At 71.0% G+C, this 98,367-nt stretch carries 80 protein-coding genes and 3 pseudogenes; 50 read left to right on the top strand and 33 right to left on the bottom strand.

Features of this window, described 5'->3' with window-relative positions; all coding sequences use genetic code 11:
* Window positions 1-242 precede the first annotated feature (242 nt).
* Window positions 243-2,582, bottom strand: a complete 2,340-nt coding sequence (locus ABGB17_RS13410; RefSeq protein ID WP_347629046.1) for a Tex family protein — start codon at window positions 2,580-2,582, stop codon at window positions 243-245.
* A gap of 181 nt (window positions 2,583-2,763) precedes the next feature.
* On the opposite strand from ABGB17_RS13410, the gene ABGB17_RS13405 reads away from it, so the two are divergent.
* Window positions 2,764-2,967 (top strand): SHOCT domain-containing protein, encoded by a 204-nt coding sequence (locus ABGB17_RS13405; protein WP_347629044.1) that lies wholly within the window; start codon window positions 2,764-2,766, stop codon window positions 2,965-2,967.
* Window positions 2,968-3,034: 67 nt separating this feature from the next.
* Here ABGB17_RS13405 and ABGB17_RS13400 read toward each other — a convergent pair whose 3' ends face one another.
* The gene (locus tag ABGB17_RS13400; RefSeq protein WP_347629042.1) at window positions 3,035-5,308 is read right to left on the bottom strand and encodes a glycosyl hydrolase family 18 protein; all 2,274 of its coding nucleotides are present in this window, start codon (window positions 5,306-5,308) and stop codon (window positions 3,035-3,037) included.
* Window positions 5,309-5,511: 203 nt separating this feature from the next.
* Between ABGB17_RS13400 and ABGB17_RS13395 the strand changes: the two genes are divergently transcribed.
* Window positions 5,512-6,276, top strand: a complete 765-nt coding sequence (locus ABGB17_RS13395; RefSeq protein ID WP_347629040.1) for a maleylpyruvate isomerase family mycothiol-dependent enzyme — start codon at window positions 5,512-5,514, stop codon at window positions 6,274-6,276.
* Window positions 6,277-6,286: 10 nt separating this feature from the next.
* On the opposite strand, the gene ABGB17_RS13390 is transcribed toward ABGB17_RS13395, so the two are convergent.
* Together ABGB17_RS13390 and ABGB17_RS13385 are read right to left on the bottom strand one after the other, a co-directional pair.
* Window positions 6,287-7,969, bottom strand: a complete 1,683-nt coding sequence (locus ABGB17_RS13390; protein ID WP_347629039.1) for a SpoIIE family protein phosphatase — start codon at window positions 7,967-7,969, stop codon at window positions 6,287-6,289.
* A gap of 222 nt (window positions 7,970-8,191) precedes the next feature.
* Window positions 8,192-8,812 carry a TetR/AcrR family transcriptional regulator gene (locus tag ABGB17_RS13385; RefSeq protein ID WP_347629037.1) on the bottom strand — a complete coding sequence of 207 codons (621 nt, stop codon included), beginning with the start codon at window positions 8,810-8,812 and terminating at the stop codon, window positions 8,192-8,194.
* Between the two features lie 150 nt (window positions 8,813-8,962).
* Between ABGB17_RS13385 and paaZ the strand changes: the two genes are divergently transcribed.
* The 7 genes from paaZ to ABGB17_RS13350 all read left to right on the top strand — a co-directional run bounded on the left by paaZ (window position 8,963) and on the right by ABGB17_RS13350 (window position 16,635).
* Complete coding sequence (paaZ, locus tag ABGB17_RS13380; protein ID WP_347629035.1) at window positions 8,963-11,029, top strand: phenylacetic acid degradation bifunctional protein PaaZ; 2,067 nt, start codon at window positions 8,963-8,965, stop codon at window positions 11,027-11,029.
* 33 nt (window positions 11,030-11,062) lie between these two features.
* Entirely contained in the window at window positions 11,063-11,995 is a 933-nt protein-coding gene (gene paaA, locus ABGB17_RS13375) for a 1,2-phenylacetyl-CoA epoxidase subunit PaaA (RefSeq protein ID WP_347629033.1), read from the top strand.
* A complete protein-coding gene (gene paaB, locus ABGB17_RS13370) occupies window positions 11,992-12,273 on the top strand; it encodes a 1,2-phenylacetyl-CoA epoxidase subunit PaaB (RefSeq protein ID WP_347629031.1) in 282 nt (93 codons plus the stop codon). The genes paaA and paaB overlap by 4 nt, the downstream gene beginning before the upstream one ends.
* Before the next feature lie 7 nt (window positions 12,274-12,280).
* Window positions 12,281-13,120, top strand: a complete 840-nt coding sequence (gene paaC / locus ABGB17_RS13365) for a 1,2-phenylacetyl-CoA epoxidase subunit PaaC (RefSeq protein ID WP_347629029.1) — start codon at window positions 12,281-12,283, stop codon at window positions 13,118-13,120.
* Complete coding sequence (gene paaD, locus ABGB17_RS13360; protein ID WP_347629027.1) at window positions 13,117-13,605, top strand: 1,2-phenylacetyl-CoA epoxidase subunit PaaD; 489 nt, start codon at window positions 13,117-13,119, stop codon at window positions 13,603-13,605. Before paaC ends, paaD begins: the two co-directional genes overlap by 4 nt.
* Before the next feature lie 27 nt (window positions 13,606-13,632).
* Window positions 13,633-14,709: a 1,2-phenylacetyl-CoA epoxidase subunit PaaE gene (paaE, locus tag ABGB17_RS13355; protein WP_347629025.1), complete on the top strand. Its 1,077-nt coding sequence runs from the start codon at window positions 13,633-13,635 to the stop codon at window positions 14,707-14,709.
* An 87-nt stretch (window positions 14,710-14,796) separates the two neighbouring features.
* Complete coding sequence (locus tag ABGB17_RS13350) at window positions 14,797-16,635, top strand: glycoside hydrolase family 15 protein (protein ID WP_347629023.1); 1,839 nt, start codon at window positions 14,797-14,799, stop codon at window positions 16,633-16,635.
* Between the two features lie 48 nt (window positions 16,636-16,683).
* On the opposite strand, the gene ABGB17_RS13345 is transcribed toward ABGB17_RS13350, so the two are convergent.
* The 4 genes from ABGB17_RS13345 to ABGB17_RS13330 form a co-directional block, all read right to left on the bottom strand.
* Window positions 16,684-17,745, bottom strand: a complete 1,062-nt coding sequence (locus ABGB17_RS13345) for a cation diffusion facilitator family transporter (RefSeq protein WP_347629021.1) — start codon at window positions 17,743-17,745, stop codon at window positions 16,684-16,686.
* Window positions 17,738-18,142, bottom strand: a complete 405-nt coding sequence (locus ABGB17_RS13340; protein WP_347629019.1) for a metalloregulator ArsR/SmtB family transcription factor — start codon at window positions 18,140-18,142, stop codon at window positions 17,738-17,740. Before ABGB17_RS13340 ends, ABGB17_RS13345 begins: the two co-directional genes overlap by 8 nt.
* Window positions 18,143-18,265: 123 nt before the next feature.
* Entirely contained in the window at window positions 18,266-18,850 is a 585-nt protein-coding gene (locus tag ABGB17_RS13335) for a carbonic anhydrase (protein WP_347629017.1), read from the bottom strand.
* 62 nt (window positions 18,851-18,912) lie between these two features.
* A complete protein-coding gene (locus ABGB17_RS13330) occupies window positions 18,913-19,323 on the bottom strand; it encodes a hypothetical protein (RefSeq protein WP_347629015.1) in 411 nt (136 codons plus the stop codon).
* Window positions 19,324-19,549: 226 nt separating this feature from the next.
* Between ABGB17_RS13330 and ABGB17_RS13325 the strand changes: the two genes are divergently transcribed.
* On the top strand, window positions 19,550-20,794 hold the full coding sequence (locus ABGB17_RS13325) for an esterase-like activity of phytase family protein (RefSeq protein ID WP_347629013.1): 1,245 nt from the start codon (window positions 19,550-19,552) through the stop codon (window positions 20,792-20,794).
* On the opposite strand, the gene ABGB17_RS13320 is transcribed toward ABGB17_RS13325, so the two are convergent.
* From ABGB17_RS13320 to ABGB17_RS13310, 3 genes are all read right to left on the bottom strand, one after another.
* Window positions 20,756-23,113 (bottom strand): sialidase family protein, encoded by a 2,358-nt coding sequence (locus ABGB17_RS13320; RefSeq protein ID WP_347629011.1) that lies wholly within the window; start codon window positions 23,111-23,113, stop codon window positions 20,756-20,758. The two genes, ABGB17_RS13325 and ABGB17_RS13320, sit on opposite strands and share 39 nt — an antisense overlap.
* A 189-nt stretch (window positions 23,114-23,302) precedes the next feature.
* A complete protein-coding gene (locus ABGB17_RS13315; RefSeq protein ID WP_347629009.1) occupies window positions 23,303-24,382 on the bottom strand; it encodes a lytic polysaccharide monooxygenase in 1,080 nt (359 codons plus the stop codon).
* Window positions 24,383-24,772: 390 nt separating this feature from the next.
* Window positions 24,773-25,402 carry a uridine kinase gene (locus tag ABGB17_RS13310; RefSeq protein ID WP_347629007.1) on the bottom strand — a complete coding sequence of 210 codons (630 nt, stop codon included), beginning with the start codon at window positions 25,400-25,402 and terminating at the stop codon, window positions 24,773-24,775.
* A 139-nt stretch (window positions 25,403-25,541) separates the two neighbouring features.
* Here ABGB17_RS13310 and asnB point away from each other — a divergent pair, with 139 nt between their 5' ends.
* The 3 genes from asnB (at window position 25,542) to ABGB17_RS13295 (ending at window position 29,210) form a co-directional block, all read left to right on the top strand.
* Window positions 25,542-27,404: an asparagine synthase (glutamine-hydrolyzing) gene (gene asnB / locus ABGB17_RS13305; RefSeq protein ID WP_347629005.1), complete on the top strand. Its 1,863-nt coding sequence runs from the start codon at window positions 25,542-25,544 to the stop codon at window positions 27,402-27,404.
* A 128-nt stretch (window positions 27,405-27,532) separates the two neighbouring features.
* Window positions 27,533-27,970 (top strand): Fur family transcriptional regulator, encoded by a 438-nt coding sequence (locus ABGB17_RS13300; RefSeq protein WP_347629003.1) that lies wholly within the window; start codon window positions 27,533-27,535, stop codon window positions 27,968-27,970.
* 7 nt (window positions 27,971-27,977) lie between these two features.
* Complete coding sequence (locus ABGB17_RS13295) at window positions 27,978-29,210, top strand: serine/threonine protein phosphatase (RefSeq protein ID WP_347629001.1); 1,233 nt, start codon at window positions 27,978-27,980, stop codon at window positions 29,208-29,210.
* Here the strand turns inward: ABGB17_RS13295 and ABGB17_RS13290 are convergent, their stop codons facing one another.
* On the bottom strand, window positions 29,211-33,581 hold the full coding sequence (locus ABGB17_RS13290; RefSeq protein ID WP_347628999.1) for a hypothetical protein: 4,371 nt from the start codon (window positions 33,579-33,581) through the stop codon (window positions 29,211-29,213). It lies immediately after the preceding gene.
* Window positions 33,582-33,799: 218 nt separating this feature from the next.
* On the opposite strand from ABGB17_RS13290, the gene lysS reads away from it, so the two are divergent.
* The 9 genes and pseudogenes from lysS to ABGB17_RS13245 all read left to right on the top strand — a co-directional run.
* Window positions 33,800-35,530 (top strand): lysine--tRNA ligase, encoded by a 1,731-nt coding sequence (lysS, locus tag ABGB17_RS13285; protein ID WP_347629062.1) that lies wholly within the window; start codon window positions 33,800-33,802, stop codon window positions 35,528-35,530.
* A gap of 404 nt (window positions 35,531-35,934) precedes the next feature.
* Entirely contained in the window at window positions 35,935-37,722 is a 1,788-nt protein-coding gene (locus ABGB17_RS13280) for an ABC transporter substrate-binding protein (RefSeq protein WP_347628997.1), read from the top strand.
* Between the two features lie 3 nt (window positions 37,723-37,725).
* Complete coding sequence (locus tag ABGB17_RS13275) at window positions 37,726-38,763, top strand: ABC transporter permease (protein ID WP_347628995.1); 1,038 nt, start codon at window positions 37,726-37,728, stop codon at window positions 38,761-38,763.
* Window positions 38,764-38,785: 22 nt separating this feature from the next.
* Window positions 38,786-39,688 (top strand): ABC transporter permease, encoded by a 903-nt coding sequence (locus tag ABGB17_RS13270; protein WP_347628993.1) that lies wholly within the window; start codon window positions 38,786-38,788, stop codon window positions 39,686-39,688.
* Between the two features lie 45 nt (window positions 39,689-39,733).
* On the top strand, window positions 39,734-40,801 hold the full coding sequence (locus ABGB17_RS13265; RefSeq protein WP_347628991.1) for an ABC transporter ATP-binding protein: 1,068 nt from the start codon (window positions 39,734-39,736) through the stop codon (window positions 40,799-40,801).
* Complete coding sequence (locus ABGB17_RS13260) at window positions 40,798-41,994, top strand: ABC transporter ATP-binding protein (RefSeq protein WP_347628989.1); 1,197 nt, start codon at window positions 40,798-40,800, stop codon at window positions 41,992-41,994. The genes ABGB17_RS13265 and ABGB17_RS13260 overlap by 4 nt, the downstream gene beginning before the upstream one ends.
* Window positions 41,991-42,893: a GNAT family N-acetyltransferase gene (locus ABGB17_RS13255; protein ID WP_347628987.1), complete on the top strand. Its 903-nt coding sequence runs from the start codon at window positions 41,991-41,993 to the stop codon at window positions 42,891-42,893. Before ABGB17_RS13260 ends, ABGB17_RS13255 begins: the two co-directional genes overlap by 4 nt.
* A complete protein-coding gene (gene murQ / locus ABGB17_RS13250; RefSeq protein WP_347628985.1) occupies window positions 42,890-43,807 on the top strand; it encodes an N-acetylmuramic acid 6-phosphate etherase in 918 nt (305 codons plus the stop codon). The genes ABGB17_RS13255 and murQ overlap by 4 nt, the downstream gene beginning before the upstream one ends.
* Before the next feature lie 65 nt (window positions 43,808-43,872).
* Window positions 43,873-44,631: pseudogene (locus ABGB17_RS13245) on the top strand (helix-turn-helix transcriptional regulator); the annotation flags it as partial.
* A gap of 78 nt (window positions 44,632-44,709) precedes the next feature.
* On the opposite strand, the gene ABGB17_RS13240 reads toward ABGB17_RS13245, so the two are convergent.
* Window positions 44,710-46,065 carry an MFS transporter gene (locus ABGB17_RS13240; protein ID WP_347628983.1) on the bottom strand — a complete coding sequence of 452 codons (1,356 nt, stop codon included), beginning with the start codon at window positions 46,063-46,065 and terminating at the stop codon, window positions 44,710-44,712.
* A gap of 786 nt (window positions 46,066-46,851) precedes the next feature.
* Between ABGB17_RS13240 and ABGB17_RS13235 the strand changes: the two genes are divergently transcribed.
* From ABGB17_RS13235 to ABGB17_RS13220, 4 genes are all read left to right on the top strand, one after another.
* Entirely contained in the window at window positions 46,852-47,163 is a 312-nt protein-coding gene (locus tag ABGB17_RS13235) for an alpha/beta fold hydrolase (protein ID WP_347628981.1), read from the top strand.
* A gap of 82 nt (window positions 47,164-47,245) precedes the next feature.
* Complete coding sequence (locus ABGB17_RS13230) at window positions 47,246-47,440, top strand: alpha/beta hydrolase (protein WP_347628979.1); 195 nt, start codon at window positions 47,246-47,248, stop codon at window positions 47,438-47,440.
* Between the two features lie 647 nt (window positions 47,441-48,087).
* Window positions 48,088-48,372: a hypothetical protein gene (locus ABGB17_RS13225; RefSeq protein WP_347628977.1), complete on the top strand. Its 285-nt coding sequence runs from the start codon at window positions 48,088-48,090 to the stop codon at window positions 48,370-48,372.
* A 45-nt stretch (window positions 48,373-48,417) separates the two neighbouring features.
* Window positions 48,418-48,966: a YciI family protein gene (locus tag ABGB17_RS13220; protein WP_347628975.1), complete on the top strand. Its 549-nt coding sequence runs from the start codon at window positions 48,418-48,420 to the stop codon at window positions 48,964-48,966.
* A 75-nt stretch (window positions 48,967-49,041) separates the two neighbouring features.
* Here ABGB17_RS13220 and ABGB17_RS13215 read toward each other — a convergent pair whose 3' ends face one another.
* The gene (locus ABGB17_RS13215; protein WP_347628973.1) at window positions 49,042-49,629 is read right to left on the bottom strand and encodes a DUF6461 domain-containing protein; all 588 of its coding nucleotides are present in this window, start codon (window positions 49,627-49,629) and stop codon (window positions 49,042-49,044) included.
* A gap of 402 nt (window positions 49,630-50,031) precedes the next feature.
* Here ABGB17_RS13215 and ABGB17_RS13210 point away from each other — a divergent pair, with 402 nt between their 5' ends.
* Window positions 50,032-51,144, top strand: a complete 1,113-nt coding sequence (locus ABGB17_RS13210) for a hypothetical protein (RefSeq protein ID WP_347628971.1) — start codon at window positions 50,032-50,034, stop codon at window positions 51,142-51,144.
* A gap of 290 nt (window positions 51,145-51,434) precedes the next feature.
* On the opposite strand, the gene ABGB17_RS13205 is transcribed toward ABGB17_RS13210, so the two are convergent.
* The gene (locus tag ABGB17_RS13205; protein WP_347628969.1) at window positions 51,435-51,629 is read right to left on the bottom strand and encodes a DUF397 domain-containing protein; all 195 of its coding nucleotides are present in this window, start codon (window positions 51,627-51,629) and stop codon (window positions 51,435-51,437) included.
* 527 nt (window positions 51,630-52,156) lie between these two features.
* Here ABGB17_RS13205 and ABGB17_RS13200 point away from each other — a divergent pair.
* Together ABGB17_RS13200 and ABGB17_RS13195 are read left to right on the top strand one after the other, a co-directional pair.
* Window positions 52,157-52,543: an ATP-binding protein gene (locus ABGB17_RS13200; protein ID WP_347628967.1), complete on the top strand. Its 387-nt coding sequence runs from the start codon at window positions 52,157-52,159 to the stop codon at window positions 52,541-52,543.
* A 76-nt stretch (window positions 52,544-52,619) separates the two neighbouring features.
* Entirely contained in the window at window positions 52,620-52,826 is a 207-nt protein-coding gene (locus tag ABGB17_RS13195) for a hypothetical protein (RefSeq protein WP_347628965.1), read from the top strand.
* 75 nt (window positions 52,827-52,901) lie between these two features.
* Here the strand turns inward: ABGB17_RS13195 and ABGB17_RS13190 are convergent, their stop codons facing one another.
* The 6 genes and pseudogenes from ABGB17_RS13190 to ABGB17_RS13165 form a co-directional block, all read right to left on the bottom strand.
* Window positions 52,902-53,339, bottom strand: a complete 438-nt coding sequence (locus tag ABGB17_RS13190; protein WP_347628963.1) for a TIGR03618 family F420-dependent PPOX class oxidoreductase — start codon at window positions 53,337-53,339, stop codon at window positions 52,902-52,904.
* Window positions 53,340-53,589: 250 nt separating this feature from the next.
* On the bottom strand, window positions 53,590-53,757 hold the full coding sequence (locus ABGB17_RS13185; RefSeq protein WP_347628961.1) for a hypothetical protein: 168 nt from the start codon (window positions 53,755-53,757) through the stop codon (window positions 53,590-53,592).
* Window positions 53,754-54,212, bottom strand: coding sequence for a carboxymuconolactone decarboxylase family protein (locus ABGB17_RS13180; protein WP_347628959.1), 459 nt, complete (start codon window positions 54,210-54,212; stop codon window positions 53,754-53,756). The genes ABGB17_RS13185 and ABGB17_RS13180 overlap by 4 nt, the downstream gene beginning before the upstream one ends.
* Entirely contained in the window at window positions 54,209-54,721 is a 513-nt protein-coding gene (locus ABGB17_RS13175; protein ID WP_347629060.1) for a MarR family transcriptional regulator, read from the bottom strand. Before ABGB17_RS13175 ends, ABGB17_RS13180 begins: the two co-directional genes overlap by 4 nt.
* Window positions 54,722-54,723: 2 nt before the next feature.
* Window positions 54,724-55,641 carry an MBL fold metallo-hydrolase gene (locus ABGB17_RS13170; RefSeq protein ID WP_347629058.1) on the bottom strand — a complete coding sequence of 306 codons (918 nt, stop codon included), beginning with the start codon at window positions 55,639-55,641 and terminating at the stop codon, window positions 54,724-54,726.
* Between the two features lie 84 nt (window positions 55,642-55,725).
* Window positions 55,726-55,986 (bottom strand): annotated as a pseudogene (locus tag ABGB17_RS13165) (transposase family protein); the annotation flags it as partial.
* A gap of 70 nt (window positions 55,987-56,056) precedes the next feature.
* Between ABGB17_RS13165 and ABGB17_RS13160 the strand changes: the two are divergent.
* A pseudogene (locus ABGB17_RS13160) lies at window positions 56,057-56,242 on the top strand (transposase family protein); the annotation flags it as partial.
* Window positions 56,243-56,398: 156 nt separating this feature from the next.
* Here the strand turns inward: ABGB17_RS13160 and ABGB17_RS13155 are convergent.
* Window positions 56,399-57,751, bottom strand: a complete 1,353-nt coding sequence (locus ABGB17_RS13155; RefSeq protein WP_347628957.1) for a class I tRNA ligase family protein — start codon at window positions 57,749-57,751, stop codon at window positions 56,399-56,401.
* Window positions 57,752-58,456: 705 nt separating this feature from the next.
* Between ABGB17_RS13155 and ABGB17_RS13150 the strand changes: the two genes are divergently transcribed.
* The 12 genes from ABGB17_RS13150 (at window position 58,457) to ABGB17_RS13095 (ending at window position 75,244) form a co-directional block, all read left to right on the top strand.
* The gene (locus tag ABGB17_RS13150; RefSeq protein ID WP_347628955.1) at window positions 58,457-59,404 is read left to right on the top strand and encodes a DUF1702 family protein; all 948 of its coding nucleotides are present in this window, start codon (window positions 58,457-58,459) and stop codon (window positions 59,402-59,404) included.
* Entirely contained in the window at window positions 59,401-61,320 is a 1,920-nt protein-coding gene (locus ABGB17_RS13145) for a VCBS repeat-containing protein (protein WP_347628953.1), read from the top strand. The genes ABGB17_RS13150 and ABGB17_RS13145 overlap by 4 nt, the downstream gene beginning before the upstream one ends.
* Window positions 61,317-62,258, top strand: coding sequence for an enediyne biosynthesis protein UnbU (locus ABGB17_RS13140; RefSeq protein WP_347628951.1), 942 nt, complete (start codon window positions 61,317-61,319; stop codon window positions 62,256-62,258). The genes ABGB17_RS13145 and ABGB17_RS13140 overlap by 4 nt, the downstream gene beginning before the upstream one ends.
* Complete coding sequence (locus ABGB17_RS13135; RefSeq protein ID WP_347628949.1) at window positions 62,255-67,897, top strand: SDR family NAD(P)-dependent oxidoreductase; 5,643 nt, start codon at window positions 62,255-62,257, stop codon at window positions 67,895-67,897. Before ABGB17_RS13140 ends, ABGB17_RS13135 begins: the two co-directional genes overlap by 4 nt.
* A 49-nt stretch (window positions 67,898-67,946) precedes the next feature.
* The gene (locus tag ABGB17_RS13130) at window positions 67,947-68,408 is read left to right on the top strand and encodes an acyl-CoA thioesterase (RefSeq protein ID WP_347628948.1); all 462 of its coding nucleotides are present in this window, start codon (window positions 67,947-67,949) and stop codon (window positions 68,406-68,408) included.
* A complete protein-coding gene (locus tag ABGB17_RS13125) occupies window positions 68,405-69,088 on the top strand; it encodes an NAD(P)-binding domain-containing protein (RefSeq protein WP_347628946.1) in 684 nt (227 codons plus the stop codon). The genes ABGB17_RS13130 and ABGB17_RS13125 overlap by 4 nt, the downstream gene beginning before the upstream one ends.
* A gap of 37 nt (window positions 69,089-69,125) precedes the next feature.
* Window positions 69,126-70,073, top strand: coding sequence for a hypothetical protein (locus ABGB17_RS13120; RefSeq protein WP_347628944.1), 948 nt, complete (start codon window positions 69,126-69,128; stop codon window positions 70,071-70,073).
* A 107-nt stretch (window positions 70,074-70,180) separates the two neighbouring features.
* Window positions 70,181-71,284 (top strand): methyltransferase, encoded by a 1,104-nt coding sequence (locus tag ABGB17_RS13115; RefSeq protein ID WP_347628943.1) that lies wholly within the window; start codon window positions 70,181-70,183, stop codon window positions 71,282-71,284.
* A gap of 54 nt (window positions 71,285-71,338) precedes the next feature.
* Window positions 71,339-71,767: an ester cyclase gene (locus tag ABGB17_RS13110; RefSeq protein ID WP_347628941.1), complete on the top strand. Its 429-nt coding sequence runs from the start codon at window positions 71,339-71,341 to the stop codon at window positions 71,765-71,767.
* A gap of 68 nt (window positions 71,768-71,835) precedes the next feature.
* On the top strand, window positions 71,836-73,122 hold the full coding sequence (locus ABGB17_RS13105; protein ID WP_347628940.1) for an AarF/UbiB family protein: 1,287 nt from the start codon (window positions 71,836-71,838) through the stop codon (window positions 73,120-73,122).
* 234 nt (window positions 73,123-73,356) lie between these two features.
* Window positions 73,357-74,631 carry a hypothetical protein gene (locus ABGB17_RS13100; protein ID WP_347628938.1) on the top strand — a complete coding sequence of 425 codons (1,275 nt, stop codon included), beginning with the start codon at window positions 73,357-73,359 and terminating at the stop codon, window positions 74,629-74,631.
* A gap of 4 nt (window positions 74,632-74,635) precedes the next feature.
* Window positions 74,636-75,244 carry a maleylpyruvate isomerase family mycothiol-dependent enzyme gene (locus ABGB17_RS13095; RefSeq protein WP_347628936.1) on the top strand — a complete coding sequence of 203 codons (609 nt, stop codon included), beginning with the start codon at window positions 74,636-74,638 and terminating at the stop codon, window positions 75,242-75,244.
* A gap of 43 nt (window positions 75,245-75,287) precedes the next feature.
* Here ABGB17_RS13095 and ABGB17_RS13090 read toward each other — a convergent pair whose 3' ends face one another.
* The 11 genes from ABGB17_RS13090 to ABGB17_RS13040 all read right to left on the bottom strand — a co-directional run bounded on the left by ABGB17_RS13090 (window position 75,288) and on the right by ABGB17_RS13040 (window position 85,001).
* A complete protein-coding gene (locus ABGB17_RS13090) occupies window positions 75,288-75,893 on the bottom strand; it encodes a Uma2 family endonuclease (RefSeq protein ID WP_347628934.1) in 606 nt (201 codons plus the stop codon).
* Between the two features lie 63 nt (window positions 75,894-75,956).
* Window positions 75,957-77,189, bottom strand: coding sequence for an MFS transporter (locus ABGB17_RS13085; protein WP_347628932.1), 1,233 nt, complete (start codon window positions 77,187-77,189; stop codon window positions 75,957-75,959).
* Window positions 77,186-78,250, bottom strand: a complete 1,065-nt coding sequence (locus ABGB17_RS13080; RefSeq protein WP_347628930.1) for a GNAT family N-acetyltransferase — start codon at window positions 78,248-78,250, stop codon at window positions 77,186-77,188. The genes ABGB17_RS13085 and ABGB17_RS13080 overlap by 4 nt, the downstream gene beginning before the upstream one ends.
* On the bottom strand, window positions 78,247-79,530 hold the full coding sequence (locus tag ABGB17_RS13075; RefSeq protein WP_347628928.1) for an ATP-grasp domain-containing protein: 1,284 nt from the start codon (window positions 79,528-79,530) through the stop codon (window positions 78,247-78,249). The genes ABGB17_RS13080 and ABGB17_RS13075 overlap by 4 nt, the downstream gene beginning before the upstream one ends.
* A 134-nt stretch (window positions 79,531-79,664) precedes the next feature.
* The gene (locus tag ABGB17_RS13070) at window positions 79,665-79,970 is read right to left on the bottom strand and encodes an antibiotic biosynthesis monooxygenase family protein (protein ID WP_347628926.1); all 306 of its coding nucleotides are present in this window, start codon (window positions 79,968-79,970) and stop codon (window positions 79,665-79,667) included.
* A 37-nt stretch (window positions 79,971-80,007) separates the two neighbouring features.
* Window positions 80,008-80,322, bottom strand: a complete 315-nt coding sequence (locus ABGB17_RS13065; protein WP_347628924.1) for an antibiotic biosynthesis monooxygenase — start codon at window positions 80,320-80,322, stop codon at window positions 80,008-80,010.
* A gap of 126 nt (window positions 80,323-80,448) precedes the next feature.
* Window positions 80,449-81,234, bottom strand: coding sequence for an ABC transporter permease (locus ABGB17_RS13060; RefSeq protein WP_347628922.1), 786 nt, complete (start codon window positions 81,232-81,234; stop codon window positions 80,449-80,451).
* Complete coding sequence (locus ABGB17_RS13055; RefSeq protein WP_347628920.1) at window positions 81,231-82,037, bottom strand: ABC transporter permease; 807 nt, start codon at window positions 82,035-82,037, stop codon at window positions 81,231-81,233. The genes ABGB17_RS13060 and ABGB17_RS13055 overlap by 4 nt, the downstream gene beginning before the upstream one ends.
* On the bottom strand, window positions 82,034-83,005 hold the full coding sequence (locus ABGB17_RS13050; protein WP_347628919.1) for an ATP-binding cassette domain-containing protein: 972 nt from the start codon (window positions 83,003-83,005) through the stop codon (window positions 82,034-82,036). The genes ABGB17_RS13055 and ABGB17_RS13050 overlap by 4 nt, the downstream gene beginning before the upstream one ends.
* Window positions 83,002-84,354, bottom strand: coding sequence for a cytochrome P450 (locus ABGB17_RS13045; RefSeq protein WP_347628917.1), 1,353 nt, complete (start codon window positions 84,352-84,354; stop codon window positions 83,002-83,004). The genes ABGB17_RS13050 and ABGB17_RS13045 overlap by 4 nt, the downstream gene beginning before the upstream one ends.
* Window positions 84,355-84,530: 176 nt before the next feature.
* Entirely contained in the window at window positions 84,531-85,001 is a 471-nt protein-coding gene (locus tag ABGB17_RS13040; RefSeq protein WP_347628915.1) for an ester cyclase, read from the bottom strand.
* Between the two features lie 187 nt (window positions 85,002-85,188).
* On the opposite strand from ABGB17_RS13040, the gene ABGB17_RS13035 reads away from it, so the two are divergent.
* The 8 genes from ABGB17_RS13035 (at window position 85,189) to ABGB17_RS13000 (ending at window position 98,366) form a co-directional block, all read left to right on the top strand.
* Window positions 85,189-86,220 (top strand): methyltransferase, encoded by a 1,032-nt coding sequence (locus ABGB17_RS13035; RefSeq protein WP_347628913.1) that lies wholly within the window; start codon window positions 85,189-85,191, stop codon window positions 86,218-86,220.
* A complete protein-coding gene (locus ABGB17_RS13030) occupies window positions 86,220-87,488 on the top strand; it encodes a cytochrome P450 (RefSeq protein ID WP_347628911.1) in 1,269 nt (422 codons plus the stop codon). Before ABGB17_RS13035 ends, ABGB17_RS13030 begins: the two co-directional genes overlap by 1 nt.
* A gap of 28 nt (window positions 87,489-87,516) precedes the next feature.
* Window positions 87,517-88,359, top strand: coding sequence for an SDR family oxidoreductase (locus tag ABGB17_RS13025; protein ID WP_347628909.1), 843 nt, complete (start codon window positions 87,517-87,519; stop codon window positions 88,357-88,359).
* Window positions 88,360-88,461: 102 nt separating this feature from the next.
* Window positions 88,462-88,839, top strand: coding sequence for a VOC family protein (locus tag ABGB17_RS13020; RefSeq protein ID WP_347628907.1), 378 nt, complete (start codon window positions 88,462-88,464; stop codon window positions 88,837-88,839).
* A 1,015-nt stretch (window positions 88,840-89,854) separates the two neighbouring features.
* Entirely contained in the window at window positions 89,855-94,033 is a 4,179-nt protein-coding gene (locus tag ABGB17_RS13015; RefSeq protein ID WP_347628905.1) for a LamG-like jellyroll fold domain-containing protein, read from the top strand.
* A 154-nt stretch (window positions 94,034-94,187) separates the two neighbouring features.
* Window positions 94,188-95,141 carry a hypothetical protein gene (locus tag ABGB17_RS13010; RefSeq protein WP_347629056.1) on the top strand — a complete coding sequence of 318 codons (954 nt, stop codon included), beginning with the start codon at window positions 94,188-94,190 and terminating at the stop codon, window positions 95,139-95,141.
* Window positions 95,135-97,882, top strand: a complete 2,748-nt coding sequence (locus ABGB17_RS13005) for a polymorphic toxin-type HINT domain-containing protein (RefSeq protein ID WP_347628903.1) — start codon at window positions 95,135-95,137, stop codon at window positions 97,880-97,882. The genes ABGB17_RS13010 and ABGB17_RS13005 overlap by 7 nt, the downstream gene beginning before the upstream one ends.
* Window positions 97,883-97,889: 7 nt before the next feature.
* Complete coding sequence (locus ABGB17_RS13000) at window positions 97,890-98,366, top strand: Imm21 family immunity protein (RefSeq protein WP_347628901.1); 477 nt, start codon at window positions 97,890-97,892, stop codon at window positions 98,364-98,366.
* Window position 98,367 lies beyond the last annotated feature (1 nt).

The following is a 98,367-nucleotide window of genomic DNA, read 5'->3' as shown; positions in this document are numbered from 1 at the left end:
GCCGGGGTGAGCTCAGGCCCTTGTCCAGGCGGTTGGGGTGTGGCGCGGCCGGGGTGAGCTCAGGCCCTTGTCCAGGCGGTTGGGGTGTGGCGCGGCCGGGGTGAGCTCAGGCCCTTGTCCAGGCGGTTGGGGTGTGGCGCGGCCGGGGTGAGCTCAGGCCCTTGTCCAGGCGGTCGGGGTGTGGCGCGGCCGGGGTGAGCTCAGGCCCTTGTCCAGGCGGTCGGGGTGTGGCGTGGTGGGGGTCAGTTCAGGCCTTTGTCCAGGCCGGCCTTGCGGAGGGCCTCGGCGAGGGCGCCGCTCGGGGGCGGGTCCTGCTTCGGACGGCCGCCGCCGCGGCGCTGGGGGGTGCCGGAGCGGCGGTCGCGGGGGCGCTGGTCGTCCTGGGGACGCTCGGCGCGGGGGGCGGGCTTGGTGTCGTCGTCGAGGCGGAGGGTGAGGGAGATGCGCTTGCGGGGGATGTCGACGTCCAGGACCTTCACGCGGACGATGTCACCGGGCTTGACGACCTCGCGAGGGTCCTTGACGAAGCGGTTGGACATGGCCGAGACGTGGACCAGGCCGTCCTGGTGGACGCCGACGTCGACGAAGGCGCCGAAGGCGGCGACGTTGGTGACGACGCCTTCGAGGAGCATGCCGGGCTCCAGGTCGGAGATCTTGTCCACGCCTTCCTTGAAGGTCGCCGCGCGGAACGCGGGGCGGGGGTCGCGGCCGGGCTTCTCCAGCTCCTTCAGGATGTCGGTGACGGTCGGCAGGCCGAAGGTGTCGTCGGCGAAGTCGGACGGCTTCAGGGAGCGCAGCACCGAACCGTTGCCGATCAGCTCACGCAGGTGGCCGCCGGTGCGGTCCAGGATGCGGTGGACCACCGGGTAGGACTCCGGGTGCACGCTGGAGGCGTCCAGGGGGTCGTCGCCGCCGGGGATGCGCAGGAAGCCCGCACACTGCTCGAACGCCTTCGGGCCGAGCCGGGGGACGTCCTTCAGGGACCGCCTCGACCGGAAGGGACCGTTGGAGTTGCGGTGGAGCACGATGTTCTCGGCGAGGCCGGAGCCGATGCCCGACACCCGGGTCAGCAGGGGCGCCGAGGCGGTGTTGACGTCCACGCCGACGGCGTTCACACAGTCCTCGACGACGGCGTCCAGCGAGCGGGACAGCTTGGTCTCCGAGATGTCGTGCTGGTACTGGCCGACGCCGATGGACTTGGGGTCGATCTTGACCAGCTCGGCCAGCGGGTCCTGCAGGCGCCGGGCGATGGACACCGCGCCGCGCAGCGACACGTCCAGCTCGGGCAGCTCCTGCGCGGCGTACGGCGACGCCGAGTACACCGACGCGCCGGCCTCGGACACCACGATCTTGGTGAGCGGCAGGTCGGGGTGGCGCTTGATGAGGTCCCCGGCCAGCTTGTCGGTCTCTCGTGACGCGGTGCCGTTGCCGATGGCGATCAGCTCCACCTTGTGCTGACGCGCCAGCCGCGCCAGCACCTCGATCGACTCGTCCCACCGCCGCCGCGGCTCGTGCGGGTAAACGGTCTCGGTGGCGACGACCTGGCCGGTGGAGTCGACCACGGCGACCTTCACGCCGGTGCGCAGCCCGGGGTCCAGCCCCATGGTGGCGCGGGTGCCCGCCGGGGCGGCGAGCAGCAGGTCGCGCAGGTTGGCGGCGAACACCCGCACCGCTTCGTCCTCGGCGGCCTGCCACAGCCGCATGCGCAGGTCGATGCCGAGATGCACCAGCACCCGGGTGCGCCACGCCCACCGCACGGTGTCCAGCAGCCACCGGTCCGCGGGCCTGCCCCGGTCGGCGACGCCGAACCGCTGGGCGATGCGCGCCTCGTACCCGGTCGGCCCCTCGACGGGCTCCTGGTCGGGCTCCAGCGTGAGGGTGAGGATCTCTTCCTTCTCGCCGCGGAACAGCGCGAGCACGCGGTGGGACGGCAGCTTGGTGAACGGCTCGGCGAAGTCGAAGTAGTCGGAGAACTTGGCGCCCGCCTCCTCCTTGCCGTCGCGCACCCGCGACACCACGCGCCCGCGCGTCCACATGCGCTCGCGCAGCTCCCCGATCAGGTCGGCGTCCTCGGCGAACCGCTCGATCAGGATGGCCCGCGCGCCCTCCAGCGCCGCCGCGGCGTCCGCCACCCCCTTGTCGGCGTCCACGAACACCGCGGCGGCGGCCATCGGGTCGCGCGTGGGGTCGGACAGCAGGCCGTCGGCCAGCGGCTCAAGGCCCGCCTCCCGGGCGATCATGGCCTTGGTGCGGCGTTTCGGCTTGTACGGCAGGTAGATGTCCTCCAGCCGGGCCTTGGAGTCGGCCGCCATGATCTGCGCTTCCAGGGCGTCGTCCAGCTTGCCCTGGGAGCGGACGGACTCCAGGATCGCGGTGCGCCGTTCCTCCAGCTCCCGCAGGTAACGCAACCGCTCCTCGAGGGCGCGCAACTGCGCGTCGTCGAGCATCTCGGTCGCCTCCTTGCGGTAGCGGGCGATGAACGGCACGGTGGCGCCGCCGTCGAGCAGCTCGACGGCCGCCCGAACCTGCCGTTCCCGCACGCCGAGCTCGCCGGCGATCTGCTGATGGATGGAGGTCGTCACGATTCCTGGCCCGCCTTCATATCGAGGACATCGAAGGTCCGGGGAAGATTCTGCATGCTCCCGGCCCCGGTTGTCGCGCCGGGCGCCGTGCCTGTGGACAACTCCGTTGTGGCTCCCGCCACCCGCGACGACCGGCGGGCGGCCGAGATAGGCTGCCGTTCGCGGGGAAGTGGAGGATGGCGTGAGAATTCTGCTGACACTCGTCGGGGTCGTGGTGATCCTGAGTTGCGTCCTCATCCTGGTCCGCACCTGGGTCTCGGCCCGGCGCAGAGAACTGCCCGCCACGGACGACCCCAAGGAGATCCTCAGGCGGCGCTACGCGGCGGGCGAGATCGACGAGGACGAGTACCTGCGCCGGATGTCCGGCCTCTCGCAGGACTGGTAGGAGAGCTTCACAGGCGAACGGGGAGCCGGGCGGGCGCCCGGCTCCCCGCGCCGGGGAGGCAGGGGCGTCAGCCCAGGCCGTTCCTCATGGCGGTGATCAGCTCGCCGTTGGTGGTGTCGCCGGACAGCTCCCAGAAGAAGGCGCCGCCGAGACCCTGGTTACGGCTGTAGCCCATCTTGCCGCCGATGGTGCTCGGGGTGTCGTAGCTCCACCACTGGTTGCCGCAGTGGGCGTAGGCGGTGCCGGCGACGGTGCCGGTGGACGGGCAGCGGGTCTTGAGCACCTTGTAGTCCTCGATGCCCGCCTCGTACGTCCCCGGCGCCGCCCCGGTGGCCGTGCCGCCCGGCGCGCTCTGCGTGACGCCGGTCCAGCCGCGGCCGTAGAACCCGATGCCGAGCAGCAGCTTGCTCGCCGGCACGCCCTTGCTCTTCAGCTTCTGGATGGCGGCGTCGGAGTTGAACCCGGCCTGCGGGATGCCGGTGTAGGAGGTCAGCGGTGAGTGCGGGGCCGTCGGACCCTGCGGGGCGAAGGCGCCGAAGTAGTCGTAGGTCATGACGTTGTACCAGTCGATGTACTGCGCGGCGCCGCCGTAGTCGGCCGCGTCGATCTTGCCGCCGTTGGAGCCGTCGGCGGTGATGGCCGCGGTGACCAGGTAGTTCTGCCCGAAGCGGGTGCGCAGCGCCGACATCAGGGTGCGGAACGCCGCAGAGCCGCTGGTGTCACAGCTCAGGCCGCAGGCGTTCGGGTACTCCCAGTCGATGTCGATGCCGTCGAACACGTCGGCCCAGCGCGGGTCCTCCACGAGGTTGTAGCAGGAGTTGGCGAACGCCGTGGGGTTGGCCGCCGCCTGGCCGAAGCCGCCTGACCAGGTCCAGCCGCCGAACGACCACAGGATCTTCAGCCCGGGGTACTTGGCCTTGAGCTTGCGCAACTGGTTGAAGCTGCCGCGCAGCGCCCCGGTGTCCCAGGTGTCGGCCACGCCGTCCACGCTCTCGGCCGCGCTGTAGAAGCGGTCGTAGTCGGCGTAGGAGTCGCCGATGGCGCACTGGCCGTTGGTGACGTTGCCGAAGGCGTAGTTGATGTAGCCCAGCTTGGCGGCCGAGCCGCTGGTGTCGATGTTCTTGACGTGGTAGGCCCGCTGGTACACACCCCACTGCACGAAGTAGCCGAGCAGCTTGTTGCCGCCACCGCCGCCGCCCGGCTGGGTGGTGGCGCTGATCTGGTTGCTCACGGCCGACAGGTTCCCTGCGGCGTCGCGGGCGCGCACGGTGTAGGTGTAGGCGGTGGAGGCGCTCAGGCCGGTGTCGGTGTAGGTGGTCCCGGTGACGGTGGTGACGAGGGTGCCGCCGCGGTAGACGTTGTAGCCGGTGACGCCGACGTTGTCGGTGGAGGCGTTCCAGGCGAGCGAGACGCTGGAGGAGGTCGTGCCGGTGGAGCGCAGGCTGCCCGGGGTGCTCGGCGGCGTGGTGTCGCCCCCGCCGGTGCCCTGGGTCGTGACGCTGATCTGGTTGCTGACCGCCGACAGGTTCCCTGCGGCGTCGCGGGCGCGCACGGTGTAGGTGTAGGCGGTGGCGGCGCTCAGGCCGGTGTCGGTGTAGGTGGTCCCGGTGACGGTGGTGACCAGGGTGCCGCCGCGGTAGACGTTGTAGCCGGTGACGCCGACGTTGTCGGTGGAGGCGTTCCAGGCGAGCGAGACGCTGGAGGAGGTCGTGCCGGTGGAGCGCAGGCTGCCCGGGGTGCTCGGCGGCGTGGTGTCGCCCCCGCCGCCCCCGCCGGTCACCGCGATGGCCGACACGGTGGCGTAGTTGGCGCCGCCGTTCATGTTGAACTGCACGTTGAGCTGCCCGTCGCTCACCGTCGCGGAGAACGTGCGGTCGCAGGCGGTCAGCGCCCCGCAGGAGGCGAAGATGTCGAAGGCGGTGAGCACGGTCGTGCCCTCGGCGCGCACGTCGAACCGGCGCTGCCCGGCCGCGTTCGCCCAGTCCTCCACCATCTTCAGCGTCACCTGGTAGGTGCCGTTGGCCACGTCGAACTTGTAGCCGGTCCACCCGTTGAAGGTGTTGTAGTTCTGGTAGAGCGAGTCGTCGGTCGTGCCGGCGATGCCGCTCCCGGTGGAGCCGGTCCCGTACGAGGTGTCGTAACCCCAGTTCCCGCTGCTGTAGGCCTTGTCGGCCACCCACGAGTTCCCCGAGCCGTCGGTGACCGCGGGGCCGCCGGCGTTGGCCCGGACCGGCACGCTCACCGCCCCGAGCGCTCCGGGCGCCATCGCCACCACCGCTCCGAGCGGCATCAGCAGTGTCGCCGCCGCCGCGAGGAACCTCGTGAGGAATCTTCTGTTCATGTGCTGCTCCACGTCCATCGGGCTGACTGAGATGGGGGGTCGATCAGGACGTCAGTACGGGGGCGAGCCCCGCGTCAGAGAAGTAACTTTTAAGAAGCTTTCCTTTTAATTAACTGCGAACGTACCTGCCGTCGAATCGCCAGTCAATGTCGTGGCGCCCGCCCGTTCCCGTCCCGCCCCGGCTGGGTCTACGCTCTGGACCCATGAGCCGGACGCGAGCCCACGAGCACCACTGCACGGCCCTGGAGGCGGAGATCCGCCGCTTCGCCGAGGCCGGGGCGCAGGCCGGCCCGGCGCCCGCCGTGCCCACGTGCCCCGGGTGGACGGTGGGCAAGCTGCTCAAGCACGTCGGCATCACGCACCGGTGGGTCGAGCACATCGTGCGGAACCGGCTGACCGAGCCGGTGCGGCCGAGGGACGTCCCGGCGGGGGTGCCGGAGGACGAGAAGGACTACCCCCGGTGGATCGCCGAGGGCGGCGCGGTCCTGGTGGACACGTTGCGGGCGACGCCGCTGGACGTGCCGGTCTGGTCGTGGAGCGACGGGCGGGACGCGGGGACCTGGTCGCGGCGCATGCTCTTCGAGACGGCGGTGCACCGGGCCGACGCCGAGTTCGCGCTCGGGCTCGAGCCGCGGGTGGAGGCGGCCCTCGCGGTGGACGGGGTGGACGAGTTCCTCGGCAACCTCGCCGCGGCGGGGCGGTTCGTCGCGGCGCTCCGGGAGCTCGACGACCACGGCACGCTGCACTTCCACGCGACCGACGTCGAGGGCGGCGAGTGGATGGTCACGCTGGCCCCCGAGCGTTTCATCTGGGCGCACGGGCACGGCAAGGGCGACGTCGCGGTGCGCGGCGCGGCGAGTGACCTGCTGCTCCTGATATACGGCCGGGTGCCGCCCTCCGACCCCCGCTACCAGGTGTTCGGCGACACCGGGCTGCTCGGCCGCTGGCTGGAGAAGACCGCCTTCTGAGAGGCGGGGCTCAGGTGACGCGGGCCAGCAGCAGGGCCACGTCGTCGTACTGGGTGGGCAGGGCGTCGGTGATGGCCGCGCAGGTGGCGTCCAGGGTGGGGCCGGGGGAGCGGAGCCTTTCGAGCAGGGCGGCGATGCCGGTGTCGATGTCCTGCTCGCGGCTCTCCACCAGGCCGTCGGTGTACAGCGCCAGCGTGCCGCCGGCCGGGATGGTGATCTGGGTGGTGACGAACGCCTGCGAGTGGTCGGGGTCGCCGACGCCGAGCGCGAGGCCGGACGGCAGGTCGAGCACCGAGGCCGTGCCGTCGGGGTTGACGAGGATGGGCGGCGGGTGCCCGGCCCGCGACAGCGCGCACACGCGGGTGGACAGGTCGATGGTGGCGTACAGGCAGGTCGCGCACTGGATGGCGTCCAGGTCCTCGGCCATGAGGTCGAGGCGGCGCAGCACCTCGTCCGGCGGCGGGTCGAAGCCCGCCAGGGTGCGGACGGACGCGCGGAGCTGGCTCATCGCCCCGGCCGCGACGGCGCCGTGGCCCATCGCGTCGCCCATCACCAGCGCCATGCGGGTGTCGGACAGCGGGATGAGGTCGTACCAGTCGCCGCCGACGGTCATCGTGCTGACCGGCAGGTAACGGTGGGCGACCTCCAGGCCGGGCGGCGCGGTGAGCGTGCGCGGCGCGAGGTTCTGCTGGAGCGACTGCGCGATGCGGCGCTCGCGGCTGTACAGGCGGGCGTTGTCGAGGCAGACCGCGACCCGCCCGGCGAGGTCCTCGGCGAGTTTGACGTCGTTGCGGGTGTACCGCGGGCGGCCCGGCCCCCGGATGAACGAGATGAAGCCCAGCAGTATGCCGCGCGCCGTCAGCGGCACGGCGAGGAAGGTGGTCTCGTCGAGCAGCGCGGGCCCCGCGCCGCCGAGCACGTCGTGGATCTTGTCGATCTCGACGGGCTCCAGCTCGTCCGCGGTGTAGATGACCGGCCGGCCGGTGGCCATGCAGCGGTGCGCGGGGTGGCGGGCGAAGTAGCGGACGATCTCGCCGGGCGGGAACGCGCCCGGCCAGTCGCGGGTCCCGGGATGGCGCGGGGCGAGGCGCAGGGCGAGCCGCCGCAGCGCCAGGGAGCCGTCCGCGCCGCGGTCGGGGTAGGCCTCGTCCCGCAGCAGGCCCTCGGCGACGTACAGGCCCGCCGAGTCGGCGAACCGGGGCACCGCCACATCCACGGCGTCCTCGGCGACGCGCCGCGGGTCGAGCGTGGCGCCGGCCCGGGTGGTCAGCTCGTGGAGCAGTGCGAGTCGCTCGCCGCCGGGGTCGCCGGCCGGCGCGGCGTCGGCGGCGGTGACGAGCACCGCGCCCCACGGCCCCGGCCGGGTCAGCGGCTCCCAGGTGAACGCGATCTCGCGGGTCCGCCCGTCCCCTGAGTCGAGGTGCAGCACGTCGCCGCCCGGCACGCCGCGCACGGCGTCGGCGACGGCGCGCAGCACGGTCTCGGCGTGGGCGCCGGGCAGCAGGTCGATGAGATGGTGCCCCACCGCGCGCTCGGCGGGGCGGCCGAACAGGCGCGCCGCGGCGCCGCCCCACTGCGTGACCCGGCCCTCCTCGTCGAGGAGGAGGGCGGCGACGCCGCTGGGACGCGGTGTCCATGGGCGCGGCCGGCGGATGCTCTCCGTCCGCGGCCCCGATCCCGACGCGTGCGCCACCGGACCCCCTGCGTGTTCAGGTGAATGACATGTCCCCGGCCCCGCGGGCCGGTACCTCGGAGCGAACTGTGAAAGCCCTGTGACCCCAGTGGTCGCCACTCCCCGTTGTGGCTACCGTGAGTAAATTATCACCTACCCATCGCCGCCATTCCCGAAAATTGCTCAATGGATGGCCGTGCATCGCGTGTTTCTTCGCACCTCGCGCCTGTCCCGTCGTGCGGTTCACCGCGGCGCGGGCGGGTCCCGGCGCAGTCCCTGGAAGGCCAGCACGCACAGGGTGTCGGCCAGTTCGTCCGCGTCGACCCCGCCGCGCGGCCGGTACCACTCGGTCAGCGAGTTCACGAGGCCGAACAGCATGCGCGCCGCGATCGCGGGGTCGACGTCCGGCCGCACGTCGCCCTCCTCCTCGGCCTGCCGCACCAGCGCGCCCACCATCTGGTCGAACCTGCGCCGGTGGGCCAGCGCCCGCCGCTCGATCTCGGTGTTGCCCCGCACCCTCAGCAGCAGCGTGACGAACGGCAGCCGGTCCACCAGCACGTGCACGCTGCGCCGCACCAGGTGTTCCAGCCGGTCGATGGCGGGGCCCGGCATGGCGGCGGCCTCGGTGGCGGCCTCGAACAGCCCGTCGAGTGCACGGTCCACGGCCAGCCGCAGCAACTCGTCCTTGCCGGTCACGTGGTGGTAGATCGCGGACTTGGTGATGCCGAGGCGCCGGGACAGATCCTCCATGGTGGTGGCCTCGTAGCCCCGTTCGTTGAACACCGTGACCGCGACGGCGAGCAGTGATTCGAGGTCGTACCCGGGGCGGCCGCGGCGTGGGGTGGTGACGCGCCCGATGGTCATCGCAGCACCGTCCGTTCATCGAGGTCAGGTCCATCGTGGCCGGTGGCCGGGCGGCCGGGCAAGCGACTTGGCGGCGGTAGGCGGCCGGACACGCCGGGTTAGTATTCATCACGAGGGAATGTCAGCGGATCCTCGACGAGGAGGTCCCGGATGGCCCCGCTCGCAAGTCTTCTCCGTGGTTCCTGGCACGTACCCCGGGACGAGGGGGTCCCGCTCCGTGACGCGGCCACCGGCGAGGAGGTCGCCCGGTTCTCCGCCGAGGGCACCGATTTCGCCGCCGCGCTGGAGTACGGCCGCCGCGCCGGCGGCCCCGCGCTGCGGGCCATGACCTTCCACCAGCGGGCCGCGCTGCTGAAGTCCCTGGCCACCTACCTGCGCGAGCACCGCGAGCAGCTGTACGAGCCGTCGCTGCGCACCGGCGCCACACCCGCCGACGCCCGGTTCGACGTGGACGGCGGCATCGGCGTGCTGTTCTCCTACGCGAGCCGGGGGCGCCGCGAGCTGCCGGACGACACGGTGCTCACCGAGGGCCCGGCGGAGCCGCTCGGCAAGGGAGGTCACTTCGCCGCCCAGCACGTCATGACGCCGATGCGCGGGGTGGCGGTGCAGATCAACGCGTTCAACTTCCCGGTGTGGGGCCCGCTGGAGAAGCTCGCCCCTGCCCTGCTCGCGGGCATGCCGTCCCTGATCAAGCCGGCCGCGCCGTCGGCGTACGTCACCGTGCGGCTCGTGGAGCTGATCGCCGGGTCGGGCCTGCTGCCGGACGGCGCGGTGCAGCTCTTCTGCGGGGACGCCCGTGGGCTGCTCGACCACCTCACCGAGCAGGACCTCGTGGCGTTCACCGGCTCGGCCGCCACGGCCCGCGCGCTGCGGGCCCACCCGGTGGTCGCGGCCCGCGCGGCGCGCTTCACCGCCGAGGCCGACTCCCTGAACTGCTCGATCCTCGGCCCGGACGCCGGGCCCGGCGGCGCGGAGTTCGGCCTGTTCGTCGATCAGCTCGTCACCGAGATGACCGTCAAGGCGGGCCAGAAGTGCACCGCGATCCGCCGGGCGCTGGTCCCGGCGCCGCTGCTCGGCGCGGTGGCGGAGGCGGTGGCCGCGCGTCTCGCCGCCGTCACGGTCGGCCACCCGGCGCACCCGGACACCCGCATGGGCCCGCTGGTGAGCCTCGCGCAACGCGACGAGGTGCGGCGCGCGCTCAAGGAGCTGACCGCGGCGGGCACCGTCGTGTACGGCGACCCCGACCGGGTGGAGGTCGCCGGCGCCGACCCCGGCACGGGCGCGTTCCTGTCGCCGGTGCTGCTGCGGGCCGCCGACCCGGGCAGGCCAGAGCCGCACGAGGTGGAGGCGTTCGGCCCGGTGAGCACGCTCATGCCGTACGGCACGGCGGACGACGCGATCGAGCTGGCCGCCCGGGGGCGGGGCAGCCTCACCGGGTCGGTGGTGACCGGCGACCCGGCCTTCGCCCGCGCGGTGGTGCTCGGCCTCGCGCCCTGGCACGGCCGGCTGCTGGTGCTCGACGCGGCGTCGGCCGCCGAGTCCACCGGCCACGGCTCGCCGCTGCCCTCGCTGGTGCACGGCGGCCCTGGGCGGGCCGGGGGCGGCGAGGAGCTGGGCGGCCTCAGAGGCGTGCTGCGCCACATGCACCGCACGGCGGTGCAGGGCTCGCCCGCCACCCTGGCGGCGGTCACCGGCCGGTGGGTGACGGGGGCGCCGCGCGCCACGGGCGGGCCGCACCCGTTCCGCAAGCACCTGGAGGACCTGCGGCCGGGGGACACCGTGGCGGCGGGGCCGCGCCGGGTCACGCTGGAGGACATCGAGCGGTTCGCCGCGCTCACCGGCGACACGTTCTACGCGCACATGGACGAGGAGGCGGCGCGGGCCAACCCCTTCTTCGACGGCCGGGTGGCGCACGGCTACCTGGTCCTCTCGCTGGCCGCCGGGCTGTTCGTGGACCCCGAGCCCGGCCCGGTGCTGGCCAACTACGGCCTGGAGAACCTCCGGTTCCGCACCCCGGTCTACCCCGGCGACGAGCTCACGGTCACGCTCACCGCCGAACACGTGGACCCCCGCGCCGGCGCGCCGTACGGCGAGGTGCGCTGGGACGCCGAGGTGACCAACCAGCACGGCGCGGTGGTGGCGGCGTACGACGTGCTCACCATGGTGGCCCGGCGGCCCGGGGTTGCGCCCGAGGGAGGGGCGGGCGAGACTGGATAACTGACCGACCATTCGGTATAGGGGTGGCGCCGCATGGCTGACCTGGAAGAACACTTCGAGCGGACGATCGCGTCGGACCGCCGGGTGGAGCCCCGCGACTGGATGCCCGACGGCTACCGCGCCACCATGGTGCGGCAGATCGCCCAGCACGCCCACTCCGAGATCATCGGCATGCAGCCCGAGGGCGAGTGGATCACCCGTGCCCCGTCCCTGCGCCGCAAGGCCATCCTGCTCGCCAAGGTGCAGGACGAGGCGGGCCACGGGCTGTACCTGTACTCCGCCGCGGAGACCCTCGGCGCCGACCGGGCCGAGCTCACCGAGATGCTCATCGAGGGACGGCAGAAGTACTCGTCGATCTTCAACTACCCCACGCTGACGTACGCCGACGTGGGGGTGATCGGCTGGCTGGTGGACGGCGCGGCGATCTGCAACCAGGTGCCGCTGTGCCGCAGCTCCTACGGGCCGTACGCCCGCGCGATGATCCGCATCTGCAAGGAGGAGTCGTTCCACCAGCGGCAGGGGTACGAGCTGCTGACGGCCATGATGGCGGGCACGGCGGCGCAGCGCGCGATGGTGCAGGACGCCGTGGACCGCTGGTGGTGGCCGTCCCTGATGATGTTCGGCCCGCCGGACGCCTCCTCGCCCAACACCGCCAGGTCGATGGCCTGGAAGATCAAGCGGCACACCAACGACGAGCTGCGCCAGCGGTTCGTGGACATCACCGTGCCGCAGGCGCGGGCACTCGGCGTCACCCTGCCCGACCCCGAGCTGCGGTGGAACGCCGGGCGCGGCCACCACGACTTCGGGCAGATCGACTGGTCGGAGCTCAAGCGCGTGATCGAGGGCGGCGGGCCGTGCAACGCGCGGCGCATCGCGGTGCGCCGCGCCGCGCACGAGGACGGCGCCTGGGTGCGGGAGGCCGCCGCCGCGCACGCGGCCAAGCACGCCAGGGAGGTGGCGGCATGAGCGAATGGCCGCTGTACGAGGTGTTCGTGCGGGGCAGGCGCGGCCTGAGTCACGTGCACGTCGGCTCCCTGCACGCCGCCGACGACGAGACCGCGCTGCGGCACGCCCGCGACCTGTACACCCGCCGGGGGGAGGGCGCCAGCATCTGGGTGGTGCGCTCGGACCGCATCGCGGCCACCAGCCCCGACGAGAAGGACCCGTTCTTCGCGCCCAGCGCCGACAAGGTCTACCGGCACCCGACCTTCTACACCATCCCCGACGACGTCCCGCACATGTGAGCCCGCCATGCCTGCCTACGACGATCCCCACGGCACCGGCCTCGCCGATCCGTACGCGGAGGCCGGCGGCGAGGTGCCCGGCGGGGTCCGCGGGGTGGACCTCGGGGCGTACTGCCTGATGCTCGGGGACGACGCCCTCGTGATGTCGCACCGGCTGCAGGAGTGGGTGACGCGGGCGCCCGAGCTGGAGGAGGAGGTGGCGCTGGCCAACATCGCGCTGGACCTGCTCGGGCAGGCCCGGCCGCTGCTGTCGCGGGCCGGGGCGGTGGACGGGTCAGGGCGGGACGAGGACACGCTGGCGTTCGGGCGCGGGCCGGGGGAGTTCCGCAACGTCCGGCTGGCCGAGGCCCCGAACGGCGACTTCGCGCACGCCATGGCGCGGCTGCTGCTCTTCGTCACCTGGCGGCTGGCCCTGCTCGGGCGGCTGACCGGGTCCCGCGATCCGGCGCTGGCGGCCGTGGCCGCCAAGGGGGTGAAGGAGATGGCCTACCACCGCGAGTACGCCGCCGGGTGGGTGGTGCGGCTCGGTGACGGCACCGCGTACTCCCGGGAGCGCGTGATCGAGGGCCTCGCCGCGGTCTGGCCGTCCACCGCCGAGCTGTTCGCCCCGTCCCCCGTCGAGCTCCGCCTCGCCGCCGCGGGTGTCGCCGCCGACCCCGCGTCCCTGCGCCCCGACGTCGAGACCGTCCTCACCGGGGTCCTGACCGCCGCCACCGTCCCCGTCCCCGCCCCGCCGCCTCCCTGCCTCGCCCCGGCCGGCCGCGAGGGCGTCCACACCCCCGCCCTGACGGACCTGCTGATCGAGATGCAGTCCGTGGCCCGCGCGCACCCGGGGGCGACGTGGTGAGCGCGGCCGAGCTGTGGCGGGTGGCCGGCCGGGTGGCCGACCCGGAGATGCCGATGCTCACGCTCGGCGATCTCGGCATCCTGCGCGACGTGGAGGAGAGGGACGGCCGGGTCGTGGTGACCGTGACCCCGACCTACAGCGGCTGCCCGGCGATGGACGCCATCCGGGCCGATCTTCGCGCCGCCCTGCGGGAGGCCGGGTACGGCGACGTGGAGATCCGGGTGTCGTTGTCCCCGCCCTGGACCACCGACTGGATCGGCCCTGACGGCCGCAGGAAGCTCGCCGAGTCCGGCATCGCCCCGCCCGGCCCGGCGCCCCGCCCCGCCGGCCCGGTCCCGGTGACCCTCGGGCGTCCCCGCCCGCCCTGCCTCCGCTGCGGCGCACAGGACACCGAGGAGATCTCCCGCTTCGGCCCCACCGCCTGCACGGCCCTGTGGCGCTGCCGCGTCTGCCACGAGCCGTTCGAACACGTCAAGGAGATCTGAGATGCGCGGGCGGGGGGAGGTGCCGCGGTGACGCTGACCGGGGTGCGGGCCGGGCGTGGGGTGGAGTTCGCGGCGCTGACGGTGGCGCGGGTGGATCGGCTCTGCGCGGACGCGGTGGCGATCACGTTCGAGGTGCCGGAGGAGCTCGCCGGGCGGTACGCGTTCCGGGCGGGGCAGGCGCTCACGGTGCGGGCCGTCGTCGAGGGACGGGAGGAGCGGCGGTCGTACTCGATCTGCTCGCCGGAGGGCGGGGCGCTGCGGATCGGGGTGCGGGAGATCCCCGGAGGGGTGTTCTCCACCTGGCTGGTGCGGCGGGTGCGGGCGGGGGACCGGGTGGAGGCGGCGCCGCCGGCCGGGGGGTTCGTGGCCGATCTCGAACGGCCGGCGCATCACGTGTTCGTGGCGGCGGGGTCGGGGATCACGCCGGTGTTGTCGATCGCCGCGACCGCGCTCCACTGCCCGGGCAGCCGGGTGACGTTGTTCTACGGGAACCGGAGCGCGGCCACGGTGATGTTCGCCGAGGAGCTGGCCGACCTGAAGGACTCCGCGCCCGCGCGGGTGCACCTGGTGCACGTGTTCTCCCGGGAGGCGCGCGGGGCCGAGCTGCTCACCGGCCGCCTCGACCCGCCGCGCCTGCGGGCGCTGCTGCCCGCGCTCACCCCGGTCGCCGAGGTGGGCCACTGGTGGTTGTGCGGGCCGTACGCCATGGTGACCGGCGCGCGGCAGGTGCTCGCCGGGCTCGGGGTGCCCGCCGCCCGGATCCACCAGGAACTGTTCTACGTGGAGGACCCGCCCGCCCGCGCCCCGGCGGGGGAGCCGCGGGCCGGCGCGAGCGAGGTGACGGCCGTCCTGGACGGGCGGGCCACGACGGTCACGGCCGGCGGGGGCGTCACGGTGCTGGAGGCCGTGCGGCGGGTGCGCCCGGAGGTGCCGTTCGCCTGCACCGGCGGCGTCTGCGGCACCTGCCGTGCCAAGGTCCTGGAGGGCCGGGCCGGCATGCGCCGCGACTACGCCCTCGACCCCGCCGAGATCCGCGCCGGGTACGTCCTCACCTGCCAGGCCGTCCCGGCGACCCCCCGGGTGATCGTCGACTACGACGCCTGACGTTTTACGCCATGCCTCTTACCGCTGTTTCGGTAATGGGGGTATATGTGCAGATAAGGCGGGTGGGAACGGGGGGCCGGCCGGGGCATGACGAACAAGGCGATCGCCGACTACGCGATGGTGTCGGACCGGCATTCGGCCGCGCTGGTCGCGCGGGACGGGTCGGTCGACTGGTTGTGCCTGCCCCGCTTCGACAGCCCCTCGGTGTTCGCCGCCCTGCTGGACGAGCAGGCCGGCCACTGGTCCATCCGCCCCGCCGGCGGCCCCGGCGACTACCGCGTGTCCCGGCGGTACGTCGGTGTCACCATGGTGCTGGAGACGACCTTCGAGACGGCGTCGGGCACCCTCGTGGTCACCGACGCCATGCTGACCGGGGACAGCCTGGACGTGCACCGGCTCGGCGCCGACGCCCCCCATGTGCTGGCCCGGGTGGTGAGCTGCCCCCGGGGCACGGTGGACGCGGCGATCCGCTACCGCCCGCGCCCGTCGTACGGCATGATCGCGCCGCTGCTGTCCGCCGTGCGCGGCGGCGTGCGGGCCCGGGGCGGCCCGCAGCAGCTCGTGCTCTCCTCGCCGGTCGATCTCCACATCTCCGGGCAGGAGGCGCGTGCCGTCATCCCGATGAGTGAGGGCATGACGTTGCGGTTCGCCCTGCACGGCGCCCGTGTGGGCGATCCGGTGCCGCTGGTCTGGAGCGACGGGGAGATCGCCGGGCGGTTCGCCGCCACCGCGGTCGCCTGGCAGAACTGGTCGGACGCCCACCAGCGCTACCACGGCCCGTACCGCGACCTGGTGAGCCACTCCGGCCGGGTGCTCCAGGCCCTCACCTACCAGCCCACCGGCGCCGTCGTGGCCGCGCCCACCACCTCGCTCCCCGAGGAGCCGGGCGGCTCCCGCAACTGGGACTACCGGTACTCCTGGGTCAGGGACGCCAGCTTCACCCTGAACGCCCTGTGGGTGGCGGCGTGCCCGGACGAGGCCGACGACTTCCTGGCGTTCATGACCACGGCGGCGGCGACGTACGTCCCCGAGCGGGCGCTGCAGATCGTGGTCGGCATCCGCGCCGGGTGGGATCTCACCGAGCACGAAATGCCGCACCTGCGCGGCTGGCGGGGCAGCAGCCCCGTGAGGGTGGGCAACGACGCGTGGCGGCAGGCGCAGGTGGACGTGTACGGCGAGCTGCTCGACGCCGTGCACCGGCTGTCCGGGCAGATCCGCGAGTTCGAGCCGGAGGCCCGCGCGTTCCTCACCGCGCTCGCCGACGCGGCCGTGTGCCAGTGGCGCGAGCCCGACCACGGCATCTGGGAGGTCCGCGGCGAACCCCGGCACTTCCTGCACTCCAAGCTGATGTGCTGGGTGGCCGTGGACCGGGCCATCGCGATGGCCGCCCGGCTGCGGGCCGCGCACCACGTCCAGGAATGGACGGCAGCGCGCGAGGAGATCCGCGAGGCGATCCTCACCGAGGGCTGGAGCGACGTCGCGGGCGCCTTCACCCAGGCGTTCGGGTCCTCGGCGCTGGACGCCTCCGCGCTGATGATGCCGATCGTCGGTTTCCTGCCCGCCGGCGACCCGCGGATGCTGGCCACCATCGAGGCGATCGCGTCCCGGCTGACGGACCGGAACGGGCTGGTGTACCGGTACCGGGCGGACGACGGGCTGGAGGGCGAGGAGGGGGCGTTCCTGCTGTGCACGTTCTGGCTGGCGCACGCGCTCGCCATGGCAGGGCGGGTGGAGGAGGCCCACGACGTGTTCCGCCGTGCCGTGACGTACGTCAACGACGTGGGCCTGATGTCGGAGGAGGTCTGCCCCCACACCGGAGAGTTGCTCGGCAACTTCCCGCAGGCGTTCAGCCACATCGGCCTCGTCAACGCCGCCTGGGCCATCGCCGAGGCCGAGAGCTCCGGCGTCCTGTCACCGCCCTGCTGAGGGCCTCGGCGGGGCTTCGCGGCTTTCCGGGTCCGCCCGCCGCGGGGCTCAGCGGGCGTCGTCCTCGGGGCACCGCCGCGGGTCGGGGCGGTGCACCGGGCCGTGGGGGTCGGCGCAGTGGCCCTCGACGGGACCGATGGTGAGCAGCTCCGGCAGGGCGTGGTCCACTTGGAGCGTGGTGTGCCCGATGCCGTACTCGTCGTGGAACATGCGCTCGGCCCGGAGCCGGACGGCGTGGCAGTCGGCGCCCGGCGCCACGAGGACGTGCGCGGACAGGGCGGCGTACCCGGAGGTGACCTCCCAGATGTGCAGGTCGTGCACCTCGACCACCTGGTCCAGCGCGGCCGTCCGCCTGCCGATCTCGGCGGGGTTCATGCCGGCGGGCGCGGCCTCCATGAACACCCGGCCCGAGTCGCGTACCAGGCCCCACCCGGCCTTGAGCATCAGGCCGGCGACCACCAGGGCGGCCAGGGCGTCGGCGCGGCCCCAGCCGGTCAGCCAGATGACCACGCCGGCGGCGGTGGTGGCGACGAAGGCGTACAGGTCGTTGAGCACGTGCTGGAAGGCGCCCTCGACGTTCAGGCTGGAGCGGTCGGCCCGGCCGAGCAGCCACGTCGCCGCGATGTTGACCACGATGCCCGCGACGCCGGTGACCACCACGAAGACGGCCTCCACCTGTGGCGGCGTGACCAGGCGGCTGACGCCCTCCACGATGAAGTACACGCTGAGCAGCAGCAGGGTGATGCCGTTGATCTGCGCGGAGATGATCTCGGCGCGCTTGAGGCCGTAGGTGAAGCCGCCCTGCGGGGGCCGCTGGGCGATGCGCATGGCGACAAGCGCGAACGCGATGGCGATCGCGTCGGTCAGCATGTGCCCGGCGTCCGAGATCAGCGCCAGCGACCGGGCGATGACGCCGACGACCACCTCGGCCGCCATGAAGCCGACGATCAGCGCCAGCGCCCCGAGCAGGTAGCGCCGGTCCGCCCCGGCGGAGACGCCGTGCCCGTGCCCCGCCGCCTGCCCGTGCCCGTGGCCGTGGCCGCGCCCGAGGACGCGCCAGAACCGGGGGCCGCGGTCCGCGCCGTCCGCGGGCACCCGGGTGTCACCCATCGGACCGCTCCGCCTCGGTGTGCCGGGCATGGGTGATGGCGAGGTCGAACAGCATGCGGACGTGGCCGTCGGCGAGGCTGTAGTACGCCATGCGGCCGGACCTGCGGACCTTCACCACGCGGCGCATGCGCAGCAGCCGCAGCGCGTGCGAGGCGCCCGACATGCTCTGCCCGGTGGCGGCGGCGAGATCGCACACGCACATCTCGCCGCCCTCAAGCAGCGCCGCCATCATGCGCAGCCGGCCGGGGTCGGCGAGAAGGCCGAACACCTGGGCGAGGTCCTGCACCGTGTCCTCGGCGGGCAGGCTCTGGCGCACCGAGGAGACCCGCTCGGCGTCCACGACCGGCGCCGGGCAGCTGTCGGGGTCCAGAGCAACGACAGTTGAACGACTCTTCATATGTCGAAGTGTAAGAAGTCGTCCCCGTCCTGTCGACCCTCGGACCGGACGGAAGCGTACGACGGCCTCCGCCCCGCGCCGGGCCACTCACCGGGCCCCGGCGCGGCGCGGAGGGCCGGGTGCTCACAGAGGGGTGAAGACGCGGGCGTCGGGCCGGTAGTTGGACACCACGCCGGTGTCGACCTCGTAGAACCAGCCGTGCAGGCGCAGCCGCCCGGCGGCCAGGCGCCGGGCCACCCGCGGGTAGCGGCGCAGCTTGTCGAGCTGCGCGATCAGGTGGGCCCGCCCGGGGTCCTCGTCGCCGCAGCCGGGCCATTCCCGCCAGCGGTGCGTCTGCAGCAGCCACCATCGCGTGGTCGGCGCCGAGCGCAACGTCCAGGAGCGGACCCGGCCCTGGACCGCGCCGCAGCGGGTGTGGCCGCAGACGATGAGGTCCTCGACACCGAGGATGTTGACGGCGTACTCGATGGTGGCCGCCTCGGCGGTGAGCCGGCCGATGCGGTACGGCGGGATGACGTTGCCCGCGGTGCGCAGCTCCACCAGCTCACCGGGCCTGGCCCCGGTGATCAGCGAGGGGATGACGTGGGCGTCGGAGCAGGTGATGAACATCGCCTGCGGCGAGACGCCCTCCTCGGGGACGGCCGTCCGCTCCCGGTCGCCGCTGAGCCTCTGGTGGAACGTGCGGGCATGGTCGATCAACGACTGCATGACGGAGGACTCCTTCGTGCTGAGGACGGAAAGAGGGCAGGACCTGATGGCGTGCCTGTCCGTCAGCAGCGGAAGACCGGGAGCAGGGGCCTCGTGCCGCGGCCCGCGCGGACCTTGGAGCGGCGGCCCCGGCGGGCCCGCGCGGCACGGGCGGCCAGGGCGGCCTCACCGAGGGCGTCGCGCCTGCGGGCCCGCCGCCCGCAGTCGCGGCACGGCGGCGGTGGCGGCTTCACCCAGCCGGACTCGCCGGTCTGCTCGCCCTGCTTGGGGCAGCCGTCCTGGTCGGAGGCCGGGACCGGGCCGTCCACCGGCACCATCGGCAGCACCGCCGGCGCGGCCTGCCCGTGCGGGAGCCAGGCCGGGCCGAGCGGGGCGGGGGAGTGGGCGCCGACACCGTGCAGGAGCAGCAGGACGGCGGCGGCCGACACCAGGGCGCGCGCGATCGCCCGCCCGTCGCACCAGCGCTCCGCCAACGCACCGCCCCACTACGTGTAGCATGCAGTTGGCTACCGATAGTAGTCGAAGAGTCGGGCCGCGTACATCGGTGGTTCGGTAAAGGTGCTGGTCACCCTATGCGGCAGGGAGATCCGTCATGACCCGGCCCCTCGTGCGGGCCGGTCATCGGGTGCCATTGGCAGGGCACCGGCGGGTCACCCGGTGTTGTATGTCGCGTCATCGGGCATCCCTAGCGTGTCGCCCATGAAAAGAACCATGATCGGGCTCGGGGCCGTCGCACTGGCCCTGACCCTTTCCGCCCCGGCGCTGGCCGACCAGGGGCATGACGGGCCGGACGCCGCCACCGCGGCGCGCGGCGGGCACGGTCACGGGCACGGCGCCTTCGGCCGCGCCACGCTGACCGGTTTCGCCTCGCTGCCCGCGGTGACCTTCGTGCCCGGCAGCGAGCCGTCCGGGTCGCTGCTCGGCACCGACCCCGTCAACGGCGTCACCCCGCCGTTCCCCGGCCAGCCGGTGCAGGGCTTCAGCGGTGTCGCCCGCCGCGACGACGGCAGCTTCGACGTGCTGTCCGACAACGGGTACGGCAACAAGGCCAACAGCGCCGACTTCCTGCTGCGTGTGCAGCACGTGCGTCCCGACTTCCGCACCGGGAAGGTCCGCGCCGTCGGCGGCGTCGACCTGACCGACCCCGACCGCCGTGTCCCGTTCGCGCTCACCCGCGCGGACCGCAAGCTCACCGGCTCCGACTTCGACGTCGAGTCGATGGTGCGGGCCTCCGACGGCACGCTGTGGATCGGCGACGAGTTCGGCCCGTGGCTGCTCCACTTCTCCGCCACCGGCAAGCTGCTCGAGGCCCCCATCGCGCTGCCCGGCGTGAAGGCCCCGGAGAACCCCTACCTGAACGGCGCCACGCCCGACCTCGCGAGCAGCAAGGGCTTCGAGGGCATGGCCGCCTCGGTGGACGGCAGGAAGCTGTACCCGCTGCTGGAGGGCACGGTGGCCGGCGACCCGGCCGGCGCGCTGCGCATCTCGGAGTTCGACGTGCGGGGCCGCTCCTACACCGGCCGCCGCTGGGTGTACCAGCTCGAAAGCCCGGCGAACGCCATCGGCGACATGATCGCCGTGGACAGGAACCGCATGCTGGTCATCGAGCGTGACGGCGGGCAGGGCGACACCGCGCTGTTCAAGAAGCTCTACCTCGCCGACCTGCGCGACCGCGACCGCGACGGCAAGGTGGACAAGACGCTGGTCGCCGACCTGCTCGACATCGCCAACCCCAAGGGGATCGGCGGCTTCCCGGCCACCTTCCGCTTCCCGTTCCAGACCATCGAGGACGTCGTGATCCTGGACGACGCCACCCTCGGCGTGCTGAACGACAACAACTTCCCGTTCTCCTCCGGCCGCACCGCGGGCAAGCCGGACGACAACGAGTTCATCACCATCCGCCTCTCACACCGACTCGGCGCCGACCCTCGCGTCCTGCGCTGACGACCCCGGCGTGGCCGTGACCCTGGTCCACTCGACCAGGGCCTCGGCCGCGTTGCCGCCGGGGGTGCCGGTCACCCAGTGGGTGATCTGCGGGCTCTCCCGGCTGTTCTGCACGACCCAGGTGGCGCCGGTGTCGGCCCCGTCGCGGCTCAGGCGGGCGACGCCGGCGCTGTCCACCCGGACCCGCCAGGTGGACGGCGCCCCCGCCGTGGCGGAGGAGTAGACCTTCTCCCAGGTGGACGAGCCCTTCTTGATGGTCCACACCCCGGATTTCTGCACGGTGAGCATCAGCCGCATGTAGCCGTTGGCGATCTTGGTGCCGAGGCAGACTCCCTCGCCGGTGGCGGGGTTCAGCGCGCTGTCGTCCACCACCGAGGCGCGGAACTCCAGCGTGAAGTCGCACCCCTCGGCGACGTCCAGCCCGAGGGACGCCCGTGCGGCGGTGCGGCCGATGCTGCGCAGCCGCAGCCGGCCGTCCTCGATCTCCGCGGCCCCGCCTGAGCCGTCCAGTGCCCAGTCGCCGAAGGTGTCCCAGGTGCTGCTCGCGACGTTGTCGGCCACCTCGAACCGCTCCACCACGGCCGCCGCGGGCGCCGCGCCGGTGCCGGAGCTCCACACCGCGACCTGCGGGGCGTCCCGGGAGGCCGCGACGGTCCACCGGGCGGGGGTCTCGGCGCCGTCCAGGTACAGGGCCGCCGCGCCGTCGCCGTCCACCGACACCTGCCACACGTGGGCGGCGGTGTCGCCCTGGCGGGCGTGCACCCGCGTCCAGCCCGCGGTGCCCTGCACGAACGAGTACACGCCGTCCTGCTGGAACGCCAGCATCAGGCGGCGGGACCCGGTGGCGACCTTGACGGCGAGCGTGGCGCCCGCGCCGGTGGCGGGGTCCAGCCGCGAGTACGCGGTCACCTGGGCGCGCGTCGTGACGACGAAGCCGCCGGAGGGGCCGTAGGGGTGCGTCACCCCGGAGAAGCCCGCCGCGCCCTGCGCGCCCGCCGGGGCCGGGCCGGCGTTGGCCAGGCGCAGGCTGCCGGCGGGGCCGGTCTCCGCGGTGCCGCCGCCGGGCGTCACGGTCCAGCCCCGCAGGTCGTCCCACGTGGGGCCGACGCCGGTGAAGGCGTCAGAGACGTCCAGGCGCGCGACCTTGATGTTGGTCTGGTTGTGCTCCCAGGTGACGTAGAAACGGCCCGGCTCGTACTCGTCGGCGCTGGCGTAGACGTCCCAGCCGCGGGCCGCGCCCTTGGTGAGGCGGGCGCCGTCGGCGAACAGCCGGCCGGGGCCCCAGGGGGCGCCGGGGCGCTTGAGCTTGTAGCACAGCACCTCGCGGTACTGCTCGGGCTTGCCGGACGCGGGGCCGGTGAACGGCCCGGCCAGCGTGTTGTAGATCGTGAGGTAGCGGCCCTCGGCGTCCTTGGCGAAGAACGGCTTGACGAAGTAGTTCGGCAGGTCCCGGTCGAGGGTCATGGGAGCCCAGGTGAGGCCGCCGTCGGCGCTGGTGGTGATCGCGGCGTAGACGGCGTGCGTGCGGTAGTAGGCGTCCCGGTCCTCGGCGGAGGTGCCGCCGGTGAGGTCCAGCGTGCGCGACACCATGAGCAGCGTGCCGGGGTCGTCCTGCGAGACGACGAGCTGGGGCTCCTCGGCGCGCACGCCGGGCGGGTTGGCGGCCAGCGCCCCGGAGGTCCAGCGGGACAGGTCGGCCGAGCGCAGCACGCCGGCCCGCGTCACGCCGCCCGCCTCGCGCCAGTAGGGGAGCAGCCACAGGCCGTCGTACCAGAGGGGTTTGCCGGCGAGCACCACCCCGGCCCGGTTGGCGGGGACGTCCACGGTGACCGGGAAGCCGGACCAGGTGCGCCCGCCGTCCACGCTGCGCTTGGCGGTCATCGTGACCGGGAAGCCGTTCACCTCGCCCTCGGCGTCGCGGTCGGCGGCGACGGTGATGCGGCCGAGCAGGGCGTACAGCGTGCCGCCGTCGTTCAGGAAGATCACGTAGTGGTACCGGTGCGTGGCGGTGGCCTGGGCCAGGGTGCCGGTGCGCCACGTCCTGCCGCCGTCGGTGGAGCGGGCGAACAGGATGGACCCCTGGTCGGTCGGCGCGGGGTCGCGGGGGTCGGACACACCCGCCCGCCAGGCCACCACGAGGGTGCGGGCGTCCAGGGCCACGATGTCCGGCACGCGGTTGCCCTCGTGCGCCAGCTCGCCGTTCGGGTCGCGCTCGACCGTGCGGTAGGCGATCACGGGCTCGCTCACCGCGGGGCCGACGGCGTCCACGTCGGGCCATGAACGCGCGCGGGCGCCGTCCGGGGACGAAGTGGGGCTCATGCTCTCAAGCGAACCCGAACGCGATCAGAGGCCGCAAGCACTCCACCGTCCCTTCACCGGGAGTTCACGCCGCGCCCGCCGTGCCCGGCTCCCGACGCGGATCGGGCGGCACCCGGCCCCGGGCTGTGCCGGAGCCGGGTGCCGCCCGGGAGTCACTCACGACCCCGTCGGCTCACCCGAAGGAGAGCGTCAGGGGCTGGTGCAGGTGAGGCTCGGCGTGCCGGGCGAACCCTGCGCCACGTACCCGAAGGTCGTGGTGGCGTTGGCGCCGAGGCTGCCGTTGTGCGCGGCGTTCTTCACGGAGATCGAGCCGCCGTTCAGCGTGTAGGAGCCGTTCCAGAGGCTGTTGATGGTCGTGCCGGAGTTGAGGCTCCAGCCCGCCGTCCAGCTGCTGATCCCGCTGTTGCCGGTGTTGCGGACGGTCACCTCGGCCTGGTAGCCGCCGCTCCAGGTGCTGACGGTGCGGAAGGTGGCCGAGCAGCCGCCGGGGTTGTTGCCGGTCGGGGTGACGGACGGCGACACGGTGGGGGTCGCGGTCGGGGTCTGGGTGCCGCCGGTGCCGCGGATGCCGGTGACCTCGCCGTTGCCGCCGTCGAAGACGACGTCGGAGCAGTTGTAGAAGGTCTCGTTGCTGTCCGAGCGCTGCCACACCGAGTAGATGATGTGACGGCCGCTCTTACCGCTGGGCAGGCGGGCGTTCCAGTAGTAGTAGCCGTCCACGCTGCCGACGGGGCCGACGCTCGGCGGGTCGGTGGCGGCGTAGAAGGGCGTGGACTCCAGGTCGCTCCACGCCAGCGCGCGGGTCGGGCTCCAGGAGTCCTTGGTGATGTAGGTACGGAACGTGCCCGGGTGGGCCGCCCACTTGTTGTAGCGGAACTGGATGTTGGCCCCGGCGGTGAGGTGGGTCACCGGCCAGTCGGTGCGGGCCAGGTCGTAGCCGCTGAAGTTGTACACGGTCGCGGCGCCGCTGCAGAGCTTGCCGTCGGGGATGAACCCGCTCATCCGGCCGGCGCCGTCGGAGCGCAGGACGGCGAACCAGTTGTAGATCGAGTTGGTGCCGCTCTGGGCCACGGCGGCCTGGCACGCGGGGTTGGTGGGGTTGGCTCCACCGCTGGTGCCGACACTGTCCAGCCAGCACAGGTAGGTGCGGCTGCCGGGAATCATCATGGCGCCGTGCGCCGAGGCCGAGCTCGGCAGGAGCACGACCACCAGCATGGCCGCTATCAAAGCGGCCACGCCACCGAGTGAGAACTTCCGTCTCTGTCTCATCAACAACCTTTCAGAGGTTACGTCTGGAGGTCCTCGGCAGCCCCCCAGGGCACGTCCATCGCGGCAGCACGTCAGGCACGCGTGAAGCGAGCTCGAACGACAAGCACGTGGAGGGGTCACCGAGAACCCGTGAAGTAACCGGTCGCCGCCGTGGGGCGAACAGCCGCCGACTGCCGACCAGCGAATGCGAAAGCGCTCACGCGGGAAAAACTGTAAGTCGCCTCTCACCCCGGAGGAAACCGTGCGGTGCGGGAGGTATTCGGACCCACCCCGTGGGAGCGATCCCACTGCAGGTGGGGCCCATGATCGGCCGGTTTCGCGCCATTCATCGGATGAAACGGCATGAAATTTTCGTGAAACGGCCCTCCAGGACACCGTTTCCCCGTGACCTCAGGAACGGACGATCAGAGCCGGGTGACGGGGGTCGTCCACGCGGACCACCAGGTCGGCCGTGTCCGCCGGGGCGACCTCCTCCTCGTAGCGGGCGAAGGCGGGCAGCGTCCAGTGCTCCTCGGGCGGGGTGCGGCGGGCCAGGGCGGCCGGCGACATCCACAGGTGCGCGGTCACCTCGAACGGCAGCCAGTGCCCGAGCAGCAGCGTGCCGGACAGCAGCAGCACCGCGCCCGGCGGCAGCGTGACGTACGGGGCCCTGGTGGCGCGATCGGTGGCGGTGTCCCACAGGGACGGCAGCACCTTGCCGGTGCCACCGGGGTCCAGGGGGGCGAGCACCTCGCGGGTGAGGCCGCCGTGGTCGAGCCAGCCGGAGTAGTAGGAGTCCGGGTCGGTGCGGCCGTGCTCGAAGCGCAGCGACGCGGGGCGGAGGAAGCCGGCGGCCGGGACCCGGAGCACCTCGCGGCCCCGCAGCCGCAGGGGGCCGACGAGCGCGTCGGCCAGATCGTCCGGCCGGGTGGCCGGCGCGCCGTCGATCGCCGCCCGCACCCACGAATCCCCGGGGACACCGGCGATGCGGTCGGCGAGCAGGTCCACCAGGGCCGAGGGGGAGACCGGGCGAACGTTCACCGGACCATCTTCGCCCACGCTGTCAGATGCGCCACGGAGGGGGCCGCCGTCCGGTCACGGCGGGCGTTGGGGCACGCTGGGAGGAGTTTGACCAGGGAGAACGGCAAATCTGCTACCGACGAGACGTGGGGTCGTCGAGATGTGCGGAATCTGTGGGTGGGTCGACTATTCGGGTGACCTGCGGGAGTCGCAGGACACGCTGGCGGCGATGACCGGCACCATGGCGTGCCGGGGACCGGACGACGAGGGGATGTGGGTCTCCCCGCACGGCGCGGTGGGGCACCGGCGCCTGGCGATCATCGACATCGAGGGCGGCCGCCAGCCGATGGCCGCCGGACGGGGCGACGGCACGGCCGCCGTCCTCACCTACAGCGGCGAGGTCTACAACTACCAGGAGCTGCGCGAGGAACTGGTCGCGGGCGGCCACCGGTTCGAGACGCGCAGCGACACCGAGGTGGTGCTGCGCGCCTACCTCGAATGGGGCGCCGGCCTCGCGTCCCACCTCAACGGCATGTACGCCTTCGGCATCTGGGACACCGGGGCCGAGGAGCTGCTGCTGGTGCGCGACCGCATGGGGATCAAGCCCCTCTACTACTACCCGACCCCCGCCGGGGTGCTGTTCGGCTCCGAGCCCAAGGCCATCCTCGCCAACCCGGCCGCCAGGGCCGTGGTGGACGCCGAGGGCCTGCGCGAGCTCATGGCGTTCGTCAAGTCGCCCGAGAGCGCCGTCTACCAGGGCATGTACGAGGTGCGGCCCGGCGGCACGGTGCGGATCACCAGGGACGGCGTGGCGCGGGACCGCTACTGGCGGCTGGAGGCCCGCGAGCACACCGACGACCTGGACACCACCGTCCGCACGGTGCGGGAACTGCTGGACGACATCGTGCGGCGCCAGCTCATCTCCGACGTGCCGCTGTGCACCCTGCTGTCCGGCGGGCTGGACTCCAGCGCCGTGACCGCGCTCGCCGCCCGCGCGCTGCGCGAACAGGGGGACGGCGGGGCGCTGCGGTCGTTCTCGGTGGACTTCGTCGGGTACACCGAGCACTTCAGCCCCGACGACATGCGCGACACCCCCGACGCGCCCTACGTGCACGACCTGGCGCGGCACCTCGCGCCGCTCGGCGTCGAGCACCACGACATCGTGCTCGACTCGGGCGACCTCATGAGCCCCCAGGTGCGGGCCGCGGTGCTGCGGGCCAGGGACATGCCGATCGGCATCGGCGACATGGACACCTCGCTGTACCTGCTGTTCGAGGCGATCAGGCGGCAGTCGACGGTCGCCCTGTCCGGCGAGTCGGCCGACGAGGTCTTCGGCGGCTACCGCTGGTTCCACGACCCCGCCGCCGTCCACGCGGGCACCTTCCCGTGGCTGGCCGGCCCCGGCGCCCTGCGGTTCACCGCCCTGGAGGAGGTCCTCCACCACGACGTCCTGGAGAAGCTGGACCTCCCCGGCTACCGCGCCCGCTCCTACCGCCAGGCCCTGGACGAGGTGCCCCGCCTTCCCGGCGAGACCGGCCTGGAGGCGAGGATGCGCGAGGTCAGCTACCTGCATCTCACCCGTTTCGTGCAGATCCTCCTGGACCGGAAGGACCGCATGAGCATGGCCAACGGCCTGGAGGTCCGCGTCCCGTTCTGCGACCACCGCCTGGTCCAGTACGTCTTCAACGCCCCCTGGGCCATGAAGACCTTCGACGGTCACGAGAAGAGCCTGCTGCGGGCCGCCGCCCGCGACGTCCTGCCCGACACGATCCTGGACCGGCGCAAGAGCCCGTACCCGGCCATCCAGGACCCCGGCTACGAGAAGGCCCTGCGCGAGGAGGCCGACCTGCTCCTCGGCGACGGCTCCCTGGCCACCGCGTCCCTGGTCGACCTCACCAAGGTCCGCGCGCTGCTCGACCGCCCGCAGGACCCCTCGGCCCACGACGACGTGCGCCCCGCGCTGGAGGGCTTCCTGCAGTTCACCATGTGGCTGGAGACCACCGGCGTCCGCGTCGCCCTCTGAGGACCGCTTCGGCGGCCCGGGACTGATCGGGACGCTTGGTAGTGTTCATCCTGACGCCCGGGGGACGCGCGTGCCCCGCCGCGTCACGCAGGCAGGGCCGGTAGCGAAGGCGGGTGACGACGCTCAGCATGACCACGCCATCACCGCAGCCACCCCCGGCCGGGGGTGCCGCCGCGCGCGGCACCCGGGTGCGCGGCACCCGGCAGGCGGAGGCGCTCGTGACGGTGCTCGGCAACCTCTCCGGTTTCCACAGCGCCCAGGACATCCACGCCGAGCTGCGCCGCAGGGGTGAGCGCGTCGGCCTCACCACGGTGTACCGCCACCTGCAGGTCCTCAGCGAAGGCGACGCGGTGGACGCCATCCGCGACGAGAACGGCGAGACCCTGTACCGCCGCTGCGTCACCGGCGGCCATCACCACCACGTGACCTGCCGCTCCTGCGGCCGCAGCGTCGAGGTCGAGGGCACCGCCGTGGAACGCTGGGCCGAGCGGGTCGCCGCCGAGGCGGGCTTCGTGGACGTCGACCACACCGTCGAGATCTTCGGCCGCTGCCCGGACTGCGCGTAGGGACCCCATGGGGGAGAAGGACGCGAGCGCGTCCCGTCCCGCTCCGGGCACGGCATCGTCCCGCGTCGGTCCCGGCACGGCCGCGTCCGGCGTCGCTCCGGGCACGGCCGCGTCCGGCGTCGCTCCGGGCACGGCCGCGTCCGGCGTCGCTCCGGGCACGGCCGCGTCCGGCGTCGCTCCGGGCACGGCCGCGTCCCGCGTCGCGAGGTACGCCGCCGTGTCCGGCGCGCTGGCGTTGCACAGCGACCGGCGGCTCGGGGAACTGCTGGAGCGGGCGGGGGACCTGCCGGCCCGGATCTCCGTCGACGGAGTGCCGGTGTTCGTCAAACAGGTCGCCCTCACCGACCTGGAGCGGCGCCCGGAAAACGTCATGTCCACCGCCAACCTGTTCGAGGTGCCGGAGTTCTGCCAGTACGGCATCGGCTCCCCCGGCATCGGCGCCTGGCGCGAGCTGGTCGCCAACATCATGACGACCGGCTGGGTGCTCGCCGGCCGCACCGAGGCCTTCCCCCTGCTGTACCACTGGCGCGTGTTACCGGGCGCCCCTCCGATGACCGGGGACTACGCCGACCCCGACCGTTTCGTGGCCTACTGGGAGGGCTCCCCGGCCGTACGCCGCCGCCTGGACGCCCTGGCCGAGGCGTCCGCGAGCATCGTGCTCTTCCTCGAACACGTCCCCCACACCCTCCACGACTGGATGACCGGACGCGCCACGGCAGGCGACGATGCCCTCACCGAGATGTCCGCGCTGGTGGAGTCCCACCTGATCACCGACGTCGCCTTCATGAACGCCGCCGGCCTGACCCACTTCGACGCCCACTTCGCCAACATCCTCACCGACGGTCACCGCCTGTACATCTCCGACCTCGGCCTGGCCACCTCCCCCCGCTTCGAACTGTCCCCCGCCGAGGCGGCCTTCCTCGGCCGTCACCGCACCCACGACGTGGCCCACGTCATCGCCGGCATGGTCAACCGCCTGGTCACGGTCGCCTGCGGCATCCCGGGCTCCCACACCGCCCCGGTGGAACGCGACGCCTTCGTCCGCGCCTGCGCGGCCGGCGCCGAACCGGCCGGCGCCCCACCCGCCGTCGCCGCCGTGATCCGCAGGTACGCTCCCGTGGCGGCCGTCATGAACGCCTTCTACCGGGACCTGTTCGGCGTGAGCCGTGCCACCCCGTACCCGGTGGAACAGGTCACCGCCGCCCTCGCGGTGGCCGGCTACGGCGGTGTCATGTACTGATCATCGAGAGGCAGGGCATATTTCTACATATGGATTGCCGGGCAGGTACTGCGCCCACTCTTCTCGGCTAAGCCCTGTGGACATGTCGGGCCGTGACGATTTGACGAGAGCGCAGACTTTCCCAGCGAGGTCATCAGGCAGCGTCACATCCCACATCAGTATCCTGCCGTCGATTCCGGCGCTGGCGAGGGTGCGTCCGTCGGGCGAGAAGGCCACGCCGTATACGTCGTTGGTGTGACCAGTGAACGTGGCGGTGGTGCGGCCGGTGGTCACATCCCATAGTCGAATGGTCTCGTCGTTGCCGGCGGTGGCGAGGGTGTGTCCGTCGGGCGAGAAGGCCACGCTCCGTACGTCGTTGGTGTGACCAGTGAACGTGGCGGTGGTGCGGCCGGTGGTCACATCCCATAGTCGTACGGTGTCATCGGCACTGGAACTGACCAAAGTCTGTCGGTCGGGAGATAAGGCGATGGTGGTCACGGTTTCGGTGTGGCCGGTGAGGATCTTGGTGGTGCGGCCGGTGGTCACATTCCATAGTCGTATCGTTTCGTCGTGGCCGGCGCTGGCGAGGGTGTGTCCGTCGGGCGAGAAGGCCAGGCTCCACAGAAAACTGGTGTGGCCGGTGAGGGTTCTTGTGGTGCGGCCGGTGGTCGCATCCCAGAGTCGTACGGTGTAATCGTCGCTGGCGGTGGCGAGGGTGTGTCCGTCGGGGGAGAAGGCTACGGCGGTTACGTCCTCGGTGTGGCCGGTGAGGGTTTTCGTGGTGCGGCCGGTGGCCGCATCCCACAGTCGTGCGGTGTCGTCGGTGCTGGCGGTGGCGAGGGTGTGTCCGTCGGGGGAGAAGGCTACGGCGGTTACGTCCTCGGTGTGGCCGGTGAGGGTTTTCGTGGTGCGGCCGGTGGCCGCATCCCACAGTCGTGCGGTGTCGTCGATGCTGCCGCTTGCGAGGGTGTGTCCGTCGGGGGAGAAGGCCACGCTCCATACAGGCTCAGTATGGCCTTGGAGGATGGCAGTATGGCCGGCGCGCACGTCCCATATTCGTACGGTGTCGTCCGCGGCGGCGCTTGCGAGGGTGTGTCCGTCGGGGGAGAAGGCTACGCCCCATATGGAATTGGTGTGTCCTGGAAAGACGCTCGTGGTACGACCTGTGCCGACACTCCACAGGCGTATGGTCTCGTCGTTGCCGGCGGTGGCGAGGGTGTGTCCGTCGGGGGAGAAGGCCACGGTGGTTACGTCGTCGGTGTGGCCGGTGAGGATCTCGGTGGTGCCGCCACTGGTGACATCCCAGAGTTGTACGGTGTCGTCGGCGCTGGCGCTGGCGAGGATGCGTCCGTCGGGGGAGAAAGCCAGGTCCCATATGTCGTCGGTGTGGCCGGTGAGGGTTTTTGTGGTGCGGCCGGTGGTCACATCCCATAGTCGAATGGTCTCGTCGTTGCCGGCGGTGGCGAGGACGCGTCCGTCGGGCGAGAAGGCCGCGCCCCATATGTTGCCTTTGTGGCCGGTGAGGGTTTTTGTGGTGCGGCCGGTGGTCACATCCCATAGTCGAATGGTCTCGTCGTTGCCGGCGGTGGCGAGGATGCGTCCGTCGGGCGAGAAGGCCACGCTCAGTACGTCGTTGGTGTGGCCGGTGAGGGTTTTCGTGGTGCGGCCGCCGGTGGCATCCCAGAGTTGCACGGTGTCGTCATCGCTGGCGCTGGCGAGGACGCGTCCGTCGGGGGAGAAAGCCAAGTCCCATATGTCGTCAGTGTGGCCGGTAAGGGTTTTTGTGGTGCGGCCGGTGCTTATATCCCACAGTCGAATCGTATCGTCGCTGCCTGCGCTGGCCAGGACACGTTGGTCCGGCGAGAAAGCCACCATGGCTACGGAATCGGTGTGGCCACTGAAGACGTGACGCGCTGGGTGATTCCATGCGGTGATCAAGCTGGCCCAGGCTTGAGGAGATTCGGAGTCGAGCCGGTAGGAGGCGACGGCGAGCAGGCGCGCGAGTGACGGGTCGGCGTTCAGCATGATGTCGGTTTGCAAGGCGAGCTGATTGATGACCGCTTCTCGGCGCCGGTCATCGGCGGTGCGGGCGGAAACGGTCGCCAAGCCCGCAAAGATGGATGCAGCCACGGTCAGCGCGGCTAGGGCGGTGAGCGTCAAGCGGCGGCGACGGGCTCTGCGGACTTCGGTGCGCAGGCTCGCGCGGAGAAAATCCTCGGCTCCGTGTGGGAGCGGCGGCGGGTTGTGGTGGGGAGAGGATTGCCAGGTCACGCGCGCCTGTTCAATGGCGGCGAGGCGGGTGCCCTGGTACAGGTAGGAGGGGTCCTGGTGGTTGGCGTGCCATTCGGCGGCGTCGTCGACGAGTTGGCTGTACAGGACGCGGTCGGCCTGGCCTTCGGACAGCCAGCCGCGTAATCGGGGCCAGCCGGCGAGGAGTACGTCGTGGGACAGTTCCACGCTGTCGCCGCCGCTCACCACCAGGCGCTTGCGGGTGAGGAGTTCGAGGATCGCCTCTATCTCGGCCGCCTGCTCCGGTGTGCGGCCGTCCAGAAACTCTCCTCGTGACGCGCGGCGGCGGGTGTGCTGGCCGTCGGCCTGGGTGGCGGTCAGTCGCAGGAGCAGGTTCTTGGCGGTCTGTTGCCTGCCGGGGGGCAGCGCGGCGTACGCGTCCTCGGCGGTGGCCCGCACCGCGGAGGCGACGCCTCCGGCGCGGTCGTAACCGTGCCGGGTCAGGTGCCCGTTCTCCCGGTTGTCCCAGGTGCGCACCAGGGCCTGGGAGAGCAACGGCAGCGCGCCGACCCCTGGAACGTTCCTGGTCTGGCTCAGCTCGGCCAGGATCTGCTCGGCCAGGCCCTCTTCCAGGCCGAGGCCCGCGGCGGCGGCCGGGCCGGTGATCGCGCGGCGCAGCTCGGCGGCGCTCATGGGGCCGAGGACGAAACCATGGTCCTGCAGGGCGTCCGCCAGCTCCGGGTGGGCGGCGCAGCGGTCGATGAAGTCGCCGCGCACCGCGGCCACCACCACCCCGGCGGGTTGACCCTCCGGGCCGGTGGGGACGGTGGCGATCGCGTGCAGCGCGGCCACGAACCGCTCACGCTCGCCCTGTGCCTCCTCGTGGACCCGTGCCTGACGGGCCTCCTCCTCGCGGTCGCCCCCGTTCGCGCCCTTGGGCCGGACCTGCCGGGCGTCCGCGGCCTGGGTGAACATCTCCTCCAACTGGTCGACCACGACGATGAGCCGCCTCGGGCCGGCGACCACGGGCTGCCCGGCCTGGGCGCGGCGGGCCGTGTCGGCCACGACTACCTCCCGCACGCGTGCTGCCGCCGTCGCCGGGTCCCGCTCCAGGCCGGTCAGCACGGCGTCCGGGTCGGCGCCCGCGGGCACCGCCAAGCCGAGCGCCAGCTCGCGGAGCGGGTGCACGGTGGGGGTGAAGACCAGGTGCGGCCACTGGCGCGCCGAGGACACCCCGGCCACCGTGCCGTCGGACAGCCCGGCCAGCAACCCGGCCTGGAGCAGCGACGACTTCCCCGCCCCCGAGGCCCCGGTCACCATCACGAGGCCGGGGTCGTCGACGCGGGCCGCCACCATCTCGCCGAGGCGGACCGTGGCCTGGCCGCGGCCGTAGAAGATCGCGGCCTGCCCCGGCCCGAAGGGCACCAGCCCTGGGTAGGGGCATCCGCCGGTCCACTCGGGGATTTGCCGCGTACCGGCCTTCTCGCCTGTGACGGCCGGTGTGAGGCGGGTGTGCAGAGCCGCGACCTCCTGGCGCACGCCGCCCAGCATCATCAGTAGCTGCTCGACCCTGCGCTGGTCGTGGCGCTGGGCGGCGTCCTGCCGTCGCAGCGCCGCCTGCACGTCGCCCACCGCCTCCTCGATGCCGGTCAGCACGGGCCGGAGGGCCACCACCTGCCCGCCGAGCTCGGCGAATCCCGCCACCAGCCGTTCAAGCAGCAGCTCGTCTCCGGTGCGCACCGCCTCGGCGACCACCACCCCCGCGGCGTCCACGGCCGCGAGGACGCCCGCCATCTGCCCGACCAGCTCCTGTGAACGCGGGTCCTCGCTCTCGAACGCCTCGGCCAGGCGGGTGGCCAGCTCTCCCTCCACCTGCGCGACCGACGGCGCCCCGCCCCGGTTGCGCTGCCGGGCCGCGGCCAGCGCCTTGCTGATCACCTCACTGAGCAGGTTGACCCCGATGGACCCGGCGAGCGTGGCCACCGCGGACGCGCCTGTGCCGTCCACCGCCAGCGGTGCCAGGGCACTGGCACACATGCCCGCGAACAGCATGCGGGACGTCCCCCGCTTGGCCACCTGCCCCGAACGGCGCGCCTGCCGGGCGACCCAGCCGCGCAACCCCCGCCGTGCCTGCTCCCGCGCGTCTCCGGCGCCGGCCCTCACGTCACTCGTTTCACCGCGCATGCCCGCCCGCCCCGTGATCAGCCGTCTCCTCGCGCCCCCTTGCTCTGCATATCGCGGCAACTACCCCGCGTGCTACCCCGAATACGCTTTTAACGTGATTCGCTGCTGGCTGGTTGTCCACAGGGGCGGCGCGGGGTACCCCGGCGGTCCGGGAGAATAGGGGGGTCAGCTTTCCGAGGAAGGAACCGATCGTGGCTATGAGTGCCGAGGCCGACTGGGTCTCACGATTCGCGGACGAGGTCATCGCCGAGGCGGAGCGTCGCGCGCCCGGCAAAACGATCGTCTGCGCGTCGGGGCTCAGCCCGTCGGGGCCGGTGCACCTCGGGAACCTTCGTGAGGTGATGACGCCCCACCTGGTCGCGGACGAGATCCGGCGGCGGGGGCATGACGTCGTGCACATCCTGTCGTGGGACGACTACGACCGGTTCCGCAAGGTGCCCGCGGGGGTCGACTCCTCGTGGTCGGAGCACATCGGCAAGCCGCTGACCTCCGTGCCGGCGCCGCCGGGGAGTCCGTACGCGAACTGGGCGGAGCACTTCAAGGCGCCGATGGTCGCGGCGATGGCCGAGATGGGCATCGAGGTGCGGGCCATCAGCCAGACCGAGCAGTACACCTCGGGGGCCTACCGCGAGCAGATCCTGTTCGCCATGCGCGAGCGCGCCCGCATCGACGCCGTCCTCGCGCGGTACCGCACCAAGGAGAAGGCCGCCCCGGCCGGCCAGGGCAAGCCGGGCAAGCAGGGGCCGGTGGACGAGGCGGACGCCGCGGCGGCCGCGGTGGCGGCCGAGGGGTCGGGGGCCGCGGGTGAGGACGACGGCACGGCGGCCGCGGGGTACTTCCCGTACAAGCCGTACTGCTCGGTCTGCGAGCGCGACATGACCACGGTCACCGGGTACGACGACGAGACCACAGAGTTGTCCTACACCTGCGTCTGCGGGCACTCCGAGACCGTGCGTCTGTCGGAGCACAACCGCGGCAAGCTGGTGTGGAAGGTCGACTGGCCGATGCGCTGGGCGTACGAAGGGGTGGTGTTCGAGCCCTCGGGCGTGGACCACCACTCCTCGGGGTCCTCGTGGGTGGTCGGCGGGCAGATCGTGCGCGAGGTCTTCGGCGGTGAGCAGCCGATCGGGCCGATGTACGCCTTCGTCGGCATCAGCGGCATGGCCAAGATGAGCAGCTCCAAGGGCGCCGTGCCCACCGCGGCCGACGCGCTGGAGATCATGGAGGCGCCGCTGCTGCGCTGGCTGTACGCGCGCCGCAAGCCGAACCAGTCCTTCAAGGTCGCGTTCGACCAGGAGATCCAGCGCATGTACGACGAGTGGGACACCCTCGGCCGCAAGGTCGCCGAGGGTGTGGCCCAGCCGGGGGACGTCGCGGCGTACACCCGGGCGTCCTCCACCGCCGCAGGCCCGCTTCCGGTCACCCCGCGCCCCCTGCCGTACCGCACCCTGGCCTCGATCGTGGACATCACGACCGGCGACCCCGCGCAGACCCTGCGCATCCTGCGCGATCTCGACCCGGCCGACCCCATCACGTCCCTGGACGAGGCCCGGCCCCGGCTGGACCGCGCGGCCCGGTGGATCACCACCCAGGTGCCCGCCGAGCAGCGCACCCGCGTACGCGACGAGCCGGACACCGAGCTGCTCGCCTCGCTCGGCGAGCGCGACCGCGAGTCGCTGCGCCTGCTGCGCGACGGCCTGGACGAGCACTGGTCGCTGGAGGGCCTCACCACCCTGGTCTACGGCGTGCCGAAGATCCAGGCGGGCCTGAGCCCCGACGCCAAGCCGACCCCCGAGCTCAAGGTGGCGCAGCGCGAGTTCTTCGCCCTGCTCTACACGCTGCTCGTCGGCCGCGACACCGGCCCCCGCCTGCCCACCCTGCTCCTGGCCGCCGGCGCCCCCCGCGTACGCACCCTCCTCGGGAGCTGACCGGCCCCCTTCCGTGAACTGAGACCCCCGCGAGCGGCGCGCGGGCCGGCCACCGCGCCCGCCCTGCGGCCGGCCACCCGCGCCTGCCGTGCGCCTGCCGTGCGCCTGCCGTGCGAACGGCATCCCGCCCCCGCTCTGCGGCCGGCCGCCGGCGCCCGTCCCGGCCGGCCGTCGAGTCGGGTGGCGTGGCCTGGGTGCGCGGGCTCCGGCTCATACCCCCTCAGAAGGACCCCGGTGTCGACCGGGGTCCTTTTTGTCGTGTCATGGGGAAGTCATGGGGGCATCTCTGCAGGTGAACGGGGTTGGCAAAAAAGCTTCATGCTAGGCTGTCATGAGGAAAAAATTTGACTGGCCCACTTTGGCGCCCGTATGGTCTCGGCAATCGGGGACCTGGAGCACACTTCATGAAGCGACGACTCGCAGCGATCGCGGCGCTGACCGCGCTCGCCACGGCCACCGCCGCATGTGGCGCCACAGAAGAGGGCGCCGCGGGCCCCGGTGGCATCTACACCACCATCGACGGTTCCAAGCAGATCGACGCGACCGCGCCGATCAATCCGTTCAACCCGCAGGGCAGCACCTTCGCCGGGTACGACGCGATGTCACTGGCCTGGCCGAAGAACAGCCTGCTGGACGCCGACCAGTTCTACCCCGGCATCGCCAGGAGCTGGACGGTCACCCCGGGCCAGGGCGAGGTGGACATCCACCTGCAGCCGGACGCCCGCTGGTCGGACGGCAGGCCCGTGACCAGTGAGGACGTCCGCGTCTCCATCGGGCTCGCCTACACCCAGGGCGGCAGCGCCTACACCGTGAACTCGGGCGCCGCCGGCGCGGCGGCCGACATCACCGTCCTGGACGGCAAGACCCTCAAGATCACCCAAGGCGCCAACCGCAGCAACGCGTTCCTGCGCAACGTGCTGTCCACCATCGTGGTGCCCGCCCACGTGTACGGCCACCTGCTGCCCACCGGCTTCTGGGACACCCTCAAGACCGCCAGGGGCACCGGCCCGGCCGCCGAGCGGGCCAAGGCCGTCATCACCGGCCTCGGCCAGCAGGTCATCGCGTTCGCCCCCGGCAAGGACGTCTCCGCCGGCCCGTTCGTGCTGGAGCGCGTCAACCCGGGCGCGGCCCTGCTGACCAAGAACCCCTACTTCTACGACGCCGCCCGCATCGGCCCGAGCAAGGTGAAGGTCCTCAACTACACCGGCAACGAGCAGATCTGGAACTACCTGGTCTCCGGCAAGCTCGACAGCGCCCCCTTCACCGCCGTGCCGGCCGCCGTGATGAACCGCATCGAGCGCACCCCCGGCAACGAGGTGCGCAGGGGCTACTCCCCGGTGGCGGCGGCCCTGGCGTTCAACCAGTCGCACAAGCCCTACGACGACCTGCACGTGCGCCGCGCCCTGGCGTACCTGATCAACCGTGCCCAGGTGACCAAGGTCGCCTCCCCTGAGGCCGGCACCGCGGCCGTCACGACGTCCGGCATCCACGCCAGCGCCGCCAAGGCCTGGCTCGGCGACGGCCTCGCCGGGCTCGACCCCTACAAGGTCGACCCCGCCAAGGCCGAGCAGGAGCTGAAGGCCGCGGGCATGGTCAAGAAGAACGGATTCTGGGCGATGCCCGACGGCTCCCCGTGGACGGTGCGCATCAACGTGCCCGCGTCGTTCTCCGACTGGGTGGCCGCCGCCAAGTCCGTCGCCAGCCAGCTCGGCGACCACGGCGTCCGCGCCACGGTGGTCACCTCGGCCGACTACATCCTGTACCTCGACGAGCTCGCCGCGGGGAAGTACGACGTCGGCTTCTGGCTGATGGGTCTCGGCCCCTCGCCGTACAACATCTTCCAGCGCCTCTACGGCTCGGCCAACGGCTGGCAGTTGCTCGCCGGCCGCCTGACGCACGTGCCGCCCGGCAAGCAGGGCAACTGGATGGGCGGCCCGGAGACCGTCGGCGGGGTGAACCCCGGCGAGCTCACCAACCGGCTCAACCTCGCCACGCCCGAGGAGCAGAAGCGCATCGTCGCCGCGCTGGCCCGGTTCACCAACGAGCAGTTGCCCGTCATCCAGATCTACGACTACGTCAACACCCAGTTCGTCAACACCACCCGCTACACCGGCTGGCCGCCGCCCGGCAGCGAGGCGCTCCGGCTCCCCGCGGGCGTGTGGATGCAGCTCGGCATGATCAAGAAGAAGTAGCGCATGAAGACACACCCGGCCCGGGGCCGTCCCCGGGCGAACGCCGTCACGCGACGCCTCGCGGGCCACCTCGCCCGGGGGCTCGCCATGATCTGGGTGGTCACCACGATCAGCTTCGTGATCATCCGCAGCATCCCCGGTGACCCCGTGAAGGGGCAGTACGAGAAGCTCATCGAGCGCGGCATGTCCCCGGACGCCGCCGAGCGGGCCACCGCCGCCCTGTACGGCTTCCTGCCCAAGGGCACCCTGTGGGAGCAGTACACCCAGTACCTCGGGGCGCTGCTGCACGGGGACTTCGGGCAGTCGCTCAGCACCCCCGGCACCGAGGTCACCACGCTGATCGGCGCCGCCGCCAAGTGGACGATCCTGCCGGTGCTCGGCGGCACGCTGCTCAGCTTCCTGCTCGGCGTGACGCTCGGCGTCTACGCGGGCGTCAAGCGGTCGGGCAAGCTCGGCGACCTGCTGTCCATCTCCGGGTCGCTGCTGCACGGCGTGCCGCAGTACGTCATCGGGCTCCTCATGCTGGCCATATTCACCACGCTGTGGCCGATCCTGCCGGCGGGCGGGCCGGTGGACGTGGAGTTCGCGCCCGGGTTCAACGGGCCGTACCTCGCCTCGCTGGTGCAGCACGCCACGCTCCCGGTGCTGACGTACGCGCTGGCCAGCTACGGCGGGTGGGTGCTCGCCATGAAGTCCAGCGTGGCGACCGTGCTCGGCGACGACTTCATCCTGGCCGCCGAGCTGCGCGGGCTGTCGCGCGGCGTGTTGTTCCGGTACGTGGCGCGCAACGCGATCCTGCCGCTGTTCACCATCCTCGCGTTGTCGCTCGGCATGTTGTTCGGCGGCGCCATCTTCATCGAACGCATCTTCAACTACCCGGGCCTCGGGTTGCTGCTCGTCAACAGCATCGGCGCCCGCGACTACGCCCTGATGGGCGGCACGTTCCTCGTCACCACGGTGGCGATCATCGTCGCCAACATCGCGGCCGACCTGCTGTACACCGTGATCGATCCCCGGGTCCGTACGGGAGGCGCGGCATGAGCCGACGCGGAGGGGAGGCGCCGTGACGGCGATCCTGGAGAACACCCGCCCGGTGCGGGTGTCCACGCGGCGCGACTTCTGGCGCGGCGTGCGCCGGGTGTTGCGCCGCAAGCCGAGCCGCATCGCGGGCGTGGTCATCCTCGCGCTGTTCGCGGCGATGGCCCTGTTCGGCCCGATGATCTACCCGTCGCCGCTGCCGAGGGACGACAACGCGCTGTACGCCGCGCCGAGCGTCGCCCACCCGTTCGGCACCGACTTCGAGGGCACCGACGTGCTGGCCCTGGTGGTCACCGGCGCGCGGTACGTCATCCTCACCGGCCTCGCCACCGCGATCATCACCGTCGCGCTCGGCACGGCGCTCGGCCTGATCGCCGGGTTCCACCGGGGCCGCTGGGACACCGCGCTGATGCGCCTCACCGACCTGCAGCTCACCATCCCCGGGCTGCCGCTGCTGCTGGTGCTCACCACGCTGTGGAAGTTCGAGAGCCCGCTGGAGATGGGCCTCGTGCTCGGGCTGCTCGGCTGGGGCGGGGTGGCCCGCGCGGTGCGGTCGCAGACCCTGTCGCTGCGCGAGCGCGGCTTCATCGAGGCCGCACGGGGGCTCGGGTTGTCCACCCGGCACATCATCGTGCGGGAACTGCTGCCCGGCATGGCGCCGTACATCGCGATGAACGTGCTCATCGCGGTCACCGGGGCCATCTACGCACAGGTGGGGTTGTTCTTCCTCGGGGTGCTGCCGTTCGACTCCAACAACTGGGGCGTGATGCTGAACCTCGCCGTCTTCGGCGGCGGTGCGCTCACCAGCACGGCCGCGCTGCCGTACCTGCTGGCCCCGCTGCTGGCCATCCTGCTGCTCACGCTGGGCATCGTGCTCATCGTGGACGCCATGGACGAGATCTTCAATCCCCGGCTGCGCGAGGAGTAAGACGATGACCACCACCATCCTCGTCCCGGCGTCCGGGGGCCGCCCATGACCGCCGCCCTCGCCACCGCCACCGCCGCCCCCGGCGTCGAGGTGCACGATCTCACCGTCGTCTACAAGACGCCCCTCGGTGAGCTGCCCGCGCTGCGCGGCGTGAGCATGACCGTCGAGCCTGGCACCATCACCGGCATCGTGGGGGAGTCCGGGTCCGGCAAGTCCACCCTCGCGTTGTCGCTGCTGAACGCCGTGCAGCCGCCGGGCCGGATCGCCGCGGGACGTGTGGAGATCGATGGGCTCGGCGACGTGCTCACCCTCGGCGGCGAGACGTTGCGGCAGGCCCGCGGACGGCACCTGGGGTACGTCTTCCAGGCGGCGCAGAACTCCCTGAACCCGCTCAAGACGGTCGGCAAGCAGTTGCTCGACCTCGGCCGCTCGCACGGCGTGCGGGACGGACGGGCCCTGGTGCGGGACGCCATGGGGCTGCTCGAACGCATGGGGCTGGACGGCGCCCGCGTGCTGGACTCCCACCAGCACCAGCTCTCCGGCGGCATGCGGCAGCGGGTCGGCATCATGCTGGCTCTGGTGCTCAACGCCCACCTGGTGATCCTGGACGAGCCGACCACCGCGCTCGACATGATCACCCAGGCGACGATCCTGCGCATCGTGCGCGAGGTGCACGAGGAGCGGGGCCTCACCACGCTGATGGTGACGCACGACATCGGGGTGGCCGCCGAGGTCACCGACCGGCTCGCCGTGATGTACGGCGGCCGGCTGGTGGAGCACGGCCCCACCCGCGACGTGCTCGGCACACCCCGCCACCCGTACACCCAGGGCCTCATCCAGGCCATCCCGCGCCTGTCCGGGGACATCACGAAGGCCCGCGCGCTGCCCGGCCGCCCGCCGACCCTCGGCACCCTGCCGTCCGCCGGGTGCGTGTTCCGGGAGCGGTGCCCCCTGCGTATGGACGTCTGCGAGACCGACGACCCGCCCGTCGTGGCGCACGGCGACCGCAGCGCCGCCTGCCACGCGGTCGAGCTTCCCACCCCGGCGGTCCGGGTGGAACGGGACGCCCCGGGCACGCGGGTGCCGGCCGGAGTTGAGGAGGACCACGCGTGATCAGCGGAACCGGCGTCACCAAGACCTACCGCCGCAAAGGGAACCACCTCGGCGCGCAGGACGTACCCGCGCTGCGCGGGGTGGACTTCACGGTGCCCAAGGGGGGCGCGGTGTCGTTCATCGGCGAGTCCGGGTGCGGCAAGACCACGCTCGGGCGCATCGTGGCCGGGCTGGAGACGTACGACTCCGGCGAGATCGTCATCGGCGACGTGCCGATGACGCCGCTGCGCCCCCGCAAACGGGAGCCGCACTTCCGCCGCATCCAGCTCATCCACCAGGACCCGTACTCGGCGCTCAACCCCAACCGCACCATCCAGCAGACCCTGCGGGCCCCGCTCGCGCTGCGCGCCCGGCAGGCGGGCCGTCCCGGGTCGTGGATCGACGAGCGGGCCGAGGAACTGCTGTCCCTGGTCGGCATCGACCCCGGGTACGTGTTGCCGCGCTACCCGCACCAGCTCTCCGGCGGCATGCGCCAGCGTGTGGTCATCGCCCGCGCGCTGACGGTGGACCCCGAGATGCTCGTCGCCGACGAGTCCGTCTCGATGATCGACGTCTCCATGCGCCTCAGCATCCTGGCGTTGCTCAAGGACCTGCGGGAACGCCTCGGCGTCAGCCTGATGTTCATCACCCACGACATCGCCACGGCCCGGTACATCGGCGACGGCAGCGAGCTGTACGTCCTGTACCGCGGCCAGGTCGTGGAACACGGCCCCACCGAGACCGTCATCTCCGGCCCCGTGCACCCGTACACCCAGGCGTTGCTCTCCGCCATCCCCGTGCTGCACGGCCTGGAACGCCCCGGCGCCGACCGCGTCGTCCCCACCGAGGCACTGGACGAACGCCGCCCCGACTCCGGCTGCCTGTTCGCCCGCCGCTGCCCCTTCAGCACCCAGCGCTGCTTCGACGAACGCCCCGAACTGGCCCACTGCCTGGACCCGTCCCACGAACACGCCTGCTTCCACCCCCACCGCCGCCAGGTCATCCCGGTGGAACGCTTCACAGGCGCCGGCACCGCGGTGAACGAGCCCCCCGCCGACGGCGGATGCCGACCGGCCGGCACGGCCACCGGCGGCGCTACTGGCACGGCTGCCGGTGGCGCTACCGGTGCGGCCGACGGCGGCTCCGCCGCCACGGCCACCGGCGCGCCCGGGAACGGCGCGGAGGCGGCGAGTCGTGTGAGGACCATCGCGTGACCGGTATCCGGCCCATGGCGGCCGGCGAGCTCGACGCGGTCGCGGGGCTCGCCTGGTCGGCCCTGACGCTGGACACCGACGAGGCCGGCGCGCTCGTCGCCCACCTGGCCGCACCGCCGCACGGCCGCGACTGGGCCGCGCTGGTGACCCCCGACATGGACGGCGTGGCGTTCGTCTCGACGTCCGCCACCCCGGGCGTCGGCCATGTGGACCTGCTCGCCGTCCACCCCGCCGCCCGCGGCCGCGGCCACGGCAAAGCCCTGGTGCGGGCCGCCGAGCACTGGCTGCGCGACCGCGGCGTCCACGAGGCCCGCCTCGCGGGCAACCCGCCGTGCTACGCCTGGCCCGGCATCGACGTCCGCTACACCCCCGCCGCCTGCCTCGCCGAACGCCTCGGCTACCGCCGCTACCGCACCGCGTGGAACATGACCGCCGACCTGACCGCACCCCCCGGCCCCCGTGAGCCCGAACTGGCCCGCCTCGCCGAGGCCGGCGTCGAACTGCACGCCGCCCTGGACGAGAAGGACCGCGCCGTGGTCGCCGGCTTCGTCCGCGAGCAGTGGAACGACGCCTGGGCCTGGGAGGCCGGACAGGCCACCGGCTGCCACTACGCCGTACGCGACGGCCAGATCCTCGGCTTCGCCGCCTGGGGCGCCCGCCCGACCTGGTTCGGCCCCATGGGCACCGCCGAACAGGCCCGCGGCCTCGGCGTGGGCCGCGTCCTCCTGCGCCGCTGCCTCGCCGAACAAGCCGCCACCGGCCAACGCGAAACCCAGATCGGCTGGGTGGGCCCCATCCACTTCTACGCCAAAGCCATCGGCGCCCGCGTCGAACGCGTCTTCTGGTTGTTCCGCCGCTCCCTGGACGGACCCGACCTCCCGGAAACCGAGGAGTCATGACCGACGACATCCGCCACCGCGCGACCGAACAGAACGACCCGCGCTACCGCGCCATCGACAGGCTCCCCACCGAGGAGATCGCCCGCCTGATGAACGCGGCCGACGCCACGGTCCCCACCGCCGTGGCGTCCCAGCTCCCGCAGATCTCCAAAGCCATCGACGAGATAGCGTCCCGCCTCACCCAGGGCGGCCGCCTCCTGTACATAGGCGCCGGCACCTCCGGCCGCCTCGCCGTCCTCGACGCCTCCGAATGCCCCCCCACCTTCGGCACCGATCCCGAGACCGTCCAGGGCATCATCGCCGGCGGCCCCGAAGCCCTGATCCGCTCCGTCGAGGGCGCCGAGGACGACGCCGAAGCCGGCCGCGCCGCGATGGCCGCTCACGACGTGGGCCCGTACGACGCCGTAGTGGGCATCTCGGCCGCCGGCCGCGCCCCCTACGTCGTCGCCGCCGTCACGGAAGCCCGCCACCGAGGCGCCTACACCGTGGGCCTCTCCTGCAACGAGTCGACCCCCCTGTCCGCCGCCTCCGACCAGCCCGTGGAGGTCATCGTCGGCCCCGAGATCGTCACAGGCTCCACCCGCCTGAAGGCCGGCACCGCCCAGAAACTGGTCCTCAACATGATCTCGACCATCTCGATGATCAGATGCGGCCGCACCTTCGGCAACTACATGATCGAGGTCTCCACCACCAACCAGAAACTCGCCGACCGCGCCGCCAGAATCGTCGCCGACATCACCGGCACCGACCCCACGACAGCCCGCGACGCCCTCCACGCCGCCGGCAACGAGGTCAAAACCGCCATCCTCATGATCGAACGCACCCTGCCCCCCCAAGCGGCCCGCCGCCACCTGGCCGCCTCCGGCCACAACCTCACCACCGCCCTGGCCACCGCGACCCGCGACACCCCCTGACCCGCACGGGCTCGCGTCGTTTCGCGATCGATCCGTTGAGAAGGCGGTCAAGTTAGCATTGGGTCGTGACTGCCGCCAAGGCCGGGCAAGGGGTCGGCCCGATAATCCGTGAGTGGCGTCGGCGCAGGAAGCTCAGTCAAAATGAACTCGCGTTGCGGGCGGACACCTCGGCCCGCCATCTGAGCTTTGTCGAGACGGGGCGGTCCACACCCAGTCGTGCGCTGCTGCACCGGTTGGCCGACGGTTTGGATGTTCCGCTCAGGCAGCGCAACACTTTGCTGGTCGCGGCGGGATATTCGCCCCAGTACCAGGAGACTCCGCTGGACGCGCCACGGCTTCAGGTGGTGCGGGACGCGATCGAGCGGCTGATCGCCGCGCACTCGCCGTACCCGGCGCTCGCGGTGGACGTGGACGAGAACATCGTCGCCATGAACCTCGGCACCGAGCTCCTGCTGCGTGACGTGTCGCCACGTCTGCTCGTCCCTCCTGTCAACCTGATGCGGGTGTGCCTGCATCCCGAAGGGCTGGTGCGGCAGGTCGTCAACGTCGAGGACTGGCGTAACCACCTGCTGGGGCGGTTGTACCGGCAGTCGGTCTACTCGGGCAGGGAGAGCCTCAGAGCGCTGTACGAGGAGATGTCGGCGTACGGGCCGGCCACGGCCACGGAATCTCAGGACCTGGCCGACCCGATCGTCGCCTGTGTCCACATGCATGGGCTGGGTGCGGAGCTGCGGCTTTTCTCCACCGTCACCACCTTCGGCGCGGCGACCGATATCACGGTGGCGGAGCTCTCGCTGGAGACGATGCACCCCGCCGATCCGGGCACCGCGGAGGCGTTCCTGGCCGCGACCTTCACGGGAATCCCGCGCGGCCTGGCCGGCCCGGCGGGGGACGTCGTCTCCTCAGGCCCGCTTCGCGTGGGAGCGGAGGATCAGGACGGAGGCGGCGACGCAGCAGACGATGAGCGGGATCAGGGAGGCGCCGAACGCCGGCGGGTAGTCGGCGGGGGTCGCGGCGCCGAGCGCGGGGAAGAACACGGTGCCGGCGAACGCGACGCCGATCGCGGCGCCACCTTCCTGCGCGGTGTTCACCGCTCCTGAGGCGGAGGCGGCGTGTTCCTGCCCGACGCCGGACAGGACCAGGTTCGTCAGCGGACCCGTGGTCATGCCCATCCCCATGCCGGCGATCAGCAGCGAAGGAACCAGCCACAGGACGTGGCCCTCCGAGCCGGTGGCGGTCACGGTGCTACCGATCAGGACATAGCCGAGGGCCAGGGTCAGCGGCCCTGACGCGACGAGTTTGTGGCCGAGACGCGGTGCGAGCCCGGTCGAGATGACGGACGACCCGAAGTACCCGGCGCCGAGAGCGAGGAAGACCAGCCCGGATGCGAGCGGGGAGAGTCCCCTGCCCTGCTGCAGGTAGAGGGCGAGAAGGAAGAAGAACGAGCCCATGGCCAGGAAGTACGTCACGGTGGCGGTGAGGCCGATCGAGAAGGTGCGGCCCCGGAACAGCGCCGGGTCGATCAGCGGGCCGCGTCCTTCCCTGCCACGCCTGCGCAGGTGCCGGACGGCGAGCACGGTCAGCAGAACCGCGCCGGCCGGTGCCACCCGGCTCCAGACGGGCCGGCCTTGCTCCTGTCCTTCGACGAGGCCGCTCACCAGCAGCGCCAGGGCGGTCGTCACGAGGGCCGCGCCGGTCAGGTCCAGGCGCGTCCCTCTGGGGTTGCGTGACTCAGGGACGAACCGGAACACGCAGGCCAGGGCCACGGCGCCGATCGGGATGTTGATCAGGAAGATCGTCCGCCAGTTGAGGCCCGCGACGTCGACTGTGATGAGCGCACCGCCGATCAACTGGCCGAACACCCCGGCGAGGCCGACCACGACGCCGTAGACGTTGAAGGCCGCGGCGCGGCTCGGCCCGGTGTAGACCGTGCCGATGACGCCGAGCACCTGGGGGACCATCAGTGAGGCGGCGAGCCCCTGGAAGACCCGCGCCGCGACGAGGATGTCGGCATTGGGTGCCAGGCCGCACAGCGCGGAGGCGACCGTGAAGAGCGCGAGTCCAAGAGCGAACATCCGGCGGCGGCCGTAGAGGTCACCCATACGGCCGCCGGTGATCATGCCGGCGGTGAAGGCGACGCCGTAACCCACGATCACGAACTGTGCGTGCGCATGACCGGCATTCAGTTCCCGCTGGATCGAGGGGACCGCCACGTTGGCGATGAAGTAGTCGAGAACGGTGATGAAAGTGCCCACCATGACCACTGCCAGAGAACCCCAAGACGGAGCCCTTGCGGAAACGACTCCCTCTTTGTTCTTGCTAGTCGTATGCTGTCCGGTTTCTGATGTCATTGGAGGGCTCCGGCCGTTGTGTCCAGACGTGACTTGGTACTGCCGGCAACCTTCCACGGCCGCCGATACGACGTCAATTACGTTGGAAGTAATGAAATCCACGGCCGAAGGCGAATTCCACAGGTCACCGCCGCATCCCCCTCACGTCGCGGCGAGCAGGTGGTGACGCTCACGGAGCGTGTCCGCATCGGTCCTGGATCCGCCCGCGCGGCTACAGTCCGCCCAACTCGCGTCCCGGACGGCCCTGATCGTCCAGCGGTGGAGCGGCATCGCGGTCATCCGACTCCGGCTCCGCCGCCCCCTCGCGGACGCCGACGGGTTCAATGAATGCCGCAGTCAAAAACGGTCTCACCGTGCCGTCGGGCCCTGGCGGATAACCGGGACTCTTCCCATCCGCACCTTTCCCCGCGACCCCCCTGATCGCAATCGCCTCATATTCCGTCTTGCTCTGCCCTCCCTGTTGGTCCTACCGCTCCATATTGGCCGGCGGTGCCGGCCTTGTATTTATTATTTATTCTCTTCGTTCGCGTGTTGACGCCTTCAATGGCCCCGGCAGGGCGGGAGGAGACCGGCCGCCCGTACGCGAGGCGCTGTGCGCGCGTCTGGGCGACCTCGCCTGCGAGCGATGCTGTGGGGATCTCTGTGCCGATCCCGGTGCACATCAGGCCGAGGTTGACAGGATTGGCCCACGGCATGGGCGACAGCCGTGAGGCGTACCGCTTTGTCGCGCCGGCCCTGGTGGCGGCCGGGTACCGGGTCGCGGCCGTGGACATGGGGGGCGGCGAGTCCAGCGTGGGGTGGGCGTTCTATACGCGGACGGACGTCGCGGACGACCTGATCGCCCTGGTGAACCACCTGGGTGGGCCGGCGGTGCTGGTCGGCCACTCCCTCGCGGGCGGCGCCGCCACGATCGCGCGGCGAAGGCCCCGTCGCTGGTCACCGCGGTGGTCGAGCTGGCGCCGTTCACCCGCAAGCAGCAGGTCTCGCTCGGCGACCTGCGGGTGACCCGCTACCGTCGCGCACGTTCCGCCTGTTCGGGTCCGCTCCCACGGACGCCGGAGCCCAACTGGGCAACGTCCGGTGCCCGGTGCTTGTCGTGGAAGGCACGCTCGACCCCGACTGGGCCTCGCCGCAGGCCGACGGCGAGGCGATCGTGGCCGCGCTGCCGCCCGGTCCTGGGCACCTTGAGATGATCCCCGGTGCGGGCCACTACCCGCACGTGCAATTCCCCGCGCAGGTGGTCACCGTGATCCAGTCGTTCCTGCACTCCGTCCGTGCCTAGGGCCGGCCTGACCATTGGCCTGCTGGCCCAGCGGGTCGGTGTGCGGACCCCGTCCCTCTACAAGCACATCGACTCCCTGGAGGCGCTCCGGCACGGCATCTCCATCCAGGCCAAACGCGAACTAGCGAAGCCAGCCGACGAGAAGCCGGATGCCACCACTGAACGACCGGCCCGGCCGGGACACTGTTCTCCATGTGCGCCGACCTCTTCGACGTCCACCGGCTCCGTCTCGCCGAGGCCGAAGCGCCGCGGTTGTCACCCGAGGACGAAGCAGCCAGAGATCAGGTGTGGGACGAGGCACTCCGGGCGAACCCAAGCCTCTTCGACGGACCGGTCGCGGCGTGCGCGGGCGTGAGGTGGGAGGGGCCACATGACCTCGTCATCTCCTGGGCGCGTGTGACCTTCCGGCACCACGCCCTGCGCCGTGTCCCGGGCAACGCCTCATGGCTGCCCTCGTTGTTCGTCAGCGTCGTCCAGCCGACGGACGGCCGGGGCGTGCTCGTGGCGAGGATGTCGCCGTCAACGGCCTCCCCGGGACGGTGGCAGCTACCTGGCGGTGCCGTTGAGCCGTCCGAGGAACATGACGGGCTGGATGAGACCGCTCTGTGCGCGGCCATGCCGCACGAGAGCTGGCTGAGGAGACCGGTGTGGAGGTGCCGCCCGGCGAACTCGAACTGTGGGCCGTCATCCGCGGCGAGGACCGCGGTGTCGGCCTCGTCTTTCTCGCCCCGTCCCGCCCGGCGGCGGCGCTGCGCGAGTGCTTCGAGAACGTGACGGCCGCCGAGCGGGCTCTGGGGCGTGTCCCTGAGCTCGACCAGATCGCTCTCGTGAGCTCTCATCATGAGCTTGGGGAGCTCGAAGGCCCGCGAGCGGACTATCTGGAGCCGGTCCTTCGCCGCTACACCGATCTGCGGAGCCGATGGCTTCGATGAGGAGGACGGAGCTGTCGCCGCGCTTCACGGTGGGTACTCTGCGGCATGGAGTTCTTCTGCTATCACCGCGATAGGCCAGACTCGGCGGCGCTGCGCGACAAGCTGATCGAGGAGCACTGGTCCTACATGGACCGGTACGCGGCGCAGATGATCGCCCGTGGCCCGACCTTCGACCGCGGCGGCGACACGGCCACAGGCAGCGTGCACATCCTCGACCTGCCGGATCTCGCCGCCGCGCGCGCGTTCGTCTTCGAAGAACCCAACTACCAGGCCGGTGTGTACCGGGACGTGATGCTGCGCCGATGGCGCAACGTGCTGGGCCGCACCATGTGGGATTTCCCCGGCGGCCGGGACGGCGGCGACCGGTACCTGGTGCTGGGCCTCGGCTCCGGTCAGGCCACAGACCTCGTCCCGCCGCCCGGCCGGGACGAGCTGATCGCGTACGGCCCGCTGCTGTCCGACGACGGCACCACCTGGCTGGGTACGGCGCTGCTGGCCCGGGCGCCGGACCCGGACACGGCACGGGCCGTCCTGACCCAGGACCGGTACGCCGGCATAGAGGTCCACGACTGGGCGTTCGGCGGGCGGCGGTGACGAACACGTGACCGGTACGGGTGGTGGCCGACGTGGCGCCGGCCGGGTGGGAGCCGTGTGTTCAGGCGCCGCTTCTCACCTTCGGATCTGGTAGAGCGTATGGTGGCGGCTGAGCCACTCCCACGTCAGGCCCGCGCCCGTGAACCGCTCGATGAGGGCAAGGGCGCTTGGCCTCCAGTCAGTCGACGAGATGTGCCCGAAGAGCGGCAGATCCTCCATATGGGCTTCCAGGGAGTCGGGAACTGGATATTCGCGATCGTCCAGTCGCCGTAGGAGGTAGCAGAACGTCCCCTTGTGAGCGTAAACGAGACGGTCGATCGCCTCAGCGGCGATGAGCAGGGATATGGCGTCCCCATCACCCGCCAGGCCCTCGATGACCTCCCTCTCCAGCCCCTCCCAGCCGTACGGCTCCACGGCTATGTTCCACGTGCCGGCCGTTCCGAGGAGGACCAGATTGCTCTGGATGTCCGACTGGAACGCGACACACGCCTCATCACGAGCATCCGGATAATCCATCGGCTTCGCCGATCGAGGATCCGCGCCGAACAAGGAAACCGCCGTCTCGATGTCGCAGCCGTTGAACCACGTGAGACAGGTGGTGTCCTCTTCGAGGGTCCAGTTCTCTTGCAGTAACTTCTTGTAACGGGTGATCAGATCGTTCATCAGGTTGATCTTCAAGAGAAGGGGCTGGTGGCCCTGAAGGCGTCATGAGGGCCACCGCGTGGCATCACAGATTCGGGATCGACGCGCTCCTGGAAGTCAAAGGCCAGGCGCGGGCCGGCGTCGAAGGCGTCACGGTCCTGAGGCACGGTCAGAGCGGTACGAATGGCGCGCAGGCTCTTGCCGGGCAGGGGAGCAGCGGCCGGGACGTGGGGGGCGCGCGCTCATGAGTCCACGGTACCGGCGAACTCCTATGAGCTCCCGTGGACTGAGGCGGATCGTTGGGGTTCACCGCACCCGTACATGCCGTCGGTGCAGGGAGGAACTGTTGGATGTCCGTGCCGCCCTGTTACGCCCTGGTGAAGTAACCGTCCCGATCCGTACGGGTGGCCCATCGTGGTGGCCATGCCACTTCCGTTACCGTCCCGGTTGCGTCCGCTGAAGCGTCGCGGGACTGCTGAGGACCGCTCGGTCGATCTGCTGCCCATCGGTGTCGCGCTGGCGGTGATGCTGGTGGCCGCTGCTGGTCTCGCCGCCGTGTTGCTGTTCGGGGCGTTCGCGTGGCTGGGGCCGCCGGCGGTGGGGCCGGGCGGGGTCGGGCTGACGGCGTTGCTGGACATCATCAAGATCGCCCTGGCGGTGGTCGGAGGGATCGGCGGCGCGGTCGCCCTGGTGGTGGCCTACCGCCGCCAACGCCTGGCCGAGGAGGACAACCTGCGTGCCCGGCAGGCCGCGCGCCGTGACGACACCAAGCTGTTCAACGAACGATTCACCACCGCCACCGGCCAACTCGGCAACGACTCCGCCGCCGTCCGCCTCGCCGGAGTGCACGCCCTGGCGGCACTGGCCGACGACTGGGCCGGCGGCCGGCAGATGTGCATCGACGTGATGTGCGCCTACCTCCGTCTGCCCCAACGTCCCGAGCCCGGGCCAGGTGGCGCGGCCAACGCTCACACCGCCTGGCAGGCCATGGGCGAGGTCCGCGCCACCATCTGGCGCCTGATCACCACCCATCTGCGCAAGGACGCCCCCATCCCGTGGCACGGCGCCGACCTCGACCTCACCGGCGTCACCATCACCACCGACCTCGACTTCACCGACACCCTCTTCCCCAGCGGCACCATCCGGTTCGTCCGAGCCGACTTTTCCGGCGGGATGGTCAACTTCCGCATGGCGAAGTTCTCTGGCGGCACGATCGACTTCGGTGGGGCGGCGTTCTCCGGTGCCACGGTCGACTTCGGTGGGGCGGAGTTCTCCGGCGGCGAGGTGGACTTCGGCGGTGCGGAGTTTCTCCGCGGCACCGTCCGCCTCCGCAAGGCGAAGTTCTCTGGCGGCACGGTCACCTTCACCGGGGCGGGGTTCTCCGGCGGCACGGTCGACTTCGCGGAGGTTCTTGACTGGTCCCACCCAGCCGTCGGTCTGCCTGATCATGCCCCCGGATTGCTGCTTCCTCCGCCACCTGCCGCGGTGGGCTCACCGCAAGCGACGAGTGAGGTGCAGGAGAGGGAGGAGACGTAGGCCCCCAGCAGCGAAGGTGGGGGGCTTACGCGGTGCCGTGGGCGCCGGTCCAGATGCCATAAGGCGGGATCACCCCTGCGTGCGCAAGGAGCACTCGATCGCGTATCTGCCCGAACTGATCGACAAGGGATCATTCCCGCGTACGCAGGGAGCATATTTCCTTGCCAGCAGCGTAGCCGCTGTCACCCGACGGTCCGAAGCGACACGACCTCGGAAGCTGCGGTCTGGCTTAGACTGCGCGTGGATTCAGACAGGCCTCCGGCCAATGGCCTGGGCCCGTTCTGTGGGTATCAGCGCATTTCGTCGGCTTTGATGCCAGCGGTGAAGGTCTGCCACTGAGCGGAGGAGACCTTGAGCGTCGGCCCTGTTGGGTTCTTGCTGTCGCGGACGGCTCGGTTGCCGCTGGGGAGATGTGCCACCTCGACACAGTTGTCGTTGGCTCCCGAGCGGCTGGACTTGCGCCAGAGCGGATTGCGTGGATTCATCGCCCTCGTCTATCTCTGAAGTTGATCGACCATAGCGTCCATGTGCCTCCCAGACTCTTCGGGCGAATCTGCCGCACTCATCACATGGCTGAAAATGAGGCTATACCGCTGGTACTCGTCCGCTTTCTCCAGCCAGAGGTTGTCGGTAGGCGTCTCCAGGTAGACCAGCCCTGGGTCATCGGGGAAGTCGAGGATGGAGAAGGCTCCGATCATTGCTGCGTGCGCGCGCCGACCGTTGGTGGGCCCAGCACGAGCCGCTCAGCAACGCTCAGGCGCAGGCGGGTTGCCGCCTCACCCTGGACGCGGACGACCTCAGCCAGATGGCGGAACCGCTCCAGCTCCAAAACGCGCTAGTCGCCTTGGTCAACCCCGCTGTCTGACTCGCACCGCCGTACGACCTCCGTCGGTCTGGTGCCCATCCGTCGGAGTCCGCGCGGTCCCGGGCACGCCCCACCTGCCGCCCCCGTCCGGGCGCTTCAGGGAGACCAGATGACCGACTTCGTCACCACGCAGTCCACGCGACCCGCGTGCTGCTGGGACATCCCCCACCCCCCCAGTCCGTCGCCAAGGCCCGCGCCCTGACCCGCCGGACCCTCACCGAGTGGGGCATGATCCCGCTGCTCGATGCCGCCGAGCTCGTCGTCAGCGAGCTGGTGACCAACGCCGTCCGGTACGGTGCCGCCCCGGTCGTGCTGATGCTCGGCGTCATCAGCCCCGGTGCCCTGGCCGGATCCGTCGCCGCCGGTGGCCCCGGCCTGCCGCGGCTTCCGCCGGACGAGCCTGACCTGGACGCCACCGGCGGCCGGGGCCTGGCGATCGTGCGCGACCTGGTGACCCGGTGGGGCGTGTGGCCGGACTCCGGCGGAATCGGCAGAACCGTGTGGTTCACCCTCACGGCCGAGAATGAGTCGTGATCACGCCCACGAGCGGTAGCGCCGACCACGGCCACCACGTGCCACCCCCACGAAGGGCGCCGAGCGCATCGACTGGTTGGACCCGCAGACCGGGCGCGAGGACTGGCCGCAGACGCTGCGCTGCACCTGCGGCGCCGTGGTGTACGAGCTCGTCAGGACGGGCGCCGGACAGGTGTACATCGCGCGGATCACCGGGGGCGACGTCCGCCACGAGATCCATCGCATGAGCTACTCCCTGGTTGAGGGCCTGTGGTTGCGGCTGCTGTGCGGTGCGGCGATGTAGCACCCCGATAGCAGGGCGGCCCGGTGGGTTAACACCGGGCGCAGCCTCCAGATCTCCCATTAAGTGTGGTCATGGTCAGTTGCTGTAGACGCGGGTCGGGGCGAGCAACACGACCGTACGGCGTTGTTCGGCCATGACTCGGTCGTACTCGGCCCAGTTGTCGTGGGTGCCGCCGGCTGCGGTGAACACCTCGCGCAGCAGGAGTCGTAGCCTCTCGCCGTCGATGCCGGAGATCGGATCGTCCGGCCCTATGAGCGTGGCTGTGCCTTCGACGGTGGACCAGGCCCAGGCGGACCGGGCCGTCACGGTCACTTGGGGGCGCGCCCGCAGGTTGGCCAGCTTCACTTTTCCGTAGGTGACGAAGCCGAGCACCGGAACTTCGGTGATCGGGTGGGGCAGCATGCCCGCGTTCACCACCGACGCCTGGATCGTGCCGTCCGCTCGCAGTGTCGAGACGACGACCAGGCCCTGTTCTTTCGCCGCCAGTGCGGCGAACTCGTCCAGCGTTGCCATACTCACCCTCTCCATCACACGTCCGGACCACCGTCCTCGATCTCATGGCTGCGAGGCAACTCCTTCCCGCCGTGTCGCGCGGGCTCGGTGATCGCGGTGAGCGCGGCAGCCCCGGGGGTGTGGGGGTGTCCCCCCATAAGACAGCCCTTGCGCTTCGCGAAGCGCTCTTTGCGAGGACCGTTTCGCGGTCGGCAGGGAAGACCCGCTTCTCGCAGCGGGACGGCGCCGGGAGGCGGGGGTGGGGGAGGGGTCACATGATGAGGCGAAGGAGGCGGGTGGCTTCGGGGTCGTTCTGGTCGGTCAGGGCGGTCATCAGGCAGCGGACGGCCATGGCGGGGTCGAAGCTTTCCAGGGTGAGGGCGTGGTGGGGGCTGAGGGTTTCCGGTGGTTGTCCTTCCGCCGTGTGAATGCACGTCAATCGGGGGAGCCGGCCCCGCTTCGGAGCTGATCGATGGGGTCCGGAATCAGTCGGTGGTGACCGCGCCGGGGTCGTGGCGCCGTGCTCAGGACGGCGGCCATGGCGACCGATGCCGCCGGCTGACCGAGGTAGGCGGTCAGCAGCACCATCAACTCGGCCAAGCCCTCTTCCGTGACACCGGCGGCGCGTGCGGCGTTCAGATAGGTGATCAGCCGGGCATCGACGACGTGTTGGCCGACGAGGGCGGCGATGACGGCGACGCTGCGGTCGCGGTCGGTCAGTTCCGTTCCGGACCAACCGGGTCCGCCGGCCGCGAGAAAGGCTTCCCGGGCGTACTGTGCGCCGGCTCGCGCCGCGAGCATGCTCTCGGCTTCGTCCTCTGGCACGCCGAGGTTGCGGGCGTACACGGCGCGGCCGGCGGCGATGCGGCCGGCCACGTTTTCGGAAGCGTTCATATGCACGATCCCGGGTCTTCGGCCGAGCCGATGATGAAGTAGAGAGCCCGTCGCAGCTGTGCGACCTCGGCCGCCGGGATGGGCCGGACCGCGTCGGCCTCACGAGCTTCGGCGCCGGCAGCGATCGCCGCCCGCGCCGCATCGCCCTTCGGGGTGATGGCGACGATGCGGGCCCGCCGGTCCCGCGGGTTGACGCGCCGTGAGACGAGTTCCATGCGCTCGAGCCGGTCGATCTCCGCAGTAAGAGTCGTCTTGTCCATGCCGAGGGCTTGCCCGAGTTCGACCTGGGTGAGATCGGCGGTCTTGTGCAGAGCGCTGAGGACGATGTGGTCGCGCAGCGACAGGCCGTGGCGTTCTGCTTCCGCGCCGACGAGTGCGCGCATCCGCTGGGCCGCCCGGTGGAGCAGCCACGTGAGCTCGGAGTCGGGCCCCGGTCCCAGGGTGGGGCGCTGCGGTGCCTCGTCGTCGATCGTCGGATCGGGGCGGCTCGAGGCGGGTGAGGCAGGCATGGTCACAGTGTCACGCTCGGGAACCGGGACGGCAGGAGCGGGATGCTGTCGTAGGCGGCGACATCGTGGGCCGGAACGACCTGCAACACGCGGCTGAGGGCGATGCTGCGCTGCAGGCCGACCCGGACGGTTTTGGCGTCGACATCGGCGACGCGGCGCATCAACCACGGGCGTTCCGCACCACGGGAGATGCCGTCCATCTGCCAGGTGAGGTCGCCGATGAACGCATACCGCTTCCCGGTGGGCAGCGTGACGAACACGACAACGGAACCCGAGGTGTGCCCCCCGGCGAGGGCCACGATCACTGAGCCGTCTCCGTAGAAGTCGAAGCTCGCCGGAAAGCCGAGATACTCCGGGCCGTCGAAGGCGTACTCCCGGATCTCCAGGCCTTGCGACACCGCGCGGAACACCGTGCCGTGCGAGTCGTCGGCGCCGTAGCGGATCTCGGCTTCGTTGATCCACACCGGCACCCGCAGGGAGTCCAGGCCGCTGACGTGATCCCAGTGCACGTGCGTGACGAGCACGCCCAGAAGCCGGGACCGGTCATAGCCGGCCGCATCGAGTTGCCGCGCCGCGGTCCGGCCGAGCCGGTGGGGAGCACGCTCCATGCGCGCCAGCATCTTGATGTGCTCCGCCACGTGCTCGCCGAACCCGGCGTCGATGAGCAGGTCGCCCTTCGGGTGGGAGATGAGCACGGCGGTGGCCGCGAAATCTCGCTTGTCCCGTATGGACCCTCCGGTCACGGCCAACAACGCTCGCGTCGTATATGTGCCGGTGGGCAGACGGTACAGCGCCATGTCCGCCGGCGGAGTCGCCTCGGGCAGCCGGCCTGTCCAGTACGAGGAAGGTGAGATGACCATGCCGAAACCGTACGACCCGAGAACATCCGACTCAAGACCATCTGAGCCAAGAGCATTCAGCCTACTGCGTATCGGTTGGCTTGGACGTGATGCAGGACGAGGATGGCCTGCACGATTGCGGTGCGGCGTGGGCAGCAGCGCAGTATCGGCGACCCGGTCGATCGGGATCAGTGTGCCGTCGAGAATCGCGTATGCGAGGTGTCGGATGCGCTGCATGGCGGTGTCCAGGTCGTCAGCGGCCTTGCTGAGCAGGGCGATTGCTTCTTGGATGTAGCGCCAGGCGGTGGCTATGCCGATCTCGAAGCCGGCGGCGAGACGGGTGTAGGTGTCGCCGTTGCGCAGGTGGGCCAGGGCGAGCAGGGCCTGACGGCCCGGGTCCAGCCGTCGCCATCGGGATTTGCGCTGCTGGCGCGGGTCCGGCGTTGGGGCGATGACGTAGCAGAGCCCCTGGTGGTACCAGGGTGCCGAAGGTCCGGTCATCACCCCCTGCAAGGGCGGGAACAAGCCAGTGTCCCAGAAGCAGGCCAACCGCTCACACGCCCGTCTTCGTGGTCCGGGCGAGCGCGCGAATGCCCAGCTCAAGACCTGGCGCATCCTGCGGAAGCTCCGTTGCTGCCCCCTCAAGGCCGGTCACCTGTGCAAGGCCATCGCCGTCCTGCAGAAACCGAGGATGAAAAGGAGTCACTGTGAGGAGGTCTGCGTTTGCCTGGAATCGGAACACGGTGTGGACAGCGGATACCGGAGAGATCGCGGCGATGAGGGGTCACTTCCCGGTGGGCGGTGCCCCTGGAGACGTCGGGCGCGTGGTGCGGGGGTTTCACATGATGAGGCGGAGGAGGCGGGTGGCTTCGGGGTCGTTGTGGTCGGTCAGGGCGGTCATCAGGCAGCGGATGGCCATGGCGGGGTCGAAGCTTTCCAGGGTGAGGGCGTGGTGGGCTCTCAGGGTCTCGGGGGGGACGGGGGTGGTGGGGAAGCCTATGGGGGTGGATTGGGCTTTTTCAATCAAGGGGGTGATTTTGGTGCGGAAGTATTCGAAGGTTTCTCTGGTGAAGTTGGTGCTGTGGGTGTCGGGGCGGTTCCAGCACATGAAGAGGCGGATGACTTCGGGGGTGGCTTGCTTGAGGAGGTCGCTTGCCCAGACGGCGTGGCCTCGGCTGGTGGAGAACTTGTCGCCTTCGTAGAGGTAGAGCTCGTTGACTGCCAGGCCGTTGACGCACAACGCGTCGGGGACGCCGGCGGCGGCGAAGAGGGCGGGGAACAGCGCGGCGTAGTAGAAGCCGGTGTCGAGGCCGAGGAAGGACCAGGCGCTGTCGACGCCGGTCCAGGCTTCGGCGAAGTCGCGGAGGGTGGTGGCGCGGGGGTTGACGTGGCGGCCTACGGTGACCAGGTAGGTGAGGCCCATCTCGAACCAGGCGTCGAGGCGTTCGCCGCCGGTGACCTCGATGCCCCAGTCGGTGGGGTGGGTGGCCGTCACGGTGGGGGGGGGGCGGTCGAGGTGGGCGGTCAGGAGGGCGCGGACGGAGGGGGGGAGGACGGCGCCGGCCCACAGGCGGGTGAGGCGGGCGCGGTGGGCCTCCAGGGGGAGGACGGGGCCGGGGACGCGGGTCTCGACGGGGATGGCGCCGCACACGGCGCAGCGGGGGGCGGTCATGGTGTCGGCGGAGCTGAAGGTGCCGCACAGTTCGCAGGTGCCGCCGGTCTTCTCGGCGGCGCAGAACGGGCAGCCGCCGGTGACGTAGGAGTTGTGCATGGTCTTGCCGCAGCCGTGGCACACCAGCAGGACACGCTCGGTGGTGATGACGAGGCCGCCCGCGACCATCTCGTCGAACAGCTTGCGGGTGAGGGCCTGGTGCTCGGGGTCGGCGTACGGGCGGACGAACACGTCGTGCGTGATGCCGGTGGAGGCCAGCGTCTCGCGGATGACCGCCGTGTTGGCCGTGATGACCTCGTCGGGTGTCAGGCCGGACGACCTGGCCTTCATCATGATGGAGTTCTGGTGGTCGTCGGTGCCGCACATGGTGAGCACGCGCTCGCCCCGGTTCCTGGCGGCGCGGGCCGCGACGTCGGCCGCGATGTACGGGCCGGACAGGTGGCCGAGGTGCAGCGGCCCGTTGGGGGTGGGGTGCGGGGAGCGGACGACGGTCAGACCGGTTCCTTCTTCAGCGCGCATGGGACGGCTCCCGGCTTCATTTCGTTATTTCGGCACGGCGTGCGGGACACGGACTTCGTCGATTCTCCGTCCCGCCAACACGATAACGTGGAGGCCGGATATCGGGAAATCCGGCGCGGCCCATCATCGGACGCAGCCCGCTAATAGTCGATGGATACACGGGCTCTACAACTTTCGATACGCCCGCCGTACTTGCGGCCCACCTTTCTTGAAAGGTCGCACCACCCTTCTTAGCATCCGGTAAAAGGCCCGGACGCAGGGGGCTCCTCGAGGCGGAACCACCCGGCGCGTCGGCCGGACAAGTGGGGACGAGGACAGGGGCGTACCGTTCGCCCAGGTCAATGGGCCAGATCGCCCGATATGGGCGGGAACGGCGAACTACGAGGCTCCTAACGACAAACAAACGCTTTTCCCGATTCCGCAGCGCCCGGCCGGTATGAGGGCGGCGCGGAGCCGGGATGAGGGGGTGCCGGTCATGCGTCGAGTCAGAAAAAGCCAAGCCAGAAGAAGCCCACGTCCGTTTTACCTCGACCTTCGTGCTCCATCGGGCCGCCCGCTGCCGTTCTGAGATCGCGGCGCTATTGCGCCGTACCACGACAAGGCGCGCCTTTCCCGGGTGCCGCGCGCCGAACTGCCCACCGCCGCACCCGTGTGCCCCTGTTCAGGCGAAGGACGACCGGTCGCGGACCGGCGTTGGAGGTAGTCATGACGGCGACGGTGTTACGCCGGCTGCTCTCCCTTGACCCGCGGGAGCTCATCCGCGCGGTCCCCGGCCCCCCGGCCAGGGACCCCGCGGTCGCCCGCACGCTGGAGTCGGTGGTGGTCTCCTTCGCCACCGGCTACAACGCCGGCCTCGGCGGCCCGCCGGGCGGGATCGACCTCTCGCACCTGGCTCCCGAGCTGCGCGGTTTCGCCTACGAGGGCGCCGCGATGAGCCTCGGCATCCTCGACCTGATGACCCTCGGCGGCGGCCGCCGCGTGCGGGAGTTCCTGGACGGCCCGGCCGCGCCGTACGTCCACCTGGCGCACGTCGGCGCGGGCTGGTCGTTCTGCCGCATGCACGTGCGGCCCTGGGTGGGCGTCCGCGCCGCGCAGCCGCTGTTCCGCTGGCTGGCGTGGGACGGCTGGGGCTTCCACCAGGCGTTCTTCCGCGCCAGGGCGGTCGTCGAGAGGCACCACGTGGAGCGGGCCGCCCGCGGCGCGGTGCGTCCCATCAGGGACCAGGGCGTCGGCCGGGCCCTGTGGTTCTACACCGGCGCCGAGCCCGAGGTGGTGGGCGAGGTCATCGGCGGCTTCCCGCCGGGACGCCGCCCCGACCTGTGGGCCGGCATCGGTCTGGCCGCCGCCTACACCGGCGCGCAGCCCCCCGAGCGGCTGGTGGAGCTGCTCGGGCACGCCGGCGACCACGCCCCGCACGTCGCGCAGGGCGCGGCGTTCGCGGCGAAGGCGCACGAGCACTCCGGGATCGTCCCCGAGCGCACCGCCGCGGCCGTCGAGGCGCTGACCGGCGCCGACGTGGCCACCGCGGCGCGCTGGACCGACGACTCCCTGGCCGCGGTGCGGCACCTGCCGGACGACCCCGGCACCTATGAGGCATGGCGTGCCGGAATCCGCCGCGCGTGGGCCCGGCAGAAGGGAGGTGTGGCGTCATGATCGCGAGACTGCGCGCCGGCACCGCCGCGATCCTCTCGCTGATCCTGATCGTCGTCGGCTGGCGTCTGGCGGAGCTGCCCGCCAGCTCGGCCGCCCAGGACGCCGGGATCGCGAAGCGGTTCACGTTCCAGCAGAGCCCCCTGAACACCGCGAAGACCGACCGGACGATCCGCACGGTGGCCCCGGCCTACCGCGACATCGACCACTGGATCTCCGCGGTCGGCGCGGCGGTCGCCCTGGCCGACGTGGACGGCAACGGCCGCGCCGACGACGCCTGCCTGGTCGACCCCAGGGACGACACGGTGACCGTCTTCCCGGTGCCCGGCACCGGCACCCGCTACCCGCTGCTGACGCTGACCCCGGTGGGCCTGCCGTACGACAAGACGATGGCGCCCACCGGTTGCGTGCCCGGCGACTACAACGAGGACGGCCGCCTCGACGTGCTGACCTACTACTGGGGCCGTTCCCCGGTCGTCTTCCTGCGCGGCGCGGGCACCGGCCCGCCCACCGCGGCGTCGTTCACCCCGCGTGAGCTGGTCACGCCGTACCAGGTGTGGAACACCAACGCGGTGACCGTGGCCGACATGGACGGCGACGGCCACAACGACGTCATCGTCGGGAACTTCTTCCCGGACAAGGCCCGGGTGCTCGATCCCAAGTTCGACTCCGACGACCTGATCGTCATGCAGCGCTCGATGTCGGCGGCCTACAACGGCGGCACCGACCACATCCTGCGGTTCCAGTCGGCCACCGCGAACAGCGTGACGTACACCGAGGCCATGTCCCCGTTCGGCGACGACGACATCGCCAAGGGCTGGACGCTGGCACTCGGCGCGCAGGACCTGGACGGCGACGGCCTGCCCGAGCTGTACATGGCCCACGACTTCGGCCCCGACCGGCTGATGCGCAACGAGTCCACCCCGGGCAAGGTGAAGCTCACCCTGACGGGCGGCGTGCGGCACTTCGGCACCCCCAAGTCCAAGGTGCTCGGCAAGGACTCCTTCAAGGGCATGGGTGTCGCGTTCACCGACCTGAACGCCGACGACACCCCCGACATCGTGGTCAGCAACATCACCGAGAACTACGCCCTGCACGAGAGCAACTTCGCGTGGGTCAGTTCCCGCCCCGACGTGCTCGGCGAGGACGGCGTCGCCTACTACGACGACGAGAGCGAGCCGCTCGGCCTGTCCAGGTCCGGCTGGGGCTGGGACGTCAAGATCGGTGACTTCGCCGGCGAGGGCGACCACCAGATCATGATGGCCACCGGCTTCATCAAGGGCACCGTGAACCGCTGGCCGCAGCTCCAGGAGCTGGCGCTGACCAACGACGACCTGCTCGACAAGCCGGGTGCCTGGCCGCGCCTGCGGGAGGGCGACGACCTGTCGGGCAGCGACCCCAACCCGTTCTGGTCGCGCGGCGCCGACGGCCGTTACCGCGACGTCGCGGCCCTGCTCGGCGTGGACGACCCCGGCCCGACCCGCGGCCTCGCGCTGGCCGACGTGGACCTGGACGGGAAGCTCGACTTCGCCGCGGCCAACCAGTGGCGCCAGTCGTACTTCTACCGCAACACCCGCACGACCCGGCACCCGTTCCTCGGCCTGAAGCTGGAACGCCCCGCGTCGTGCGCCGCGGGCACGACGGCCGGTGCCCCGCTCGCCCCGGCGATCGGCGCGACGGCCACGCTCCCCGCCGGCGCGTCCGGCGTGCGGGTCGGCCAGCTCTATCCCGCCAACGGCCACGCCGGCGTCTCGGCCCCCGAGATGTTGTTCGGCCTCTCCGGCACCGGCCAGGTGCCCGTGACGCTGACCTGGCGCGACGCGTGCGGCGTGCGCCACACCGGCAGCACGGACCTCACCCCCGGCTGGCACAGCCTCTCCCTAGGCGCGGACGGTTCGATCAAGAAGGTGACCACGTGAGCCCCAAACCCGACCCGAGGACGACAGCACTGCGCCGGTTCGCTCTGTCGATCACCGTGTTCACCATCGTGGGACACGCGCTGCTCGGCTTCGAACAGGCCTACCTCACGCCCGTCGCCGCGGTGCTCACCGCGTACGTGATGGAGATCGGCCTTGAGGCGGTGGACGCCTGGGCGCGCAAGCGGCCGGTGAAGCTCCCCCGCTCGGTCAAGGGCATGATGGACTTCCTGCTCCCGGCGCACATCGGCGGCCTGGCCTGCGCGATGCTGCTGTACGCCAACGAGCGGGTGCTGCCGGTGATGTTCGCGGTGGTCGTCGCCATCGGCTCCAAGTACCTGTTCCGTGTGCGGATCGGCGCGAGCAGCCGGCACGTGCTCAACCCGTCCAACTTCGGCATCGCGGTGGTGCTGCTGCTGTACCCGTGGGTCAGCATCTCGCCGCCGTACCACTTCACCCAATGGGTGTCGGGCCCGGTGGACTGGATCATCCCGGCGGCCATCCTGGCGTCCGGCACCATGCTGAACGCCGGTCTCACCAAGAAGATCCCGCTGATCATGGGCTGGGCGGGCGGCTTCGCCCTCCAAGCGGTGATCCGCACCGCGTTCGAGGGCACCGCCACGGTGAGCGCGCTCGCCCCCATGACCGGCGTGGCGTTCGTGCTGTTCACCAACTACATGATCACCGACCCGGGCACCACGCCGACGCGCCCCGGAAGGCAGGTGCTGTTCGGCGTCGCCACCGCCGCCACGTACGGCGTCCTCGTCGCCTTCCACGTGGTGTTCGGCATGTTCTTCGCCCTGGTCATCGTGTGCGCGCTGCGCGGCCTGCTGCTGGCGTACGGCACGATGCTGCGCGAGGTCGCCTGGCCCGAGCGGCGCCCCGCCACCCTCACCGCGGTGCCCGCGCCCGCGCTCGCCGGTGCCGGAGGGCCCCGATGAGAGGCACCTCGGAGGCGTACGCCATCGTCGGGATCGGGTGCCGGTACCCGGACGCGCCGGACTCCGACCGGCTCTGGGAACTGGTCCTCTCCCGCAGGCGGGCCTTCCGCCCCATCCCGCGCGGCCGCCTGGACCCGGACGCCTACGTGTCGGGCGACCCGTCCGACCCCGACCGCACCTACGCCCGGTACGCCGCCGTGCTGGAGGGCTGGGAGTTCGACCGTGCCCGGTTCAAGGTGCCGGGTGCCGCGTTCCGCTCCACCGACCTGACCCACTGGCTGGCCCTGGAGGTGGCCGCCGACACGCTGGCGTCCGCCGGTTTCCCCGGCGGGCGCGGCCTGGACTCGGCGCGCACCGGCGTCGTGCTCGGCAACACCCTGACCGGCGAGTTCAGCAGGGCGTCCCTGATGCGGCTGCGCTGGCCGTACGTGCGGCGCGTCGTCGGCGAGTCCCTGGCCGCCGAGGGCTGGGACGACGACATGATCGCCGACTTCCTCGACCGCATGGAGCCGACCTACAAGGCGCCGTTCCCCGAGCCCAACGACGAGAGCCTCGCCGGCGGGCTGGCCAACACCATCGCCGGCCGCATCTGCAACCACTTCGACCTGCACGGCGGCGGCTACACCGTGGACGGCGCCTGCTCCTCCTCCCTGCTGGCCGTGGTCACCGCCTGCACCGCGCTGCGCGACGGCGACCTGGACCTGGTGCTCGCCGGGGGGGTGGACCTCAGCCTCGACCCGTTCGAGCTGGTCGGCTTCGCCCGCACCGGGGCCCTCGCCTCCACGGCGATGCGCGTCTACGACGCCGACCCCACCGGCTTCTGGCCCGGTGAGGGCTGCGGCATGGTGGCGCTGATGCGGGCCGACGACGCGCTGTCGGCCGGGCACACCCCGCTCGCGCTGATCCGCGGCTGGGGCGTGTCGTCCGACGGCCAGGGCGGCATCAGCAGGCCGGAGAAGAAAGGCCAGCTCCTCGCGCTGTCGCGGGCGTACGAGCGGGCCGGGTTCGGCCCCGAGACGGTCGCGATGTTCGAGGGCCACGGCACGGGCACCGCGGTCGGCGACGAGGTGGAGATCTCCAGCCTCATCGAGGCGCAGCGCGGACGGCGGGACCTGCCGCCCGCCGCGCTCGGCTCCATCAAGGCCAACATCGGGCACACCAAGGCCGCCGCGGGCATCGCCGGCCTGCTCAAGGCCACCCTCGCCCTGCAACGGCAGGTCATCCCGCCGGTCACCGGCTGCGACGACCCGCACCCCCTGCTGCGGGCCCCGGACGCGCCGCTGCGTCTCGCGGAGGAGGCCGAGCCGTGGCCACAGGCGCCGCTGCGGGCCGGGGTGAGCGCCATGGGGTTCGGCGGCATCAACACCCACGTGGTGCTGGAGTCGGTGGCGCCGCGCCGCCGCCGCGTGCTCTCTCACGGGGAACGCCGCACGGCCCGCCGCCCCCTCGGCCACGAGGTGTTCGCGTTCCGCGGCGAGTCGGCCGCCGAGCTGGCCGGGCTGCTGGACCGCACGGCGGGCGTGGCCGCGACGATGTCGCTGGCCGAGCACGCCGACCTGGCGTCCGCGCTGGCCGCCGACGCGACCGGCGGCGCCCCGGGGGCGTACCGCGTGGCCCTCGTGGCCAAGGACCCCACGCAGCTCGCCCGCAGGGCCCGGCAGGCGATGGGCCTGCTGCCCATGCTCAGTGGCGTCGCGCCCGGCATGGTGGTGCGTGCCCCCGGCATCTTCGCCTCCCACGGCACCCCCGGCCGGGTGGGCCTGCTGTTCACCGGCCAGGGCGCGCCGATCCCCACCACGGCGGGCGCGCTCGCCACGCTGCTGCCGGGCGCGGAGAGCTACTTCCGTGCCGGGCCGTCCGACGACGTGGGGCCGCTGGACACGGCGGTGGCCCAGCCGGCGATCTTCTCGGCGTCCATGGCGGGGCTGCGCTGGTTGTCGGAGCTCGGCGTGGAGGCCGACGCCGCCGTCGGGCACTCCCTCGGCGAGATCAGCGCCCTGTGCTGGGCGGGCACGTTCACCGAGACCGAGGCGCTCGGCCTGGTGACGTTCCGCGGCAGGGTGATGAGCAAGTCCGGCACCCCCGGCACCGGCATGGTGTCGCTGGCCGCGCGGCACGACACCGTGGCCGAGCTGATCGAGGGCACCGAGCTGGTCGTGTCGGCCGACAACGGCCCCGCCCTGGTGGTCGGCGGCCCGGTCACCGACCTGGAGCTCCTGCTGCGGCGTGCCGCCGCCCGTGGCGTGCCCGCCACGCGCCTCGCGGTCAGCCACGCCTTCCACACCGGCGCGGTCACCGCCGCCGAGGAGCCCCTGGCCACCTACCTGGCCGCGCTGCCGGTGCCGCCCGCGCAGCGCCGGGTGCACTCCACCGTCAGCGGCCGGGCCCTCACCTCGGCCTGCGACCTGCGGCGCATGCTGGCCCAGCAGGTCACCGCCCCGGTGTTGTTCCGCCAGGCCGTCGAGGCGCTGGCCGACGAGTGCGTGCTGCTGGTGGAGGTCGGCCCGGGACGTGGCCTCGCCGCTCTCGCCGGGGGGATCACCACGGTGCCCGCGGTCGCCATGGAGATCGGCGCGGAGTCCGCCGAGGGCCTCTGCCAGGCCGCCGCCGCGCTGTTCGCCGCCGGCGCCGCCACCGACCTGCGGCCGATGTTCGCCGAACGCCTCACCCGGCCGTTCGACCTGTGGCGGGACCCGAGGTTCCTGACCAGCCCGTGCGAGGCCCCGGTGGCGGCCGAGCCCGTGCCCGTCCGCGCGGACGCCGGCACGGCGGGCCCCGAGTCCGACGCCGCCACCACCGTGCGGCTGCTGGTGGCCCGCACGGTCGAGCTGCCCGCGGAGGACATCCGCCTGGACGACCGGCTGCTCAGCGACCTGCACCTCAACTCCCTGCGGGTCGCCCAGCTCGCCACCGAGGCCGCCACCGCGTGCGGGCGGCTCGTGCCCGCCGCGCCCCTGTCGCTCGGCGACGCGCGGGTGGGTGAGCTGGCCGCCATGATCGAGTCGCTGCCCGCCGCCGGGGACGGCCCCGTGCAGGGCCCGGTGCCGCCCGGCGTCGCCGACTGGCACCGCGTGCTCGTGCCGGTGCTCACCCCCGTCGAGCTGGGCGAGGACGCCACCGAGCGGTACGACTGGGACGTGCGCGGCGCCGGGGCGATGCGCCGGGCCGTCGAGCCGCTGCTGCCGCGCGGCGAGACCGCGCCCCGGGCCATCGTGGTGTTCCTCCCTGAGGACCCCGCCGACGCCGACATCGACGAGCTGGTCTGCGGCGCGCGCGAAGCCGTGCGGTCCGGCGCGCCGCTCGCCGTCGTGGACCAGGGCGACACCGCGTCCGGCTTCCTCGGCACCATCCGGCAGGAGTACCCGGGGCACGCGGTGCGGTACGTGCGCGCCGCCTCGGCGACCTCCGCCATCTCGGTGGCGCACCTGCTGCGCACCACGGCGTTCACGCACACCGAGATCGTGATCGACCGCAAGGGCCGCCCCGCCGTCGAGTCGCAGTGGCCCTATCCGCTGAAGGACAACGAGCCGTTCACGCTCGGCTCCGACGACGTGGTGCTGATCACCGGGGGCGGCAAGGGCATCGGGTTCGAGACGGCCCTCGCCCTGACCGGCCTCGGCGGCGCGCGGGTGGGCCTGGTCGGCCGCGGCTCGCCCGGCCGCGACGAGGAGCTGCGCGCCAACCTGGAGCGGCTGCGCGCGTCCGGCGTGACCTACCACTACGCCGCCGCCGACGTCGCCGACGCCGGGGCGGTGCGCCGGGCGGTCGCCGAGATCACCCGCGAGCTGGGCCCGGTCACCGCGCTGATCCACAGCAGCGGCGTCAACGCACCGGGACGGTTCGCCGACCTCGACGGCGCGGCGTTCGCCGAGCACGCCGCACCCAAGTACCACGGCCTGCGGGCGGTGCTGGACGCACTCGAAGCCCGCCGCCTGCGGGCCGTCATCACCTACGGGTCGGTCATCGGCAGGTTCGGCCTGCGCGGCGAGGCCCACTACGCGCTGGCCAACGGCCGCATGCGGGAGCTGGCGCGGGTGCTCGCCCGCGACCTGCCCGGCTGCTTCGTCTGCAACATCGACTGGACGGCCTGGTCGGGCGCGGGCATGGGCCAGCGGCTCGACGTGCTGGACAGCCTGGTGCGCGCCGGCGTGGTGCCGCTGCCCGCCGACAAGGGCGTGCGGCTGCTCACCGGGCTGCTCGCCACCGGCGTGTCGGCGCCCTCGGTGCTGGCCACCGGGCGGCTGCCCGACCTGTCCAGCCCCGCGGTCGCACCGGGGGGCCGCCGGTTCGCCGAGCGCGTGCTGACCTGGACGCCTGGCGTGGAGCTGATCACCGAGGCGGTGCTCGGCGCGGACACCGACGCCTACCTGGACGACCACCGCATCGACGGGCTGCGGGTGCTGCCCGCCGTGGCGGCCCTCGAGGCGATGGCGCAGGCGGCCGCGCTGCTCACCGGCGCGCCCGCCGCCACCGCCGAGGACGGCCGCTTCGAACGGCCCGTGGTGGTGCCGGACAAGGGCACCCGTGTGGTGCGCGTCTGCGCGCTGGCCCGCGAGGACGGCGACGTGGACGTGGTGCTGCGCAGCGACGAGAGCGGCTTCGCCGTGGACCACTTCTCGTGCCGGTTCACCGCCACCGCGCCGTCCCCGCCGGACGTGCCCGCCCGCCGCACCACGCTGCCCGCGCACGACGGGCGGCGGTTGTACGGCTCACTGTTCTTCCACGGCCCGCTGTTCCGGCGGCTGGTGCGGTACGAGCACCTGGAGGCCACCGGCTGCACCGCCGTGCTCGCCCCGAGCGAGGCCGTCGGCGGCGAGCTCGGCGACCCGTACCGCAACGACGCCGCGATCCACGTGCTGCAGGCCTGCGTCCCGCACCGGCGCCTGCTGCCCGTCGGCTGCGCCCGGTTCAGCGTGCACGGCGTCGCGGCGGGCCCGCTGACGCTGTCGGCCGTGGAGCGCTCGCACAGCGGCGCCGACTACGTCTACGACGTGGTCGTGCGCGACGAGGAGGGACGGCCGGTGCTGAGCTGGGAGGCTTTGCGGCTGCGCGACGTCGGCCCCGTCGACCACGTCGACCGGTGGCCGCCGCTGCTGCTCGGGCCGTACCTGCAGCGCGTCGCCGGGGGACTGCTGCCCGGCACGGGGCTGCGGGTCGCGGTGGCCGACGGCGGCTCGCGCACCGACGGCCGCGGCGGCGAGGGCCACACCGCCGACGGCCGGCCGATCCCGGACGGGGGTGTCACGTGGAGCCGCAGCCGCCTGGACGGCATGGCGCTCACCGTGTCCAGCCCCACGAGTACCACTGTGGCCTGTGATGGGGAGCCTGTACCCGGCCCGGAGGACGTCGAGCGGTTACGCCGGCTGATCCCGTGGCCGGGCCAGGCACAGGAACTGGCCCGCCTCACCGGCGAGCCGGAGGGCCACGTGCTCGGCCGGCTGTGGACGGTGCAGGAGTGCCTGTCCAAGACCGGCCGCACCGCCCAGGGGCCGCTCACCGTGCGCGGCGCCTACGAGCAGGGCTGGGTGCTGCTGCGCGCGGGCACCGACGACGTGGTCTCCACGGTCGTGGACGTCGACGGCCAGCCGTCGCCGGTCGCGGTGGCCATGCTCCTCTCACCGGCGGAGGTGGGCAAGTGACGCCGCGCCACGTGCCCGCCGTGCCCGTCCCGCCGGCGGGGGTGACCAGGTGAAGCCGTACTTCGCGCACGAGCGGCTGGTCACGTTCGCCGACACCAACCTCGTCGGCAACGTCTACTTCGCCAACCACATCGCCTGGCAGGGGGAGTGCCGCGAGGCGTTCCTCGCCGAGCACGCCCCCGGCGTGGTCGGCCGGCTCAAGTCCGGCGAGCTGGCGCTGGTCACGGTGTCCTGCGGATGCCACTACTTCGGAGAGCTCTACGCGATGGATCGGGTGTCGGTGCGCATGACGCTGCGCGCGTTGTCGTTCAACCACGTGACCATGGACTTCGCCTACTACCAGGTGGGTGAGGGCCCCGCGCGGCTGGTCGCCAGGGGTGAGCAGGCCGTGGCGTGCATGGTCCGCGAAGAGGACGGCGCGCTGACCCCCGTGGACGTGCCCGAGGAGCTCAGGCGGGCGCTTGAGCGGTACGCCGCGCCGGAGGCGGCGGGCACGGTGAGGGCGAGATGAGGGCCGTGGACGACATCATGGACGCCGCGCCCCCCACGTTCGGCATCGTGGGCTGCGGCCGCATGGGCTCGGCGCTGGCCCGGCTGTTCGGCGGCGAGGGGTTCCGCGTGCTGCTCACCAGCCGCACCCGCCGCTCCGCCGCCGAGCTGGCCCGGCAGATCCCGGCGGCCGTCGCCGGGTCCCTGGAGTGGGTGGTGAGCGCGTCCGACTTCGTGGTCCTCGCGACGCCCATCGAGGCGACCTGCGCGGAGATCGCCCCCCGGGTCCGTGAGCTGCTGGCGGGCAAGACGGTCATCGACGTGTCCAACCCCGGCTTCGCCGACGGCGGCACGCCGCTGTCGGAGGCGCAGGGCGTGCTGTCCGGGGCGGAGCGGATCGCCGGTTTGCTGCCGGACAGCCATGTGGTGAAGGCACTCAACTGCGTCGCGGCCAAGCGGGTGCACGACGTGGCGGAGGGAGTCGTGAAGGTCACTGTTCCGTTCGCCGGCGACGACGTATTGGCCAAGTCCAGGGTCGGCCTGATTCTGGAGATCGTCGGGTTCGACATCGTCGACGCCGGTCCGCTGTCCAGCAGCAGATGGATCGAGTACCTACCCCAGCTGCTGGTACGGCGCGGGCTGGAGACCCCCGGCGGACTCCTCCTCGACGAGATCGACTTCCTCGAGGGGATCGGCCCATGACAGGCAGGGCAAAGGGCGCAACGAAAGGGAAACCGTAATGGTCAGGATCGCGTCCACGACTCTGAAGGCCCCGGAAACCACCTCTCCCTACCCCAGGAGGCGAGGGCTCGTCGTCGCACTCAGCGTGCTGGCGGGCTTCCTGCTCACCGTGGTGTGGTCGGCGACGTTCGTCGACTCCACCATCGGTGACCCCATCGCCAACACCGTCCTCGGGCACGACGCCAAGGAGGTCCCGATCGCGGGCATCCTGGCCGGGCTCGCGTTCGCCTTCGCCACCGGCCTCGCCGGCAGCTTCACCGCCTGCAACATCGCCGTCTTCGGCGCCGTGGCGCCGCTGATGGGCGAGGGAGGCACCCTCGGCAACCGGATCAAGGCGGTGCTGCTGCCGCTGCGCTGGCTCGTCGCTGGCATGGTCGCCGTCTCCGCGATCTACGGCGCGATCGTCGGCGTCGTCGGCACGAGCATGCCCCAGTTCTCCACCGTGCCCAACGCGGCGGGCCTGTCGCCGCGCAGCATCCAGTCGATGGTGGTGTTCGGCGTCATCGGCCTGGTCTTCGTGTGGCTCGGCCTGGCCGCGCTCGGCCTGGTGAAGGACCCCCTGGCGCGTGTCTCCGAGCGGTTCCCCGGCGCCCGCATGCTGGTCATGGGCATCCTGGTCGGCGGCTTCCTGATCGGCCGTCCCTTCGGGCTGTTCCGGCAGCTCTTCCGCGACGCGGCGGAGAGCGGCAACCCGCTGTACGGCGCGGGCGCGTTCGTGCTCCAGTCGGTCGGCAACATCGTGATCATGGTGGTGCTCGCCGTCGTCATCGCGATGATCGCCGGCGGACGCATCGGCCGCTGGATCGCCGCCAAGCCGAGCAGGGCCGCCCTCATCGTGGGCGTCTCCTTCATCGTCGTCGGCGTCTTCACATTCATGTACTGGGACATCCGTCTGCTGGCCCGCCGGGAGATCATCCCGTGGTATCCGGTGGCCCCCTGGGCGTGAACACCGGGTCCCGCGTGACATTCGCAATCCCTGAGAAGAACCAAAGTCCATTCGGTTCGTAGGTTCGAGGAAAATCACCGCTGATTTACCGGAAGAAGGTGTCAGACATGACCGCCGTGGAGCAGGAAAAAACCGCTCCCCCCGGTATTCCGGCGGTGGATCCCGCGAAAGTCCTGAACCTGATGGACCGTGTCATGCGGGACATGAGCGGAGCCATGACGGGCATCATGTGCGCCATAGGCGTACGGCTCGGGCTGTTTCGCGCGATGGCGATGTCCGGCCCGGTGACGAGCGCCGAGCTCGCCGCCCGCACCGGGCTGGACGAACGCTACGTCCGCGAGTGGCTGCACGGGCTGGCGAGCGCGGGCTACCTGGAGGCCTGCCGCCCGAGCGGCGGGTTCCTCCTGCCGCCCGAGCTCGCCATGGTGATCGCCGTCGACGGCTCACCGTTCGACCTCTCCGCGGGATACGAGCTCATGCCCGCCCTCGCGGGCATGACCGGCGAGGTGTGCGAGGCGTTCGCCACCGGCGCCGGGGTAGAGCAGGACCGCTACCCGGCCGAGTTCTACCGGGCCATGGAGCGGATGAGCGCGAGCTGGTTCGACACGATGCTGGTCCAGCAGTGGATCCCCTCGCTCGGTGACGCCGCCGCGCGGCTCCAGCGCGGCGGGAAGGCCGCCGACATCGGCTGCGGCCACGGCCGCGCGGTGATCACGATGGCGCTGGCGTTCCCCGAGTCGGAGTTCGTGGGCTACGACGCCTACGGGCCGAACGTCGAGGCGGCACGTGAGGCCGCCGAGGACGCGGGGGTGGCCGACCGGGTGAAGTTCGTGCGCAAGGACGCCACCAAGGGCCTGCGCGGGCACTACGACCTGGTCACGGCGTTCAGCGTGCTGCACGACGCCCCCTCGCCCGTGGCGCTGCTGCGGGCGGTGCACGGCGCGGTCGCGCCGGACGGGGTGTTCCTGCTGCTGGAGAGCGCGTCGGCCGACGACCCGGCGGACAACACCGGGCCTGCGGCCACCGTGCTGTACGGCACCAGCCTCATGTACTGCCTGCCGGCGTCCCTGGCGGACGGCGGCCCCGGTCTCGGCACCCTGGGCCTGCCCCCGGCCCGGATCCGGGAGTACTGCGGGCAGGCCGGCTTCCGGTCCATCCGGGCGCTGCCCTCCGCGAACCCGTTCAACGCGCTCTACGAGATCCGCCCCTGACCAGAGGCCCCGCCTCTGACCCATTCCCACGGAAAGAGAAACGCAGGAGGAACCATGTCGACAGCCGAGAACAAGGCGCTCGTCCGCAACCTCATGGACGCGTGGAACAGCGGTGACCTGCCGCGGATGATGCAGTACTGGTCGCCCGACATGGTGCACTACTCGCGCGGCGAGGTGCTGGACGCCCAGACCGTCGGCGGCGCCATGCAGATGGTCATGGACGCCTTCCCCGACCTGAAGATGAACGTCGAGCACATGGTGGCCGAGGGCGACCTGGTCTGCTCGGTGATGACCCTCACCGGCACGCACACCGGCTCGTTCCTCGGCATGCCGCCGACCGGCAAGGAAGTGTCCATCGCCCTGCAGGGCATGGTCCGCATCGCCGACGGCAAGGTCATCGAGCACTGGGGGACGGCCGACGGGCTGGCGCTGCTGCAGCAGCTCGGCCTCATCCCCGAGGAGCTCCTGGCGGCGACGGCCTGAGACATCCCACCATGTACGAACTCGCGAGAATGTACGCGCCCGCGTCCCGGCGGCCCAGGAGCAGCCGGGTGTCCCTGCCGAGGACACTGGCGCGCGTGGCCGTGGCCGGCACCGTCGCCGCCGCCTACATGATCCCGGCCCTGGTGGCCGTCGCCGCGGTCCGGGCCGTGCGCGGCAAGGCCAGGGCCCGGGCCTTCTTCTACCGGCGCGTCGTGCGGATGCTCCAGGCGCTCGGCCCGACGTACGTCAAGTACGGGCAGATCGCCGGCAGCCGCAGGGACGCGCTGCCGCCCGAGCTGTGCGACGCGCTGTCGGTCCTGCACGACGGGGTCGCGCCGATGTCGGTGCGCCGGTCGCGCAAGGCGCTGCGCGCGGCGTACGGCTCGGAGCTGGAGAAACTGTTCCCGACCGTCGACGAGACGCCGGTGGCCAGCGGCAGCATCGCGTGCGTCTACCGCGCGGTGCAGGCCGACGGCAAGGTCGTGGCGCTGAAGCTCAAGCGACCGGGCATCGACGCGCGCATGCGCGCCGACCTGGACCTCGTGCGGCGCATGGTCGGCCTGGCCGAGCGTTCCGCCAAGATGGGCGGCATGCCGGTCGGCGAGCTCGCCGGGTACGTCAGCGCGGCGATCCTCGGCCAGCTCGACTTCGCCAAGGAGGCCGCCAACTCCGTGCGCATGCGCGGCATACTCAAGCCCGTCAAGGACGTCCAGGTGCCGACCCTGATCGGGGAGCACTCCCGCCCCGAGTGCCTGGTGTTCGACTACATCCCCGACCTGGACGCCACCACGGCCGAGGACCTGCCGTACGGCGTGCGGGCGAGGCTCGCGGGCACCGTGCTGGCCGCGGCGCAGAAGATGATGTTCGTGGACGGCTTCGTGCACTGCGACCTGCACCCGGGCAACCTGTACCTGACCAAGGACGCCCGTGTGGTGATCCTGGACGCCGGGTACTCGGTGCAGCTCCCCGACCGGGTGCGCCGCCTGATGGGGGAGTACTGGATGCGGCTGCGGGCCGGCGACGGCCGCCGCTGCGGCGAGATCGTGCTGGAGAGCGCGGTCCACGTCGGCGACGACACCGACGTGGCGGCGTTCGTGGCGGCCGTGGAGGACCTGGTGAACACCATGGTCGGCTCGGGTGTCCAGTTCGACATGTTCTCCTTCGGCAACAAGATGTTCGACCTCCAGCGTGAGCACGGCATCTACGCCGCCTCGGACTTCGCGTTCCCGCTGATGTCGCTGCTGATCCTGGAAGGGACCGTGCGCGGCATCTCACCGGACGTGGATTTCCGCCAGGTGGGCGCCAAGCTCGGGGAGAAGTCCCCGGCGCAGGCGCAGGCACCGGTCACCACATAGCACCGACCCAGGGCGACCGCCCCCGCGGATCCCGCGCGGGCGGTCGCCCTCGCCTGTCCCAAGCCGCCTCCCAGCAGGCATTTAGCGCCTGTTCGATGGGCAATCCGCGAGAAGAGCACGTCAGATTTCCCGCCGTAGATTCCGACCAGAGAGAACGCCTGAAAGGCATTCTTCAGCGAAAAACGGAGGAGTCTCATGGGTGGGTGCAGTGAATCCGTCGACCGTCGGTTCCCGGTGCAACAGATATCGGAGACGACCTGGATGCGGGCGACCGCCGGGAACATCGCCGCGGATTACGCCCAGGGCTACACGGATCTGGTCGCGGGCTTCATGCGCGGCAGGCCCACCTGGCGGACGTTCCACGACAGCCTGAAGAGCGCCTCGCCGGCCGAGGTGGCGGAGCTCGCGGCCTCCCGGCGCGCGGAGAGCCTGGCGTTCCTGGTGCTGATGATGACGGGGGTGTGCAACGCCGACTGCGGTGTGTGCTTCACCGACCGCAAGCGCAAGCCCAACGAGCTGAACGCCGACGAGCGTGACGACCTGCTGGCCCAGGCGGCCGCCCTCGGCGCCCAGTACGTCTACGTGCCGGGTGAGGGGGAGCCGACGCTGGACAAGGGCTGGTGGCGCTTCCTGGAGGCCTGCCGCGACCTGGACCTCCCGGCCATCGTGTTCACCAACGGCATGATCTTCGGCGACGAGGACCTCAGCCGCCGCACTTGGGGCCTCAGCCCGCTGGAGGCCGCCAAGAAGCTCGCCGACTACCCGGTCTACCTGTACTCCAAGTACTGGACGCCGGACTCCAAGCTGGCCGCCCGCCTGCTCGGCGTACCCGAGCGCCGCCACGCGTACGGCCAGGTGGACGGCGTGCCGGTGCCGCTCGGCCTGCAGACGCTGATGGAGCACGTGCCGCGTGAGCGCATCGGCATCGAGGTCTGCGTGGAGCGGCGCAACGCCGACGACGTGCTGGAGACCCTGGTGCCGTTCGCCGAGAAGCACGGCCTGGCCCAGCTCGTCGAGATGATGCAGCACAACGGCCGCACGTTCGGCGACCCGTCGTACGACATGACCGACGCGCAGGCCGACGCCGTGGCGGGGCTGCTGTCCCCGACGAGCTGCACGCTCGGCACCTGCAAGGCGGTCGTCACCGTGCAGGGCTACCTCAGCCCCCGCATCGCGGTCCTGGAGAGCCAGCTCCCGGGCGACCGCGCCCGCGTGGTGGGGCAGGACTTCTACCGGCTGCTGCACGAGTCCCCGTACATCGTGGAGCGCCGCTACAACCTGGCCTGCCTGTGCGAGACCATCCCGGCCGAGCTGGCCGGCGAGAAGGTGGACCTGCGCGAGGTGTACAACGTGACGCCGCCCGCGCTGGCCAGGGTGACCGCCGTGGAGCCCGAGCCCGTCGGCGCGGCCGTGGGTGTCGCGGTGAAGTCCATCCAGGACGCCGACCCCGGCGGCTGCGGGGTCACCGGGGGCTGCTCCGCCTGCAAGTCGCTGTGCTCGCAGCACTGATCCGATGCGGTTCCTCAGCGACGACGTGCTCGGCGCCTGCCTCGCGGGCGCCGAGGCGATCGAGAGCATCGCCTCGAACATGTCGGACGACGACTGGGGACGTCCCACTCCCTGCGAGGAGTGGGACGCCGCCGACCTGCTGAACCACCTCTACTGCATCGGGGAGGACTACAACCGCTTCCTTGACTGCCTCTTCGACGAGTACGCCGGCCCGCTGCTGGTGCACGACGACATCGCCGCGCACAACGCCCGGCGGATCGCGAGCCTGCCGCCCGCGTCCCCCCTGGTGCGGGTCGCGCAGTTCGGCCTGGCGGCGAGGAACTTCGTCTCCCGGCTGCCCCGCGCCTGGGACCTGCCCCTGTTCCCCATGAACGGCCACCCGTGGACGGTGGGGGACTACGCGGCGTTCTGCGCGCTCGAATGGCACCTCCACGCCTGGGACCTGTACTCCAGCGTCGGCGTGCCCTACCGCCCCGAATGCCGGGGCACCCTCGGCGCCGCCTGCGGCCGCTGGCTGCCGGACGCCTTCCGCACCGGGGACGACTGCTGGGACGTCCTGCTCCAGGTCTCAGGCCGCCAGCCCGGCCTCGGCCTGTCCCACGAGACCGTCTGACCTGGAGGCGGCCGTCCGGCACGGCCGGACGGCCGTCCGCGGTTCAGAGCCTGTCGATCTCCGTCAGGTCGATGTCGATGTCGAACGGCACCGTGATCCGTACGCGCCCCTGGTGGCTTCCGGACAGGACGTAGGCGCGCGTCGTGGCGTCCAGCTCGTACACGTTCACCGAAGGATGCCCCTCGCAGGTCTCGACCAGCCAGAAATGAGGGATGCCCGCCTCCGCGTACAACTGCGGCTTGCGCTTGCGGTCGCGCTCCTCCGACTCGGGCGAGACCACCTCGATCGCGAGGACCACATCTTCGGCACGGTAGGCCGTGACCCCGGGGCCACGGATCCCTCTGGCGTGCAGGACCACGACGTCCGGCTCCGGCCGCTGGCGTGGCCCCAGCACCACGCTCATCTCGCGACGCACCCGCAGATCGGCCGGAACCGTGCGGCGAAGGCCGCTCTCGAGCAGATACAGCATCAGAGTGTGGAAGTCTTCCTGCGGGCCGACGAGCACCAGGCTTCCATCGATCAACTCTGTGTGCGCGGGCAAACCCGGAAGGTGATCGAGGTCCTCGGCGTGGAACCCCTCAGGGGGAGGAATCAACCAGTCGGGTAGCTCCGAGTCCGTCATCTCTCCGCTCCGGACCTGGACCTTCATGTGTCCCACCGTAGCAAGTGGATTCCCTCCCGCCTGGACGCTTCGGTGACGTGGACGTGCGGGTCACACCCGGCTGGACAGCTCGGGGACCGGTTGCGGCAGTACCGTGACGGCGCGGTGCAGGCGGCCGGCGGCGTAGGCGAACGCCGCGGCGGCGACCAGGGCGACCACGCCGACCACGGGGAACGCGAGGTGGCCCACCATGCTGTGCGCGGCGACCGCGAGCACAGGGCCGGCCAGGAAGCCCACGTCGGCGATGGCGTTGAACCGGCCCCACACGGTGCCTGAGGCGTCGGTGTACTTGTCGATGCCGTCCCTGGCCACCAGGTAGCCGTGGCCCTGGGCGACCATGAACACCACGAACGCGATCAGGCCGATGCCGAGGTCGCCGATCTCGGACATGGCGAGGCACGACCCGGCGAGCACCAGCAGGCTGACCGTGCCCGCCGCCGGTGAGCGCAGCCGTTCGGGCACCCGCGCGCTGAGCAGCGTGGACACCACCCACACGGCGAGGCCCACCCCGAGGATCAGCGCCGACTTGCCGGTGGGGTCCTCCTCGCCGCCCGCGACGTACAGCGGCACCAGCGGCTCGCTCGCGGCGAACAGCAGGTTGAGGATCAGCTCGTACAACGCGAAGACGAACAGTGGCAACGCCCAGCCCCGCCGCCCGGCGGACGCCGGGGTGCTCTCGCCGGCGGTCGCCGCCCGCGGGGCCGCCGCGGCGGGGAGCCGCATGGCGTACGCCACGGTGCCCGCCCCGGCGAGGCTGAGCGCCGCGCCGACGAGCAGCACCACCCGGTACCCGGCGAACAGGTGCACGACGCCCGCGACGGCCGGGCCCATGGCCAGGGTGAGCACCGCGCCGGCGCCGACGATGGAGCGCAGGCGGGCGACCGGCACCTGGTAGTGGTCCGCGATCATGCCGGTGGCGCGGTAGATCGCCGGGATGCCGAGCCCGGTGCCGACGCCCCAGACCAGCCGCCCGGCGACGGCCAGGTCCGCGCCGTCCGCCACCGCGATGAGCCCCATGCCGGCCGCCCCGCCGATCCAGGCGACCGCGGCCGTCGGGGCCGGGCCCCACCGGTCGGTCAGCCGCCCGCCGAGCGCCCACTGGCTGATGATCTTCGCCACCGGGTAGGCCAGCAGGAACACCGTGAGCATGACGGGCCCGAGCCCGAGCTCGCCCTGGAGCTGCGGCAGGAACGGCAGGATCGCGGTGTACCCGATGTTCATCCCCGCGATGGCGACGATGATCAGGGCGAACCGCGACCGGTACCCCTTGCTCCCGACGGTCACGGCCGCCGCCCGGCGTGGTTGCGCGCGATCAGCCGGATGTGCAGCTCGGTGAGCGACGCCTGGATGTTGTAGTCGTCCTCGGCGAGGTAGCAGGCGGCGTACAGGTCCACGCCGCTGAGGCCGAGACGCTGCTTGTACAGGTGGTTGGATCGGCCCATGTCGATGATGGCGGCGCCGCTGTCCACGGCGTAGGACACCGCCTCGTACGCCAGCGTGCCGTAGGTGTGCAGGGTGCGCAGCCGGGGGTAGTCGATGCCGGCCGTCCACGCCGACAGCCGGTTGCCGTGGCGCAGGCACAGGAAGCCGCCGGCGAGGCTGCCGTCGTGCTCGGCGGCCAGCATGATGGACCCGGGCACCTCGGCGACCGCGTGGAACAGGTCCGCGCCGTACATGTTGTAGCCGTGCGCGGCGGAGGTGTCCACGGTGAGGGCGGCGAACTCGTCCAGCACCTCGACCATCTCGACCCCGTGCAGCCGCCGCACCTTCAGCCCGGCGTCCATGCCGCGCCGCCACTGGCGCCGGAACTCGCGGCGCACGTTGGAGCCCGGCCGCGTGGCGAGGAAGTCCTCCATGGAGTTGCCCACGGGGGCGAAGTAGGCGACGTCGAACAGCACCGACATCGATGTGGGGCGGATCGCCGACCAGCGGCTCAGCACGTCCGGCGTCAGGTTGCTGAACACCAGCGCCACGGCCCCCCACTCGCGGGTCACCTCCAGGCCCCGGTCCACCGCCTCGGCGATGAAGTCGGTGCGCCTGCCCCCGGCGCCGCCGTACTCGGCGTACGGCGAGGGCGCGTACACCACCGGCCCGGGCCAGACCGGGTCCACGCCGACCACCTGCTCGTTCTCCGTCCAGAACGGCGAGTGCTCGACCAGGTAGTACGAGACCAGCTCGGCCTCGTCGCCGTCGCGCAGCAGCAGGTGGCGGAAGTCCATGACCTGCTCGGTCGTGACCTTCTCCCAGGCGGCGGCCCAGTGCGGCGTCAGCGTGATGTGCTCGGCCCAGATGGGTACCTCCGGCAGGTCGGCGACCTGCTCGTACCACGTGGCGGTGGTGGTCATCGTGTCCCCTCCCCGGCCGTCACGGCCGTGTGCGCGGCCGAGGACTCCGGCGCGGCGATGACGACCTCGACGTGCCGCATCCCCTCCTTCATGGCGCGCCGGCAGGACTCGGCATCCTCTCCTGTGACGATCATCGAGCCCAGGACGTCGTCCAGGCCGTTGGGCGGCGGTTTGACGACCTCGCCCGGTGACTTCTCCCACACCAGCTCGTGGAACCACGGCTGCCGCGCCAGTCCCGGCGCGGCGCCGAGGCGGGTCACCACGCCGGCGGCCTCGGGGTAGATGTGCTTGATGGCGGCGGCGCCCTTCCGCGTGGGGGTGAGGTCGCCGAGCTTGCCGAGAGCGGCGTCCGCGGCGGCCCTCGCGAGGTCCACGCCGGAGGCGAGCCGCCACAGGTACGGGATGCGGGCACCCGCGAGCCTGGCGTTCACCTCGACCACCCGGGGGCCGCGCGAGGTGAGGCGCAGCTCGGTGTGGGTGACGCCCCAGTCGACGCCGAGCGCGTCCAGTGCGGCGGTGGCGACGTCCACGGCGGGGGAGCCGGGGTCGGCGAGCGGGTTCGCGGTGTCGACCACGTGCGCGCCCTGCTCGAAGTACGGCGGGTACTCCACGTCGTGGCCGGTGACGCAGGAGACGACGGTGGTGCCGCCGACGCTCACGCACTCGACGCTGATCTGCGGCCCGTCGAGGTACTCCTCGATCAGCAGCCGGACCGGGCCGTCCACGCCGCCGAGGCGCGACCCCGACGACAGGTCGTAGGCACGGGCCAGCTCCGCCGCGTCGTTCGCGCGCACCACGCCGACGCTGCCCGCGAGGTTGCGGGGCTTCACCACGACGGGGTAGCCGATGCCGGCGGCGACGGTCAGGGCCTCCGACAACGAGCCGACCGGCACCGAACGGGCCGACGGCACGCCGGCGGCGTCCAGGGCCTGCCGGGTGAGCAGCTTGTCGCGGCAGGCGCGCACGGTCTCCAGGCTGTTGTGCGGCAGGCCGATCTCCTCGGCGATGGCCGCGGTCACCTCGAGGTACTGCTCGACGTAGGTGACGACGCCGTCGAAACGGCCGGCGCCGGCGACCGCGCGCACCACGGCGGCGGTGTCGTCGAAGGACACGGGGATGTGGCCGCGGATGTGGGCGAGCTGCCAGGTGGGCGCCTCGTCGTCGACCAGGGTGACGGCGTAGCCCCCGGCCATGCTGCGCAGCCCGTACTCCCGGCAGACCTGGCAACCGCTGCCGACCACGAGCAGTCTCTCGGGCGGTCCGGCTGACGTAGGCGACATGGGCGAAGTCCTATCTGTTCAAGGGGACCACGCGCCCCGTCCGCTCGCGCCTTGCGACATCGCGCCGTCATGCTGTACACCCCAAGCTGGGGCCGCCGCCGTCTACGGCTCGGCGGCGGCCCTGCCCGGGAAGGTCACGCGACGTTGGCGACGCCGACCTTCGCGACATTAGGGTCCACAGGGCTACAGGAGACGTCCGCGATCATGAGTAGATCGGTCACCTGCTTCTGGAACTCCCTGATGGACATCAGACGGCGGTGGGACGCGGTGTCCCTCCATTGGATGACGGTGATGTACTCGTCCGGCCGGAGATCGGACCGCTCGATCTGGAAGCCCCCGAAGCCCGGCTGGGCCCGCAGGAACTCCTCATGCTCCTTGATCTGGCGTTCGAACTCGGACCGGTCGCCCCGGAGCGTGAACGTATTGATGAATGCGATCATGTGATCTCACGTCCGATCGCCGTGGGCGGGTGTGGGGTCAGGCGGAGCGGGCCTCGGCGGCCTGCGTGACGTCCGCGGAGGCCTCGACCACCTCGCTGCAGCTCACGTCGGCGACGCCGAGCAGGCTGGTCACCTGGACCTGGAACTCCTTGGTCTGGCGGAGCGCCTCGTGGGACTCCTCACTGACCCACTGCACGATGTTGACGTACTCGCCGGGCCGGGTGTCGGAGGGGTTGAGCTCGAACCCGCCGAACCCGGCCTGGGTCCGCAGGTACGCCTCGTGCGACGCCATCAGGCTTTCGAACACCTGGGGGTCACCCTTGAGAACGAATGTGTTGATGTACGCGAGCACTTTTCTCCTGTCCTCCTGCTATCGGGATGTGACCTGTCGTGACGGGGGACATCACACGTCGAAAGCTACGTTCGCCGCGAAACGTGGCCTTCTCATGGATTGCTGTCATCTGGCGCTCCTCCTGGGTCAGCCGAGCGTGGCGAGGTCACGGCGGCGGTAGAGACGCACGGCCAGCGGCACGGCGACGACGGTGACGGCGAACGCCCAGCACAGGATGGCGGTCACCGGGCCGGCCACCGGATGACCCACTGAGGACAACCCGATGGCGGCGTCGGCGGCGGACGACAACGGGTTGGCGCCCACCAGCGGTTGGAGGAAACCAGGGAACGCGTCCTTCGGCGCGAATCCGGAGGAGAAGAAGAGCAGCAGTGTCGAGGGGGCGGTCAGCAGCATGCCGATCGCCTCCACCTTTCGTACGGTCAGCGCGATGACCAGCGCGATCCACATGAAGATGGAGCCGAACGCGAGCACGACCCCGAAGAACGCGAGCGCCGCCAGCGGCCCGCGCTCGAACCGGAAACCCGCCAGGTGCGCCGCCGCGGCGGAGGCCACGGCCGTCAGCAGCACCCGGGCCAGATCGCTCAGCACCCGTCCCACCAGGGGCGAGGCCCTGCTGATCGGCATGGTCCTGAACCGGTCGTACAGGCCGGTGTTCAGGTCCAGGTAGAAACCCACACCGGTGAGCACCGAGCCGGACGCCGCGCCGAACATCACGACGGCCGGGGCCAGCCGCGCCACGTACGGCCCGCCGCCCGCGCCGGCCACGATGCCGCCGAACACGGTGAGCATGGTGAACAGCAGGATCAGCGGCATCACCAGGGTGTGCACGAGCTGCTGGGGGCTGCGCAGGAACCGCCGCACGCCGCGCCCGGCGAGCAGCAGGCTCTCGGCGGTGACCTTGGCGGCGCTCACGTCGCCCTCCGGTAGGCCCGGGTCGCGGCGCGGGAGAAGACCACCAGCAGGACGGCCAGCCAGACGCACGCGCGGAGCACCGCCCCGGCGACGCCGGTGCCGTCGGCGACGGCGCGCAGCGCGTCCACGACGGCCGACACCGGCGACAACTCGACGACCGGCCGCACCCAGGCGGGGAAGCTGCTCGCGGGGGCGAACGCCGTGGACAGCATGAGCAGCGGCATCGCCGGCATGTGCAGGGTGGAGCCGACCGTCTCCGGCTGGGAGGACGCGAGCCCGGCCGCGCCGGTGCCGAGCGCCAGGACCAGCAGGAACGCCAGCGCCAGCAGCACGAACGCCACCGCGCCGAGCGGGCCGGTGGCGAAACGGAATCCGGTGAGGTGAGCCGCGGCGACGACCGCGCAGACGCTGATCAGCGCACGCACGCCGTCGGAGGCCAGCCGGGCGGTGACGACCGCGCCGCCGTGCACCGGCATCGAGCGCAGCCGGGCCACCATGCCGCCGCGCCGGTCCCGCGACAGCAGCACGGCCGCCGACACCGCGGTGAACGTCGCCCACATGACGACGATCGCGGGCGGCAGGTACTGCCCGAAGTCGATGCCGTGCGCCTGGAACATCTTGCGGAACACCGCGAGGAAGCCGAAGTAGAACAGCAGCGGCGACACGACCATGCCGACGACCGTCGGGACGCTCAGCGCGACACGCAGGTTGCGCCCGGCCAGCAGGGCGGACTGCCTGAGCAGGCTCGCCGCCCCGCCCTCGGCGAGGACCGCGGCCGGGACCGGGCCCGCGCCCACGCTCACCGTACGGCCCTCGCCACCTCGCCCGGGTTCCCCGGCGCGCCGGCGCCGCGGCCGGTGAGGGCGAAGAACACGTCGTCGAGCGTCGGGCGGCGAAGCGCGACGTTGTCCGCCTCGATGCCGGTGTCGGCGAGCCGCCGCACGATCTCGGTCAGCGTGCGGGCGTCCCCGCCGGGCACCACGACGGCGCCGTCGCTCTCGGTGGCGTCGGTCCACTGGCCGCGCAGCACGGCGAGCGCACGCTCCCGCGCGGCGTCGTCGTCCAGGCGCACCTCGCACATGGTGGTGCCGACCTTGTCCTTCAGCTCGTCCGGCGTGCCGGTGGCGATCACCCGGCCCTTGTCGATCACCACGATGGCGTCGGCCAGGCGGTCGGCCTCCTCCAGGTACTGCGTGGTGAGCAGCACCGTCGTGCCGGACACCCGCAGGTCGCGCACCACGCGCCACAGCGCGTGGCGGCTGCGCGGGTCCAGGCCGGTGGTCGGCTCGTCCAGCACCAGCACCGGGCGCGGCACCACCAGCGCCGCCGCGAGGTCCAGGCGCCGCCGCATGCCGCCCGAGTACTCCTTGACCGCCTTGTCGCCCGCCTCCAGCAGGTCGAACCTGCTCAGCAACTCGGTGGCCCGCTCGCCGGCCTCCCGCCGGGACAGGCGCAGCAGCCGCCCGAAGAGCACGAGGTTCTGCCGCCCGGTGAGCACCTGGTCGACCGCGGCGAACTGCCCGGTCAGCGCGATGGACGCGCGCACCCCCGCGGGGTCGCGCAGCACGTCGTGCCCGGCCACGGTCACCCGGCCGGCGTCCGGCCGCAGCAACGTGGACAGGCAGTTGATCACCGTGGTCTTGCCGGCGCCGTTCGGCCCGAGCAGCCCGAGCACCGTGCCGCCCGGCACGGTGAACGACACGTCCTGGACCGCGGCCTTCTTGCCGAACGACTTGCGCAGCCCCTCGACGTCGATCATGGCGTCGTTCACGGCAGCCACTCCGTCACGCGCGGATCGGCGGGCTCGCGCCGCTGGTAGGCCACCAGGCACGGGGACGCGGGGCGCGAGATGCCCATCTTCTTGGACGGCGGCGGGTCCGCCTCGACCAGGCTGAGCGAGTAGGACCGCAGGAGCATGCTCAGCACCACCTTCATCTCCGACTCGGCGAAGCGGGCACCGAGGCAGCGGTGCTGCCCGCCGCCGAGGTTGATCAGCGTCGCGGCGGCCCGGCCCGAGGGGTCGCGGTCGGGGGAGAAACGGTCGGGGTCGTACTCGCCGGGGGAGTCGAACACCTCGGGGGAGCGGTGCGTGATCGGCGGGCACAGCACCGTGAACCAGCCGGCGGGCACCGAGTAGCCGCCGACCTTGTACGCCTTCTCGGTGTAGCGCCACAACATCGTGGTGATGGGGCGCAGCCGCTCGGCCTCGCGCAGGTTCCACTGCAGGCGGCGCAGCGCGTGCAGCGAGCCCGGCGTCGGCAGCGCGGGCGCGTCGTCCACCTCGTTCACGACCTGCTTGAGCTGGTCGGGGTGCTGGAGCAGCAGCACCAGGGCCCAGGCGAGCTGCGCGGCGGTGGTCTCGTACGCCGCGAACACCAGCGACAGGATGAGGCCCACCACCTCCTCGTCCGTCACCGGCGTGCCGTCGGCGTACCGGCCGCTCACCAGGTGGGCGAGGAAGCCGTACCGCTCGGGGTCGGGCTCGATCCGCGCCTCGGCCGTCTTCGGCAGCAGCAGCGTGAACAGCCGGTCCCTGGCGCGGTCCCTGCGGATCAGGCGGGGCAGCGGGAGCTTCGGCGGCAGCAGGATCTCCATGCCCTCCGCCAGGTCCACGTACTGCCGCCAGAAGTAGTCGCCCGACCGGCGCAGGAAGTCCTCACCGAGGAAGGACCTGACCGCGATCGACATGGACAGCCGCTCAAGGCCCCGGGTCGCGTCGAACACCCCGGTGTCGCCCAGCGAGGCCAGCCACTCGTCGGTCTCGTGGACCATGGACACCAGGTAGTTCGGCAGGTTCTTGGCGCGCAACGCGGGCAGCATCATCTCCCGCTGGTCCACGTAGTCCTCGTACGGCGCGGCCTGCAGGACCTCGCCGAACATCGGGATCACCCAGCGGTACACCGAGCGCAGCGACAACGTGGACTCGGGCAGGTTGACGACACCCTGGGCGTCGGCAGGACCGGTGATCACCACCATGCGCTTCGGGCCGAGCTTCAGGGAGAAGACCGGGCCCAGCTCGTCGTGGGCACGCCACAGCGTCCCCATGGCGTCGCGTATGAAGGACGGTCCGTTACCGAGCAGGGGAAGACCCGCCGGAGCGGGCGGTTGCGGTGCGGGCATGAACGTTTCGCCATCCGATGCGGTGCGAGCCGGTGGGCTGTGCGGGCCGATGGATCGGGGACGGGGGAGTCGCGGGCCGGTGGGCCCGGTGACGTGGGGGCGGGCCGGCACGCTCGTGCCGGCCCGGAGGGCGGTATGTGCCCTTTAGTGGCGACAGTGCGGTGGTATCCGGTCCGTCAGGCTTCCGGGATCGGCAGGGACCCGGGGAAGTCCAGGCCGAGCTTGCCCGGGATGGCCGCCATGTCGTACTGGCCCCAGTGGTCGTGGATCAGACCGTCCTGGAACCGCCAGGCGGCCATGCCGTTGATGGAGAAGCGCTTGCCCGTCGGCGGGACGCCGAAGAACTCACCTGTGTGCTCGAAATACAACTCGACGACCTCGAAAAGGTGGTTCTCGTCGGCGAGCCAGATCTTCGGCTCGGCCTTGAGGAAGGCGAACCACTGGGCGGAGTCCTGGAACATCCGGATCACGCCGTCGGGGTCGCTGGGCACCAGGGAGGCACCCGCGATGGGGAAGTGCACCCGCACCTCGGGATGGAGGAACTTCTTGGCCTCCTCCCAGTTCTCCGCCATGATCTGGGCCTGGAAGGCCTCCACGAAAGCCTTGTTGCGCTCGGCCACTGTCTGCGCGTCTGCGGTGGTGGTCATGTCGGCAGCTCCTTCGGATCGTTCGAGGCGAACGTATCCGCGGGCGCCCGCGTTTCCTTCTCACGGATTGCCTGTCCGCGTAGGCAATCCATGAGAAGAAGGTGCCTCTTCCCCCCTCATACGCTGCGCGAAAAGCGCTGACCGGGCCTCCACGCTCTTTCTTCCGATCCTGAATGGGGTGGCATGCGTGACCACCAGTACTGACCGGCAATCGATTACCAACCAGATCATGCAATTCCTCACCGGCAAGGAGATCAGCGGCGCCGTCGTGGCGGCCGCCGAGCTTCGCCTGGCGGACGCCGTGGGTGACGAGCCGGTGGGGATCGACGAACTGGCGACCAAGGTCGGAGCGGACCCCGACGCCCTCTTCCGCCTCATGCGCGCCCTCACCACGCTCGGCGTGTTCCGCACCGTCGGCGACGAGCGCACGTTCGCGCACACCGACCTGTCGGCGGGCCTGCGCTCCGGCGCCCCCGAGCGGCTGCTCGACATGGTGCTGCTCGAAGGCGCCGAGTGGGGCTGGAAGCTGTCCAGCAGGCTGGCCGAGCCGGTGCGCAGCGGCCGCCCGCTGTTCCCGCAGCTCTACGGAAAGGACCTGTTCTCCTACTTCATGGAGGACGAGCCCGAGGCCGGCGCGGTCTTCGACCGGGCCATGACCGCCATCAGCGAGGCGGCCGTCGGGCCGATCGTCGACGCCCTGGACGTCACCGGCGTCGGCAAGGTGGTCGACGTGGGCGGCGGGCAGGGCAGCATCATCCGCGCCGTGCTCCAGCGCAACCCGGGCCTGCGGGGCGCCGTGTTCGACATCGAGCCCGCGCTCTACGACGCCCACGCCGAGCTGCGTGAGGGCGGCGAACTGGCCGACCGCGCCGAGCTGGTCGCCGGCGACTGCCGCGAGAGCATCCCGGTGGCCGCCGACCTGTACCTGTTCAAGCACGTCCTTCACATGTGGGATGACGTCGCCGCGGCGGCGATCCTGCGCAACGCCGCCGCGTCGGCCAACCCCGGCGCTCGGGTCATCGCCATCGAGCAGCTCGTCACCGAGGGCCCCGAGGGGCAGTACGTCGCGCTGCTCGACCTGCACATGCTGGCCGTGGGCGGCGGGCGCGCCCGCAGCGCCGCCGACTTCGCGCGGCTGTTCGAGCTGGCCGGTCTGAAGTTCAGCAAGGTCACCGCCACCGCGGCCGGTGACAGCCTCGTCGAGGGAGTGATTTCCTGATGACCGCGGCCGACCTGCACTTCAGCCCGTTCGACCCCGAGCAGACCAAGGACCCCTACCCCATCTGGGACCGGCTGCGCGGCGAGTGCCCTGTGTACAAGAGCTCCATGGGCTCCGACGAGTGGATGGTCGACGACGCCGAGGACGCCGGCGCCGTCTACGTCGTCACCAAGCACGAGGACATCGCGTACATCCTGGAGCACCCGGACAAGTTCAGCTCCGGTGAGGACAAGAACGGCCCCGGCATCCCGCCCGAGGTGCTGGAGGAGCTCGCCAAGGGCCTGCCGCTCAGCACCACGCTGTACAACACCGACCCGCCCGAGCACACCCGCATGCGCACGCTCGTCGGGCAGGGCCTGTCGCAGCAGCGCGTCGCGGAGAACGCGCCGCGGGTCCGGGCCACGGCCGGGGAACTGGCCGCCGGGCTGACCGGCGGGTCGGCCGAGCTGCTGGAGCAGTACGTCAAGCCGCTGGCCAACACCGCCCTGCTGGACTTCCTCGGCGTGCCCCGCGACGAGCAGGAGCAGGTCCTGCAGTGGAACGGGCTGTGGGAGATGCTGTTCATCCCCGGCCTGCCCGTCGAGGACCAGCGCCAGGCCGCCGCGCAGATCGTGGAGTACCAGCGCTGGTACGAGCGGGCCGTCGAGGACCGCCGCGCGAACCCGCGCGAGGACATGCTGACCCGACTCGCGAACGCCAGGACCGACTCCGGCGACACGCTCACCATGGCCGAGATCGCCTGGTGCACCATGGAGCTCATCTCCGCGGGCGCCGCCAACACCGTGGACGGCCTGGCCAACGTGCTGCTCGTGCTGCTCAGCGAGCCGAAGCGCTGGGAGGAGGTGCTGGCCGACCGCGAACTGCTGCCCGCGGCCGTCGAGGAGGGACTGCGGCTGGAGGGCCCCACCCAGTGGCTGCCGCGCACCGCCGCCGAGGACATCGAGCTGAGCGGCACCCGCATCCCCAAGGGCGCCATGGTGGCCGTCACCTACCAGGCCGGCAACCGCGACCCCGAGGCGTTCCCCTCGCCCGCCACCTACGACCCCAAGCGTCCCGGGCTCGCCCGGCACGTGGCGTTCGGCCGCGGCGCGCACTACTGCGTCGGCGCGGGCTGGTCCCGCATGGCGATCCGCACCGGCATCGAGGTGCTGCTCGACACCATCCCCGACGCGCGGCTGCCCGAGGACTACGAACCCGAGTTCTACCTCCCCATCCCGGTGCTGCGCTGCGTCACCAGCCTGCCCGTCACCTGGCCCGTCACCGGCTGAGTCACCGCCCGAACGGAGATCCGATCCAATGATTCTGGTAACCGGGGCCACGGGAGCCGTCGGCACCCACGTCGTCTCCTCCCTCGTCGAGGCCGGCGCGAAGGTCCGCGCGCTGACCCGCAACCCGGACAAGGCGAAGTTCGACCCGTCCGTGGACGTGCACGTCGCCGACGTGGACAAGCCCGAGACGCTCCCCGGGGCGCTGGAGGGCGTCGAGCGCGTCTTCATGCTCGCCCCGAGCCACCACGCCCCCGCCCACGACGCCGCCATCGTGACGGCCGCCAAGGGCACCGGCGTGCGCCACCTCGTCAAGATCTCGGGGCTCGGCACCATCGACGGCGCCCCTGACGCGATCACCCAGTGGCACCTGGAGGGCGAGCGCGCCGTGAAGGAGTCCGGCATCCCCTGGACGATCCTCCAGCCCGGCGAGTTCATGTCCAACACGTTCTACTGGACCTGGGGCATCAGAGGTGAGGGCGTCGTCCGCGAACCGCACGGCGACACCCTGCAAGCCATGATCGACCCCCGCGACATCGGGTCGGTGGCCGCCGTGGTCCTCACCACCGAAGGCCACGAAGGGAAGTCCTACCCCATCACCGGCCCCGAGGCCCTCACGCCCAAGCAGCGCGTGGCCAAGATCTCCGCCGCCCTCGGCCGTGAGATCCAGTTCGTGCAGCTCACCCCCCAGCAGGCCCGCGACAACTGGGTCATGCTCGGCGCCCCAGAAGAGCTCATCGACGCCGTCCAGTCGGTCCTCGCCGACACCAGCGGCCGCTGGGCCAAGGTCTACCCCACGGTCGAGGAGCTCACCGGCAAGCCGTCCCGCTCCTTCGACGACTGGCTCACCGACAACCTCCCCGCCTTCCGGTGACGCCACGGCGCGCCCGGCTAGCGATCCGCGACCCGGGCGCGCCACGTCCCTGATAAAACCGCGGTGCACACCGTACGTATCCAGCCACTCACAGGAGTCCCGATGATCACCCATATCGGCACCGTCGACGTCTTCGTCCGCGACCAGGACGCCGCCGTGGAGTTCTACGTCGGCAAACTGGGCTTCGACCTCCGCCGTGACGAGTCGATGGGCCCCATGCGCTGGATCGAGGTGGCACCCCCCGGCGCCCAGACCACCATCGTCATCGCCACCGCCGACTGGCCGGTGGGCAGCGAAGACAAGATCGGCATCTTCACCGACATCCAGCTCATCACCGACGACATCAAGGCCGACTACGACCGCCTGAAGGCCGCCGGCGTGACCTTCACCACCGAACCAGAAGACCAGTCCTGGGCCTGGCACTCGGCTTTCGTCGACCCCGACGGCAACGAGTTCTTCCTCATCCAGCCCAAGTCCTGACCGCAACCTTCCCAACGGCCCCAGAAGGCCCACCCGGTCCACCCGCCCTCCGGTTGGGCCTTCTGTCACGCCGTCGGCCAGAATTCGTTCGCACGTCTGGGTTCAAGGCCTTGACGAAGATCCATCGGTGCGTCAGATTCGACGGTACGGGACGACGTGGCGGGGCGAGAATCGCGATGCGTAGAATTCTGTGCTGCTTCCGCCCGTTATGGCTTTTGAATACGGGGGAACGTGGAGTTGCAGCGCTGGAGATTCTATGCGAATCCGGTTCTGTTTTTTGTTCTTCTGTGTGTGGGATTAGAACCGCCATATGCCCGGGCGGCGACGGAGAGCACCACGCCGATCGCGACTCCGCGACAGATGACGGGGTCTGCGGCCGGGCTTCCCCACGTGGTCCCTTCGGAGGTGACCCGTGGCCCGACGGACGCTTCCTCTCCTGGTGGGGAGGGGGAGCGCCCCAAGGACGCGTTGCCGCTCGAGACAAGACACCGGATGCTCAAGGAGCCGGCGAGGGGAGGCCTGAAACCTCCGCCGTCCAAGAATGCCGGAAAGCCGGTCCCCGGCGCCGCGCTGAGCGCGGCGGGATGTTACCACCCGCGGTGGGTGGCAGGCGTTCCGTACTCTACGGGCGCGATTGTTTCGTATTTCAATACGACGCAGGGGATGACCGAGCCGCATGATTTCGAGGCGACGAGAAACCCGCAGGGTCTTCCGCCTTTGACGACAACGGCTTGGAGAGATCGTGGCCCATGTTATGTGGCACCCGAGCCGGAGCCGCCGACGTTCTATTCGTTCTGGCCGGGGGATGACGGGCTGGTCGGATCGCTGACGCCGACGCTGGGAACCTGGGCGAGGCCAGCGACCGGCCGGCAAGTGTTGTACGCGTTCCAGGTGTGTTCGGGCGCGGGGCCGTCGGAAAGCTGGGACTGGTGTGACGCCAGCGGGTGGACGTCGCGCGGTACATGGGACGTGCCGACAGGTCGTTTGCGGTGGGGGGGGAAAGTACTGGTGGTCGGTGACCGCCGAGGACGCCTCCAACGGTCTGAGGGACACCTCACCGTGGATGACGTTCACCGCCCAGCCTGAGCAGCCGGTGATCAACTCGCTGCTGGCGAGTGGCTCTGGCGGCCGGGAGTTCAACCATGTGGTGGGCAACTACACGCAGACCGTCACCGATGCGTCGGTGAGCGCGGTTGGGCCGCCGCTCACGACGACGCGGACGTACAACAGCCTGGACCCGCGCACGGAAGGAATGTTCGGCGCGGGATGGACCACTCGGTGGGACATGCGGATCGTCGACGAGCCGCAGACCCGGACTTTGCTGGTGACCTATCCGGACGGCAGTCAGTTGCGTTTCGGGGCCACGGGAGCCGGTGACTACGTCCCGCCGCAGGGTACGTACGCCACGCTGGCCACGGTGACCGGCGGCGGCTGGCGGCTTATGGACAAATCGTCGACCACCTACCTGTTCGACACGCAGGGACGTCTCGTCAAGGTAACCGACAATCGAGGCCGCGCCCAGGACCTCGTGTACGGCTCCGATGGAAAGCTGGTCAGGGTGACGGCCACCGGTGGCCGTTCGCTCGCGTTCACCTGGAGCGGCGCCCATGTGGCGGGCGTGTCAACCGATCCAGTGAACGGGACCGCGCTGACCTGGTCGTACACCTATGACGGCGACGAACTTGTCAAGGTCTGCGGTCCAGCCTCGTCGGGCGCGTGCACCGTCTACGAGTACAGTGATGCCTCCCGTTACAGCACCAGCGTGCTGAATTCGGTGCCCCAGGGATATTGGCGGTTGAACGAGACGAACGGAGGTCAGGGCGCCAGAGTGGCCGGGGCTCTTGGCTGGCTGCTCGGTGGCGGCGACGCCGGCTTCAGCACAGGACCCTATGACGCCACAGTGGGAGTACCCGGGGCGCTGGTGGGCTCACCCGACACCGCCGTGCAATTCAGCGGCACGTCGGCATCCAGCTCCCATGTGATCCTTCCCAACGCTTCGGTCAGCGGCCGGGGCACTCACCTCACCGTTGAGGCGTGGCTGAAGACCACCGGGTCCGGCGTCGTTCTCGGCCACAGCAGTTCGCCCGACTCGGTGCCAGACAACTTCACGCCACTCTTGTACGTCGGCACCGATGGCCGGCTGAGGGGGCAGTACTGGAACGGGCAGGCTGCTCCGATCACCTCGGCGAGCCCGGTGAACAACGGTCAGTGGCACCATGTGGCGCTGACCGGGGACGGCGGCACGCAGACCCTCTATCTCGACGGCACGGCTGTCGGCTCCCTGAGCGGAAGCATCGATCACCGGGACCAGTTCTACACACGCATCGGCTCAGGTTTCACGTCATGGTCCTGGCCGGCCTCTACTGGCTCCACCGAGGTGTTCCCGTTCAGGGGGCAGATCGACGAGGTCGCCGTCTACGGCAGGGCGCTGAGCGCGACGGAGATCCGCCGGCACTTCGAGGCCGGTGCGGCCGCTCCGCAGCTGAGCAAGGTGACGATGCCGTCCGGGCGTACGTGGGCGAGCAACTCCTACGCCGCCGACGGTGGGCGCCTGCTGACCCACACGGACTCCAACGGCGGTCTGTGGAAGCTCGCCAGCATGGCGTACGCCATGGGAGCCGAGGGCGGCCCCGAGGCCACGATCATCGTCACCGACCCGCACAACCGGACGCGTACTTCGGTACATGACGCGCTCAGGGCTTTCAGGACCACCTCGCAAGCCGATCAGCTCGGCTACACGACGAAATACGAGTACGACACCGGCGGCTTCCTCGGAAAGGTGACGGACCGGAACAACAATGTCACCGAGCTGTATCACAACGAACGCGGTAACCTCGTCGGCCGCAAGACGTGCCAGACCTCCATGAGCTGCCAGACCGAGCATTACACGTACCACGAGAACAGCGCCGACCGGTTCGACCCCCGCAACGACCAGATACTCGTCTCCCGGGACGCTCGTTCGTCCGGCCCGACGGACAACACCTACGCCACCACGTGGGAGTACACGCCGCAGGGTGAGGTGGCCAAGGAGACGACTCCCGCGACGCCGGACTTCCCGGCCGGACGATCGTCGGTCTACACCTACACCGACGGCACCGAACCAGCCATCGGGAGCGGCACCACACCGGCCGGCCTGCTGGAAAGCGAGCGCGACGCCAAGGGCAAAGTATGGCGCTATGCCTACACGGCACAAGGCGATCTGGCGGAGGAGACCGACCCCACAGGTCTGGTCACCACCTACGGACGCGACGCTCTGGGCCGGGTGACTTCGAGCACGCAAGTTTGGGCGGAGGGCCCCGCCGGTGGGGGACAGACCCCCGCCGTGTCCCAGCCGGGGCTGGTCGCCGCCTACGGGTTCGAGGCGGGCTCCGGGGGGACGGTGCACGATGACTCCGGGAACGCGCACGTGGGTACCGCCAGTGGTACCTCGTGGAGCACCTCAGGCAGATTCGGCAAGGCCCTTTCCTTCAACGGCACGTCCTCATGGGTCACCGTGCCCGACGCGCCCGAGTTCAGGCTGGCGCAGGGGATGACGCTCATGGCCTGGGTCAAGCCCGCGGAACTGGACGGGTGGCGCAGCGCGCTTGTCAAGGAGTACGCAGGCGGGCTGTCGTACGGGCTCTACGCGTCCGACGGCTCGGTGCCCAACGCCTGGGCGGTGAACACGTCGGGAAACGAGGGCACGGTCTCGACGGCCACGGGCCTGCCGCTGAACACCTGGACGCACGTGGCGACGACCTACGACGGCGCGAAGCTCAGGTTCTACGTCGACGGCGATCTGGCTGCGGAATCTGACTTCACCGGGTCGCTGCGTGGGGACGGCGGGCCGTTCCGAATCGGTGGCAACAGCGTGTGGGGTGAGTACTTCTCCGGTGTCATCGACGAGGTCCGTGTGTACAACCGGGCGTTGCCGGAGGCGGAGATCCGTACGGCCCGGGACACGCCTGTGGTGTCCGGTGAGGACCCTGCTGAGCCGTCCCAGCACCCGGGCTCGGCCACCACAACGGTGGCCTACGACTCGCAGGGCCGGGTCAAGTCGATGACAGGCCCGGCCGTGCGGAACGAGGTCACCGGAGTCACGCATACCGCCCAGTCACAGTTCACCTACACCGTGGACGGCTACCGTCTGACCGACAACGTGGTCGATCTCACCGGTGGCGACCCGGAGCGGAAGATCAGCTACGGGTACGACGACTTCGGTCGGATCGTCTCCGTCACCGGCCCTGAAGGAGGTGTGGTCCGCTACACATTCGACCACACTGGGGCCCAGACGAGCCTGGTCGACGAGGTGGGTACCACCTACCACTACACCTATACGCCTCGTGGTGAGCCCGCCTCCACCATCCTGAAGAACTGGACGGGCGGTCCCGTCGATCCGCAACCACCGCGGGACGTCGTGATGGAGTCCGCCTCCTATGATCCCGAGGGGCGCCTGGCCGCACAGGTGGACGCGATGGGACGCAAGCTGTCGTTCTCCTATCTCGCGAACGACGCTCTCTACCGGGTGGTCGCCGACGATGCGAGGCTGAACGGCTCCACCGCACCGCGTGACGTGGTGCTGGAGGAGAACACCTACGACGCCGCAGGCAACCTCACGTCCCAGGTGTCTGACGGGGGACGCACCCGTGTCGACTACGTGTACGACGCGGCCGGCCGCCTGACGTCGCAAACATTCGATCCGGCCGGGCTGGCCCGCAAGACGTCCTACACCTACGATGCCGCCGACGAGGTGATCAAGGAGACGGCCTCCAAACCGGGAGAGAGCCGGACGGAATCGATCGAGTACGGATACGACGACGCCGGGCAGTTGATCCGGCGCACTGTCGAGAACGGTCAGCAGGATCTGGTCACCACCTTCACTCTGGACCGCCGTGGCCTGACCACAGAGATCGTCGATCCGAGGGGCAACGCCCAGGGTGGTGACCCTGGCGCGTACACAACGTCGTTCCGCTACGACCCGACAGGCAGGCTCGTCGAGGCGACCTCTCCCGAGGTGGCCGTCGAGAAGGCCGGGACGGCGGGCAGGGCCCGCCCGGCGGAGAAGTACGGCTACGACAGCACGGGCCGGCCCACACACGTCACGGACGCCGAGGGCCGCATCACGCGGATCGGCTATGACAGGGCCGGGCGGACCACCGGCGTCGCCTTCCTCCGTACATCCCGCCGGGCGGCACCGCCGTCACCCCTGCGGTGAGTTACGGGTATGACCCGGCAGGCAGGCTGACGAGCATCACCGACGAACGAGGCCACGTCCACCGTGCCGAGTACGACGCGCTCGGCAACGTGGCACGCGTCACCGACCCGGGCCCGGCGGCCAGCTCGGTGGACAGTGGGTCACCGAGTACGACCTGCTCGGAGAGCCGCTGGCGACCATCGACCCGACCGGCGCACGCGAGGAGGCGACGTACGACGACCTCGGCCGTGTGATAACCACCACCACCTTGGAGCGGCGACCCGTCAACGCCGCCCACACGACTACCTACGAGTACAACGACGCCGACGACCTGACCAAGCGCATCGAGCCCGGTGATCGGATCACCCGGTATGTGGTGAATGCGGCGGGTGAGGTGACCACCGAGACCAACCCCGCGGGCAAGAACTCCACGTTCGACTACGATCTCGCCGGGCGTCTGGTGAAGGCGACCGATCCGCTCATGAACTCCACAGTGGCGGAGTACGACCTGGCGGGACGTCAGACCGCGACCAAGGACCTCGACGCCTCCGGCAGGGTACTCCGTACCTCGGGCTTCGGCTACGACGCGGCTTCGAACCCCATCAGCGAGACCTCGGCCGAGGGCCACACTGTGCAGCGGAGATACGACGCCACCGACAGGCTCGTGGAACTGGTCGAACCTGTGAAGAGCGGTGAGTCGATCACCACCACCTTCGGGTACGACGCGAACGGAGCCCCTACACGCACCACCGACGGGCGCGGGAACACTGTCTGGACGACGTACAACAGCCTTGGCCTGGTGGAATCACTGACCGAGCCCGCTACGACGGCGCACCCCGGCGAGGCCGATCGCACCTGGACGAACACCTATGACGCCGCGGGGAACCTGCTGTGGACCTTGCATCCCGGTGGCGTGCGGGTCGATCGCGAATACGACCACCTCGGACGGCTGACACGACTGTCGGGCTCGGGTGCCGAAGCGGCCACCGCGGCGCGCTCGTACGGCTACGACTGTCGGGCTCGGGTGCCGAAGCGGCCACCGCGGCGCGCTCGTACGGCTACGACCTCGCAGGGCGGCGGACCGCTATCGGGGACTACGCGCTGGAGTACAACGACAGGGGCTTGCTGACCAAGGTGACCAAGTCATCGGCGCAGACGGCGGCGTTCACCTACGACGCGGTAGGCAACGTCACCGGCAGGGCCGACGCTTCGGGAACGGCGGCCTTCGGCTGGGACAAGAACGACAGGGTGGCCACTGCGACAGACCCGGTGACGGGCCGCTCCTTCGTGTACGGCTACGACGACGCCGACCGGCTCACCACCCTGACCTCGGCCGGCCCGCAGACCACCCAGTCCTTCGAGTACGACGACCTCGACCGGCTGACCTCGCACACCCTCAAGAACAGTGCAGGCACGCAACTCGCGAAAATCCGCTACGGGTGGGACAAGGACGACCTGCTGGTGTCCAAGACGACCGAGGGCACGGCCGGCGCCGGAGCGAACGTCTACGGGTACGACCAGGCGGGCCGCCTGACATCGTGGACCGCGCCCAACGGCAACATCACCTCTTACACCTGGGACGCCTCCGGCAACCGGGTGAGGGCGGGAAACGACACCTATGTATACGACCAGCGCAACCGCCTGACGTCAGGTGCAGGCACCGACTACTCCTACTCTCCACGCGGCACCCTTTCCACGGCCACCACCGCGGGAGTCACCCGGCGGCTCACCTTCGACGCGTTCGACCGGATGGTCGGTGACGGTGATGCGACGTACGGCTACGACGCGTTGGGCAGGCTCACCTCCAGGATTCGCGGCGGCACCGAGCAGCGGTTCAGTTACGCCGGCCTGGAAAACGACATCGCGGCCGTGACCAACGGTGCCGGAGCGGTGCAGGCCAAGTATGGAAGAGACGCCGAGGGCGCACCTGTCAGCTTGCAGGAGGGTGGCGGACCCGCCCTCGGCATCCTGACCGACCAGCACGACGACGTCGTGGGCACCTTCTCCGGCACAGCCCTGATCGACTCCACGGCATTCGACCCCTTCGGAACGGTCACCGCCCGGTCCGGTACCACACGATCCCTCGGCTATCAGGGCGAGTGGACCGACCCCGACACCGGCGCGGTCAACATGCACGCCCGCTGGTACCAGCCCGGTACCGCCCAGTTCGCCTCACGCGACGACCTGACCCTTCCAGGCGACCCCTCCGTTGGCCTCAACCGCTATACCTACGTCGAGGGCTCTCCGCTGACCGGTACCGACCCCTCCGGCCATGACAAGGATTTCGGAGGCGGCAGCGGCGGCCGTCCACGCTGGTACCGCAGCGACCCCAACGCGCGGGCCAAAGCCAGAACCCGCCAGATCAACGCGGAAAAGCGCCAGAGAGCCGACCGGCAGAACGGCAGCGACATACGCCATGAGAAGAAGGAGAACCAGCAGCGCTGGAAGGACAACAAAGAGAGAGACAAGGCCCAGAAGCAATGGGAAAAAGATTATAAACGCAGGCACGAGCTTCGGAAGATGGAGAAGGAAAAGAAGCGGGTACTCAACGAGAAGAAACAGATGCGCAAGCGCCACGCCAAGTGCCAGCGCAACCCCAAAGCCAAGGGCTGTCCAGGTTACAAGGCGCCATCGGGCCGCGCCGGCCAACCGAAGGGAAGCGCCCCGAGGAAACCCTCCACCACCCCCGGTGGCAAGCCCACAGGAAAAGCAGGAAACAAGCCCAAGGGCGGTTCCGGTGGCAAGGGTGGCGGCAAGTCCGGATCTGGCAACAAGTCCAGCGGAAACCCCGGGGGAAAGAGCGGCAACACGCCGGGCGGTAAACCCACCACAAAACCCCCGACCAAACGCGACTACGATCCGGACGACCTCCCGGACGCCTGCGAAATCTCGGTGGCGGCGTGCTTCAACGACCTCGTCAACCCAGTCAGCAGCTCATGCTCAAGCTTCAGAGGTTGCGTCAAGGACCTGATCGAGGACGTCGCAGCCCCTGTGATTGACGATGTCATCGGAAACGTCATAGGCGAAACAGGACCCGACCTGCCCATCGATCCTCCTGGTGCCGCCGCGGCGTGCCCAAGCGGTAACAGTTTCACCGCAGGCACATTGGTACTCATGGCTGACGGTACTCACAAGCCCATCGAACACGTCGAAGTCGGCGACCGGGTCCTGGCTGCCGACCCCCAGACGTCCCGCGTCGACAGCAAACCAGTCACCACTCTGATCGCCGGCGAAGGACTCAAACGACTGGTCGAGATTACTATTGAAGTCGACGGTGATCATAGGGGCACGAGGCAGACTGTGATCGCTACCGACGGTCACCCGTTCTGGCTTCCCGAACTCCGCAAGTGGCTGAACGCCGGAGAACTCAAGCCTGGGATGTGGCTCCAGACCAGCGCCGGCACCTGGGTACGGATCGACGCCGTCGAGAAGACCACAACTCATCGACGTGTCTTCAACCTCACGGTCGACGATCTGCATACCTACTTCGTAAGCGCCGGTGGCTCGGACCTGCTTGTCCATAACATTGGTCCTGATGATCGTCGTTCGAACCCGGATGATGTATGTTCCGTAGGGCCGTACGCAGAGGAATGGATTCCAGCTCGAGACAAGGGGCGTCAATGGACTCAGGACGAAGTGGATCAGAACAATAGGAACGGTGACCACTTCGGCTGTCATACATGCGGTACCAGAGATCCAGGTACTCCAAGAGGGACTTGGGTCAAAGACCATCAACCTCCGAGTGAGTGGGTTCCGGATGGAACGCCGCAGCGTCTGTATCCGCAGTGCCGCTCCTGCAGCTCAAAACAAGGTGGCTGGGTCCGTCGATTGGCTCCGATCATGAGTGATCTCTATGGAAAACTGAGGTAGCGATCTTGTGAAATGGATTGAGAGCGCAGGTGGCCCTCTGGTTCTCGTGTCCTGGGACGACGTGTCCATGTGGTCGGGATACGAAGGTGACTACGAGGCTGCCTGCGCGGTGAAGGATCTTACCGGTGTCGTTCGATTCGGTGACGAGGTCGATGGAAAATCTGCCCTTGTGATATGGGGTGAACCGTTGGCGACGGCATACCTGGCCGACGAAAAAATACTGGTGCAGTGGATGTACGCGGACACAGAGGATGACCTATTGCGGATGGTCGGCCATGAACTGTCCGCAGCCGTCTGGCAGGAGGGGCCGTCGATCACATTGGCACATCGTCTTGTGTTGTTCGATGCGGCTGTACCGGGTGATGAATTGAATGCTGATGACGTCCTGGAGGTGGAACTGGCATCGGGGGTCTATCAGATCCAGACCACTGACGTGGCTTCCGGCCGCCGGGCGGCGCGCCTGTATCGTTTGACCGCTACCTGAT

The organism is Sphaerisporangium sp. B11E5 (assembly GCF_039871875.1).
Lineage (GTDB): Bacteria > Actinomycetota > Actinomycetes > Streptosporangiales > Streptosporangiaceae > Sphaerisporangium.
The sequence above is the reverse complement of the archived record's forward strand: the minus strand, read 5'-3'. Positions and strand labels throughout refer to the sequence as shown.

Bases quoted from the DNA above. Each gene is read 5' to 3' on its own strand.
- ABGB17_RS13400 (WP_347629042.1), bottom strand. From the start codon at position 5,308: ATGAACAGAAGATTCCTCACGAGGTTCCTCGCGGCGGCGGCGACACTG.
- ABGB17_RS13395 (WP_347629040.1), top strand. From the start codon at position 5,512: ATGAGCCGGACGCGAGCCCACGAGCACCACTGCACGGCCCTGGAGGCG.
- ABGB17_RS13385 (WP_347629037.1), bottom strand. From the start codon at position 8,812: ATGACCATCGGGCGCGTCACCACCCCACGCCGCGGCCGCCCCGGGTAC.
- paaZ (WP_347629035.1), top strand. From the start codon at position 8,963: ATGGCCCCGCTCGCAAGTCTTCTCCGTGGTTCCTGGCACGTACCCCGG.
- paaA (WP_347629033.1), top strand. From the start codon at position 11,063: ATGGCTGACCTGGAAGAACACTTCGAGCGGACGATCGCGTCGGACCGC.
- paaB (WP_347629031.1), top strand. From the start codon at position 11,992: ATGAGCGAATGGCCGCTGTACGAGGTGTTCGTGCGGGGCAGGCGCGGC.
- paaC (WP_347629029.1), top strand. From the start codon at position 12,281: ATGCCTGCCTACGACGATCCCCACGGCACCGGCCTCGCCGATCCGTAC.
- ABGB17_RS13350 (WP_347629023.1), top strand. From the start codon at position 14,797: ATGACGAACAAGGCGATCGCCGACTACGCGATGGTGTCGGACCGGCAT.
- ABGB17_RS13345 (WP_347629021.1), bottom strand. From the start codon at position 17,745: ATGGGTGACACCCGGGTGCCCGCGGACGGCGCGGACCGCGGCCCCCGG.
- ABGB17_RS13340 (WP_347629019.1), bottom strand. From the start codon at position 18,142: ATGAAGAGTCGTTCAACTGTCGTTGCTCTGGACCCCGACAGCTGCCCG.
- ABGB17_RS13335 (WP_347629017.1), bottom strand. From the start codon at position 18,850: ATGCAGTCGTTGATCGACCATGCCCGCACGTTCCACCAGAGGCTCAGC.
- ABGB17_RS13325 (WP_347629013.1), top strand. From the start codon at position 19,550: ATGAAAAGAACCATGATCGGGCTCGGGGCCGTCGCACTGGCCCTGACC.
- ABGB17_RS13320 (WP_347629011.1), bottom strand. From the start codon at position 23,113: ATGAGCCCCACTTCGTCCCCGGACGGCGCCCGCGCGCGTTCATGGCCC.
- ABGB17_RS13315 (WP_347629009.1), bottom strand. From the start codon at position 24,382: ATGAGACAGAGACGGAAGTTCTCACTCGGTGGCGTGGCCGCTTTGATA.
- asnB (WP_347629005.1), top strand. From the start codon at position 25,542: ATGTGCGGAATCTGTGGGTGGGTCGACTATTCGGGTGACCTGCGGGAG.
- ABGB17_RS13300 (WP_347629003.1), top strand. From the start codon at position 27,533: ATGACCACGCCATCACCGCAGCCACCCCCGGCCGGGGGTGCCGCCGCG.
- ABGB17_RS13295 (WP_347629001.1), top strand. From the start codon at position 27,978: ATGGGGGAGAAGGACGCGAGCGCGTCCCGTCCCGCTCCGGGCACGGCA.
- lysS (WP_347629062.1), top strand. From the start codon at position 33,800: ATGAGTGCCGAGGCCGACTGGGTCTCACGATTCGCGGACGAGGTCATC.
- ABGB17_RS13280 (WP_347628997.1), top strand. From the start codon at position 35,935: ATGAAGCGACGACTCGCAGCGATCGCGGCGCTGACCGCGCTCGCCACG.
- ABGB17_RS13275 (WP_347628995.1), top strand. From the start codon at position 37,726: ATGAAGACACACCCGGCCCGGGGCCGTCCCCGGGCGAACGCCGTCACG.
- ABGB17_RS13265 (WP_347628991.1), top strand. From the start codon at position 39,734: ATGACCGCCGCCCTCGCCACCGCCACCGCCGCCCCCGGCGTCGAGGTG.
- murQ (WP_347628985.1), top strand. From the start codon at position 42,890: ATGACCGACGACATCCGCCACCGCGCGACCGAACAGAACGACCCGCGC.
- ABGB17_RS13240 (WP_347628983.1), bottom strand. From the start codon at position 46,065: ATGGTGGGCACTTTCATCACCGTTCTCGACTACTTCATCGCCAACGTG.
- ABGB17_RS13235 (WP_347628981.1), top strand. From the start codon at position 46,852: ATGGGCGACAGCCGTGAGGCGTACCGCTTTGTCGCGCCGGCCCTGGTG.
- ABGB17_RS13220 (WP_347628975.1), top strand. From the start codon at position 48,418: ATGGAGTTCTTCTGCTATCACCGCGATAGGCCAGACTCGGCGGCGCTG.
- ABGB17_RS13215 (WP_347628973.1), bottom strand. From the start codon at position 49,629: ATGAACGATCTGATCACCCGTTACAAGAAGTTACTGCAAGAGAACTGG.
- ABGB17_RS13210 (WP_347628971.1), top strand. From the start codon at position 50,032: ATGCCACTTCCGTTACCGTCCCGGTTGCGTCCGCTGAAGCGTCGCGGG.
- ABGB17_RS13205 (WP_347628969.1), bottom strand. From the start codon at position 51,629: ATGAATCCACGCAATCCGCTCTGGCGCAAGTCCAGCCGCTCGGGAGCC.
- ABGB17_RS13190 (WP_347628963.1), bottom strand. From the start codon at position 53,339: ATGGCAACGCTGGACGAGTTCGCCGCACTGGCGGCGAAAGAACAGGGC.
- ABGB17_RS13180 (WP_347628959.1), bottom strand. From the start codon at position 54,212: ATGAACGCTTCCGAAAACGTGGCCGGCCGCATCGCCGCCGGCCGCGCC.
- ABGB17_RS13175 (WP_347629060.1), bottom strand. From the start codon at position 54,721: ATGCCTGCCTCACCCGCCTCGAGCCGCCCCGATCCGACGATCGACGAC.
- ABGB17_RS13155 (WP_347628957.1), bottom strand. From the start codon at position 57,751: ATGCGCGCTGAAGAAGGAACCGGTCTGACCGTCGTCCGCTCCCCGCAC.
- ABGB17_RS13150 (WP_347628955.1), top strand. From the start codon at position 58,457: ATGACGGCGACGGTGTTACGCCGGCTGCTCTCCCTTGACCCGCGGGAG.
- ABGB17_RS13145 (WP_347628953.1), top strand. From the start codon at position 59,401: ATGATCGCGAGACTGCGCGCCGGCACCGCCGCGATCCTCTCGCTGATC.
- ABGB17_RS13135 (WP_347628949.1), top strand. From the start codon at position 62,255: ATGAGAGGCACCTCGGAGGCGTACGCCATCGTCGGGATCGGGTGCCGG.
- ABGB17_RS13125 (WP_347628946.1), top strand. From the start codon at position 68,405: ATGAGGGCCGTGGACGACATCATGGACGCCGCGCCCCCCACGTTCGGC.
- ABGB17_RS13120 (WP_347628944.1), top strand. From the start codon at position 69,126: ATGGTCAGGATCGCGTCCACGACTCTGAAGGCCCCGGAAACCACCTCT.
- ABGB17_RS13115 (WP_347628943.1), top strand. From the start codon at position 70,181: ATGACCGCCGTGGAGCAGGAAAAAACCGCTCCCCCCGGTATTCCGGCG.
- ABGB17_RS13110 (WP_347628941.1), top strand. From the start codon at position 71,339: ATGTCGACAGCCGAGAACAAGGCGCTCGTCCGCAACCTCATGGACGCG.
- ABGB17_RS13095 (WP_347628936.1), top strand. From the start codon at position 74,636: ATGCGGTTCCTCAGCGACGACGTGCTCGGCGCCTGCCTCGCGGGCGCC.
- ABGB17_RS13090 (WP_347628934.1), bottom strand. From the start codon at position 75,893: ATGAAGGTCCAGGTCCGGAGCGGAGAGATGACGGACTCGGAGCTACCC.
- ABGB17_RS13080 (WP_347628930.1), bottom strand. From the start codon at position 78,250: ATGACCACCACCGCCACGTGGTACGAGCAGGTCGCCGACCTGCCGGAG.
- ABGB17_RS13075 (WP_347628928.1), bottom strand. From the start codon at position 79,530: ATGTCGCCTACGTCAGCCGGACCGCCCGAGAGACTGCTCGTGGTCGGC.
- ABGB17_RS13070 (WP_347628926.1), bottom strand. From the start codon at position 79,970: ATGATCGCATTCATCAATACGTTCACGCTCCGGGGCGACCGGTCCGAG.
- ABGB17_RS13045 (WP_347628917.1), bottom strand. From the start codon at position 84,354: ATGCCCGCACCGCAACCGCCCGCTCCGGCGGGTCTTCCCCTGCTCGGT.
- ABGB17_RS13040 (WP_347628915.1), bottom strand. From the start codon at position 85,001: ATGACCACCACCGCAGACGCGCAGACAGTGGCCGAGCGCAACAAGGCT.
- ABGB17_RS13030 (WP_347628911.1), top strand. From the start codon at position 86,220: ATGACCGCGGCCGACCTGCACTTCAGCCCGTTCGACCCCGAGCAGACC.
- ABGB17_RS13025 (WP_347628909.1), top strand. From the start codon at position 87,517: ATGATTCTGGTAACCGGGGCCACGGGAGCCGTCGGCACCCACGTCGTC.
- ABGB17_RS13020 (WP_347628907.1), top strand. From the start codon at position 88,462: ATGATCACCCATATCGGCACCGTCGACGTCTTCGTCCGCGACCAGGAC.